The sequence below is a fragment of the Mesorhizobium sp. AD1-1 genome (assembly GCF_020164655.1).
GTDB classification, from domain to species: Bacteria; Pseudomonadota; Alphaproteobacteria; order Rhizobiales; family Rhizobiaceae; genus Mesorhizobium; species Mesorhizobium ciceri.
Map to the genome: position 1 here is coordinate 397,692 of NZ_JAIUGP010000001.1, position 114,691 is coordinate 512,382.

104 protein-coding genes, 1 tRNA gene, 1 other RNA gene and 2 pseudogenes (2 of these 108 only partly in view) are annotated in these 114,691 nt (G+C 63.4%); 47 read left to right on the forward strand and 61 right to left on the reverse strand.

The window, feature by feature from the left end:
- Positions 1-1,452: the 5' portion of an ABC transporter ATP-binding protein gene (locus tag LB519_RS01835; RefSeq protein WP_224618459.1), read on the reverse strand. It extends 303 nt beyond the left edge of the window; only the first 1,452 of its 1,755 coding nucleotides appear in the window; its start codon is at positions 1,450-1,452; the stop codon falls past the left edge of the window.
- Positions 1,453-1,621: 169 nt separating this feature from the next.
- On the opposite strand from LB519_RS01835, the gene LB519_RS01840 reads away from it, so the two are divergent.
- Together LB519_RS01840 and LB519_RS01845 are read left to right on the forward strand one after the other, a co-directional pair.
- Complete coding sequence (locus tag LB519_RS01840) at positions 1,622-2,923, forward strand: amidohydrolase family protein (RefSeq protein WP_224618462.1); 1,302 nt, start codon at positions 1,622-1,624, stop codon at positions 2,921-2,923.
- Between the two features lie 153 nt (positions 2,924-3,076).
- On the forward strand, positions 3,077-4,000 hold the full coding sequence (locus tag LB519_RS01845; RefSeq protein ID WP_224618464.1) for a DMT family transporter: 924 nt from the start codon (positions 3,077-3,079) through the stop codon (positions 3,998-4,000).
- A gap of 7 nt (positions 4,001-4,007) precedes the next feature.
- Here LB519_RS01845 and LB519_RS01850 read toward each other — a convergent pair whose 3' ends face one another.
- The gene (locus LB519_RS01850) at positions 4,008-4,910 is read right to left on the reverse strand and encodes a phosphotransferase family protein (protein WP_224618465.1); all 903 of its coding nucleotides are present in this window, start codon (positions 4,908-4,910) and stop codon (positions 4,008-4,010) included.
- 99 nt (positions 4,911-5,009) lie between these two features.
- Here LB519_RS01850 and LB519_RS01855 point away from each other — a divergent pair, with 99 nt between their 5' ends.
- Complete coding sequence (locus LB519_RS01855) at positions 5,010-5,642, forward strand: class I SAM-dependent DNA methyltransferase (protein WP_224618467.1); 633 nt, start codon at positions 5,010-5,012, stop codon at positions 5,640-5,642.
- Between the two features lies 1 nt (position 5,643).
- On the opposite strand, the gene LB519_RS01860 is transcribed toward LB519_RS01855, so the two are convergent.
- Positions 5,644-8,097, reverse strand: coding sequence for an FAD-dependent oxidoreductase (locus LB519_RS01860; protein ID WP_224618468.1), 2,454 nt, complete (start codon positions 8,095-8,097; stop codon positions 5,644-5,646).
- Positions 8,094-8,981, reverse strand: a complete 888-nt coding sequence (locus tag LB519_RS01865; protein ID WP_224618471.1) for a phosphotransferase — start codon at positions 8,979-8,981, stop codon at positions 8,094-8,096. Before LB519_RS01865 ends, LB519_RS01860 begins: the two co-directional genes overlap by 4 nt.
- Before the next feature lie 403 nt (positions 8,982-9,384).
- Here LB519_RS01865 and LB519_RS01870 point away from each other — a divergent pair, with 403 nt between their 5' ends.
- Positions 9,385-10,161 carry a DeoR/GlpR family DNA-binding transcription regulator gene (locus LB519_RS01870; protein ID WP_013528029.1) on the forward strand — a complete coding sequence of 259 codons (777 nt, stop codon included), beginning with the start codon at positions 9,385-9,387 and terminating at the stop codon, positions 10,159-10,161.
- Here the strand turns inward: LB519_RS01870 and LB519_RS01875 are convergent.
- Positions 10,158-11,057 carry an NAD(P)/FAD-dependent oxidoreductase gene (locus LB519_RS01875; RefSeq protein WP_224618473.1) on the reverse strand — a complete coding sequence of 300 codons (900 nt, stop codon included), beginning with the start codon at positions 11,055-11,057 and terminating at the stop codon, positions 10,158-10,160. The two genes, LB519_RS01870 and LB519_RS01875, sit on opposite strands and share 4 nt — an antisense overlap.
- Positions 11,047-11,496, reverse strand: a complete 450-nt coding sequence (locus tag LB519_RS01880; protein WP_013528027.1) for an RrF2 family transcriptional regulator — start codon at positions 11,494-11,496, stop codon at positions 11,047-11,049. The genes LB519_RS01875 and LB519_RS01880 overlap by 11 nt, the downstream gene beginning before the upstream one ends.
- A 263-nt stretch (positions 11,497-11,759) precedes the next feature.
- Here LB519_RS01880 and LB519_RS01885 point away from each other — a divergent pair, with 263 nt between their 5' ends.
- The 7 genes from LB519_RS01885 to LB519_RS01915 all read left to right on the forward strand — a co-directional run bounded on the left by LB519_RS01885 (position 11,760) and on the right by LB519_RS01915 (position 19,310).
- Positions 11,760-12,416, forward strand: a complete 657-nt coding sequence (locus LB519_RS01885; protein ID WP_224618475.1) for a DedA family protein — start codon at positions 11,760-11,762, stop codon at positions 12,414-12,416.
- A gap of 75 nt (positions 12,417-12,491) precedes the next feature.
- A complete protein-coding gene (locus tag LB519_RS01890) occupies positions 12,492-13,403 on the forward strand; it encodes a LysR substrate-binding domain-containing protein (RefSeq protein ID WP_013528025.1) in 912 nt (303 codons plus the stop codon).
- A gap of 219 nt (positions 13,404-13,622) precedes the next feature.
- Entirely contained in the window at positions 13,623-14,777 is a 1,155-nt protein-coding gene (locus LB519_RS01895; protein WP_013528024.1) for an ABC transporter substrate-binding protein, read from the forward strand.
- Positions 14,778-15,006: 229 nt separating this feature from the next.
- Complete coding sequence (locus LB519_RS01900; protein WP_224618477.1) at positions 15,007-16,017, forward strand: ABC transporter ATP-binding protein; 1,011 nt, start codon at positions 15,007-15,009, stop codon at positions 16,015-16,017.
- Between the two features lie 14 nt (positions 16,018-16,031).
- Positions 16,032-16,982 (forward strand): ABC transporter permease, encoded by a 951-nt coding sequence (locus LB519_RS01905; RefSeq protein WP_196815398.1) that lies wholly within the window; start codon positions 16,032-16,034, stop codon positions 16,980-16,982.
- Positions 16,972-17,787 carry an ABC transporter permease gene (locus LB519_RS01910; protein ID WP_024503371.1) on the forward strand — a complete coding sequence of 272 codons (816 nt, stop codon included), beginning with the start codon at positions 16,972-16,974 and terminating at the stop codon, positions 17,785-17,787. Before LB519_RS01905 ends, LB519_RS01910 begins: the two co-directional genes overlap by 11 nt.
- Before the next feature lie 95 nt (positions 17,788-17,882).
- A complete protein-coding gene (locus LB519_RS01915; protein WP_013528020.1) occupies positions 17,883-19,310 on the forward strand; it encodes a gamma-aminobutyraldehyde dehydrogenase in 1,428 nt (475 codons plus the stop codon).
- 174 nt (positions 19,311-19,484) lie between these two features.
- On the opposite strand, the gene LB519_RS01920 is transcribed toward LB519_RS01915, so the two are convergent.
- From LB519_RS01920 to LB519_RS01965, 11 genes and pseudogenes are all read right to left on the reverse strand, one after another.
- Positions 19,485-19,799 carry a hypothetical protein gene (locus tag LB519_RS01920; RefSeq protein WP_013528019.1) on the reverse strand — a complete coding sequence of 105 codons (315 nt, stop codon included), beginning with the start codon at positions 19,797-19,799 and terminating at the stop codon, positions 19,485-19,487.
- A gap of 54 nt (positions 19,800-19,853) precedes the next feature.
- Entirely contained in the window at positions 19,854-20,216 is a 363-nt protein-coding gene (locus tag LB519_RS01925; protein ID WP_024503372.1) for a nuclear transport factor 2 family protein, read from the reverse strand.
- An 81-nt stretch (positions 20,217-20,297) separates the two neighbouring features.
- Entirely contained in the window at positions 20,298-20,777 is a 480-nt protein-coding gene (locus tag LB519_RS01930; RefSeq protein ID WP_013528017.1) for a carboxymuconolactone decarboxylase family protein, read from the reverse strand.
- A 110-nt stretch (positions 20,778-20,887) separates the two neighbouring features.
- A complete protein-coding gene (locus LB519_RS01935; RefSeq protein ID WP_224618496.1) occupies positions 20,888-22,441 on the reverse strand; it encodes an alpha/beta fold hydrolase in 1,554 nt (517 codons plus the stop codon).
- A 113-nt stretch (positions 22,442-22,554) separates the two neighbouring features.
- Positions 22,555-22,866, reverse strand: coding sequence for a formate dehydrogenase subunit delta (locus tag LB519_RS01940; RefSeq protein ID WP_013528015.1), 312 nt, complete (start codon positions 22,864-22,866; stop codon positions 22,555-22,557).
- Positions 22,856-23,686, reverse strand: a complete 831-nt coding sequence (gene fdhD, locus LB519_RS01945) for a formate dehydrogenase accessory sulfurtransferase FdhD (RefSeq protein WP_224618498.1) — start codon at positions 23,684-23,686, stop codon at positions 22,856-22,858. Before fdhD ends, LB519_RS01940 begins: the two co-directional genes overlap by 11 nt.
- A 2-nt stretch (positions 23,687-23,688) precedes the next feature.
- Positions 23,689-26,178, reverse strand: a pseudogene (gene fdhF / locus LB519_RS01950) (formate dehydrogenase subunit alpha); the annotation flags it as partial.
- A 59-nt stretch (positions 26,179-26,237) separates the two neighbouring features.
- A pseudogene (locus LB519_RS31380) lies at positions 26,238-26,601 on the reverse strand (2Fe-2S iron-sulfur cluster-binding protein); the annotation flags it as partial.
- Between the two features lie 10 nt (positions 26,602-26,611).
- Entirely contained in the window at positions 26,612-28,168 is a 1,557-nt protein-coding gene (locus tag LB519_RS01955) for a formate dehydrogenase beta subunit (protein WP_013528012.1), read from the reverse strand.
- Positions 28,165-28,644 carry a formate dehydrogenase subunit gamma gene (locus LB519_RS01960; protein WP_224618499.1) on the reverse strand — a complete coding sequence of 160 codons (480 nt, stop codon included), beginning with the start codon at positions 28,642-28,644 and terminating at the stop codon, positions 28,165-28,167. Before LB519_RS01960 ends, LB519_RS01955 begins: the two co-directional genes overlap by 4 nt.
- Before the next feature lie 176 nt (positions 28,645-28,820).
- Positions 28,821-29,735 carry a LysR family transcriptional regulator gene (locus LB519_RS01965; RefSeq protein ID WP_013528010.1) on the reverse strand — a complete coding sequence of 305 codons (915 nt, stop codon included), beginning with the start codon at positions 29,733-29,735 and terminating at the stop codon, positions 28,821-28,823.
- A 151-nt stretch (positions 29,736-29,886) separates the two neighbouring features.
- Between LB519_RS01965 and LB519_RS01970 the strand changes: the two genes are divergently transcribed.
- The gene (locus LB519_RS01970) at positions 29,887-30,528 is read left to right on the forward strand and encodes a DUF47 domain-containing protein (RefSeq protein ID WP_013528009.1); all 642 of its coding nucleotides are present in this window, start codon (positions 29,887-29,889) and stop codon (positions 30,526-30,528) included.
- A gap of 3 nt (positions 30,529-30,531) precedes the next feature.
- A complete protein-coding gene (locus LB519_RS01975; protein WP_013528008.1) occupies positions 30,532-31,536 on the forward strand; it encodes an inorganic phosphate transporter in 1,005 nt (334 codons plus the stop codon).
- An 11-nt stretch (positions 31,537-31,547) separates the two neighbouring features.
- On the opposite strand, the gene LB519_RS01980 is transcribed toward LB519_RS01975, so the two are convergent.
- Positions 31,548-31,925 (reverse strand): VOC family protein, encoded by a 378-nt coding sequence (locus LB519_RS01980; RefSeq protein ID WP_063169927.1) that lies wholly within the window; start codon positions 31,923-31,925, stop codon positions 31,548-31,550.
- Between the two features lie 269 nt (positions 31,926-32,194).
- Here LB519_RS01980 and LB519_RS01985 point away from each other — a divergent pair, with 269 nt between their 5' ends.
- Positions 32,195-33,376 carry an Mrp/NBP35 family ATP-binding protein gene (locus LB519_RS01985; protein WP_013528006.1) on the forward strand — a complete coding sequence of 394 codons (1,182 nt, stop codon included), beginning with the start codon at positions 32,195-32,197 and terminating at the stop codon, positions 33,374-33,376.
- A 30-nt stretch (positions 33,377-33,406) separates the two neighbouring features.
- Here the strand turns inward: LB519_RS01985 and LB519_RS01990 are convergent, their stop codons facing one another.
- Complete coding sequence (locus LB519_RS01990) at positions 33,407-33,859, reverse strand: SRPBCC family protein (RefSeq protein WP_013528005.1); 453 nt, start codon at positions 33,857-33,859, stop codon at positions 33,407-33,409.
- A 146-nt stretch (positions 33,860-34,005) separates the two neighbouring features.
- On the opposite strand from LB519_RS01990, the gene LB519_RS01995 reads away from it, so the two are divergent.
- The 4 genes from LB519_RS01995 (at position 34,006) to LB519_RS02010 (ending at position 38,693) form a co-directional block, all read left to right on the forward strand.
- Entirely contained in the window at positions 34,006-35,811 is a 1,806-nt protein-coding gene (locus LB519_RS01995) for an IlvD/Edd family dehydratase (protein ID WP_013528004.1), read from the forward strand.
- 215 nt (positions 35,812-36,026) lie between these two features.
- Positions 36,027-36,845, forward strand: coding sequence for a chromate resistance protein ChrB domain-containing protein (locus LB519_RS02000; RefSeq protein ID WP_224618500.1), 819 nt, complete (start codon positions 36,027-36,029; stop codon positions 36,843-36,845).
- Positions 36,842-38,230, forward strand: a complete 1,389-nt coding sequence (chrA, locus tag LB519_RS02005; protein ID WP_224618501.1) for a chromate efflux transporter — start codon at positions 36,842-36,844, stop codon at positions 38,228-38,230. The genes LB519_RS02000 and chrA overlap by 4 nt, the downstream gene beginning before the upstream one ends.
- 64 nt (positions 38,231-38,294) lie before the next feature.
- The gene (locus LB519_RS02010) at positions 38,295-38,693 is read left to right on the forward strand and encodes a hypothetical protein (RefSeq protein WP_024503380.1); all 399 of its coding nucleotides are present in this window, start codon (positions 38,295-38,297) and stop codon (positions 38,691-38,693) included.
- 146 nt (positions 38,694-38,839) lie between these two features.
- On the opposite strand, the gene LB519_RS02015 is transcribed toward LB519_RS02010, so the two are convergent.
- From LB519_RS02015 to LB519_RS02025, 3 genes are all read right to left on the reverse strand, one after another.
- Complete coding sequence (locus LB519_RS02015) at positions 38,840-40,069, reverse strand: aromatic ring-hydroxylating oxygenase subunit alpha (RefSeq protein ID WP_063169932.1); 1,230 nt, start codon at positions 40,067-40,069, stop codon at positions 38,840-38,842.
- A 62-nt stretch (positions 40,070-40,131) separates the two neighbouring features.
- Positions 40,132-41,721 carry a trimethylamine methyltransferase family protein gene (locus LB519_RS02020; protein WP_027161820.1) on the reverse strand — a complete coding sequence of 530 codons (1,590 nt, stop codon included), beginning with the start codon at positions 41,719-41,721 and terminating at the stop codon, positions 40,132-40,134.
- 192 nt (positions 41,722-41,913) lie between these two features.
- Positions 41,914-43,407, reverse strand: coding sequence for a PLP-dependent aminotransferase family protein (locus tag LB519_RS02025; protein ID WP_024503382.1), 1,494 nt, complete (start codon positions 43,405-43,407; stop codon positions 41,914-41,916).
- 317 nt (positions 43,408-43,724) lie between these two features.
- Here LB519_RS02025 and pgi point away from each other — a divergent pair, with 317 nt between their 5' ends.
- Complete coding sequence (gene pgi, locus LB519_RS02030; protein WP_263484460.1) at positions 43,725-45,374, forward strand: glucose-6-phosphate isomerase; 1,650 nt, start codon at positions 43,725-43,727, stop codon at positions 45,372-45,374.
- Positions 45,375-45,379: 5 nt separating this feature from the next.
- On the forward strand, positions 45,380-46,102 hold the full coding sequence (locus LB519_RS02035) for an HAD family hydrolase (RefSeq protein WP_013527996.1): 723 nt from the start codon (positions 45,380-45,382) through the stop codon (positions 46,100-46,102).
- Positions 46,103-46,188: 86 nt separating this feature from the next.
- On the opposite strand, the gene LB519_RS02040 is transcribed toward LB519_RS02035, so the two are convergent.
- The 3 genes from LB519_RS02040 to LB519_RS02050 all read right to left on the reverse strand — a co-directional run bounded on the left by LB519_RS02040 (position 46,189) and on the right by LB519_RS02050 (position 50,050).
- Positions 46,189-47,190: a serine hydrolase domain-containing protein gene (locus LB519_RS02040; protein ID WP_224618503.1), complete on the reverse strand. Its 1,002-nt coding sequence runs from the start codon at positions 47,188-47,190 to the stop codon at positions 46,189-46,191.
- A 140-nt stretch (positions 47,191-47,330) separates the two neighbouring features.
- Positions 47,331-48,068 carry a class I SAM-dependent methyltransferase gene (locus LB519_RS02045; protein ID WP_224618504.1) on the reverse strand — a complete coding sequence of 246 codons (738 nt, stop codon included), beginning with the start codon at positions 48,066-48,068 and terminating at the stop codon, positions 47,331-47,333.
- Positions 48,065-50,050 carry a long-chain fatty acid--CoA ligase gene (locus tag LB519_RS02050; RefSeq protein WP_013527994.1) on the reverse strand — a complete coding sequence of 662 codons (1,986 nt, stop codon included), beginning with the start codon at positions 50,048-50,050 and terminating at the stop codon, positions 48,065-48,067. Before LB519_RS02050 ends, LB519_RS02045 begins: the two co-directional genes overlap by 4 nt.
- A gap of 453 nt (positions 50,051-50,503) precedes the next feature.
- Here LB519_RS02050 and LB519_RS02055 point away from each other — a divergent pair, with 453 nt between their 5' ends.
- The 5 genes from LB519_RS02055 (at position 50,504) to LB519_RS02075 (ending at position 55,766) form a co-directional block, all read left to right on the forward strand.
- Positions 50,504-52,096, forward strand: a complete 1,593-nt coding sequence (locus LB519_RS02055; protein ID WP_013527993.1) for an ABC transporter substrate-binding protein — start codon at positions 50,504-50,506, stop codon at positions 52,094-52,096.
- Positions 52,097-52,146: 50 nt separating this feature from the next.
- Positions 52,147-53,154, forward strand: a complete 1,008-nt coding sequence (locus LB519_RS02060) for an ABC transporter permease subunit (protein WP_027161814.1) — start codon at positions 52,147-52,149, stop codon at positions 53,152-53,154.
- Between the two features lie 70 nt (positions 53,155-53,224).
- A complete protein-coding gene (locus LB519_RS02065) occupies positions 53,225-54,079 on the forward strand; it encodes an ABC transporter permease subunit (protein ID WP_224618710.1) in 855 nt (284 codons plus the stop codon).
- Positions 54,080-54,081: 2 nt separating this feature from the next.
- Positions 54,082-54,936 (forward strand): ABC transporter ATP-binding protein, encoded by an 855-nt coding sequence (locus tag LB519_RS02070; protein ID WP_024503389.1) that lies wholly within the window; start codon positions 54,082-54,084, stop codon positions 54,934-54,936.
- Complete coding sequence (locus tag LB519_RS02075) at positions 54,936-55,766, forward strand: dipeptide ABC transporter ATP-binding protein (protein ID WP_013527989.1); 831 nt, start codon at positions 54,936-54,938, stop codon at positions 55,764-55,766. The genes LB519_RS02070 and LB519_RS02075 overlap by 1 nt, the downstream gene beginning before the upstream one ends.
- Positions 55,767-55,851: 85 nt before the next feature.
- On the opposite strand, the gene LB519_RS02080 is transcribed toward LB519_RS02075, so the two are convergent.
- The 3 genes from LB519_RS02080 to LB519_RS02090 form a co-directional block, all read right to left on the reverse strand.
- Positions 55,852-57,126, reverse strand: a complete 1,275-nt coding sequence (locus LB519_RS02080; protein ID WP_224618505.1) for a cysteine desulfurase-like protein — start codon at positions 57,124-57,126, stop codon at positions 55,852-55,854.
- Positions 57,127-57,175: 49 nt separating this feature from the next.
- Positions 57,176-57,850 (reverse strand): amino acid ABC transporter permease, encoded by a 675-nt coding sequence (locus LB519_RS02085; protein ID WP_013527987.1) that lies wholly within the window; start codon positions 57,848-57,850, stop codon positions 57,176-57,178.
- A 151-nt stretch (positions 57,851-58,001) separates the two neighbouring features.
- On the reverse strand, positions 58,002-58,799 hold the full coding sequence (locus LB519_RS02090; RefSeq protein ID WP_064995753.1) for an ABC transporter substrate-binding protein: 798 nt from the start codon (positions 58,797-58,799) through the stop codon (positions 58,002-58,004).
- A gap of 229 nt (positions 58,800-59,028) precedes the next feature.
- On the opposite strand from LB519_RS02090, the gene LB519_RS02095 reads away from it, so the two are divergent.
- A complete protein-coding gene (locus LB519_RS02095; RefSeq protein ID WP_224618506.1) occupies positions 59,029-59,232 on the forward strand; it encodes a hypothetical protein in 204 nt (67 codons plus the stop codon).
- A 71-nt stretch (positions 59,233-59,303) separates the two neighbouring features.
- The gene (locus tag LB519_RS02100) at positions 59,304-60,395 is read left to right on the forward strand and encodes an LLM class flavin-dependent oxidoreductase (protein ID WP_024503393.1); all 1,092 of its coding nucleotides are present in this window, start codon (positions 59,304-59,306) and stop codon (positions 60,393-60,395) included.
- Between the two features lie 34 nt (positions 60,396-60,429).
- On the opposite strand, the gene LB519_RS02105 is transcribed toward LB519_RS02100, so the two are convergent.
- From LB519_RS02105 to LB519_RS02165, 13 genes are all read right to left on the reverse strand, one after another.
- Positions 60,430-60,825 carry a RidA family protein gene (locus tag LB519_RS02105; RefSeq protein WP_013527982.1) on the reverse strand — a complete coding sequence of 132 codons (396 nt, stop codon included), beginning with the start codon at positions 60,823-60,825 and terminating at the stop codon, positions 60,430-60,432.
- 77 nt (positions 60,826-60,902) lie between these two features.
- Positions 60,903-62,051, reverse strand: a complete 1,149-nt coding sequence (locus LB519_RS02110; RefSeq protein ID WP_224618507.1) for an acyl-CoA dehydrogenase family protein — start codon at positions 62,049-62,051, stop codon at positions 60,903-60,905.
- A 75-nt stretch (positions 62,052-62,126) separates the two neighbouring features.
- The gene (locus LB519_RS02115; protein WP_224618509.1) at positions 62,127-62,939 is read right to left on the reverse strand and encodes an enoyl-CoA hydratase family protein; all 813 of its coding nucleotides are present in this window, start codon (positions 62,937-62,939) and stop codon (positions 62,127-62,129) included.
- Positions 62,936-63,406: a MarR family winged helix-turn-helix transcriptional regulator gene (locus LB519_RS02120; protein ID WP_013527979.1), complete on the reverse strand. Its 471-nt coding sequence runs from the start codon at positions 63,404-63,406 to the stop codon at positions 62,936-62,938. The genes LB519_RS02115 and LB519_RS02120 overlap by 4 nt, the downstream gene beginning before the upstream one ends.
- Positions 63,400-64,173 (reverse strand): SDR family NAD(P)-dependent oxidoreductase, encoded by a 774-nt coding sequence (locus LB519_RS02125; protein ID WP_224618511.1) that lies wholly within the window; start codon positions 64,171-64,173, stop codon positions 63,400-63,402. Before LB519_RS02125 ends, LB519_RS02120 begins: the two co-directional genes overlap by 7 nt.
- Complete coding sequence (locus LB519_RS02130) at positions 64,170-66,464, reverse strand: bifunctional salicylyl-CoA 5-hydroxylase/oxidoreductase (RefSeq protein ID WP_224618513.1); 2,295 nt, start codon at positions 66,462-66,464, stop codon at positions 64,170-64,172. The genes LB519_RS02125 and LB519_RS02130 overlap by 4 nt, the downstream gene beginning before the upstream one ends.
- A 140-nt stretch (positions 66,465-66,604) precedes the next feature.
- Entirely contained in the window at positions 66,605-67,204 is a 600-nt protein-coding gene (locus tag LB519_RS02135; RefSeq protein WP_024503399.1) for a VOC family protein, read from the reverse strand.
- 78 nt (positions 67,205-67,282) lie between these two features.
- Positions 67,283-68,119 (reverse strand): ATP-binding cassette domain-containing protein, encoded by an 837-nt coding sequence (locus tag LB519_RS02140; RefSeq protein WP_224618515.1) that lies wholly within the window; start codon positions 68,117-68,119, stop codon positions 67,283-67,285.
- Positions 68,112-68,993: an ABC transporter ATP-binding protein gene (locus LB519_RS02145; RefSeq protein ID WP_224618517.1), complete on the reverse strand. Its 882-nt coding sequence runs from the start codon at positions 68,991-68,993 to the stop codon at positions 68,112-68,114. The genes LB519_RS02140 and LB519_RS02145 overlap by 8 nt, the downstream gene beginning before the upstream one ends.
- Entirely contained in the window at positions 68,990-69,838 is an 849-nt protein-coding gene (locus LB519_RS02150; protein WP_013527973.1) for an ABC transporter permease, read from the reverse strand. The genes LB519_RS02145 and LB519_RS02150 overlap by 4 nt, the downstream gene beginning before the upstream one ends.
- Complete coding sequence (locus tag LB519_RS02155) at positions 69,831-70,838, reverse strand: ABC transporter permease (RefSeq protein ID WP_013527972.1); 1,008 nt, start codon at positions 70,836-70,838, stop codon at positions 69,831-69,833. Before LB519_RS02155 ends, LB519_RS02150 begins: the two co-directional genes overlap by 8 nt.
- A 222-nt stretch (positions 70,839-71,060) precedes the next feature.
- Positions 71,061-72,590, reverse strand: a complete 1,530-nt coding sequence (locus LB519_RS02160) for an ABC transporter substrate-binding protein (RefSeq protein ID WP_224618519.1) — start codon at positions 72,588-72,590, stop codon at positions 71,061-71,063.
- Between the two features lie 110 nt (positions 72,591-72,700).
- A complete protein-coding gene (locus LB519_RS02165; RefSeq protein ID WP_224618520.1) occupies positions 72,701-74,275 on the reverse strand; it encodes a phytoene desaturase family protein in 1,575 nt (524 codons plus the stop codon).
- Between the two features lie 119 nt (positions 74,276-74,394).
- Here LB519_RS02165 and LB519_RS02170 point away from each other — a divergent pair, with 119 nt between their 5' ends.
- The 5 genes from LB519_RS02170 (at position 74,395) to LB519_RS02190 (ending at position 81,326) form a co-directional block, all read left to right on the forward strand.
- Positions 74,395-75,186: a cyclase family protein gene (locus LB519_RS02170; protein ID WP_063171148.1), complete on the forward strand. Its 792-nt coding sequence runs from the start codon at positions 74,395-74,397 to the stop codon at positions 75,184-75,186.
- A 314-nt stretch (positions 75,187-75,500) separates the two neighbouring features.
- The gene (locus tag LB519_RS02175; protein WP_224618522.1) at positions 75,501-77,072 is read left to right on the forward strand and encodes a phytoene desaturase family protein; all 1,572 of its coding nucleotides are present in this window, start codon (positions 75,501-75,503) and stop codon (positions 77,070-77,072) included.
- Positions 77,072-77,554 (forward strand): MarR family winged helix-turn-helix transcriptional regulator, encoded by a 483-nt coding sequence (locus LB519_RS02180; protein ID WP_013527967.1) that lies wholly within the window; start codon positions 77,072-77,074, stop codon positions 77,552-77,554. Before LB519_RS02175 ends, LB519_RS02180 begins: the two co-directional genes overlap by 1 nt.
- Before the next feature lie 45 nt (positions 77,555-77,599).
- Entirely contained in the window at positions 77,600-79,753 is a 2,154-nt protein-coding gene (locus LB519_RS02185; protein WP_013527966.1) for an indolepyruvate ferredoxin oxidoreductase subunit alpha, read from the forward strand.
- Positions 79,746-81,326 (forward strand): indolepyruvate oxidoreductase subunit beta family protein, encoded by a 1,581-nt coding sequence (locus LB519_RS02190; RefSeq protein WP_224618524.1) that lies wholly within the window; start codon positions 79,746-79,748, stop codon positions 81,324-81,326. The genes LB519_RS02185 and LB519_RS02190 overlap by 8 nt, the downstream gene beginning before the upstream one ends.
- 1 nt (position 81,327) lies before the next feature.
- On the opposite strand, the gene LB519_RS02195 is transcribed toward LB519_RS02190, so the two are convergent.
- From LB519_RS02195 to LB519_RS02230, 8 genes are all read right to left on the reverse strand, one after another.
- Positions 81,328-83,064, reverse strand: a complete 1,737-nt coding sequence (locus tag LB519_RS02195) for a sulfatase-like hydrolase/transferase (protein ID WP_224618525.1) — start codon at positions 83,062-83,064, stop codon at positions 81,328-81,330.
- Between the two features lie 174 nt (positions 83,065-83,238).
- Entirely contained in the window at positions 83,239-83,526 is a 288-nt protein-coding gene (locus LB519_RS02200) for a GCG_CRPN prefix-to-repeats domain-containing protein (protein WP_224618528.1), read from the reverse strand.
- Between the two features lie 111 nt (positions 83,527-83,637).
- Positions 83,638-84,099: a periplasmic heavy metal sensor gene (locus LB519_RS02205; RefSeq protein WP_224618529.1), complete on the reverse strand. Its 462-nt coding sequence runs from the start codon at positions 84,097-84,099 to the stop codon at positions 83,638-83,640.
- Positions 84,096-84,548 (reverse strand): hypothetical protein, encoded by a 453-nt coding sequence (locus tag LB519_RS02210; RefSeq protein WP_024503411.1) that lies wholly within the window; start codon positions 84,546-84,548, stop codon positions 84,096-84,098. Before LB519_RS02210 ends, LB519_RS02205 begins: the two co-directional genes overlap by 4 nt.
- 86 nt (positions 84,549-84,634) lie before the next feature.
- The gene (locus tag LB519_RS02215) at positions 84,635-85,177 is read right to left on the reverse strand and encodes an RNA polymerase sigma factor (protein ID WP_013527960.1); all 543 of its coding nucleotides are present in this window, start codon (positions 85,175-85,177) and stop codon (positions 84,635-84,637) included.
- Positions 85,178-85,222: 45 nt separating this feature from the next.
- Positions 85,223-85,654 carry an EF-hand domain-containing protein gene (locus LB519_RS02220; protein ID WP_013527959.1) on the reverse strand — a complete coding sequence of 144 codons (432 nt, stop codon included), beginning with the start codon at positions 85,652-85,654 and terminating at the stop codon, positions 85,223-85,225.
- A 151-nt stretch (positions 85,655-85,805) separates the two neighbouring features.
- Positions 85,806-85,994: a YodC family protein gene (locus LB519_RS02225; RefSeq protein ID WP_013527958.1), complete on the reverse strand. Its 189-nt coding sequence runs from the start codon at positions 85,992-85,994 to the stop codon at positions 85,806-85,808.
- A 131-nt stretch (positions 85,995-86,125) separates the two neighbouring features.
- A tRNA-Thr gene (locus tag LB519_RS02230) sits at positions 86,126-86,201 on the reverse strand.
- A gap of 330 nt (positions 86,202-86,531) precedes the next feature.
- Between LB519_RS02230 and LB519_RS02235 the strand changes: the two genes are divergently transcribed.
- A complete protein-coding gene (locus LB519_RS02235; protein WP_224618531.1) occupies positions 86,532-87,671 on the forward strand; it encodes a hypothetical protein in 1,140 nt (379 codons plus the stop codon).
- Positions 87,672-87,691: 20 nt separating this feature from the next.
- Here the strand turns inward: LB519_RS02235 and LB519_RS02240 are convergent, their stop codons facing one another.
- Positions 87,692-89,293 carry a cisplatin damage response ATP-dependent DNA ligase gene (locus LB519_RS02240; RefSeq protein ID WP_024503421.1) on the reverse strand — a complete coding sequence of 534 codons (1,602 nt, stop codon included), beginning with the start codon at positions 89,291-89,293 and terminating at the stop codon, positions 87,692-87,694.
- A 232-nt stretch (positions 89,294-89,525) separates the two neighbouring features.
- A complete protein-coding gene (locus LB519_RS02245; RefSeq protein WP_013527947.1) occupies positions 89,526-90,536 on the reverse strand; it encodes a ligase-associated DNA damage response exonuclease in 1,011 nt (336 codons plus the stop codon).
- Positions 90,537-90,642: 106 nt separating this feature from the next.
- On the opposite strand from LB519_RS02245, the gene LB519_RS02250 reads away from it, so the two are divergent.
- The 3 genes from LB519_RS02250 (at position 90,643) to LB519_RS02260 (ending at position 92,812) form a co-directional block, all read left to right on the forward strand.
- Entirely contained in the window at positions 90,643-91,572 is a 930-nt protein-coding gene (locus LB519_RS02250) for a class I SAM-dependent DNA methyltransferase (RefSeq protein ID WP_224618533.1), read from the forward strand.
- Positions 91,573-91,858: 286 nt separating this feature from the next.
- Complete coding sequence (locus tag LB519_RS02255; RefSeq protein WP_224618534.1) at positions 91,859-92,221, forward strand: hypothetical protein; 363 nt, start codon at positions 91,859-91,861, stop codon at positions 92,219-92,221.
- Positions 92,222-92,284: 63 nt separating this feature from the next.
- Complete coding sequence (locus LB519_RS02260) at positions 92,285-92,812, forward strand: AAA family ATPase (protein WP_063169971.1); 528 nt, start codon at positions 92,285-92,287, stop codon at positions 92,810-92,812.
- A 13-nt stretch (positions 92,813-92,825) separates the two neighbouring features.
- Here the strand turns inward: LB519_RS02260 and LB519_RS02265 are convergent, their stop codons facing one another.
- From LB519_RS02265 to LB519_RS02295, 7 genes are all read right to left on the reverse strand, one after another.
- Entirely contained in the window at positions 92,826-93,767 is a 942-nt protein-coding gene (locus LB519_RS02265; protein ID WP_224618536.1) for a 2-hydroxyacid dehydrogenase, read from the reverse strand.
- Positions 93,768-93,796: 29 nt separating this feature from the next.
- A complete protein-coding gene (locus LB519_RS02270) occupies positions 93,797-95,428 on the reverse strand; it encodes an ABC transporter ATP-binding protein (protein WP_063169973.1) in 1,632 nt (543 codons plus the stop codon).
- Positions 95,425-96,570, reverse strand: coding sequence for an ABC transporter permease (locus LB519_RS02275; protein ID WP_224618538.1), 1,146 nt, complete (start codon positions 96,568-96,570; stop codon positions 95,425-95,427). The genes LB519_RS02270 and LB519_RS02275 overlap by 4 nt, the downstream gene beginning before the upstream one ends.
- Positions 96,570-97,667 carry a microcin C ABC transporter permease YejB gene (locus tag LB519_RS02280; protein ID WP_013527941.1) on the reverse strand — a complete coding sequence of 366 codons (1,098 nt, stop codon included), beginning with the start codon at positions 97,665-97,667 and terminating at the stop codon, positions 96,570-96,572. The genes LB519_RS02275 and LB519_RS02280 overlap by 1 nt, the downstream gene beginning before the upstream one ends.
- A 30-nt stretch (positions 97,668-97,697) precedes the next feature.
- On the reverse strand, positions 97,698-99,566 hold the full coding sequence (locus LB519_RS02285; RefSeq protein WP_127385031.1) for an extracellular solute-binding protein: 1,869 nt from the start codon (positions 99,564-99,566) through the stop codon (positions 97,698-97,700).
- On the reverse strand, positions 99,566-101,440 hold the full coding sequence (locus LB519_RS02290) for an extracellular solute-binding protein (RefSeq protein WP_224618539.1): 1,875 nt from the start codon (positions 101,438-101,440) through the stop codon (positions 99,566-99,568). The genes LB519_RS02285 and LB519_RS02290 overlap by 1 nt, the downstream gene beginning before the upstream one ends.
- 157 nt (positions 101,441-101,597) lie before the next feature.
- Complete coding sequence (locus LB519_RS02295) at positions 101,598-102,275, reverse strand: c-type cytochrome (RefSeq protein ID WP_013527938.1); 678 nt, start codon at positions 102,273-102,275, stop codon at positions 101,598-101,600.
- 193 nt (positions 102,276-102,468) lie between these two features.
- Between LB519_RS02295 and LB519_RS02300 the strand changes: the two genes are divergently transcribed.
- The gene (locus LB519_RS02300) at positions 102,469-103,197 is read left to right on the forward strand and encodes a 3-deoxy-manno-octulosonate cytidylyltransferase (protein ID WP_063169977.1); all 729 of its coding nucleotides are present in this window, start codon (positions 102,469-102,471) and stop codon (positions 103,195-103,197) included.
- Positions 103,198-103,206: 9 nt separating this feature from the next.
- Positions 103,207-104,070: a prephenate dehydratase gene (locus LB519_RS02305; RefSeq protein WP_013527936.1), complete on the forward strand. Its 864-nt coding sequence runs from the start codon at positions 103,207-103,209 to the stop codon at positions 104,068-104,070.
- Here LB519_RS02305 and LB519_RS02310 read toward each other — a convergent pair.
- The 3 genes from LB519_RS02310 to LB519_RS02320 are packed head-to-tail and all read right to left on the reverse strand — an operon-like array spanning position 104,067 to position 105,815.
- On the reverse strand, positions 104,067-104,372 hold the full coding sequence (locus tag LB519_RS02310; RefSeq protein WP_027161785.1) for a Dabb family protein: 306 nt from the start codon (positions 104,370-104,372) through the stop codon (positions 104,067-104,069). The two genes, LB519_RS02305 and LB519_RS02310, sit on opposite strands and share 4 nt — an antisense overlap.
- A 37-nt stretch (positions 104,373-104,409) precedes the next feature.
- Positions 104,410-105,354: an NAD(+) diphosphatase gene (gene nudC / locus LB519_RS02315; RefSeq protein WP_224618541.1), complete on the reverse strand. Its 945-nt coding sequence runs from the start codon at positions 105,352-105,354 to the stop codon at positions 104,410-104,412.
- Between the two features lie 41 nt (positions 105,355-105,395).
- Positions 105,396-105,815, reverse strand: coding sequence for an HIT domain-containing protein (locus tag LB519_RS02320; RefSeq protein ID WP_013527933.1), 420 nt, complete (start codon positions 105,813-105,815; stop codon positions 105,396-105,398).
- A gap of 172 nt (positions 105,816-105,987) precedes the next feature.
- Here LB519_RS02320 and ffs point away from each other — a divergent pair.
- The 9 genes from ffs to LB519_RS02365 form a co-directional block, all read left to right on the forward strand.
- An RNA gene (gene ffs, locus LB519_RS02325) (signal recognition particle sRNA small type) lies at positions 105,988-106,084 on the forward strand.
- A gap of 105 nt (positions 106,085-106,189) precedes the next feature.
- Positions 106,190-108,001, forward strand: a complete 1,812-nt coding sequence (locus LB519_RS02330) for a DNA polymerase III subunit gamma/tau (protein ID WP_224618545.1) — start codon at positions 106,190-106,192, stop codon at positions 107,999-108,001.
- A gap of 30 nt (positions 108,002-108,031) precedes the next feature.
- Complete coding sequence (locus tag LB519_RS02335) at positions 108,032-108,355, forward strand: YbaB/EbfC family nucleoid-associated protein (protein WP_013527931.1); 324 nt, start codon at positions 108,032-108,034, stop codon at positions 108,353-108,355.
- Between the two features lie 25 nt (positions 108,356-108,380).
- On the forward strand, positions 108,381-108,788 hold the full coding sequence (locus LB519_RS02340) for a hypothetical protein (protein WP_013527930.1): 408 nt from the start codon (positions 108,381-108,383) through the stop codon (positions 108,786-108,788).
- A 230-nt stretch (positions 108,789-109,018) separates the two neighbouring features.
- Entirely contained in the window at positions 109,019-109,945 is a 927-nt protein-coding gene (locus LB519_RS02345) for a cell wall hydrolase (protein ID WP_013527929.1), read from the forward strand.
- A 192-nt stretch (positions 109,946-110,137) separates the two neighbouring features.
- Positions 110,138-110,743 (forward strand): recombination mediator RecR, encoded by a 606-nt coding sequence (recR, locus tag LB519_RS02350; RefSeq protein ID WP_013527928.1) that lies wholly within the window; start codon positions 110,138-110,140, stop codon positions 110,741-110,743.
- 26 nt (positions 110,744-110,769) lie between these two features.
- Entirely contained in the window at positions 110,770-112,083 is a 1,314-nt protein-coding gene (locus LB519_RS02355; RefSeq protein ID WP_224618547.1) for a lytic murein transglycosylase, read from the forward strand.
- A 260-nt stretch (positions 112,084-112,343) separates the two neighbouring features.
- Positions 112,344-113,987, forward strand: coding sequence for an ABC transporter substrate-binding protein (locus LB519_RS02360; protein WP_064995729.1), 1,644 nt, complete (start codon positions 112,344-112,346; stop codon positions 113,985-113,987).
- Positions 113,988-114,005: 18 nt separating this feature from the next.
- Positions 114,006-114,691, forward strand: partial view of an ABC transporter permease gene (locus LB519_RS02365; protein ID WP_024503440.1) — the 5' portion only. Its footprint extends 382 nt past the window's final position; 686 of the gene's 1,068 nt are visible here — the first part of the coding sequence; the start codon lies at positions 114,006-114,008; the stop codon falls past the right edge of the window.

The window sequence follows — 114,691 nt, forward strand, 5'->3', positions numbered from 1 at the left end:
CGACAGTAGGCCGCCATTCTCGCCGACATCCGTCTCGTAGCCTTTCGCCTGCGCGCTGATGAAGTCATGCGCGTTGGCCGCCTTGGCGGCGGCGATCACCTCATCGTCGGTCGCACCCTCGCGCCCAAGCCGGATGTTGTGCATGATGGTGCCGGCAAACAGGAACGTATCCTGGCTGACATAGGCGATCTTTTCCCGCAGCGATGCGAGCGTCGCATGGGAAATATCCTGACCGTCGAACAGCACCCTGCCGCTCTGCGGATCATACATGCGCATGATCAGGTTTAGAATCGTCGACTTGCCGCCGCCGGAAGGCCCGACCAGCGCCGTCATCTTGCCGGGCGCAAGCGTCAGATCGAACCTGTCCAGCACCGGCGGCCCTTTCTGATAAGCGAAGTCGACGGCGTCGAACCGGATCTCGCCCGGTCCGGCCAGAAGCGGCTTCGCGTCCGGCTTCTCGACCAGAGTGAGCGGCTGGTCGGCGAGCTCGAACATCATGCGCACGCCGACAATGCCGCTTTCCAGCGATATGCGCACGCGCGCAAGGCGCTTTGCCGGCTCATAGGCAAACAGGAGTGCCCCGATGAAGGCCATGATGTTTCCCGGCATCTGGCCGCCCTGCAAGACCAGGAAGCCACTGACGAAGATGGCCCCGGCAATTGCCAGCCCGGCCAGCGTCTCCATCACCGGGCTTGTCGCAGCCTCCAGCGTCGCGATGTTGTTGGCCCGGTTCTCGACGTCCGACACCGCTTTGTACATGCGGTTGCGCATTGCGCCTTCGAGGTTGAAGGATTTGACGACGCGCACGCCGATTGCCGTTTCCTGCATCACCTGCACGATCTGGCCGACCGAGCGAAACTCCATCGCGGCGAACTTGCGAACACGTTTCAGGATGCGGTTGACCCCGTAGATAGCCAAGGGGCCGACGACGAAGCAGATTATGGACAAGGCTGGCTGCTGCCAGACCATGACTCCTACCAGGACGACCAGCGACAACAGATCGCGCACATAGGACGTGACAACGAGGTCGAGCACGTTGCGTGCCGCCTGCGCATTGTTGGTCATGCGTGTGATCAGGTCGGACGACGAGGTCGAATGGTAGAATTCGATGCCTTGCGCCAGGATGCGGTCGTAGATCTTGCGCTGGCGGTCGGCGATGATGGCGTTGCCGACACGGCTCATGAAATAGGCCTGAATGAAGTTGGCGAGGCCCTTGAGGATGAAGATCGTGGCGACCCCGCCCGCAATCAGGTTGACCCGGTCAATCCGCTTGAAAACTACGAATTCGTCGGTGATCTCTTTGAGAATCCAGGCGCTGGCGCCGGTCGTGGCGGCCACCACAAGCATCGACAAGATCGCGGCGCCGTAGCCAAACCTGTGCTGATAAAAGGATTCCCGGATCAACCTCGCGACGAGGCGCTGGTTTTCCGTCGAGCGGAAGAAACGAAACAAACGGCGGATCCTTGAAACCGGGACAACGAAGGCGGCTTATAGAGGGAGTTGCGGCCGGATGAAACCATCCGCGGCCGCCGCGGACAAATCGCTGTTGCAAGCGGCATCGACGGGATGCGATTTTCAGCCTCGGCTATATCAGATGATTCTTTTGACGGGATGACGACGGATGGATTTCGACCTTATCGTTCGCGGCGGCACACTGCCTGATGGCAGGGTTGCCGACATCGGCATCAACGGTGAGACGATCGCGACGATCGAGCCCGTTCTCCAGGGTTCCGCGCGGACCGAGGTCGACGCCCGTGGCAATCTGGTCTCGCCGCCCTTCGTCGATCCGCATTTCCACATGGATGCGACGCTCTCCTACGGCATTCCGCGCATCAACGCGTCGGGTACGCTGCTCGAAGGCATTTCGCTGTGGGGCGAGTTGAAGCCGCTTTTGACGCATGAGGCGGTGCGTGATCGCGCGCTGGCCTATTGCGACTGGGCGGTGTCGATGGGCCTGCTCGCCATCCGCACCCATGTCGATGTCTGCGATGACCGCCTGCTGGCGGTCGAGGCGTTGCTCGAGGTCAAGAAGACGGTCGCTCCCTACATCGACCTGCAATTGGTCGCCTTCCCGCAGGACGGGTTTTATCGCTCTCCATCGGCGCGTGAAAACACCATCCGCGCGCTCGACATGGGCGTCGACATTGTCGGCGGCATCCCGCATTTCGAGCGCACCATGGCCGACGGCACGCGCTCGGTAACGGAGCTGTGCGAGATCGCGGCCAGCCGCGGCCTGATGGTCGACCTGCATTGCGACGAGACCGATGATCCGCTGTCGCGCCATATCGAGCAGTTGGCCTATGAAACGCAGCGTCTTGATCTGCAGGGCAAGGTCGCCGGTTCGCACCTCACCTCGATGCATTCGATGGACAATTACTACGTCTCGAAGCTGCTGCCGCTGATCGCCGAGGCCGGCGTCTCGGTCATTCCCAATCCGCTGATCAACATCATGCTGCAGGGCCGCCACGACACCTTCCCGAAGCGCCGCGGCCTGACCCGGGTCAAGGAAATGCTGGCGCTCGGCATTCGCGTCGGCTGGGGCCAGGATTGCGTGCTCGATCCCTGGTATTCGCTGGGCACCGCCGACATGCTCGATGTCGCCTTCATGGGTCTGCACGTCGCTCAGATGTCGAGCCCGGCAGAGATGGCGCGCTGCTTCGACATGGTCACCAACGTCAATGCCGCGATCATGGGCCTCGATCATCTCGGCCTGGCGGTCGGCAAGCGCGCCAGCCTGGTCGTCCTCGATGCCGGCAATCCGGTCGAAGCCCTGCGGCTGCGCGCCGAGCGCCTGTGCGTCATCGCCAGGGGCAAGGTGGTGGCGGAGCGGACGAAGCAGGAAACCAGGCTGTCCATCGGCGGAAGGCCGGGAATGGTGAACCGGCGGCACATATCCGGCTCCAATCAAAGAGATAGAGCATGATGTCGTCCGAAAACCGCTTCACACTTTTCGGCATCATGCTCTAGATACAGCCGATTCCCGGCGCTGGTCTTACCCATCGCCCGAATTCTCCTCGTCAAAGCCGCTGCTTCCGTCTACGACGCGGGCTTACAAGGGGGAGGAATCGGGATCGGCATGACGCAGCCCGTGGCGCAGAATTCGACGATCAGGAATGTGCTTTTGGCCGGCATTCTGTTGATGCTGGCCGGCGATTTCCTTTTTGCGCTGAACGACGCCATGGGCAAATGGCTGGTCGCCAGCTTCTCCGTCGGCCAGGTGGTGCTGATCCGCTCCATCGGCGCCTTCTTCGTGCTCGGCCCGATGATCGCCAACCAGGGCCCGGCCAAGCTGTTTCGCATGGAACGCCTGGAGCTGCAGCTGCTGCGGGTGGTGATGACCACGCTCGACACCGCGCTCTTCTATGCCGCCGTGGTCTATCTGCCGCTGGCCGATGTGATGAGTTTCTACATGGCGGGGCCGATCTACGTCGCGGCACTCTCGCACCTCTTGCTTGGCGAAAAGGTCGGCTGGCGCCGCTGGATGGCGATCCTGCTCGGCTTCTGCGGTGTGCTGATCATGCTGAAACCGTCCTCGGCGGCCTTCTCGCTGTCATCGGGTTTTGCGCTGGTGGGCAGTATCGCCTTCGCCTTCGCCATCATCCTCAACCGCCGCCTGCGTGGCACCAGCGACACCAATCTGGTGACATGGCAGACCATCGGCACGCTGCTGGTCGGCGGCGTGCTGACCATCGGCGCCTGGCAGACGCCGTCGGCGCTCGATCTCGGCGCCATGCTGCTGCTCGGCATCGTCTCCTGCGGCGCCCATCTGATGATCACCAGGGCGCTCAAGCTGGCGCCGGCCTCAACGCTGGCGCCGCTGCATTACACGCTGCTGCTGTGGGCGGTGGTGTTCGGACTGGTGTTCTTCGGCGACGTTCCCGGTCCGCGCATCCTGATCGGCTCGGGCATTGTCGTTCTCGCCGGCCTGTTCATCTTCCACCGCCAGAAAGTGGTCGAGACCACGGTGCCGCCCGAAAACGTGCCGAAGGGCGTGAATTAGTCCAGGCTCACCCCCGGCGGATCGCCGCCAGATGCCGTGAAAACTCGGACGTCTCCATCAGCGCCTTGCAGCGCGCGAACCGCCCGTCGGCATAGGCGCGAAAATCATCGACAGGGTTGTTGTTGGCGAGCTGGATCAGCCCCCACAGCGTCCACAACAGGTCGCACATCGCCTTGTAGATGACGATGCCGCCGCGCTGCGCCGGCCTCGCCTCGCCGCCGAAATAGGCGCGCATCATCTCTTCGTCTTGCGCCAGATCGAATTTACCTTCCACGGAGAGGTCGCCAAGGTCCCAGAGCGGGTCGTTCATGCCCGAATATTCCCAGTCGACGATCCACATCCGCTCGCCCGTATCGAGGAAGTTCTCGCACAGCGGATCGCAGTGGCAGGCAACGATCGGCAGCGGATGGGCGGCAAGTGCCGAGCGCACGGTTTCCGCCTCGCGCACCACGTCATGATAGCCGGCGGGCAGGGCGATCTCCTTGGTGGACAGCACCTTGAGATAGTCGTCGATCATCGCAAACAGCTCGAAGCGGAAGGGAAACACCGCGCCTGAATTGTGCAGCTTGCGAAAGGCCTCGCCGGCGCGGGCTGGACTGCCCGGCCGAACCTTGAATTTCTCCTCCGACATGGTTTCGGCGCCGGCGATGTAGCGTGTCACCATCAACCCGGTGCCGGCATCGACATGCAGCACCTCGGGACTGACCCCTGCTTTTGCAGCTTCGCGTGCAGCCACCGCTTCGTTGGCCCGGTTGATGTATTCCTCGGTGCCCCTGCCGGGAATGCGCAGGCAGAAGTCGCCGGCCTTGAAGACGAGGTTGGTGAGGCCGCCCAGCCGTTCCAGCGGCCCGCTGTAGCAAGCCAGCATGGGAATGGCGTCCAGTGCCGCACGCGCCTCGTCTGTAATCATGCCTGCGCCCCCACTGTTATTTGTCGCGGCAACGGTTCCACAATTTTCGCGCTTTGGCTATCATCACTGCGAGATCAAAAATTGGCGGACTGGATCAAAGTGGCGGACAGCAAACATCAGGGCACGCTTGGCGCGGCCTACGCGGCAAAGCGACCCGAAGAGGTCGCCGCACTTTATGATCGTTGGTCGCAGACCTACGACGCCGACATGTCGGCCGCCGGCTATCGCCATCCGACGATCTGCCTTGCGCTGCTGACCCGCCATCTGCCGCGCGGTTCAGCACCGCTGCTCGATGCCGGGGCCGGCACCGGTCTCATCGGCGAATGGCTTGATATTGCTGGTTACCCGCAAGTCGAGGCACTCGATATTTCACAAGGCATGCTGGATCAGGCGGCCCGCAAGGGTGTCTATTCCGCGCTCCATTGCCTGGCGCTGGGCGGTCATCTGCCCTTTGCCGATGATGTCTATGCCGGAGTGATCTCGGCCGGCGTCTTCACATCAGGTCATGTCGGCGTCGAGGGGCTGGACGAACTGATCCGCATCTGCCGGCCGGGCGGCATCATCGTGCTGACGGTCAAGAACTCGCTGTGGGATCAGGGCTTCGCCACGCGCATCGCTGAGCTCGAGGCGCAAGGCCTCGTCACCCGCGTCGAGGAAACGCGCCCTTATGTCTCGATGCCCGGCGAGGCCGACACCGTGCCCAGCCGCGGCCTCGCACTGCGCGTGACCTGACCTACGCTTTGATCTTTACGCCTGCCGGATCGTACATCGGCTCGAGGTGGATCTTGGCCGGCGTCCTCTCCATCGCAACCACCAGTTCGTAGTCGCCCGAGGCGAGAAAATCGTCGCTGACCCCGTCGGCGTTGCGCACGTAGCCGTAGCCGATGGTCTTGCCCAGCGTATAGCCATAACCGCCGCTGGTGAGATAACCGACAGGCTCGCCATTGCGCAGGATGGTTTCGCGGCCGAGCAGCACGATCTCGGGGTCGTCGACCGTGAAGCCGGCAAAGCGTTTCTTCATTGCCGTGCCGCTGGTCTTCTCCAGCGCGCGCCGTCCGATGAAATCCGTGTTCTTGCGCAGCTTGACCGCCCAGCCGAGCCCGGCTTCCTGCGGCGTGTCGTTGGGCGTGATGTCGGAGCCCCAGGCCCGATAGCCCTTTTCCAGCCGCAGCGATTCCAGTGCCCGATAGCCGATCGGGCGGATGTCGTGCTTTTTGCCTGCCGCCATCAGCGCGTCGAAGACTTCGCCGGTGGCCGCGATCGGCACGTGCAGTTCCCAGCCCAGCTCGCCGACATAGGTGACGCGCAGCGCCCGAATTGTGTGGCCGGCGATGGCAATCTCACGCACATGGCCGAACGGGAAGCTCACGTTTGAGACGTCGGCTTCGGTCACGGCCGAAAGCACGTCGCGCGCCCGAGGACCCATCAGCGACAGCGTGCCGAAATCCTCGGTGACATCGACAAGCCTGGCATCGAGCCCTTCGCCGATATGATCGCTGATCCACGAGGAATCATGCGTGCGGAAGCCTGTGCCGGTGACGATGTAGAACTTCTCTTCGGCCAGCCGCGCCACCGTCAGATCGGCCTCGATGCCGCCGCGTGTGTTGAGAAGCTGCGTGTAGGTCAGCCGGCCGACCGGCTTGCTGACGTCGTTGGCGCAGACCCAGTCCAGCGCCTTCAGCGCATCGGGCCCGCTCAGCTCGTATTTGGCGAAGGAGGATTGATCGAAGATGCCGACTTTTTCGCGCACATGCCGGTGTTCGTCACCGACCGCCACAAACCAGTTCTGCCGGCCCATCGAATAGATGTCCTGCGGCTCGACGCCTTCGGGCGCGAACCAGTTAGGCCGCTCCCAGCCGAGCTTCGAGCCGAACACGGCATTTTGCTGTTTCAGCCTGTCGTAGAGCGGCGAGACGATGCGCGGCCTCCCGCTGGCATACTCCTCATGCGGAAAGCCGATCGTATAGTGTTTGCCATAGGCCTCCAGCGTGCGGTCGCAGACCCACTGACGGTCACGGTGCAAATTAGCAAAGCGCCTGATGTCGACCACCCACAGGTCGAGCGGTGCTTCGCCATCGACCACCCACTGCGCCAGCACCCAGCCGGCGCCGCCGCCCGAGGCGATGCCGAAGGCGTTGAAGCCGGCCCCGACAAACATGTTGGCGCATTCGGGCGCTGTGCCGAGAATGAAATTGCCGTCCGGTGTAAAACTCTCCGGCCCGTTGATCATCTGCTTGACGCCGACGGTTTCCAGTGCCGGCACGCGCGCGATCGCTTGGCTCATGTGCTGCTCGAAATGGTCGTAATCATCGTCGAACAGCCTGAATTCCCAATCATTGGGGACGTCGCCGCCGGGGAGACCAGTAGCCCAGGCCTGCGGGTTCGGCTCATAGCCGCCCATCACCAGCCCGCCGACCTCTTCCTTGAAATAGGTGCGCCGGTCCGGATCGCGGATGGTCGGCGCGTCGGTCGCCAGTCCGTCGATCTTCTCGGTGATGATGTACTGGTGCTTCACCGGCTGCAGCGGCACGTTGATGCCGGCCATGGCGCCGACCTGCCGCGCCCACTGGCCGGCGCAGTTGACCACCTTGTCACAAGCAATGTCGCCCTTGTTGGTCGTCACCGCCGTGATGCGGCCGTCCTTCATTTCGAAGCCGATGACGCGGACATCCTCGAACAGTTTGGCGCCATGCATGCGCGCGCCCTTGGCCAGCGACTGCGTGATGTCGGAGGGGCTCGCCTGGCCATCGGTCGGCAGCCAGGAGGCGCCGACAAGATCGCCGGTTTCCATGAGCGGCCACATTGCCTTGACTTCCGCCGGTGATAGCAATTGCATGTCCATGCCGAAGCTTTTCGCCGTCGTCGCCAGCCTTTTGTACTCGGTCCAGCGGTCGGCATTGGTGGCGAGCCTGAGGCAGCCGGTCATCTTCCAGCCGGTGGCAAGGCCGGTCTCGGCCTCGAGGCCCTTGTAGAGGTCGACGGAGTATTTCAGCACGCGGGTGATCGAAGCCGACGAGCGCAACTGGCCGACAAGGCCGGCGGCATGCCAGGTCGAGCCCGAGGTCAGCTTGCCTTGTTCGAGCAGAACGACATCGGCCTTGTGGTCGCGCGCCAGATGATAAGCCGTCGAACAGCCGATGATTCCACCGCCGATGACGACGATGGCGGCCTGGGTCGGCAATGTCATGATTTCTGCATCCCGTACTTCGTTCTGTAGTTTTCCAGCGCCGTGTCGAGCCGGGCGAGGTTTTCCTCGGTGTAGGCGACGTAGTCGATACCGGGCGCGTCGAGATAGAGCTCGGACACCATGCTCCACATCGCCTCGCGCAGCAGCGAGGCGCATTGCATGGCCGCGTGCGAACGGCGGATCGCTTCGTCCGGTTCCTTCATGAAATAGGCGGTCAGGAAGGCGAAGGATTCCTCGTCGCTCATGCCGGCGTTGGAGGCGGCGCCTGCGAGGTCGAACATCGCCGTGTTGAAGCCGGCATATTCGAAGTCGATCAGCCACAGCCTGTTGCCGTCGTCGAGAATGTTGGCCGGCAACAGATCATTGTGGCCAAAGACGATCGGCAGCAGTTTCTGCGCGCGCTCCAGTTCGTCGGCCAGCGTCAGCAGGCGCGGCAGGTCGCTGCGCTTGCGGCTGCCACCTTCTTCAAGCGTGCGCGCATAGTCGCGAATGACATGGAACACCCAGAACATGAAGCCGGCGCCGGAGACGTGACTGGGCATCTCCCGGTGAAAGGCGCGCATCAGGGCTGCGACGCGGCCAAGATTGGCGCGTACGTCCTCGGCGAGATAGGTCTTGGCGCCGAGAAACTCTGTGACCATGATGCCCGGTTCGGCATGGCGGACGGCCGGCGCGAAACCGGCGGCATGCGCCGCCCGCGCCGTCATCACCTCGCGCTCGCGAAAGACATGGTGGAACGGATAGTCCTTGCCGAAGCGCACGACGTGTCGTCCGGCCGCGTCCGTGACCACATAATTCGCGTTGCTCAGACCGCCGGGCAGCGGTGCGATCTCGATGCCACCGGTCCAGCAGGGCAGGGCGCGGATGCGGTCTTCGGCGGTCACGGAATCATCCCTGGTTTGCTGGGCTTCGACAAGGCGCCGTGAACAGCGCAACGACGGCGGGGAGAAACGTAAATAATCTCGTCGGTGCGGGACGCCAGGATCGGTATCCCGCACCGCACCGACGAGCCCCTTGGCCAGGTTTTTGAGCCCGGCATCCGCCCCCGCGGATCTGAAAATTCCTTGTACAGGCACGTTCCAAACGGCCTGACCACTGAGTTGCGTCTCTGCCCCCAGTCGCAGATCTGAAGCCTGTTGATGTCTTTGATTTCACGCCAGGGTTTCCCGCTTGTCAATAAAAAGCTGTGACTTTTTTTGGGTATTTTGCCTGAAAGCATAAGGTAGTTCCTTTAAAAGCAATTGAATTACCTTAGAATCGGTCAAGAGCATCAGTTCGGGAAACCAGATGGCCCAGTCCAAACGACACGGCGAGATCCTGCGGCTCCTGCAGGAAGAGGGCACCGTCACCATCGCCAGTCTGGCCGACCGGCTGGGCGTGTCGCTCGAGACGGTGCGCCGCGACGTCAAGCCGCTGACCGGTGATGGCTCTGTCCTCAAGATGCATGGCGCCATCGGCCTGCCGTCAATGATCGGCGAAGCGCCGTTCGAGCGGCGCATGCGTGAGAACGCCGACGCCAAGCGGGTCATTGCCCGCATGGTCGCCGCCACCATCCGCGACGGGGAATCCATCATGCTCGACACCGGAACGACGACCTCGTTCCTTGCGCGTGAACTGCTCGGCCACCGGCGCCTGACGGTCGTCACCAATTCCTCGGACATCGCCCGCACGCTGGCCACCATCAACGGCAACAAGGTCTATATGGCCGGCGGCGAGCTGCGCAGCGATTCCGGCGCTGCTTTCGGCGCCTCGGCGATCGATTTTGTCAGTCGCTTCTCGGTCAGTCACGCCATCATTTCCACCGGGGGCGTCGACGCGGTGATGGGCGTCATGGATTTTGATCTGGATGAGGCCGAGTTCGCCCGCATGGTGCTGTCGCGCGGCCAGCGGTCCCTCGTCATCACCGATCACTCGAAATTCGGCCGTCTTGGTCTGGTCCAGGTCTGCGGCTTCGACAGCTTTTCCGAACTCGCCACCGACCGCTCGCCGCCGCACGACCTGGCCGCCGCCCTTGCGCAGGCCGGCGCCCGGCTCAGCATCGCCGGCGCGGAAGCCGGCTTCTAGCCGAAGACCAGCGATTGGTGGGCGCAGACGCCCGCAAAGGTGCCACCCGATACTGCAAAGGCGATGTTGTGCATCGAACGTGCCGCGTCGCCGGCGGCGTAGACGCCGGGGACGGTCGTCTGCTGCCTGTCGTCGACTGATATCACCGTGCCGAGGAGGCTTTCGGTGAAGCCGCAGCCGAGCTGTTCGGCCAGCGGGCTGGCCATGATATTGCGCGGAGCGGTGAACATCGCCCTGACGCCGGCCTTTCTGCTGTCGTCGAGGTGGACGATCAATCCGCCGGAGCCGTCTTCCTCTAGCTCGGCAACGCTGGTGGGCTCAAACCGCACCTTTCGGCTCTCCAGCGCGCGCATCTGCTCTGTGTCAGGTTCGAACAGGCCATTGCCGAACAGCGTGACATCGCCCCAATCGGTGATCAGCTGTGCCTGATGCATGGACATCGGACCGGTTGCGAGCACGCCGAGCGGCCCGCCGGAAACTTCGTAGCCGTGGCAATAGGGGCAGTGCAGCACGCTCTTTCCCCAGAGCTCGGCAAGCCCGGCAACCTCCGGCAGGATATCGCGCACCCCAGTGGCCAGTACCAGCCGTGCCGCGCCGAATGTTTCGCCACCCTCGGTGGTGATTTCGAAATCGCTGCTGCCAGCGGCAAGGGCCTTGTCGGCGCGCCCGTCGACAACCCTGGCTGTCGGATAGGCCAGTAGTTGGCGCCTTGCGTCATCCAGGATTGCGCCGGGCGCGCGCCCGTCATGTCCGAGGAAGCCGTGCGAATGCTCGGCAAAGCGGTTGCGCGGCCGGCCGGCGTCGATCACCAGCACCTTGCGTCCTGCCCGCGCCACTTGGATGGCGGCGGACAGGCCGGCAAAGCTGCCGCCGATGACGGCAAGATCATACTGCATGGCTGGAGACTCCAATGAGGTCAAAACGGCGGCGGAAATCGGCGGTCAGGTCAGCCAGCGTGATGCGGCTCAGCTTCTCCGCCAGCAGCCTTTCGGCGGCGATGCGAAAATCGTCGAGCACGGCGATCACCGCCTGCTCGACGAGGCAGCCGGGGCTTTCCGGCTCGGTGCTGAACGGCAGCAGCGTCTCGCCAAGGGCGACGCTGATCTCGGCCAGAGATATTTTCTCAGGCACCCGCCCGAGCAGCCAGCCGCCACCGTGCCCGCGTGACGAGGTGACGATGCCGGCATCGCGCAAGCCTGCGATGGTGCGGCGGACCACGACCGGATTTGTGTGGATGAAGGTGGCAAGCTGCTCGGAGGTCAGCGCTTGTTCGGGCTTCTCGGCCATGTGGACGAGAATGTGCAGGGTCGAGGACAGCCGGCTGTTGCGTTTCATGTAACTTAGTTAGTTACGATTGGTGTCGATGTCAAACACGTCTCGTCCGCGCCGAGGCGCAATGTCCACGCAATCCATTCGCGGCAAACAGAACCAGTCGGTGCGCGATTCGCCTCGTATGCCGGCGCCAAGGCGTCGGACCCGACATATGCAACGGATTTCGGGTCCGACGCTGACTGCAGCAAACGCCACGTCGACCGATCGAAGCGTTGGATCCAGGATGGAGGTTGCCTGATGCTTTGTCTTTTCTCCAGAGATGGACCGTGGCACCGTTTGGTGTTGGCGTCACCGTGTCGCTTCGCATGACGGGGCCGCTGGCGGCCGTCCTCGGCTTCGGTCTGTTCGGCGTCTTCTGCCTCGCCTTCACCGAAAAGATCCTGCCAATCCCGCCCTCGCATGTGCTGCTGCTGTTCCTCGGCATGACGGCGGCGCCGGATGCTTCGACGCTGGCGATCCTGCTGATGGTGACGACGCTTGCGTCCGCCAGCGGCTGCCTTGTCTGGTATGCGGTCGGCCGCCGGGTTGGACCTGACCGCGCCGACAGGCTGGTCGAGCGTTTCGGCAAGTACGTGTTCCTGCGCCACGCGACCTACCGCAGGCTCGGCCAGGCCTATCGGCGCAATCACGTCCGTGTGTCCTTGCTGGCGCAGTTCATCCCGACTGTGCGCAATTACCTGCCGATCGCCGCCGGCGCACTCTGCCTGCCCGCTTTGCCCTTCGCGGCCGCGACGCTGCCCGGCGCCACGTTCTGGAACGCGGGCTTTCTCACCACCGGCTATCTGCTGCGCGGCAGCGGCCGGGACTCCTTCACGGTGGGCCTGCGCATCATTGTCATCGTCGTGGCTCTGGAGACGGCATTCATGCTTGCGCTGCGCTATGGCCCCGCATGCCGGCGGCGCATCAAGTTGGCGCTCGATTGAGCGCCAGCTCTCAGGTCATGGGATAAGCTCTGCAGTCGGCTTTCCTTCGTTCGGCCGCCGGTGTTTAGTCCGGGCATGGCTTTCACCATCCGCCAGCTGCAGTTCTTCATCGCCGTTGCCGAGCAAGGCACGGTCTCGGGCGCCGCCCAGAACCTCTCCATCTCGCAATCGTCGGTCACCGAAGCGATCAAGGAACTCGAAAGCGATCTCGGCGTCGAACTGTTCGAACGCCACCCGCGCGGCCTCAACATCACCCACAAGGGTCACCAGTTCCTGCGCCATGCGACGAAAATCCTCGCCGATGTTTCCGACGCGCGTCGCTCTTTCTCCGGCGAGCAGGCGGTGGCGGCCGGCCGGCTGCAGCTCGGCGTCACCTCGCTGGTCGCCGGCTATGTGCTGTCGGATCTGCTCGCCCGTTACCGCCGTGCCTATCCGGGCGTCGAGGTCTCTGCCATCGAGGACAATGGCGATTATCTCGAACACCTCCTGATCGGCGGCAAGCTCGACATTGCCGTCATGGTCACCTCCAATTTGCGCGACCGCACCGCGCTGCAGTCGGAAATCCTCGAAGTCTCGGCCTATCGGCTGTGGCTGCCGCTCGGTCATCCGCTCGTCGGCGCCGACATCATCAGCATTGGCGACATTGCCTCCGAAACGCTGATCATGCTGACCGTTGACGAGATCGAGGAGAATACCGGCAAGCTGCTGACGGCGATCGGCGCCAAGCCGCATGTCGCCTTCCGCACCCGTTCCGTGGAGGCCGTGCGCAGTCTGGTCGCCACCGGTGCCGGCGTGGCGCTGCTGCCCGATCTCGTCTACCGGCCCTGGTCGCTGGAAGGCGACCGCATCGAATCGCGCGATATTTCCGGCTCCTTGCCGGTGGTCCAGGTCGGCATGGTCTGGCGGCGCGGCTCCGGTCTGCCGCAGGCCGCGCGCGATTTCATCGGTCTTGCCCAGTCGCAACGGACGGTCCGCCAGCGTCCCTGAGAGGCCGGCTGCACATCTATCGGAAAAACCGATATCGCCCTTCTGATAAATGAATTTGCGAAACCGGAATTTTCAAAGCACTTTCGGTTCAGGGACCAAAGCCGCCATCAGAGCGGCATCAAGCCCAACGGACGAACTGACAGTTTTCAGTCCGCGCGTGACCCCTAACGAAGACCGAAACCGGCTTTCAGGGTCAGGCGCCTAAATGGGAGATCGACAATGAATTCATTCCTGAAGTCATGCACTGCTCTGACGGTCGCGCTGACCTTTTCCGGTCAGGCCGTCGCCCAGGTCAAGGAACTTGGCAAGGGCGAAGGCCAGGTCAACATCGTTGCCTGGCCGGGCTACATCGAGCGCGGCGAAACCGACAAAGGCTATGACTGGGTGACTTCCTTCGAGAAGGAGACCGGCTGCAAGGTCAACGTCAAGACCGCCAACACCTCCGACGAGATGGTCTCGCTGATGAATGAGGGCGGCTTCGACCTCGTCACCGCTTCGGGCGATGCCTCGTTGCGCCTCGTTGCCGGCAAGCGCGTGCAGCCGATCAACACCGATCTCATCCCGAGCTGGAAGACGGTCGACGAGCGCCTCAAGGACGCGCCGTGGTTCACCGTCGGCGGCGCCCACTACGGCGTTCCCTACCAGTGGGGTCCCAACGTCCTGATGTACAACACCGACGTGTTCAAGGAGGCTCCCAAGAGCTGGAACATCGTCTTTGAGGAAATGAAGCTGCCGGACGGCAAGTCCAACAAGGGCCGCGTCCAGGCCTATGACGGGCCGATCCACATTGCGGATGCGGCCAACTATCTGATGTTCCACAAACCGGAACTCGGCATCAAGGATCCTTATGAACTGAACGAGGACCAGTACAAGGCGGCGCTCGAATTGCTGCGCGTCCAACGCACACTGGTTGGCCGCTATTGGCACGACGCCGCCATCCAGGTCGACGATTTCCAAAACGAAGGCGTCGTCGCTTCCGGCTCGTGGCCGTATCAGGTCAACACGCTGGTCGCGGCCAAGAAGCCGGTCGCTTCCACCATCCCGGAGGAGGGCGCCACCGGTTGGGCCGACACCACTATGATGGAGGCCGACGCCGCCAACCCCAACTGTGCCTATATGTGGATGGAACATTCGCTGTCGCCGAAGGTGCAGGGCGATGTCTCAGCCTGGTTCGGCTCACTGCCCGTCGTGCCCGCCGCCTGCAAGGGCAATGAGCTTTTGACCGACGAGGGTTGCAAGACCAACGGCTACGAGAACTTCGACAAGATCAAGTTCTGGAAGACGCCGGTGTCGAAATGCGCCACCCAGAACGATCAGTGCGTGCCCTACTATCGCTGGGTGTCGGACTATATCGGCGTCATCGGCGGACGATGAGCATCCTTGCCCTCCCCCTTGTGGGGAGGGTCGACGCATAGCGTCGGGGCGGGGTCTGCTCGGCAGTTCGTGGCAGTGCCTGGCCCTTCGCAAGGCTCAGGCGTTCGAAGCTCGAAAAGCCAAGCAATTGGCTTTTCGTCCGCTATGCGGATCACTTCTCACCCCCACAAGGGGGATATAGGACGTCGCGCGACATCAACACATCAAACCGGCAACGGACTGACAGCCCATGACCTCCGCCGTCTCCTTCCAGAAGGCCTCGCGCCATTTCGGCAGCGTGCGCGCCGTCGATGCGGTCGATCTCGACATCGCGCCTGGGGAATTCTTCGCCATGCTCGGGCCGTCCGGTTCCGGCAAGACCACTTGCCTGCGCCTCATCGCCGGCTTCGAGCAGCCGACATCGGGCTCGATCTCGATCTTCGGCGACCGCGCCGAGGGCGTTCCGCCCTATCGCCGCAACGTCAACACCGTGTTTCAGGATTATGCGCTGTTCCCGCATCTGAACGTGCTCGACAACGTTGCCTACGGGCTGATGGTCAAGGGCGTCGGCAAGGCTGAGCGGCACAAGGCGGCGGAAGAGGCGCTGTCACTGGTGCGGCTGCCCGGCTATGGCGCCCGCCGGCCCGGCCAGCTTTCCGGTGGCCAGCGCCAGCGCGTGGCACTCGCCCGCGCGCTGGTCAACCAGCCAAAGGTGCTGCTGCTCGACGAGCCGCTCGGCGCGCTCGACCTCAAATTGCGCGAGAACATGCAGGAGGAGTTGAAGTCGCTGCAGAAGGCGCTCGGCATCACCTTCGTCTTCGTCACTCACGACCAGGGCGAAGCGCTGTCGATGGCCGACCGCGTCGCCGTCTTCAACGATGGCAAGATCATGCAGATCGGCACTCCGGAAGATATCTACCAGCGGCCGAGGACCCGCTTCGTCGCCGATTTCGTCGGCTCCTCCAACGTGCTGCCGCCGGATTTCGTGCAGCGCTATTCCGGCCAGCATCGCTGGGGGAGTCTCCGCCCCGAATCCATTCGCGTCGGCCGCGCGGCCAAGGGGGTCACAAGTGGTGAAGGCGTGTCGGCCCGCCTCGTCTCGACCAATTATCTCGGCGCCACGACAAAGCTGGCGCTCGACGCCGACGGGATGCGGCTGCACGCCATCGTGCCGGCCGGCATCGCCTTGCCGGCAGAAGGCGAGGCGGTTGTGCTGACCTTCAACCGCGAGCACCTGCATCTGATGGACGAGCCGGCATGAGCCTCGACGCCGCCATGGTGCGTGCAACCGCTCCCGCCATCCTGCCGGGTAGCGGCGGTCTGCGCGGCGCTCTGTCGGACCTTTTCTGGCGCAAGCCGAAGGTCCTGTTGCTGCTCATGCTGCTGCCTCCGGTTTTGTGGCTGGGCATCGTCTATATCGGCTCGCTGTTTGCGCTGCTGGCGCAGAGCTTTTTCTCCATCGACGAGTTTTCCGGCCTCATCAACCGCGAGTTCACGCTCAAGACCTATGGCGATCTGTTCCAGGCTGCCAATCTCGACATCATCCTGCGCACGGTGACGATGGCGGCTCTGGTCACGCTGGCCTCGGCCGTCATCGCCTTCCCCATCGCCTACTACGCGGCGCGCTATGCGCGCGGCCGCTGGAAGGCCTTGTTCTATCTCGGCATCATGCTGCCGCTGTGGTCCAGCTATCTGGTCAAGATCTACGCCTGGAAGCTGATCCTGGCCAAGGAAGGCATCCTCACCTGGCTGCTCGCCAAGCTGCATTTGTTGTGGGTTCTCGACGCTTGGCTGTCGCTGCCGATCGTCGGCGGCAATTCCCTGTCGGTATCGTTCACCGGCACCTTCATCGTCTTCGTCTATGTCTGGCTGCCGTTCATGATCCTCCCCGTTCAGGCGGCGCTCGAGCGCGTGCCCGGCAATCTGGTCGAGGCCTCGTCCGACCTCGGCGCTTCACCGGGACAGACCTTCCGCAACGTGCTGTTTCCGCTGGCGCTGCCGGGCATCGTCGCCGGTTCGATCTTCACCTTCTCGCTGACGCTCGGCGATTACATCATCCCGCAGATCATCGGCACCTCGCGTCTGTTCATCGGCCAGGCGGTCTATTCGCAGCAAGGCACCGCCGGCAACATCCCGCTCGCCGCCGCCTTCACCGTGGTGCCGATCGTCATCATGGGCTTCTATCTCTGGGGCGCCAAGCGCATGGGGGCCTTCGATGCGCTCTGATGGTTCCCAGTCGGCTCCGCTCGGCCTGAAGATTGCCGCCGCCTGCGGGCTGCTGTTCCTGCACCTGCCGATCCTGCTGATCTTCGTCTATGCCTTCACCACCGAAGAGAAGAGTTTCGTCTGGCCGCCGCCAGGGCTGACGACGCAGTGGTTCGCCGTGACCTGGAACCGGCCAGATGTCTGGCAGGCGCTGTCGCTGTCGGTCAGGGTGGCCGCGATTTCGACGGCGATCGCGCTCATCCTCGGCACGCTCTGTTCGGCGGCGGTGTCGCGGACAAGATTCTTCGGCCGCGAAACCATCTCGCTGCTGGTCATCCTGCCGATCGCGCTGCCCGGCATCATCACCGGCATTGCGCTGCGCTCGGCCTTTTCGCTGGCCGACATCCCGTTCTCGTTCTGGACGATCGTGCTTGGCCACGCCACCTTCTGCGTGGTCGTCGTCTACAACAACGCCGTCGCCCGTTTCCGCCGCACTTCCGGTTCGATGATCGAGGCCTCGATGGATCTCGGCGCCGACGGTTTTCAGACCTTCCGCCATGTCGTGCTGCCCAACATCGCCACGGCGCTGCTTGCCGGCGGCATGCTGGCCTTCGCGCTGTCCTTCGACGAGGTCATCGTCACCACCTTCACCGCCGGCCAGCAGCAGACGCTGCCGATCTGGATGCTGGAAGAACTGATCCGTCCGCGCCAGCGCCCGGTCACCAATGTCGTTGCCATGGTCGTCATGCTGGTGACGTTGCTGCCGATCCTTGCCGCTTATTACCTCACCCGTGACGGCGACCAGATCGCTGGAAGCGGGAAATGAAAAACAGCGAATAGGGAGTAGCGAATAGGGATCGACGGTCAAACCCTACTCGCTTTCAGCTACTCGCTACTCGCTTCTGTAAAGGGAGAAACCTTATGGACACCCAGATGCTGATCGGCTCGAAATTCGAGAAGGGCACCGAGACCGAGGAGCCGATCCTCAATCCAAAGACCGGGGCGACCATCCTCAACCTGCCCGAGGCCAGCCAGGCGCAGATCGAGGCGGCGGTCACTGCTGCCGAACAGGCGTTCGTCTTGTGGTCGCGCACCACGCCGGCGCAGCGCTCCGGCTATTTGCTGAAGATCGCCGACCGCATCGAAGCCGACGCGAAGGAGTTCGCCACGCTCGAGGCGCTCAACTGCGGCAAGCCGATCAACGCCGTGCTCAATGACGAAATCCCGGCGATCGTCGATTGCTACCGCTTCTTCGCCGGCGCCGTCCGTTCGATGCCGGGCGTCGTCGCTGGCGAATACATTCCCGGCCACACCTCGATGGTCCGTCGCGATGCCATTGGCATCGTCGCTTCCATCGCGCCGTGGAACTATCCGCTGATGATGATGGCCTGGAAGCTGGCGCCGGCGATCGCCGGCGGCAACACCGTCGTCTTCAAACCGTCCGAGCAGACACCGCTGACGGCGCTGAAGCTGGCAAAAATCCTTGCGGACATCCTGCCCGAAGGCGTCGTCAATGTCGTGCTCGGCCGCGGCGACAGCGTCGGCAACACGCTGATCAATCATCCCAAGGTCAACATGATCTCGATCACCGGCGATGTCGCCACCGGCAAGAAGGTGCTGCAGGCGGCCGCCAAGTCGGTCAAGCGCACGCATCTCGAGCTCGGCGGCAAGGCGCCGGTCATCGTCTTCGACGACGCCGACCTCGGCGCCGTGGTCAACGGCCTGCGTGCCTTCGGCTATTACAATGCCGGCCAGGACTGCACCGCCGCCTGCCGCATCTACGCCGGCAAGAAGATCTACGACAAGCTCGTCGCCGATCTCTCCTCGGCCGTCTCGACCATCAAGTACGACCGCCCCGACGATACCGAAAACGAAATCGGCCCGCTGATCTCGCGCCGCCAGCGCGACCGCGTCTCGAGCTTCGTCGAGCGCGCCTCGGAACTGAAACACATCGAGATCACCACCGGCGGCAAGCCGGGCGAGGGCTCCGGCTTCTATTACCAGCCGACCGTCGTCGCCGGCGCGCTGCAGGAAGATGAGATCGTGCGCCGCGAAGTGTTCGGCCCGGTCGTCTCGGTTACTCGTTTTTCGGAAGTCGACGAGGCGGTGAACTGGGCCAATGACAGCGACTACGGCCTGGCGTCATCCGTATGGACCAAGGATGTCTCGCGCGCCATGGCGACGGCCGCCCGCCTGCAATATGGCTGCACCTGGATCAACACCCACTTCATGCTGACCAACGAGATGCCGCATGGCGGGTTGAAGCAGTCCGGCTACGGCAAGGACATGTCGCTCTACGCACTGGAGGATTACACCGCCGTGCGGCATGTGATGGTTGCGCATGGCTAGTTTTGCCTTGTCCCCTTGTGGGAGAAGGTGGATCGGCGCGTAGCGCCGAGACGGATGAGGGGTGTTCCAGCTTGACGCCAGCTTACCCCTCACCCGGGTTGCCAACCGATTTGTGAAGGACAAATCGGGGCAATCCGACCTCTCCCACAAGAGGAGAGGTAAGACCGCAGACCACTACTCCACGATGCGATAGATATTCCACAGGCTGGTGCCAGACACGACATAGGGCTCGATCTCCTTGCCCCATTTCGCGTGCGCGTCGATCTTGCCGATCTTGGCGAAGAACGCCTCCAACTGGGCCAGGCTTTCGACCTGGTGATGGGACTCGACCGTCGCCTCCCGCGCGCCGATCGAACCGGTCATGATCTGGAATTCCAGCTCGTCGAGGCCGACCTGTGACCCGATCTCGCGTTCCCATTTCTTCAACAGGTCGAGCACGGTCTGCTTGTGTCCGAACTTGGCGTCGATCTGCCATCTGGCGCTGAACATCGTCTTCTCCTCCAGGTTTGCGGCTCAGGCCGCGGTTGATCCACGGTTGTTGATCTACTCGTCCCAGGCCTGCACGACGGTCTGTCTTGCGATCCGACCGTTCTTCAGCTCCAGCATCGCTGCGCAGAACACCTTGGTGCCGTCCGGGTAGGCGCAGGCCTGGGTGAAGGCGAGGCTGTCGCCGTCGGCGATGGTGGTGTCGACCTTGTGGGTCATCGCCCGGCTGCAGATGTCGTCCCAGAATGTGGTGATCGCCGCGCGCCCGCGGATTTCACGCGGCTTGCTCGGCGGGTTGTTGCGGTCGATCACCCGCACCAGCGCGTCTTCGGCATAGAAGCTCGACAGCATCTTGCCGTCACGGGTTTCGATCGCCTTCTTGATCGCGGCGCCGTCCACTGTTTGGGTCTTGGTCAGCATTTCATCCTCCATTGGCCCGTCTTCCGACCGGGCGGTTGATGGTCGATGTGCCGTCCGGCGCTCATCGCCGGGCAGTGGTTCTTACTGCGACTTCGCCTTGACGGCCGCGAATACGTCGTCGGTCTGCTTCTTGAAGGTCGTCAGATCGACCTGGCTGCCGTTGAGCATCGTCGACCAATGGCGCACGATGGCGGACATCGCCACCGCCTCCTTGATCTCCTCGTCGCTGGCGCCGTTGAGCTTGGCCGCCTCGGTGTGGAAATAGATGCAGTACTGGCATGGGATCTGCGCCGCGACGGCGAGGCCCAAAAGTTCCTTGGTCTTGCCGTCAAGCGCCGTCTTCGGGTTGAGCTGCACGCCCTTAATCTCGGCCCAGGCGCCGGCGACGGCCACATCCGGCAGGGTCTTGAACATGTCCGGCACCGAGCCGAGCGTTGCCTCGATGTCCTTGTAGGCGGCCGCCGCGGACGCGTCCTCGGCCTTTGCGGGAGAGATGGCGAACAACGCGCCAACGCTTGCAGCAATCACAAGCAATTTGAGTGTCCGGTTCGACTTCAGCATTTCCTCCTCCGTTCGCAGCGCCTTTCCCAGCGACATCCGCCTAGCCTGCGTGGAGAGAATTGATAGCGCTTACCCGCCCATGGCCGCTTCGCCCGAAAGCGCCATGGCTCTCATGGCCCGTGCGGGCCAGGGTGCCTGGCCGAAAACGCTGCCGCCGCCGCCCGCGACGGCAGATCCAGCTTGAGCAGTATGTTGGCGACATGGCGCTTGACCGTGTGTTCGCTCAGCCGCAATTCGGCGGCGATCGCGGCATTGCTCTTGCCGTCGGCGACGAGGCTCACCACCTCGCTTTCGCGCGCCGTCAATGCGGCCGGCTCGGCGGTCTTGGGTTTGGGCCGGCAGGCGGGTTCCAGATGCTGTTCGGACGTCGCATGGACCAGCGCCAGCGGCTGCTCCAGCTCGTCGACACTGATGCGCCCGGCGTCGGTGAAATGCAGGCCCGATCCAGCCGCCAGATCGGCGATCAGACGCGACGCGATAATGTCGCCGCGGCCGGCATGGGCGGCCAGTTGCATTGCCACCCGCGCCGTCGTCCCAACGGGCGGACCGCGCACTTCGATCTCGCCGACATGCGCCCCTTGCGCGCTTGCCACGCCGATTTCCTGCGCCGCCTCGCGCAGCGCTGCCGCGCAGCGTATGGCGCGCGCCGGGCCGTCGAAGCGCGAAATCATCAACTCGCCATGCAGGCCCACAGAGCGCCCGCCATGGCGCCCGACCAGCAGCCGCCAGGTTTCCTGGAAGCGTTGGCTGCGTTCGCTCCACATCCGGTCGCCGAGCCGTGCCGTGTCGTAGATGCGTGTCACCAGCAGTGCGGCCAGCACGCGGTCTACTTCGCCCACGGCGCGTTCGCCGGTCAGGAATTCCTCGATCAGGTCGGCCACCCCATCGACATCGCCGGTCCAGATCGGATGGTCGCGTCCGGGAATCTCGACCAGCCGGGCGCCGGGGATCTTCTGTGCAAGGAAGCGGCTGGCATCGGGGTCGACCCGCGCATCGTTGCGGCGATGGATTACAAGCGTCGGCGCGCTGATCACGCTCAGGATATGGCGGATGTCGACGTCGGCGTTCATGCGCGCCAGCGCCGCCGCCGCCGTCGGGCTCGCCGACAATCGTTCGAAACGTGCCCACCACTGGGCGAAATGCGCGTCGTCGACCCGGCTCGGCGCGAAATGGGGCAGCGTGGCGCCAGTGCCCCAGGCTGTCTCCGCCATCTCGATGAAAGCGTCGAGGCGTTCGGGCGACATCACCCATTTCTGGAAATGCGCATAACCGCCATAGAGCGCCAGCGCCCGTGTCCGCTCCGGATAGGTGGCGGCGAACAGCATCGCCATCGGCGCGCCTTCGGAGGAGCCGAGCAGCGCCGCACGGCCGCTGCCGGCGGCGTCCATTACCGCGCGCACATCGTCCATCCGCGTCTCGAGACTGGGCAGGTTATGCGCGTCGACACGGTCGGACAGGCCGGTGCCGCGCTTGTCGAACAGGATCAGCCGAGAGAACGCCGAAAGCCGCTTCAAGAGCCTGGTGTAGCCCTCGTCTTCCCAGTGCAGGTCGAGGTTGGAAATGAAGCCCGGCACGAAGACGAGATCGAATGATCCCTGCCCGACCACCTGATAGGCGATCCGCACATCGCCGCTACAGGCGTATCGCGTCTCGATCGGCCTCACGAGATTTCCACCCCGGCCTGACGATTTCTGGTCGTCAAACCATAGCAGAACAGCGCAGATTGCGGCAGCTTAAACTTTAGCGATTGTGAATGTAAGCTGGCGCGGCTTGGCGGCTATTCCTGCGAGGCGGCGACGTCGGCAGGGGAGGGCTTGAGCCCGAGTTTGAGGTCGGCCGCAGCCGGCGTGATCGGTCGCTTGATCCTGGCGGAGGCGGCCACCACCAACTCGTTGAAGTTCCCGGTGCCGTCGTCCAGCATTTCGAAGAACTGCCGCCGCATCCTCGGCTCCCAGAACTTGTTGATGTGCTCGGCGACGCCGGCAATGCCTTCCTCGCGCGGCTTGGAATGGAAGAAGTCGGCGATCTGGTTTGCCATGCGCACCAGCTTCTCGGCAGTGCTCATAATGTGTTCTTCGTCATGCGACATGCTTGGCAACTCCGCAAACCACCCGGTCGGGGTGGGTGAAAATATCAAAATCGTCGCCGCGAACCAGCGCCACCAGCGTCATGCCGGACTCTTGCGCCGTGCGGATGGCAAGGGCGGTCGGCGCCGAGACGGCGATGATGAAGGCCGAACCGATAGAAGCCGTCTTCTGCACCATTTCGACCGAAACCCTGGATGTCACCACGACAGCACCGGATGCGCCCTCGATGCCGGCTTTGGCCAGCGCACCGGCCAGCTTGTCGAGCGCGTTGTGACGGCCGACATCTTCGCGTGCCATGACGATGCCCTTACCAGGCACATAGAAGCCCGCGGCGTGCACGGCTCCGGTCTCGGTGTGCAGCGGCTGCACTTTCGACAAAAGCTTGACCGAACGGACAATATCGTTGGCATCAAGCGTAAGCTTTGACACACCAACCGCGTCGACCGAACGCATCGCTTCCTCGATCGATTCGATGCCGCAGAGCCCGCAGCCGACCGGACCCGCGAGCCTTCGCCGCCGCGCTTCGAAGCGCGTGTTGGCTCGGTCCTTCAGCCGGATCTGGATGTCGATGCCGGCGCCATGGTCCTCGACCTCGATGGCTTCGATCTCCTCCGGCGCAGCTACAATGCCCTCGGTCAGCGAGAAGCCAAGCGCGAAATCCTCGAAATAGGCCGGGCTTGCCATCATCACCGCATGCGTGGTGCCGGCAAAGGAGAACGCCACCGGCGTCTCTTCCGGCACCATGCGGTTCGCCGTAGCAGTGCCGCTGGCGCGGTGCGCCAGCCGCGATACCTGCGTCGTGGCTTTGCGCCGCGCGCTCAAGGCTACTCCGCCGCCTGCAAAGACGCGATGCGCCGGCTCTGCTTGGCTTGCTCGTCATAGTCGCGCTGCCATTCCGACGGCCCGTTGGAGGCGCCGACCTGCACCGCCGTCACCTTGTATTCCGGGCAGTTGGTCGCCCAGTCGGAGAAGTCGGTGGTGATCACGTTGGCCTGCGTGTCCGGATGGTGGAACGTCGTGTAGACCACGCCGGGCGACACCCGGTCGGTGATCAGCGCGCGCAGCGTCGTCTCGCCCGAGCGGCTGGTCAGCCGGACCCAGTCGCCGTCGCGCAAGCCGCGGTTCTCGGCATCGTGCGGATGAATCTCCAGCCGGTCCTCCGAGTGCCACATGCTGTTGTCGGTGCGCCTGGTCTGCGCGCCGACATTGTACTGCGACAGGATGCGGCCGGTGGTGAGCAGCAGCGGGAAGCGCGGCCCCGTCCTTTCGTCCGTCGCCACATATTCGGTACGGATGAACTTGCCCTTGCCGCGCACGAACCCGTCGATATGCATGATCGGGGTGCCGAGCGGCGCCTTCTCGTTGCAGGGCCATTGCACGGACCCGACACGGTCGAGCAGCTCGAAGGAGACGCCGGCGAAGCTCGGCGTGGTCATCGCGATCTCGTCCATGATTTCGGAGGGATGCTGATAGTTCCAGTCCAGCCCGATGGCGCGGGCAAGCTCCTGCGTCGCCTCCCAATCGGCGTAGCGCGCCTTCGGCTCAAGAACCTTGCGCACCATGTTGATGCGGCGCTCTGCGTTGGTGAAGGTGCCGTCCTTCTCCAGGAAGGTCGAGCCCGGCAGGAAGACATGCGCGTAGTTCGCCGTCTCGTTGAGGAAGAGGTCGTGCACGACGACGCATTCCATCGCGGCAAGGCCGGCTGCGACATGCTTGGTGTCGGGATCGGACTGCAGAATGTCTTCGCCCTGGATGTAGATGCCCTTGAAGCTGCCGTCGACGGCGGCGTCCAGCATGTTGGGGATGCGCAGGCCGGGTTCGTCGTCCAGCTTCACGCCCCACAAGGTCTCGTAGATATCGCGCACGGCTTCGCCGGAGATGTGGCGATAACCGGGCAGCTCATGCGGGAACGAGCCCATGTCGCAGGAGCCCTGCACGTTGTTCTGGCCGCGCAGCGGGTTCACGCCGACGCCGGGCCGGCCGATATTGCCGGTGGCCATGGCGAGATTGGCGATTGCCATCACAGTGGTCGAACCTTGGCTGTGTTCCGTCACGCCCAGGCCGTAATAGATCGCGCCGTTGCCGCCGGTGGCGTAGAGACGCGCAGCACCGCGGATCAGCTCGGGATCGACGCCGGACAATTTGCCGACGGTTTCGGGGCTGTTTTCCGGCAAGGCGACGAACGATGCCCAATCCTGGAACTCCGTCCAGTCGCAACGTTCGCGGATGAAGGCTTCGTCGAACAAGCCCTCGGTGACGATCACATGCGCCAGCGCCGTCAGCACGGCCACATTGGTGCCGGGCTTCAGCGGCAGGTGGTAATCCGCTTCGATATGGGCCGACTTGACCATCTCGGTGCGGCGCGGATCGAGCACGATCAGCTTGGCCCCCTGGCGCAGCCGCTTCTTGAGCCGCGAGGCGAACACCGGGTGAGCGGAAGCCGGATTGGCGCCGATGATGACGGCGACGTCGGTGAAGTCGACGGAATCGAAATCCTGCGTGCCGGCAGACGTGCCATATGTCTGGCCGAGCCCGTAGCCCGTCGGCGAATGGCAGACGCGTGCGCAGGTGTCGACATTGTTGTTGCGGAAACCCTGCCGCACCATCTTCTGGACGAGGTAGGTTTCCTCATTGGTGCAGCGCGACGAGGTGATGCCGCCGATCGCGGTGCGTCCGTACTGGTATTGGATGCGGCGGAATTCCTTGGCGGTATGGGCGATCGCCTCTTCCCAGCTTACTTCGCGCCACGGATCGGTGACCTTTTCGCGGATCATCGGCGACAGGATGCGGTCCTTGTGGGTGGCGTAGCCATAAGCGAAACGGCCCTTCACGCAGGAATGGCCGTGGTTCGCCTTGCCCTCCTTGTAGGGCATCATGCGAACGACTTCGTCACCCTTCACCTCGGCCTTGAACGAGCAGCCGACGCCGCAATAGGCGCAGGTGGTGACGGCCGAGCGCTCCGGCAGCCCCTTGGCAAGCACCGTCTTCTCACGCAGCGCATCGGTCGGGCAGGCCTGGACGCAGGCGCCGCAGGACACGCATTCCGAATCGATGAACGCCTCGTGCATTCCCGCCGAAACCCGGGATTCGAAGCCGCGTCCCTCGATGGTCAGCGCAAACGTGCCCTGCACTTCTTCGCACGCCCGCACGCAGCGCGAGCAGACGATGCATTGCGAGGCATCATAGGTGAAATAGGGGTTGGATTCGTCGCGGGCGATGTAATCGACTGCCAGCGAGCCATGGCCGGGCGCCACGCCACCTTCCGGCTTGACGTGGTTGCGGCCCTCGATGCCGTAGCGGTTCTCGGTCAGGCCGATCGACTTCGCCACCGCGTCGAACTCGCTGGCGCCGGTTCCGGCCTGTTCGTTCCAGCCGGTCGGATGGTCGGAGACGTAGAGCTCCATGACGCCACGGCGAATGGCATCGAGCCGCTCGGTCTGCGTGCGCACGATCATGCCTTCGCCGACAGGCGTCGTGCAGGATGCCGGCGTGCCGCCGCGTCCTTCGATCTCCACAAGGCAGACACGGCACGAACCGAAGGAGTCCAGCATGTCGGTGGCACAGAGCTTCGGGATTTCGACCCCGCCCTCCATCGCGGCACGCATGATCGAGGTGCCTTCCGGCACGGTGATGCTGCGCCCGTCGACGTTCAGCGTGACCTGCTTCTGCGCCTTCGATTGCGGGGTTCCGTAGTCGATCTCTTCGACGAGGGAGGGGAAGTCGGCCTTGATGTTCATCTGCCAGCTCCTATTCGGCAGCCACGCGCACGGGCGCTGGCTTGAAGTCGTCGGGGAAATGGGTGATCGAGCTCATGACAGGGTAGGGCGTGAAGCCGCCCAGCGCGCAGAGCGAGCCGAATTTCATCGTGTTGCAGAGGTCGGTGACCAGAGCGAGGTTCTTCTCCGGCTCGATGCCCGCGGCGAGTTTGTCGATGGTCTCGACACCGCGCGTCGAGCCGATGCGGCAGGGCGTGCACTTGCCGCAGCTTTCGATGGCGCAGAACTCCATGGCGAAGCGCGCCTGTTTCAGCATGTCGGCGGTGTCGTCGAACACCACGATACCGGCATGGCCGATCAGCCCGTCCTTGGCCGCGAAGGCTTCATAGTCGAATGGCGTGTCGAACAGCGCGCGCGGGAAATAGGCGCCGAGCGGTCCGCCGACCTGCACTGCCTTGACCGGCCGGCCGGTGGCCGTGCCGCCGCCGATCTCGTCGACGATCTCGCCAAGGGTCATGCCGAAAGCGGCTTCGAACAGCCCTGCAAATTTGACATTGCCGGCGATCTGGACCGGGATCGTGCCGCGCGAGCGGCCCATGCCGAAATCCTTGTAGAAGGCCGCACCCTTGTCCATGATGACAGGCACAGAGGCTAGGCTGATGACGTTGTTGATCACCGTCGGCTTGCCGAACAGCCCCTTATGTGCCGGCAGAGGCGGCTTTGCGCGTACCATGCCGCGCTTGCCCTCGAGCGAATCGAGCAGCGCCGTCTCCTCGCCGCAGACATAGGCGCCGGCGCCGACCCGGATCTCCATGTCGAACGCGTGAGGGGAACCCAGCACGCTGGCGCCAAGAACGCCGGCCTTGCGGGCGATCTCGACGGCCTTGTTCATCGCCGCCACCGCATGCGGATATTCCGAGCGGACATAGACGAAGCCCTTGGTCGCGCCCGTGGCTATACCGGCGATCGTCATGCCTTCGATCAGCACGAAGGGATCGCCCTCCATGATCATGCGGTCGGCGAAAGTGCCGGAGTCGCCTTCATCGGCGTTGCAGACGATGTATTTGCGGTCGCCTGCTGTATCGAGCACCGTCTTCCATTTGATGCCGGTCGGGAAGCCGGCGCCGCCGCGTCCGCGCAGGCCCGATTCGGTCACCTCTGCGACGATGGCGGCAGGCGTCAGCGCCAGCGCGTTCATCAGTCCATTCAACCCGCCATGTTTTTTGTAGGATTCGAGCGACAGCGGATCCGTGACGCCGCAGCGCGCGAAAGTCAGCCGCGTCTGCTTGGCCAGGAAGGGGATCTTGTCCGGCGCGCCCAGCCAGCGTTTATGATGGCCGCCGGTAAGGAAGCCGCTGTCGAACAGGCTTTTGACGTCGGACGGTTTGACCGGCCCGTAGGCGATGCGGCCGTTGGCTGTAGCGACTTCGACCATCGGTTCGAGGAAATAGGCGCCGCGCGAACCATTGCGCACGATCTTGGCCTCGATGCCGCGCTCGGCGAGTTCGCCGGCGATCGCCTTGGCGACCTTTTCGGCGCCAAGCGCCAGCGCACCGGAATCGCCGGGAATGTAGATACGCGGGATCATGAGCGCACCTCTGCAACGATCTCGTCGAGCTTCTCGTCATCGAGCCGTCCGATCACCTCGCCATCGAGCATGGCGGCGGGCGAACAGGCGCACAGGCCGAGACAGTAGACCGGCTCCAGCGTCACCGAACCGTCGCGGGTCGTTTCATGAAAGCCGATGCCCAGCAGTTGCTTCAACTTGGCGGCGATGGCATCCGAACCCATGGACTGGCAGGATTCCGCCTGGCAGAGCTTCAACACATGCCGGCCTGCCGGATGGCTTCGGTAATCGTGATAGAAGCTGACGACGCCGTGCACCTCGGCCCTGGAAATGTTCAGCGCCTCGGCGATGACCGGCAGCGCATCCTTGGGCACATGGCCGAACTCTTCCTGGATGCCGTGGAGGATCGGCAGCAAAGGGCCTTCGAGCCCCTTCATCTCCTGGATGATCGCGGCCGTGCGCGACGTAATCTCGGTAATTGCAGGCTGCATTGTCATGCAGCGCCCTCCCTATCGTAGCGACCCACGCATATCGGCCAAAAGCATCAAGCTGTTTTGGAACAACGACATGCGCGTGCCGCTTTATCGCTAAGTGCTTAAGAAACCAGAGAAAACCTCTGAAATCAATAAAGCGGTTTCGTTGTACGATAGAAATCTTCTATCGTTCCGTTTGACTAACCCTGTCTAGCGGAACGGTTGGCATGGAAATCGTCCGCCAGCGCCATTGCCTCGTCCAGCAGCGCCGAGACCAAAGGTGTGTGCGGTTCGCGCGGTGTCGCCACCAGGCCGACCGTGTGGCTGGCGTCTGGTTCGATGATTGGAATGGCCCGGATCGGTTCGGAAAAGCCGAATGTTTCCGCAAGGTTGAGCGGCATGATCGACGACCATTTGCCGGTGCGGATGTGCGAAAACAGCACGATCATCGAATTGGATTCCAGCGTCGGTCGCACCTGCACGCCGGCTTCGGCCAGATGCTGGTCGATGATGCGGCGGTTCTGCATGTCCGGCGTCAACAGGCACAGCGGCAGGCTTGAGAGCTCCGCCCATGTCACTTTGTCGCGGTCGGAATAGGGATTTCCCATCGCGGTGATCAGTTGGTAGCGCTCGTCATAGAGCGGCACGCTGGTCACCCGCCCCAGCGGCTCGTTGTCGAGATAGGTGATGCCGGCATCGATGTCGAAATTGCCGAGCAGCGACAGCACCTCGATTGAGGTCCGCGACAGCACCGAAAAGGTGACGCCGGGATGCTTTTCGCGAAATGGCGTCGTCAGCCGCGGCAGCATGGCGAGCGCCGTCGGGATGGCGGCGATGCGGATACGGCCCGAAAGTCCGTGGCGCGCCGCGCGCATTTCCTCGCGCATGGTCCTGGTGTCGCCGACGATGCGGCGTGCCCACACCAGCACCTGTTTTCCCTCCGGCGTCAGCCCCTGGAAGCGTGAGCCACGCAGAACCAGCATGACGCCAAGCTGGCCTTCCAACTGCTTGATGCCGGCCGACAGCGTCGGCTGCGTGACGCCGCACACCTCCGCCGCCCGGCCGAAATGCTCCTCCCTGGCGAGCGCGATGAAGAATTCCAGCTTGTCGATCATGTGATCTTTCCGGTCGTTCGCTGCAAGGTCGGGGAAATTGTGCTCTACCGCAAGCGCCACGCACAATTGCCCTGCATCCACACCTTTAAGCCGGCTACCTGTTTCCCGCGGCTGAATGCGGCGCTATGTGGATGAAACTGGGAGATCGACCATGCTGGGCTGGTTCCGCAAGCTTTTGCCGCGCGAAGATCGCTTCTTCGACCTGTTCGAACGACATTCCCGCACCGTGGTCGGCGGCGCCGAGGCGCTGGAGCAGCTTCTCCAGGGCAGGGATATCGATCTCTGGTGCCAGAAAATCATCGATCTCGAAGATGAGGCCGACCACATCACCGCGGAAGTCCTGCTGGCTGTACGGCGCTCCTTCATCACGCCTTTCGATCGCGGCGACATCAAGGACCTGATCCAGTCGATGGATGACGCCATCGATATGATGCACAAGACGGTCAAGACGGTGAAGCTGTTCGAGCGCAAGGAGTTCGATCCGCTGATGCAGGAAATGGGTGGCGTCATCGTCGCCGCCGCCAAGCTGGTGGCCGAGGCGATCCCGCTGCTCAACAAGGTCGCAACGCATACTGTGCGCCTCAACGCCATCGCCGAAGAGGTGATGCGCGTCGAAAGCCGGGCCGACGACCTGCACGAGCAAGGGCTGAAGGATCTCTTCAGGAAGCACGGCAGCAGCGATCCGATGGCCTATATGATCGGCAGCGAGATTTATGGCCAACTGGAAAAGGTGGTCGACCGCTTCGAGGACGTCGCCAACGAGATCAGCGGCATCGTCATTGAGAATGTCTAGGTGATGGAAGCAACCATTGCCTTTCCCGTGCTGGCCGGCCTCGTCGCCGTCGCACTGTTCTTCGACTTTCTCAACGGCCTGCACGACGCCGCCAATTCCATCGCCACCATCGTTTCCACCCGCGTGCTGCGGCCGCAATATGCGGTGCTGTGGGCGGCATTCTTCAATTTCATCGCCTTCATGTTCTTCGGCCTCCACGTTGCCGAGACCGTAGGCAAAGGCATCGTCGACGTCAGCATCGTCACCCCGGCGGTGATCTTTGCAGCCCTGGTCGGCGCCATCGTCTGGAACATCGTCACCTGGATCGCCGGCATCCCTTCAAGCAGCTCGCATGCGCTGATCGGCGGCCTGGTCGGCGCCGGTGTTGCGAAGGCAGGCGTGGGCGCCATCGTTTGGACCGGGCTTGGCAAGACGGTCGCGGCAATCGTCTTGTCGCCAGCGACGGGCTTTATCCTGGCGCTCGTCCTGGTTCTCGTCGTCTCGTGGCTCTTCGTGCGCCAGACGCCGTTTGCGGTCGACAGCACCTTCCGCGTCATGCAGTTCTTTTCCGCCTCGCTCTATTCCCTCGGGCACGGCGGCAATGACGCCCAGAAGACCATGGGCATCATCGCCGTGCTGCTCTATTCGCAAGGCATGCTCGGCGCGACTTTCTACGTGCCGCTGTGGGTGGTCCTCACTTGCCAGTCGGCACTGGCGCTCGGCACCCTGTTCGGCGGCTGGCGCATCGTCCACACCATGGGCTCGAAGATCACCCGGCTGAACCCGATGCAGGGTTTTTGCGCCGAAACCGGTGGGGCGATCACGCTGTTTGCGGCGACCTGGCTCGGCGTTCCCGTATCGACCACCCACACCATCACCGGCGCCATCATCGGCGTCGGCGCCGCCCGCCGCGTCTCGGCCGTGCGCTGGGGCATTGCCGGCAACATCGTCATCGCCTGGATCGTTACCTTGCCGGCCACCGCTTTGATTTCGGCGCTCACCTACCTCGCGGTTGGCCTGGCGAGGTGAGGTGAAGAAATCTACCTGTCCACAAGGTTCAGGATGTTGCCGTCTGGATCCTTGAACCAGGCAACTTTCATTCCGTAACCGACGTGGAGATCGCCCTCCAGCGTCAAGCCCGGCATCTGATAGTGCTCGAAGGCGACGCCCTTCGACTTCAGCTCCTTGACGATGTTGCCGATCTCGTCGCCAACCATCCAGGTCACCGCTGTCGCCTTGTTGGTTCCGGCAAATTGGGAATGATAGACGTTGAGGGTGGTATCGCCGCTTTTGTACACGATCAGTTCGCCCCCCTCATCCTGCACCTGTTTCAGGCCAAGCGTTCCTTCGTAGAAAGCCTTGGCCTTTGCCAGATCGCTTACCGCCAGATTTGCCGTTGCGTTGCTGTTTGCGAGCATAATCGCCTCCTTCTCGGCTTGTCGGTCCCGTGCTGGTCGTTGAAATAGGTCGCTGCGATCGTTTGGCGACTGTCGGCTGGATTGATTGCTGGCCGCATCGGCGCTCGCTTATCTGGAGGACGTTTGGCGCGGATGAAATCCGGCAGGACCCGCCGGTTTTTCAGGCACGCCAAGACAGCCATTGCTCCACGGCTTGGTTCTGTCCGGAAACTGCATTATCTCAGGTGCAAGCTGCATCTCAGGCGCAAGCTGCGTAAGGAAAAACTGCCATGTCCGTCACCAAGGAAATCGTCACCGAGCGTCTGAAGACGGTCAACGGGCCGGATTTCACCGGCAACATCGTCGACCTCGGCATGGTTTCGGAAATTTTCATCGCCGACGGGAAGGTCTTCTTCTCGATTACCGTTCCCGCCGCCCGCGCCCAGGAAATGGAGCCGCTGCGCGCCGCTGCCGAGCGTGTCGTCAAGGCGATCCCCGGTGTCGCCGGCGCCGTCGTCGCGCTGACGGCGGAGAAGAAGGGCGGCGGCATGGAGGCGCCGGTTCCATCGCGCCCCGCACCCAGGCCCGTTCCGCCGGCTGCGCCCGCCGCCGCCGCGCCGCGTGCGGCTCCGCACGCGCCGGCCTCGCACAGCTCGGGCAAGCGTGGCGTGCCCGGTATCGAAGCGATCATTGCCGTTGCCTCCGGCAAGGGCGGCGTCGGCAAGTCGACCACCGCCGTCAACATCGCGCTCGGCCTCGCCGCCAACGGCCTGCGCGTCGGCGTGCTCGATGCCGACATCTACGGCCCGTCCATGCCAAGGCTGCTCAACATCCACGGCCGGCCGCAGACCGTCGACGGCAAGATCCTGAAACCGATGGAGAATTACGGCCTGAAGGTGATGTCGATGGGTTTCCTCGTCGACGAGGAAACGCCGATGATCTGGCGTGGCCCGATGGTGATGTCGGCACTGACGCAGATGCTGCGTGAAGTCGAATGGGGTCGGCTCGACGTGCTCGTCGTCGACATGCCGCCCGGCACCGGCGACGCGCAGCTGACCATGGCCCAGCAGGTGCCGCTGGCTGGCGCCGTCATCGTCTCGACGCCGCAGGACCTGGCCCTGATCGACGCGCGAAAAGGCCTCAACATGTTCAAGAAGGTCGACGTGCCGCTGCTCGGCATCGTCGAGAACATGAGCTATTTCATCGCCCCGGACACCGGCAAGCGCTACGACATCTTCGGTCATGGCGGGGCGCGGCGCGAGGCCGAGCGCCTTGGCGTCACCTTCCTCGGCGAGGTGCCGCTCGAGATGGGCATTCGCGAAAGCTCGGATGCCGGCACGCCGGTTGTCGTCTCCAAGCCCGACGGCGCCGAGGCGAAAATCTACCGCGACATCGCCTCGAAGGTCTGGGACCGGGTTAACGAAGAGCGTGGTGCTGCGGCAGCGGCGGTGCCGAGTATTGTTTTCGAGTAGCTTGTTCGGTAGCCGCCGCCGCTCTGCAGCCTAGGCCGCGCCGACCTTCTCGCCGAAGCTGGAAAAAAACTGTCCGGCCAGTTTCTTCGAGGTCGATTCGATCAGCCGGCTGCCGAGCTGGGCGATCTTGCCGCCGACATCGGCCTTGGCCGCGTAGTTCAATATCGTGGCGTCGGGTCCATCTGCCGTCAGCGTCACGTCGGCGCCACCCTTGGCGAAGCCTGCAATGCCGCCCTTGCCTTCGCCCTGGATGGTGTAGGAGTGCGGCGGCTTCAGGTTCTTCAGCGTCACTTCGCCGTTGAACGTCGCCTTGATCGGTCCGATCTTCACCACCACGGTTGCCGCCATCTCGGTCGGCGACTTCATCTCCAGGCTCTGGCAACCGGGAATGGTCGCCTTCAAGACCTCGGGATCGTTCAGCGCTTCCCACACTTTTTGCAGCGGTGCGGCAATGCGCTCCTCGCCTTCGATCACCAAAGCCATGAAAACCTCCCGGACAAGACTGTCCGAACCCGTAACGCACGGCTTGGTGCGTGTCTATCGCACCAAAGTCCGGTTGCGACCGCACGCCCTCTTGCCTGCTCCCGCGCGTTGCCATATCGATTTGTCTTACAAATACGGAGACCATGATGGCAGGCGCCCCCACCCATAAGAAAAAATTTCGCTCGCAGGAGTGGTTCGACAATCCCGACAATCCGGGCATGACGGCTCTCTATCTCGAGCGCTATCTCAATTACGGCCTGACGCGCGCCGAACTGATGTCCGGCAAGCCGCTGATCGGCATCGCCCAGACCGGCTCGGATCTGTCGCCCTGCAACCGTCATCATATCGAACTGGCCAAGCGTGTGCGCGAAGGCATCGTCTCGATGGGCGGTATTCCGTTCGAGTTCCCCTGCCATCCGATCCAGGAGACCGGCAAGCGCCCGACCGCAGCGCTCGACCGCAACCTTGCCTATCTCAGCCTGGTCGAGGTGCTTTACGGCTACCCGCTCGACGGCGTCGTGCTGACCATCGGTTGCGACAAGACGACGCCGGCGCTGCTGATGGCAGCGGCCACGGTCAACATTCCGGCGATCGCGCTGTCGGTCGGGCCGATGCTCAATGGCTGGCACAAGGGCAAGCGCACCGGCTCCGGTACCATCGTCTGGGAATCACGCCAGCGCCTGTCGGCCGGCGAGATCGATTATGACGAGTTCATGGACATCGTCGCCTCGTCGGCGCCGTCCACCGGCTATTGCAACACCATGGGCACCGCCACCACGATGAACTCGCTGGCCGAGGCGCTTGGCATGCAGTTGCCGGGCTCGGCCGCCATTCCCGCGCCCTACCGCGAGCGTGGCCAGATTTCCTATGAGACCGGAAAACGCATCGTCGAGATGGTGCATGAGGATCTGAAGCCGTCCGACATCATGACGAGAGAGGCTTTCGAGAACGCCATCGTCGTCAATTCGGCCATTGGCGGCTCGACCAACGCGCCGATCCATCTCAACGCCATCGCCCGCCACCTTGGGGTCAAGCTCGACAATGACGACTGGCAGACGGTCGGCCTCAATGTGCCGCTGCTGGTCAATTTGCAGCCGACGGGCGAATATCTTGGCGAGGACTACCATCATGCCGGCGGCGTGCCGGCGGTCATTGCCGAACTGATGAAGGGCGACCTGTTGCCGCATCCCGGCGCACGCACCGTCAACGGCAAGTCGATCGGCGAGAATAGCGAGGGCGTCGCCAACGAAAACCCCGACGTCATCCGCTCGGTCGCCAAGCCGCTGAAGGCCAATGCCGGTTTCATCAATCTCAGGGGCAATCTGTTCGATTCGGCGATCATGAAGACCAGCGGCATCTCGCCCGAGTTTCGCGAGCGCTATCTGTCCAATCCTAGGGATCCCGAGGCTTTCGAAGGCAACGCCATGGTTTTCGACGGGCCGGAGGATTACCACGCCCGCATCGACGACCCGGCGCAAGGCATCGACGAACACACTATCCTGTTCATGCGCGGCGCCGGCCCGGTCGGCTATCCCGGCGGTGCCGAGGTCGTCAACATGCAGCCGCCGGCCTATCTCATCAAGAAGGGCATCCACGCGCTCGCCTGCATCGGGGACGGCCGCCAGTCGGGCACGTCGGGTTCGCCGTCGATCCTCAACGCCTCGCCGGAAGCGGCGATCGGCGGCGGACTGGCGCTGCTCAAGACGGGCGACCGGGTCCGCATCGACTTGCGCAAGGGCACGGCCGACATCCTCGTCACCGACGACGAGATCACCCGGCGCCGCGCCGAACTGCAGAACAATGGCGGCTTCCACTATCCCGAGCACCAGACGCCCTGGCAGGAGATCCAGCGCGGTATGGTCGCGCAGTTTTCGGAGGGAATGGTGCTGAAGCCGGCGGTGAAATACCAGGATGTCGCGCACACCAGCGGTGTCCCCAGGGACAATCATTGATTCTGGATCGACGGATGGCGGCTTGATCAAATCAGGCCGCCGTCGGTTTTCCGGTCAGCGTGTTGCATCGCGGCCGGGTAGGTCGAGAACGGCCACCGTCCTTGACAAGCGCGCCCAACAAATCCACCATCATGACAAGGGGTGCATCGCGACGACCCCGTGAGGCGTCAGCCCAACGTTCGCGTCCAAGCTTCTCTTTTCAGGAGGTGGACGCCATGCCGTCAACAACCGCTATCACCGTACCGCAATTGTCCCGGCTCATAGGTCTGCCGGGCGCCCCAGTCATTGTCGATGTTCGCATAGATGAAGATTTCGACGCCGATCCGCGGCTGTTGCCGGCGTCGTGCCGTCGCGACTTCAAAACCGTTTCAACCTGGGCGGCCACGTTCGCCGGCAAGCCGGTGGCCGTCGTTTGCCAGAGGGGGCAAAAGCTCTCGCAAGGCGTGGCCGCATGGCTGCGCCATGAGGGGATATCAGCTGAATCTCTCGAAGGCGGGTTTGAGGCCTGGCGCGATGCCGGAGGGCTTTTGGCCCGCACCGCCAAGATGCCGCCACGCAATGAAAAGGGCGCCAACGTCTGGGTGACGCGATCGCGCCCGAAGGTCGACCGCATCGCTTGCCCGTGGCTGATCCGGCGTTTCGTCGACCCCGACGCGGTGTTCCTGTTCGTCGAACCCGCTGAAGTGTTGGCTGTTGCCGACCGCTTTCAGGCCGTGCCGTTCGACATCGACAATGTGTTTTGGAGCCATCGCGGCGAGCGCTGCACCTTCGACACGATGATCGAGGAGTTCGGGCTGGAATCCGCGGCGCTCGATCGCCTCGCTGCAATCGTGCGGGCGGCCGACACTGCAAGCCTTGACCTGGTGCCTCAGGCGGCCGGCTTTCTGGCTGCCTCGCTTGGTCTGTCGCGTATGTACCGCGACGATCTGGAACAACTGGAAGCAGGCATGCTGCTCTACGACGCGTTCTTCCGCTGGTGTCGCGACGCCACCGAAGAAACGCACAACTGGCCGGCTGCGGGTAAGCCGTCGTGACCGCTCTTGTCCCGGACAATAAGGCGGGAACCGTCCCGGTGCCGGCTGCACCGACCTTCACCGAGGCCGTGAAGGTCTGGGCGAAAATCGGATTGCTCAGCTTTGGCGGTCCGGCCGGGCAGATCGCGCTGATGCACAAGGAACTGGTCGAGGAGCGGCGCTGGATCGGTGAGCGGCGTTTCCTGCACGCGCTGAACTACTGCATGCTGCTGCCTGGCCCGGAAGCCCAGCAACTCGCCATCTACATCGGTTGGCTGCTGCACAGGACGGCCGGCGGCCTTGTCGCCGGCATCCTGTTCGTCTTGCCGGGCGCGCTCGTCATGCTCGCCTTGAGCAGCCTCTACGTCATCTATGGCGACGTGCCGCTTGTCGCGGCGCTGTTTTTCGGAGTCAAAGCGGCTGTGCTTGCCATCGTCGTCGAGGCGGTGGTCCGGATCAGCCGGCGGGCCCTCAAGAACCGGGTCATGGTGTCGATCGCGGTCGCGGCGTTCATCGCCATCTATGCGTTGAATGTGCCCTTTCCGCTCATCGTCCTGCTAGCCGGCCTGACGGGATGGCTGGGGGATCGCATTGCTCCCGCCCTATTTTCCGGCTCGGCCCATGGCAAGGACGATGTTGCCGACTTCAAGGGAGCGGTCGACCTGATGTTCGAGCGTGGCGAACTGGCCCATGTCAAACCGACCAGATGGCATGCACCGCGCACCGTCGCGATCTGGCTGCCGCTCTGGCTCGGGCCTGTTCTTTTGATCTGGTGGTTCACCGGCTCTGCAAGCGTCTGGGCCGAGATAGGCCGGTTCTTCAGTCTCATGGCTGTCGTCACCTTCGGTGGCGCCTATGCGGTCCTCGCTTATGTCGCACAGGCAGCCGTCCAGTCCTTCGGCTGGCTGGCGCCGGGTGAAATGGTCGATGGCCTTGGGCTCGCCGAAACGACGCCAGGGCCGCTCATCCTGGTGCTGCAGTTCGTCGGCTTCATCGCCGCGTTCCGCTATTCCGGCTCGCTGGACCCGTTGGTTGCCGGATCGCTGGGGGCTTTGCTCACTCTGTGGGTGACGTTCACGCCTTGCTTCTTCTGGATATTCCTCGGTGCGCCCTACATCGAGGCCTTGCGCGGCAACAAGGCACTGTCGGCCGCACTGGGCGCGATCACCGCCGCCGTTGTCGGGGTAATTATGAATCTGGCCCTATGGTTTGCCTTGCACGTCATCTTCCGTGAGGTGCGCGCGACGGGCCTTGGCATGAACGTGCCGGTGCTTTCGTCGATCGACTGGCGCGCGGCCTTGCTTTCCGTGGCCGCCATGGTCGCCATCCTGAAGCTGAAAGTCGGCATGCTGCCGACACTCGCGCTATCCGCCCTTGCAGGGATCTTGCTGGCGGCGGCTGGTTAGACAGCACCGCCTTTGCAATCCGCTTGCCCACCACCTAAGTGGGCTGGAAATGGAAGGAAACATCATGGCCGGACGGCGATCTTCCCTCGGCTTCCTCGGAATGTTCGGCCGTTCGGGCGACTTGAGGCAGCTCGACGATGCATTGCGCGGCGCCGATCTGCATCCAGCCCTTGTGCCGGAGGGCGTGAAGCTTACCCTCGTCAATCTCATGAAGGATCGCTGGCCCGACGAGCCGCCACCGGGCACCTATGCGTCGGTGGCACAATTATGCAGCTATTGCATCGCGGGTCCCGAAACCTTCGAGCAAGCCAATGGCCATGAGCGGACGCTGGGAGCCGAGCGCCGCATCGAGGCGGCGCTTGAAGCCGGTGACAGCCTCGACGCGCAGATCGTGCTGATGACGCTGCATGCCAAGCTCATCAACCCCGAAGTCGTCGACCGATACGGGCTCAGCGCGGAATGACGCGAACGGCAAGATCTGCCTGATTCTCCTAGAGCAATTCTAGGAAAAGTGTGAGCGGTTTTCCGTCTAGAATTGCGTCAAAACAAAGAGTTAGAGCAGATCGCCGTTTCCGTGAAACGGTGAATGCTCTAAGGCAGCCGAGCCGTTCAGGCCCGGCTGATCTCCTCGAGATACCAGCCGATGTAGCGCAGTTCGTTGTATTCCATCGGCGCGATAGGTCCGGGCACGAAATAGTGCGAGCGCACGCCGCGCGCAGTGTGCTCGATGATCTTCTTGTCCTCTTCGGTGGTGATCTTCCACAGCCAGGTCAGCTTCTCCAGATCGTAATCCTGGCCCTCGACCGCGTCGCCGCGCACCAGCCAGATCAGCTCCATCTCGCAGGTGCCAGCCGTTTTCGGGATGAAGCGGTAGATCATGCCGTGATCGGGATAGCAGACGAGGAAGGTCGTGCCGCCGAGATGGATGGAAGTGACGCCACCGTCATAGTCGGAGAAGCGTCCCATCAGCGGGGCCACCGGCGATCCATCCTGGCTGCCGCTCGAAACGCCGTCATAGAGCGCATAGCGGAAGGTGTGGATTGCTTCCTGACCGGCCGCCGAGTTCTGCCAGCGGTTGGCGCTGCCGATCTCGATGCCGAGCGCGCAGGTGCGTTGCTCCATCGCCGCATTGAGCTGCTCGATCATTTCTGCCGGCTTTTCCAGCGCATGCGTCTGCGAATATTCCGGATGCGCCGGCCCGCAATGGTAACATTCGACATAGTTCTCGACGGCGAGCTTCCAGTTGGCGTCGAGCGGATAGGACTGACGATACGCAACCTTGGCGTCGCCCCAGCCATACTGGCCGCAGCTCGTTCGCAGCGACTGTTCGATCGGATCGAAATCGAGCGGCGTCTCGGCGAAGGAAATGAAGACCAGACCGGATGCGACGCGGACATGAAGCTTCTTCAGCCCGTGCGCCGTGCGGTCGAAATCCTTCGGCATCAGGCGGGCAGCGCGCAACGATCCGTCATTGGAATAGGCCCAGGCGTGGTAGGGGCACACGAACATCTTCGCGTTGCCCTTCTGCTTGGTGCAGACCTCGGCGCCGCGGTGGCGACAGACGTTGAGCATGGCATGCACGGTGCCATCCATGCCGCGTGTCAGGATGACCGCCTCGTCGCCCAGTTTGAACAGCTCGAAATCGCCGGGGTTCGGGATAACGCTGGCGTGGGCCAGGCAATGCCAGTGGCGGCGAAAGACCCGTTCCATGTCGCGTTCGAAGATCGCCGGGTCATGATAGAAGGCACGCACCAGGCCGTGGCCTGGCCGATGAGATGCCACCAGCCGATCGATCGCGTCGCCGTCGGTGGGGGCTTGCTGGATAGGATGCACACTCATTTGTCGTTCTGCCCGATGGTTGGTCGTGTATGGCTGTATGGCTGCACGAGACTTGTCTCCGGTCAGCCGCCCATATGCGTGCGCGGCAGGTGGATCAGGTTGCCGAAACGGGCACGCAATCTGTCGTCGACCTGTTTTGGCACATGGCGCGGAAATCGTTCGGCAAGAATGCGCTTCTTCTCGGTGATCGCACGCAGCAATATATCAGGCCGGCCTTTTTCGTTCCATTCCTTCGGCGAGGAACGATCGCCGAGGGCAGGATAGAAGTGCTCGGTCTGCATCAGCTTGAGCGTTTGTTCGTTGTCGAGATAGTGGCCCGGACCCTTGAGGCAGACCTCCGCGATGCTGTCGATCGACAGGGCTTCGTCAGTCACGTCGATGCCACGCGCGCAGCCCAGGCAATGACCGAGCATGTCGTTGTCGATGACCAGGCTCTCCAGGCAGAAGCCGAGCAGCGAGGCATGCATGCCGGCCGCCTCATAGACGAGGTTGAGGCCGGAGAGGCCGGCCATCACATTGGTGATGCCCTTTTCGTAGCCGGACTGAATATCGGGCAATTTCGAATCCGTCATGCCGGCGGCGGAGCCACCGGGCAGGTCGTAGAATTGCGCCATCTGGGCACAGGCCGCCGTTGCCACCGACTGCTCGGCCGACCCGCCGGCCATGGCGCCGGTGCGCAGGTCGGACATGAACGGCCATGCGCCGAAGATCGCCGGATGGCCGGGCTTGAGCGCGTTGACATAGACCAGGCCGGCCAGCACTTCGGCCACTGCCTGCACGACGGCGCCGGCCATCGCCGCGGGTGCCGTCGTGCCCGACTGGCCGGTCGACAGCAGCAGGATCGGGATGCCGCCTTCGACGCAGGCCTCGAGCACGCCGCAGGCATCCTCGGCGAACCTCATCGGCGGCACGACGAATGAATTGGAGTTGGAAACGAATGGCCGGGCGCGGAAATTCTCCTCGCCTCCGGCGATGGCGTACAGCATTTCAAGTGCAGGCTTCACGTTCTCACGCACCGTGAAGGATGTTCCGACGTGCTTCGATGTTCCCATCACACAGGCATAAAGCGTGTTGAAATCCATCTCGAGCGGATCGGCGATGTCGCGCGCCACCATCGGCCGCTGGAAGAAATGAATGTTGTCCAGCCCGTCGACGATGCGGGCGGCATCATAAATATCCTGCAGCTTGGATTCGCGGTACTCACGCTTCTCCAGATCCACCAGGTGCACGGCGATGCCTGCCGTGCCGTAGTGCACGCGCTTGCCCTGGACCACCATGTCGTGCCTGGGGTCCTGGCCATGAAGCGTGAAATGTCGTGCCGCCCGCTTGATGGTGTCGAGCACGAGCGCGCGCGGAAAGCGGACCCGGCCATCGTCGCCATGGATCGCCCCCACCTTGGTCAGCACCTTTATGCAGGAAGGAATGGCGTTGGCGAAACCCACTGTCTCCAGAAGCGTCAGCACGCCTTCGTGGATACGCTCGCGGTCATCCCCGCGAAGCGGCCCGTAGCCGCCGCCCTCGATGGCCTTGTGCTGTGGTCTGGCATCCTCCACCAGGGGAGATGATCGCATGGCATGTCCTGTTTCGCGAAGACCGGAGCGTTGTGGACGACGGTTCGCCGGCGTGTCCTGCTGTTCGACAGCCACTGGCATGGAAGCACTCCAACTTCGTCGGCAGGAACTCGTGGCGGTTGGTCCACCATCGGCCTGCTTCTTCCCCTGATGACGCCGACTATGCCGCCGGCACTGGCCCATCCTATGGGCCAGCTGGCTCAGTTCCATGTGCCAGAACTAAAATACCGGAGCCGCTGCGAGCGGCTCCGGTCACGAGAGGTCGATGATGGATCAGGCGGCCGCGGGTCTGCGTCCGGCGGCCGTGGCCAGTTCGCGGATGCCTGGCTCGATGTGCTGTAGCGCGATCGACGAGATGCCCAGCCGCATGAAACGCGAAGGCTTTTCAGTGCGATCGAAGAAGCGGTCGCCTGGCTCGATGATGACGCTGCGCGAGGCCGCTGCCTCGGCAAGCCCGCGCGAATCGGTGCCGCGCGGCCCTTCGAGCCACAGCGACGTACCGCCGGCCGAATCGGTCGAGCGCCATTCCGGCAGGAAGGCGGAAATCGCATGGACCAGCCGCTTGCGCCGCTCGTCGAAGGCTGACGACAGCCGCCGCACCAGCGCCTCGTGGTGGCCGAGCGACAGGAACAGTGCGACGGCGCGCTGATTGTTGGCCGGCGGATGACGCAGCATGAAGCGGCGCAGCGCCCGGAGCTCCGCGATCAGTCCGGCGGACGCCACGATGTAGCCGAGCCGCAGGCCGGGAGCCAGCGTCTTGGACATCGAGCCGACATAGACCACGCGGCCGGAACGATCGAGGCTCTTCAGCGCTTGCTGCGGTGCCTCGTCGAGAAGCTGGCTGTCATAGCCGTCCTCGATGATGATCTGGTTGTAGCGGTTGGCGCGCGCCAGAAGATCCTGCCGCCGTTCCGCCGACAACGGCACCATGGTCGGGCAATGATGGCTGGGCGTGACGAAGACGAAGCCGGAATCATTGGGAATAGAAGCAGTTACGATGCCGGACTGGTCGACCGGCACCGGCTGTATCTCTGCGCCCGCAAGGCGGAAGATCGAGCGCGCGTCGGGGTAACCGGGGTCCTCCATCGCCACCTTGGAGCCCTTGGACATCAGCAGCGTCGCCAGCATGTAGAGCGCGTTCTGGGCGCCCAGCGTGACGATGATCTCGTCGGGATTGGCGAAGATGCCGCGCCGGGGCAGGAGCCGCGCCTGGATCTGCTCGATCAGCAGCGGATCGTCACGGTCGACCATGTCGGACGCCCAGTTGCGGATTTCCAGCACGGCAAGCGCCATGCGGTTGCACTCGCGCCATTCAGCGGTCGGGAACAGCGCCGGGTCGAACTGCCCGTAGACGAAAGGATAGGACGACTTGATCCAGTTCTCGTGCTTGGCCGGCGGCGGCATGTCGCTTGCGGCGATCTTGCGGCGTGCCTTCCAGTCGATCTCATTGGCCTGGTCGGGCGCCTTCTGGTGCGGCTTGGCCGGTGTCGCCAGCACATCGGGATTGACGAAATGGCCACGCCGCTCGCGCGCCACCAGGAAACCCTGGTCGACGAGCTGCTGGAACGCCAGCACCACGGTTCCGCGCGCCACGCCGAGTTTTTCGGCCAGGATGCGGCAGGAAGGGAGCGGCATCGAAGCGGCGATCTGGCGGTCGAGAATGGCGGCTACGATGGCCTGGCGGATCTGCGCCTGCAGGGTTTGGCCGGATTCGGCCGAAATCCGGAACAGGCCGGACCATATCGCCGTGTCGTTTCGCTGTGGCATGGGAGATTTCCTCGATGGCCAGCCTTTTTCGTTTGGCTGGACCAGCCGAACGTAACCGTGGCACAAGGGGTTGCGCCAATCAATTTTTCTGATCGTTGGGATTTATGCCAGTGATCCTTCACGTCCTTTTGATGCCGCGTTGCGGCATCGTGGGGTGACGCGGCGCTTCATCCCGGCGATGACATGGTGCGTCATGGCGGCGTGTGGGTGTGCGTCATCGCTGCGCATTGATACGAGTGGAGTTCGGCCCGATAGATTGTCGCGACGACACGCGCCGGAAACATCCGGTCCGTAATGATGGCTCGAGGTCTCGGAGTTTGGCAGTGGATCAATCGTCCTTTCAAAAACAGCTCGCCGCCTTGCGCGACCACCGCGCGGCGGCGCCCGCCAGCATGCGCCAGGCCTTCGCCGCCGATCCCAAGCGGTTCGTGGAATTCTCCGCCACCGACGGCGATCTGCTGCTCGACTGGTCGAAATGCGCGGTCGACGCGACCACCATGGAGCTGCTGGAAAAGGTCGCCCAGGCCGCCGATCTCGAAGGCCGCCGCGCCGCCATGTTCGCCGGCAAGAAGATCAACGTCACCGAGGACCGTGCCGTGCTGCACACGGCGCTGCGCAACCTGACCGGCAAGGGCGTCACCGTCGATGGCCAGGACGTCAAGGCGGACGTCATCGCCGTGCTCGACGCCATGGGCGCCTTTGCCGATGCCGTGCGCTCGGGCAAGGCGGCCGGCGCCACCGGCAAGAAGATCACCGACATCGTCAACATCGGCATCGGCGGTTCCGATCTCGGCCCGGCCATGGCGACGCTGGCGCTGGCGCCCTATCATGACGGGCCGCGCGCGCATTACGTCTCCAACATAGACGGCGCCCATATCCACGACACGCTGAAAGGCCTCTCCGCCGAGACCACGCTTTTCATCATCGCTTCCAAGACCTTCACCACCGTCGAGACGATGACCAATGCGCAGACGGCGCGCGACTGGGTGCAGAAGGCGCTCGGCAAGGAAGCGGTCGGCAAGCATTTCGCCGCCGTCTCGACCGCGCTCGACCTTGTGGCCAAGTTCGGCATCGCGCCCGATCGCGTCTTCGGCTTCTGGGACTGGGTCGGTGGCCGCTATTCGCTCTGGGGCGCCATCGGCCTGCCGGTGATGATCGCTGTCGGCCCGCGGAATTTTCGCGCCTTCCTTGATGGCGCGCATGAGATGGACGAGCATTTCCGCACCGCGCCGGTGCAGGAGAACCTGCCGGCGCTGCTGGGACTGGTCGGCTGGTGGCATCGCGTGATCTGCGGTTACCCGGCGCGCGCCGTCATCCCTTACGACCAGCGCCTGTCCAGGCTGCCGGCCTATTTGCAGCAACTCGACATGGAATCGAACGGCAAGAGCGTCACCCTCGAAGGCACGGCGGTGACGACGCCGACCGGACCGCTGGTCTGGGGTGAGCCCGGCACCAACGGCCAGCATGCCTTCTTCCAGCTGCTGCACCAGGGCACCGATTTCATTCCGGTCGAGTTCCTTGCCGCGGCCATCGGTCACGAGCCCGATCTCAAGCACCAGCATGATCTGCTGCTCGCCAACTGCCTGGCGCAGTCGGAAGCGCTGATGAAGGGCCGCACGCTGGACGAGGCGCGCGCCCAGATGCTGGCCAAGGGCATGAAGCCGGCCGAGGTCGACAAGATCGCGCCGCACCGCGTCTTCTCGGGTAACCGTCCCTCGATCACCATCCTCTACAGAAAGCTCGACCCGCGCACCTTCGGCCGGCTGATCGCGCTCTACGAGCACCGCGTCTTCGTCGAGGGCACGCTGTTCAACATCAACTCCTTCGACCAATGGGGCGTCGAACTCGGCAAGGAACTGGCCACCGGCCTGTTGCCTGTCGTGGAGGGCAAGGAAAGTGCCGCCAATCGGGATGCATCGACCGCTGGCCTTGTGGGATTCATCCAGCATTTGCGTGGCTCGGAGTGAAAAGCTTGGCAGACATCAAGGGAATATTGTTCGACAAGGACGGCACGCTTGTCGACTTCAACGCCACCTGGCTCGGCGTTGCCGACTTCATGGCCATGGATGCGTCGGAAGGCGATCGCTGGAAAGCCGACAGGCTGCTGGCCGCTGCCGGCTTCGATTTCGCCAACAAGCGTTTCAAGCCGGACTCCATCTTTGCCTCCGGCACCAATCTCGACGTCGTCGAATTGTGGTTCCCACGCCTGTCCAACGAGGATCAGATGCTTGCGGTTGCCCGCTTCAACGAGATCACCTCCGTGCAAGGCTCGGCGATGGCCGTGGCGCTGCCGGGCATCGTCGATACGCTGACGGCACTGCACAGGAAATCCTACCGGCTTGGCGTCGCCACCAACGATTCGACCAGCGGCGCGGAAAAGACGCTGGTCACGCTCGGCGTCGCTCAATTGTTCGACGCGGCCTATGGCTACGACGCGGTGGCCAATCCGAAGCCGGCGCCCGACACCATCCAGGCCTTTAGCGATCTCACCGGCCTCAAGCCGGCGGAAATCGCCATGGTCGGCGACAACCGGCACGACCTCGAAATGGCACGAGCCGGCGGCTGCGGGTTGGCGGTCGGCGTGCTCTCCGGCACTGGGACCCGCGAATCGCTGGCCGGCATTGCCGACGTTGTCCTGGATTCGGTCGCCGACCTGCCGGATTTTTTGTCGGCACGGGTCAAGGAGACGATCTGACGGACAAGGTCGGGGATCAAATCAACCGGGCTTTCCCCAATAGCCGAGAATAGGTGGACTTTCGACATTGAAACTGGCGATCCAAGTCACCGGTGTCGGTCTGGCATTGCCGCGAGGACAAGGCGGAGAATATCTCCCATTCGAGCATGACTTATGCCGTGATCGACTCTTGCCGATCTGTGCACGATGACGAGATCAAGCGTTGGAACAACGACAATGTACTGTCCACCGAAGCCGCTCGCATAGAACATCGGCGCATGGACGCTGATGCTGTCGCCGGGCGCATTGGCCGCTGCCGTCCACCAAAGGTAGCCGTAGCCCCTACCTCCTCCAATGTCCGACTGTGGGCGAGTACTTTCCCGAACCCAGCTCTCAGGGACAAGCTGGCGCCCTCCCCAGCGACCACCGTGAAGGTAGAGCAGGCCGACGCGCGCGAGGTCGCGGGCGGTCATGCTGAGCTTGTAGACAGGATGTAGGGATTCCCGGCCCCCGAGATAGTGACCGTCCTCTCGTTCGAAGTCCTGCATTCCGAGAGGACCTGCGACTCGCGTGGCAAGCGCCTCGAATACGGTCTGGCCTGTTTGACGCTCCAGAACCGTACCGAGCACGTTGAAATCCCAGTTGTTGTAGAACCAGCGCGAGCCGGGTGCGTGGCTGCCGCGTTCTGGTCGCCCATGGTCCGTATTGTAGACCGAGGGCAGATAGACGCCTGATCGGGCTCCCAGGAGGTCCGCGACTGTGGCTTGCTGCTCAACTTGTGTGAGCGGTTGGAAATCATCGATATGCAGTTCTGCGAGCGTCGCGTTCAGATCTATCCTGCCTTCCGCAATGTAGATGCCGTAGAGGACGTTGATCAGGCTTTTCCGGACGGAAGCCACGCTCGACTTCTGAGCTACGTCACCCCACTGAAAAACGACGCTTCCGCCGGCGATGATCATCAGAGCTGTTGAGCGACCGTCCGCCAAATCGTGGGCAAGAGCGGCGAGGCGCCGGGTGGACCAGCCGAGGCTTGCCGCCGATACTTCGGCCCACTCTATCTCCGGAAAAATCTGGTCACTCCTAGCAAAAGGTGCTTGGTCTCCTGCCATTTCTCCTCCGAATCGTCGCCCTTGACCGGATTTTACATTGGGAGAACAAGTTCGAACACAGCACACCTGCCATAAGAAAGGTGGGCGTGCGCAGAGGGTCCAACCCAGTCATCGAGAGCGATCGGGCTTTGCTTCCTCCGCTAGCGCTCTTCCGCCTCAAACGAAAAGACCCCGCTCGGCTTGGTCGCAGCCCCCTTCGCGTCGCCGAAATCCGGCACCTTGTATTCGGCGAGCAATCGCAGCTGGGACAGCGGCAGGTCGTTGCGGCGGGGATCTCCGACCAGCACCTCGATGCCGGCCGCCAGGCAGCGGTCGAGGAACGGGATAACCCGCAGAGCAACCTCAGGGCCGTAGAACACGTCGCCGGCAAGCACGAGCTCGACCGCCGGCGGGGGACCCGTGGTAATGTCCTTGTCGACAATGGCGATCTCGACGCCGTTGGCCGCGGCGTTGAGGCCGATCGCGGCAACGCCGTTACGGTCGATCTCGGCGGCGATCACTTCGCGCGAACCTGCCTTGGCTGCGGCGATGCCGACAAGGCCGGAGCCGGCACCAAGGTCGAGCACGCGGCGACCGGCTACCGTTTGCGGATGATCCAGTATATGGCGCGCAAGCACCGCGCCGCCGGCCCACACATAAGCCCAGTAAGGCGGCTGCGGCTCAGGTCCATTGTTGTCCGCCTCGATCGTGTCGTCATCGTCGTCAGCGCTTTGGTGCGTATCGGTAAGCCGTCTCAGGCCACTGGCCGGGTGCGGTGTAAAAAGCTGGATCTCAGGCACCGACGGCACCGGGGCGAGGCGCATGTTCGTCCTGATGAACTCTGCCGGGTCAGGACGGCAAGGTGCATCTACGGCATCCGCGCCGCCGGCTGCAATCATTCGCGCAGCGCTCGCCGCAGGATCTTGCCGACCGGCGTCTTCGGCAGTTCGGTGCGGAATTCGATGTATCTGGGCCGCTTGTAGCCCGTCAGGTTCTCGCGGCAAAAGGCGGTCAGTGCCTCGGCGGTCAGCGCCGGATCCTTCCTGACCACGAACAGTTTCGGCACCTCGCCCGAATGCTCGTCCGGCACGCCGATCGCCGCCACTTCGAGCACACCCGGATGCATCGCCACGACTTCCTCGAGCTCGTTGGGATAGACGTTGAAGCCCGAGACCAGGATCATGTCCTTCTTGCGGTCGACGATCTTGGTGTAGCCGCGCTCGTCCATGAAGCCCATGTCGCCGGATTTGAAGTAGCCGTCCTTGGTCATCACCTTGGCGGTCTCATCCGGCCGGTTCCAGTAGCCCGCCATCACTTGCGGCCCCCGGATGCAGACTTCGCCGACCTCGCCGAGCGGCAAATTGTTGCCGTCTTCGTCGCGGATGGCGATCTCCGTCGAGGGCAGCGGCAAGCCGATGGTGCCGGTGAAGTCGCCGGCGGTGAACTTGTTGGCGGTGGCCACCGGCGAGGTTTCCGAGAGGCCGTAGCCTTCGGTGACCGAACATCCGGTCAGCGCCTTCCAGCGTTCGGCGACGCCCTTCTGCACCGCCATGCCGCCGCCCAGCGTCAGCACCAGCGGCTTGAAGTCGAGCTTGCGGAAATCCTCATTGTTGAGCAGCGCGTTGAACAGCGTGTTGAGGCCGGGAAAGATGTGCACCGGATATTTCTGCAATTCCTTGACGAAGCCTGGGATGTCGCGCGGATTGGGAATGAGCACATTGCGGGCGCCCTGCTGCATGCCCATCAGCGCGTTCACCGTCAGCGCGAAGATATGATAGAGCGGCAGCGCGCAGATGAAGTTGGGGTGCGCGGGTTTCGGCTTGATCGTGTAGGCGTCCTCCATCCACTGCGCGTTCTGCGCGACGTTGGCGAGCACGTTGCTGTGCAGCAGCGTGGCGCCCTTCGAGACGCCCGTGGTGCCGCCCGTATATTGCAGGAAGGCGACATCGTCGGCTTCCACCTTGGCCGGCCTGAAGCCCAAACCGGCGCCGGCCTTCATGGCGGCATTGAACTTGACATGGCCGGGCAGCGACCATGCCGGCACCATTTTCTTCACGCGGCGCACGACGAAATTGACGATCGTGCCCTTCAGCCCGCCGAGCATGTCGCCCATCGCGGCGACCACCACATGCTTGACTGCGGTCCTGGCGATCACCGCCTGCAAGGTGTTGGCGAAGTTCTCCAGGATGACGATGGCTTGCGCCCCGGAATCCTTCAGCTGGTGTTCGAGCTCGCGCGGCGTGTAGAGCGGATTGATGTTCACCACCACATAACCCGCTCGCAAGATCGCCATCATCGCCACCGGATATTGCAGCACGTTGGGCATCATCAGCGCGACGCGCGCGCCTTTCTGCAGGCCCTTCGATTGCAGGTAGGCGCCGAAGGCCGCCGACAGCCGCTCGACATCGGTGTAGCTGATGGACTTGTCCATGCAGGTGAAGGCCGGCTGCGCGGAAAACTGCTTGCAGGCGGCGACGAGGAAATCGCCGATCGAGCTGTAGGGCAGGGCGCCGATCTCCGCCTGCACGTTTTTCGGATAGCTCTTGAGCCACGGCTTTTCCGGCAAGCCGGCGGCCAGCGCCGTCAGCGCTTTCGGCAATCGGTTGGCGGTGGCGTCGGCCGGCTTTGCCGCCGCGGCCTTCGAGGCCGGCCTGGCAGCGGGCTTTGCCGCACCCGCTTTACGCCCCGGCGCCGTCTTTCCGGCCGCAGCCTTGGCCGGGGCTTTCGCCGCCGGCTTTGTGCTTGCCCTTACAGGTGCCGCGGCCGCCTTCGGCTTGGCGGCTTTGGCAACGGGTGCTTTCGGCTTGGCAGTACCGGCTGCTTTCGACGGCGCCTTGGCTCCCGCTTTCACCGGCGCCGTCGTCCTTGATGCTTTTGCCAACCGTTCCTCCCTGGACAAGTCTTGTTCATCCGTGCCGCACTCGCCCCTGAATTGGCAAGGGCGCCCTCCGCTGCGGCCGCTACACCCTATGTATTGCCTCCCTTGGTGAGCGTGCAAGTCTTGCCCTTGCGGCAACGCGGCGAAAGATTTGCCGTCGAAAGTCTTTGCCGCCGCCAGCGCTCCAGGCGGTGTCCTGACGCATCCCACGGCCGCTCGGAAGCGCCGGGAACATTTATATCGTCAGCCTGGCGATCAATAAAAAAATTCGGCTGTTAATAATCTCGTGAACGGAAGAAACGGCTAATTTTTTCTGCAATTTGGCAAAGTTGCGGATTTTTTTCCTGCTTCCCGCGGGGTAAGCAAACGGGGTGTTCCAAAGCCGGAAAAACGGTGCTTATATGCGCGCTTCGCGAGCCTGATAGAGGGGCTTGGAAGAACATCAGGGAGTGCTCAATGAATAAGAAGCTGACTTTTGCAGCCGCGTTGCTGGCTGCAAGCGTCCTGGGCGGCATGGCCAATGCGAAAACTCTGGTCTACTGCGCGGAAGCTTCGCCGGAAGGTTTCGATCCGGCGCCGTATACCGCAGGCCAGACGTTCGACGCGTCCTCGCGCACCGTCTTCAACCGCCTCGTCGAATTCGATCACGGCAAGACGACGACCTCGCCGGGCCTGGCCGAAAGCTGGACGATCTCCGACGATGGCAAGGAATATGTCTTCAAGCTGCGCAAGGGCGTCAAGTTCGCCGCCACCGACTATTTCACCCCGACGCGCGACTTCAACGCCGACGATGTGGTGTTCTCGTTCGAACGTCAGGTCGACAAGAACGGTCCCTGGTTCCAGTACATTCCGGGCATTGCCTACCAGTATTACAATGACCAGTTCGGCGACAACATCACCAAGGTCGAGAAGGTCGATGACCTGACGGTGAAGTTCACCCTCAAGGAGCCGGCGATCACCTTCATTCCGACGCTGGGCATGGATTTTGCGTCCGTCGTTTCCAAGGAATATGCCGACAAGCTGCAGGCCGACAAGACGCCTGAGCTGTTCAACCAGAAGCCGATCGGCACTGGCCCGTTCATCTTCGTCGACTACCAGACCGACGCCGCCATCCGCTACAAGGCCAACCCGGACTATTGGGGCGGCAAGCAGAAGATCGACGATCTGGTCTTCGCCATCACCACCGATCCGGCCGTGCGCGCACAGAAGCTCAAGGCCGGCGAATGCAACATCATGTCGTACCCGGCACCGGCCGACATCGCCGGCCTGCAGGCCGATGCGAACCTGAAGGTCGAGGAGCAGGAAGGCCTCAATGTCGGCGCGCTGATGTACAACACCCAGCAGAAGCCGTTCGACGACGTGCGCGTGCGCAAGGCGCTCAACATGGCCATCAACAAGAAGGCCATCATCGACGCGGTCTTCCAGGGTGCCGGCCAGGTGGCGGTCAACCCGATCCCGCCGACCATGTGGTCCTACAACAAGGAAGTGAAGGACGATCCGTACGATCCGGATGCAGCCAAGAAGCTGCTTGAAGAGGCCGGCGTCAAGGACCTCAAGATGAACGTCTGGGCCATGCCGGTGTCGCGCCCCTACATGCCGAACGCGCGCCGCACCGCCGAATTGATCCAGGCGGACTTCGCCAAGGTCGGCGTCACCGTCGAGATCGTCAGCTACGATTGGGGTGAATACCTCAAGCGCGCTTCCGCGGTCGATCACGACGGCGCCGTCATCGTCGGCTGGACCGGCGACAATGGCGATCCGGACAACTTCCTCGGCGTGCTCCTGAGCTGCGCTTCCGTCGGTTCGAACAACCGCGCGGAATGGTGCAACAAGGACTTCGATGCGCTCATCAACAAGGCCAAGACCGTTTCGGACCAGGCCGAGCGCACCAAGCTCTATGAACAGGCACAGGTCATCTTCAAGGAACAGGCACCCTGGGCGACGCTCGCTCACTCCAAGGTGTTCATGCCGATGCAGAAGACCGTCACCGGCTTTGCGATGGATCCGCTCGGTATCCACCGCTTCGACGGCGTCGATATCGCCGAATAAGGTTGCGAAACGGGGGCGCCACCATGTGGTGACGCCCCCACTCGCCCGCCATGCTGCGTTATATCCTCGGCAAGCTCGCCCTCATCATCCCGACCTTCATCGGGATAACCATCCTCGCCTTTGGCTTCGTGCGCATCCTGCCCGGTGATCCGGTGCTGGTGCTTGCGGGCGAACGCGGCCTGTCGCCCGAACGCCACACGGCGCTCATGCACCAGTTCGGTTTCGACCTGCCGATCTGGCAACAATATCTGACCTATCTGACCAACATCCTCAGCGGTGATTTCGGCACCTCGTTTTCCACCAAGACGCCGGTGCTCAAGGATTTCCTGGTGCGCTTCCCGGCAACGGTCGAGCTCGCCATCTTCGCCATGATCTTTGCCATTGTCCTAGGTGTCGCCGCCGGCATCTTCGCCGCCATCCGCCGCGGCTCCTGGTTCGACCAATTGACCATGGGCACGGCGCTGGCCGGCTATTCCATGCCGATCTTCTGGTGGGGTCTGCTGCTGATCATCGTGTTCTCCGGCATGCTGCACTGGACGCCGGTTTCAGGCCGCATCGACCTCCTCTACTTCTTCAAGCCGGTGACCGGCTTCATGACCATCGATTCCCTGATCTCGGGCCAGAAGGGCGCCTTCCGTTCGGCGCTGTCGCACCTGATCTTGCCGACCATCGTGCTCGGCACCATTCCGCTCGCCGTCATCGCGAGGCAGACGCGCTCGGCGATGCTCGAGGTGCTGGGTGAGGACTATGTCCGCACCGCGCGCGCCAAGGGCCTGGCGCCGCGTAGGGTCATCGGCCTGCACGCCTTCCGCAACGCGCTGATCCCGGTCGTCACCACCATCGGCTTGCAGGTCGGCACGCTGTTGACCGGCGCCATCCTGACCGAGAGCATCTTCTCCTGGCCCGGCATCGGCAAATGGATGATCGACGCCATTTCCAAGCGCGACTATTTCACCGTGCAGGGCGGGTTGCTTTTGATCGCGCTGATCGTCATGTCGGTGAACCTCATCGTCGACGTGCTCTACGCCGTCATCAACCCACGCATCCGGGCCAACTGACATGAGCAATGAAGGCCCCGCCACCATCGAAGCCGCGACCGTCGTCAAGCCGCAGGACGCCAGGTTGCAGATGTTCGGCGAGTTCTGGCATTACTTCTCCGTCAACAAGGGCGCGGTGATCGGGCTCTTCGTCTTCGCGCTGCTGATCCTGATCGCCATTTTCGCGCCGCTGCTGGCGCCGCATTCGCCGGACGATCAGTTCCGCGACTTCTTCCTGACGCCGCCGGCCTGGCAGGAGGGCGGCAATGCGCAGTTCCTGCTCGGCACCGACGCCGTCGGCCGCGATATGCTGTCGCGCCTGATCTACGGCTCGCGTTTCTCGCTCGCCATCGGCTTCGTCGTTGTCACGTCAGCGCTGATTTCAGGCGTCATCCTCGGCCTGCTCGCCGGCTACTGCCGCGGCTGGGTCGACACGCTGATCATGCGCATCATGGACATCATCCTGGCCTTCCCGTCGCTGCTCTTGGCCCTGGTGCTGGTCGCGGTGCTTGGCCCCGGCCTCGTCAACGCCATGATCGCCATCGCCTTCGTGCTGCAGCCGCATTTCGCCCGGCTCACCCGCGCCGCCGTGATGGCCGAAAAGACCCGCGAATATGTCGTCTCGGCCAAGGTCGCCGGCGCCAGCCATCTCAGGCTGATGCTGGTCACCATCCTGCCAAACTGCATCGCGCCGTTGATCGTGCAGGCGACGCTGTCCTTCTCCAACGCCATCCTCGAGGCGGCGGCCCTTGGCTTCCTCGGCATGGGCGCGCAGCCGCCGACGCCGGAATGGGGCACCATGCTGGCCGAAGCGCGCGAGTTCATCCTGCGCGCCTGGTGGGTGGTGACCTTCCCCGGCCTCGCCATCCTGATCACCGTCTTTGCCATCAACCTGATCGGCGACGGCCTGCGCGACGCGCTCGACCCCAAGCTGAAGAGGTCGTGAGCATGCCTCTGCTCGAGATCAAGAACCTCACCGTTTCCTTCGACACCGCGGCCGGACCGTTCATGGCCGTGCAAGGTATCGACCTGTCGATCGAGCCGCGCGAAGTGCTGGCGATCGTCGGCGAGTCCGGCTCCGGCAAGTCGGTGTCGATGCTGGCGGTGATGGGGCTGTTGCCCAACACGGCAACCGTCAAGGCCGACCGCATGGCCTTCGACGGCGTCGATCTGCTGAAGCTCAGCCCGTCCGAACGGCGCAAGATCGTCGGCAAGGACATCTCGATGATCTTCCAGGAGCCGATCGCCAGCCTCAATCCGTGCTTCACCGTCGGGTTCCAGATCGAGGAGGTGTTGCGCTTCCACATGGGCATGGACCGCGCCCAGCGCCGGGCGCGTGCCATCGAACTGATGAAGCTGGTCGGCATCGCCGACCCTGAAGAGCGGCTGAGTTCGTTCCCGCACCAGATGTCGGGCGGCCAGTGCCAGCGCGTCATGATCGCCATCGCCATTGCCTGCAATCCGAAACTGCTGATCGCCGACGAGCCGACCACGGCGCTCGACGTCACCATCCAGAAGCAGATCCTCGATCTGCTGGTTTCGCTGCAGGCCAAATACGGCATGGGCCTGATCATGATCACCCACAATATGGGCGTGGTGGCCGAGACCGCCGACCGCGTCATCGTCCAGTACAAGGGCCGCAAGATGGAAGAGGCCGACGTGCTGTCGCTGTTTGAATCGCCAAAGAGCAATTACACGCGGGCGCTGTTGTCGGCCTTGCCGGAGAACGCCGTCGGCGACCGGCTTCCGACCGTTTCCGACATGATGTTCGAGCCGGCGCCTTCTGCTGCGGGAGCCACCTGATGAGCACCACGGTTCTCGAAGGCAAGAACATCGTCCGCGACTACCACATCGGCGGCGGCCTGTTCACCGGGCCGCGTACCGTGCACGCGGTCAAGGGCGTCTCGTTCAAGGTCGACAAGGGCAAGACGCTGGCCATTGTCGGCGAAAGCGGCTGCGGCAAGTCAACGCTTGCCCGCATCATCACGCTGATCGATCCGGCGACATCGGGCGAATTGTTCATCGACGGCAACAAGGTCGACATCGCCAAGGGCGGATTGACCAAGGAGATGCGCCGCAAGGTGCAGATCGTCTTCCAGAACCCCTACGGATCGCTCAATCCGCGCCAGAAGATCGGCGACGTGCTGGGCGAGCCGCTTTTGATCAACACCGACAAGCCGGCGTCCGAGCGGCGCGACCTTGCGATGAAGATGTTGAAGAAGGTTGGCCTCGGCCACGAGCACTACAATCGCTATCCGCATATGTTTTCCGGCGGCCAGCGTCAGCGCATCGCCATTGCCCGCGCGCTGATGCTGAACCCGAGCCTGCTGGTGCTCGACGAGCCGGTCTCGGCGCTCGATCTGTCGGTGCAGGCGCAGGTGCTCAACCTGCTTGCCGACCTGCAGGATGAGTTCCAGCTGACCTATGTCTTCATCAGCCACGATCTGTCCGTGGTGCGTTACATCGCCGACGATGTGATGGTGATGTATTTCGGCGAGGCGGTGGAATACGGCTCGCGCGACGAGGTCTTTGCCGATCCCAAGCACAGCTACACCCGGACGCTGTTCGCGGCGACACCGCGCGCCGACGTCGCGTCGATCAAGGCGAGGCTGGCGAAGAAGAAAGCGGCTTAACGTCTCTTCGTCATCCTCGGGTCTGCACTGCGTCGCTACGCTCCCTTGTTCCGCCCATGGATGACGACGCTGGAGAGGCCGCCTCTCACGACAGCTTGGCGATGATGGCGCGCAGCGCCTCGCCGAAGCGCCGGACTTCCTCGACCGTGTTGTAGTGGACCAGCGAGGCACGGATGGCGCCGCTGTCCATCGAGAGGTTGAGACGCTTCATCAGCCGTGGCGCGTACATGTGGCCGTCGCGGATGCCGATCTGCATCTCGGCCATTTCCTCGACGACCCGCTGCGGCGATAGTTTGCCGATGTTGAAGCAGAAGGTCGGCACGCGCTCGGTGATGCGGGCCTCGTCGGCGACGCCGTAGATGGTTGCCCCGCAACCTTTCAGCACGGCCAGCATCTCACGCGCCAGCACCAGCTCGTAGTCGCGGATGGCGCCCATGCCGGCAACGATGTTGTCGCGCCGCGAACGGTTGTTGGACGGCGCCAGATTGCGGCCTATCAGTTCCAGGTATTGCACGGCGGCATCCATGCCGGAGACGTTCTCGTAGATGAAGGTGCCGGCCTCGACCTTGTAGGGCGGCTCGTCGGGGATGAAATCCTCGCGGAAGGTCGGCAGCCGCTTCAGCGTCTCGAAACGGCCCCACAGGAAGCCCATATGCGGCGAGAAATTCTTGTAGCCGGAGCAGACGAGATAGTCGCAGTCCCAGGCCTGCACGTCGATCAGTCCATGCGGCCCGTAATGCACGCAGTCGAGGAACACTTCGGCGCCGGCCGCATGCGCGATCTCAGCCACCGAAGCGACATCGACGATCGAGCCGATCGAGTGCGCCGTGACCGTGCAGGCGATCAGGCGGGTGCGGTCCGAAACCAGCGGACGCAGATCGTCGACATGCAGATTGCCGTCCTCACGCATCCGCCACCATTTGAATTTCGCACCGGCCGATTCCAGCGCCAGCCAAGTCGCGATGTTGGCGTCATGGTCCATGTCGGTGACGACGATCTCGTCGCGCTCTTGCAGCATCTGGCCGATGCCGAGGCTGACCAGGCGGATGAACGAGGTGGCATTCATGCCGAAGCAGATTTCCGCCGGGCTGTAGGCGTTGATGAGCAGAGCGACGCTTGTCCGCGCATCGGCGACCGATTGGTCGACGGTGACGCTGCGGCCATAGCGGCCGCCACGCTGCACATTGTGCGAAACCAGATGATTGGTCACCGCGTCGAGCACGCTCTGCGGGATCTGCGCGCCGGCGGCGTTGTCCAAAAAGATGAAATCGCCGGCCCGCTGCAAGGCTGGAAACATGGCGCGGATGGTGTCGACGGGGAACGCGGTGGCATTCGCATTGTCGGTTTGATGCTTATTCACGGGTAGGCTCCTGCGGAGGGCTTGGACGGGGTGGGATCGGTTGGCGAGGTCAGCGCTTCTTTTCGGTCTTGAAGCGCTCTTCAAGCAGGCTGACGAGGCGGACCATCGGCCAGAGGAAGATGAGATAGACAAGGGCGGCGCCGATCAGCGGCGATGGGTTGGCGTAGAGCGACTGCGCGTTGGTCGCTTCCTTCAAGAGTTCCGGCAGCGCCACGGTGGAGGCGAGCGAGGTGTCCTTGAACATCGAGACGCAGTTGCTGGTCATCGGCGGGATGACGACGCGGATCGCTTGCGGCAGCACCACCTTGCGCAAGGTCAGGAGGAACGGCAGGCCAAGCGCCTGCGACGCCTCGAACTGGCCACGCGGAATGCTCTCGATGCCGGAGCGGAACACCTCGGCCGAGTAGGCCGACATGATGAAGGCGAAGGCTGTCACCGCCGATGCCCAGGACGACAGGCGTATGCCGAGGAAGGGCAGCGCATAGTAGATCAGGATCAGCACGACCAGCACCGGCAGGGCGCGGAAGATGTCGGTGTAGCCGACCGCGAGCCAGCGCAACGGCTTCGGCGCATAGAGCCGCACCAGGCTGATCCCCAGGCCGATGGGGATGCCGATGCCGATGCTCAAAATGCCGAGCAGCAGCGTGTTCAGGAAGCCGCGCAGCAGCGCCGGCAGGCTGGACATTATGACGTCGGGGTTGAAGAAGGTGTCGATCAGCGACATGGGAGCGTTCCCGAACCCCAGAGCAAAGAATGCTCACGTTAAACTCGATGGGCCCGCCGAGGGCAGGAGATCTGCGGCAGAAGCCGGCGGCCAGGCGTGAAAGAATCGTGCCGGCCTGGAAAGCCGGCACGATGTTACCGCAGCCTTCAGCTCAGGCCTTCGGCAGCGGCATTTCCTTCATGGTCGAAGAGTCGGCGGGCGCGTCGCTGCCGAACCACTTCTTGTGGATCGCGGCCAGCGTGCCGTCCTTCTTCATCGCGCTCAGCGCATCGTTCAGCTTGCCGAGCAGCGGGTGGTCCTTGGTCATCATCAGGCCGTATTGCTCACCGGTCTTGATGCGCTCCTTGACCACCAGGTCCTTCATCTTGGTGAAGGAATATTCCATGCCCGGAATGTCGCTGACTGCCGCATCGACGCGGCCGGCGCTGAGGTCGAGCAGCAGGTTCTGCTGCGTGTCGTAGCCCTTCACGTCGCTGAAGCCGTCGGCTTCCTGATGCGCCTTGACCCAGGTTTCGCCGGTCGAACCGGACAGCACGCCGATGATCTTGCCCTTGAGGTCGGCCTCGGCCTTGATCGGGCTGTCGGCCTTGGTGGCGATGCCCATATCGGAATCATAATAGGGCTGCGTGAACGACTGTGACTTCAGCCGCTCCGCCGTGATGGTGATCGACGAGATGGCGACGTCGATGCGCTTCGAGGTGGTGGCGGCAAACAGCGCCTGGAAACCGAGATCGGCGATGTCGGTGGTCATGCCGATGCGCTTGGCGGCTTCGTTGACGATGTCGACCTCGAAGCCTTCGAAAGTGCCGCTCTCGTTCTTGAATTCGAAGGGCGGGTTGGTCGGGTAGGCGCCGACATTGAGCATGTCGGCGGCATAAGCGGTGGCGGGGCCGGCGGCGATGCCGATGGCGGCGGCGAGAAGAAGCAGTTTGCGACGCGTGAAGCTCATTTGTGTTCCCTCTGTTGTTGATCGGGCGGGTTGCTCCCGCACGGTTATTTGCCGCCCCGCTTCACGCAGGGCGTCAATTCATGGCAGCGACCATGCGGTCACGGTTGGCGATGTTGTGTGTTGCAGACCGCGAATCCGCGCGCACGTCATCGAAGGCAGGGCGCGTGTTGGATGATGACTGGGGCAGTATGAACGACAAGAACTGAGACTCCCACCCGGAGCACCCACGATGGCTGGCCGGCACGATGGACTGGTCTGCTCGATGGACTGGCCGGCAAGCCCGTCCGGCACGGCAAACGCCATCGACTCCGGAATGCTTATCCAAAGTGCGGCGCTTTTCAAGGCGAAAGTTTTAAGCTTAAAAAGCTGCGATGTCCGTTGCGTGGTGGACACGGTGCGGCCCGCTGGAACCGATACCCGCGAGCGATGGTGACGCCAAGCTATTTCAGGCTTGAAATATTTCTGCGCGGGCCTAGCGTGCGATCTTCGCCGGGAGGCAGCGACGTGAACAAACCACACCCTTTGCACGGCCCGAACAGACTGAAGCTTGGCGTCTTTTCGACCAATGCCGATGGCGGGCTTGCCATCACCGATGTGCCGGAGCGCTGGGCGGCGAGCTGGCAGGACAATGTGACCGCAGCCCAGATCGCCGACCGCGCCGGGCTGGAGTTCATGCTGCCGATCGCGCGTTGGCGCGGCTTCGGCGGCCGCAACAAGGTGCGCGAATGGTCGTTCGAGACCTTCACCTGGGCGGCGGCACTCGCCATGGCCACCGAGCAGATCGGCCTGTTCATGACCGTGCATGTGCCGCTGGTGCATCCGCTCTATGCCGCCAAGGCGCTGGCGACGGTCGACCACATCAGCCAGGGACGCGCGGGCTTGAACATCGTCTGCGGCTGGAACCCGAAGGAATTCGGCATGTTCGGCACGCCGCTGGTCGAGAAGGGCTATGACCAGGCGGCGGAATGGATCGAGATCCTGGAAAAGCTTTATGCCTCGGCCGAACCGCTCGATTACGAAGGCACTTATTATCGCCTCAAGGAGGCTGTCAGCCGGCCGGCCAGTCTGCAGGTTCCGCGCCCCGTGACCATGAACGCCGCCTTCGGCGGGCCGGGCCGCGATTTCGCTGCCGCCCGGTGCGATTATCTGTTCACGACATTTTCGGAAATGAGCGATGCCGGCAAGCATGTCGCCGACATCAGCGAGCGGGCCGATAAGGCAGGCCGCGATGTCGGCGTCTACACCGTGGCGCATGTCGTCTGCCGCCCGACGATGGAAGAGGCGCAGGCCTACTACACGCGCTACGCCGTCGATATGGCCGACCATGACGCCGTCGATGCCCACATGGCCGGCAAGAAGGAATTCTCGCAATCGCACGACCCGCACGCCTATGACCGCTACCGGCAGCGTTTCGCCGGCGGCGCCGGCACCTACCCGCTGATCGGAACGCCGGAAACGATCGCCGCCGACATGGTCGCCATTGCCGGGCACGGCTATCAGGGCATCGCGCTGTCCTTCGTCAACTACACGCAGGAGCTGCCCTATTTCTGCGATCACGTGCTGCCGATTTTGCGGCAGGCGGGACTGCGCGAATAATTTATTCTGCGCGGACAGTTATTCCGGTGATTAGTTATTCCGGAATAACTGCCGTAGCCTGGATCTCCACTTTGGCGCGATCCTCGACCAGCGCCACCACCTGCATGGCGGCCATCGCCGGAAAATGCCGGCCGATGACCTCGCGATAGGCCTCGCCGATACCCCTGAGATTGGCAAGGTATTCGGCCTTGTCGGTGAAGTACCAGGTCATCGAGGTGATGTGCTGCGGCCCCGCGCCGGCTTCCGCCAACACCGCGACGATGTTCTGAAGCGTTTGCCGCACCTGGCCGACGAAGTCGTCGGTTTCGAACTGGCATTGGCCGTTCCAGCCGACCTGTCCGCCAACGAAGACGAGCCGACCGCGCGCCGCGACGCCGTTGGCGTAGCCGACAGGTTTGGCCCAGCCTTCCGGCTGCAAAATCTGGTGCATTTCAGTCTCCCGATTCGTCAAAACTCGGTTCGCAATATCCATTGTCAAAACAGTCTGGTCCGTGGGCGCGACCTGCTTCAGGCCGCGCCCATCACTTGCCGCGCAATCACCACTTTCTGCACGTCGGAGGCACCCTCATAGATGCGCAGCGCGCGGATCTCGCGATACAGGCTTTCGACGATGTGGCCTTTGCGGACGCCGTCGCCGCCGTGCAGCTGCACGGCCTTGTCGATCACCTCTTGCGCCCTGTCGGTGGCAAACAACTTGGCCATCGCCGCCTCGCGGGTGACGCGGGGCGCACCCATGTCCTTGGTCCAGGCGGCGCGGTAGACCAGCAGCGCCGCCGCATCGACATCGAGCGCCATGTCGGCGATGTGCCCCTGCACCATTTGCAATTCGGCCATCGGCGCGCCGAATAGTTTGCGCTCGGCCACGCGTTTGATGCTTTCATCCAGTGCACGGCGGGCAAAGCCGAGTGCCGCCGCACCGACGGTCGAGCGGAACACATCGAGCACCGACATGGCGATGCGGAAGCCGTCGCCTGGCTTGCCGATCAGTGCGGTGGCCGGCAGGCGGACCCGCTCGAAAGACAGCCGCGCCAGCGGATGCGGCGCGATCACTTCGAGCCGTTCGGCGATGCCAAGGCCCTTGGCGTCGCCAGGCACGAGGAAAGCGGAAAGTCCCTTGGCGCCCGGCGCCTCGCCGGTGCGGGCAAAGACGACATAGAGGTCGGCGATGCCGCCATTGGAGATCCAGGTTTTTTCGCCTGTAAGAACGTAGCTGTCGCCGTCGCGGGTCGCCGTCATTTCCGTGTTGGCGACATCTGATCCCGAGCGCGGCTCCGACAGGGCGAAGGCTGATATCGCCTTGCCGGCGCGCGTCTTCGAAAGCCATTGCTGCTGCTCCACCGTGCCGAACAGGCTGAGCGCGCCGGTGCCCAGCCCCTGCATGGCGAAGGCGAAATCGGCCAACCCGTCATGGCGGGCGAGCGTCTCGCGCGTGATGCACAAAGTGCGCACGTCGAGCGGGCCCGGATTGTCGGTGTCGAGCGCCGTAGGCTTCAGCCAGCCATCTCGGCCGAGCTTGCTGACCAGCTCGCGGCAGGCGGCGTCGACATCATGGTGATCGACTGGGAGGTTGGTCGTGCACCATGCCTCGAGGTGCTCGGCGAGGTGGCGATGGCGGTCTTCGAAGAACGGCCAGGAGAGGAAGGAACGATCAGGCATTGGTGGCCCCGCTATTGAGGCCTTGCGCACTACGGCGCCCCCCTCCCGCCAACGTCTCCACGCAAAGCATCATCCTCAATCCCCCTCGAACACCGGCTTTTCCTTGGCCACGAACGCCTTGTAGGCGCGTTCGAAGTCGCGGGTCTGCATGCAGATCGCTTGCGCCTGCGCTTCCGCCTCGATCGCCTGGTCGAGGCCCATCGACCATTCCTGGTTGAGCTGGGTCTTGGTGATGCCGTGCGCGAAGGTCGGGCCGGAGACGATGCGCGCCGCCATGTCGAGCGCGTCGGCCTCCAGCGATGCGGCATCGACCAGCCGGTTGTAGAAACCCCAGCGTTCGCCTTCATCAGCGGTCATGGTGCGGCCGGTGTAGAGCAGCTCGGCGGCGCGGCCCTGGCCGATGATGCGCGGCAGGATCGCGCAGGCGCCCATATCGCAGCCGGCGAGGCCGACGCGGGTGAACAGGAACGCGGTCTTGGCTTCCGGCGTGGCGATGCGGATGTCGGAGCTCATCGCAATGATGGCGCCGGCGCCGACCGCGACGCCGTCGACCGCCGCAATGATCGGCTTGCCGCAATTCAGCATCGCCTTGACGAAATCGCCGGTCATGCGGGTGAAGGCCAGGAGCTCCTTCATGTCCATCTTGACCAGCGGGCCGATAATGTCGTGGACATCGCCGCCGGAGCAGAAATTGCCGCCATTGGAAAGGAACACCACGGCGTCGACATCGTCGGCATAGACGAGGTCGCGGAACGTGTCGCGAAGCTCGGCATAGCTGTCGAAGGTCAGCGGGTTCTTGCGCTCCGGCCGGTCGAGCCGGACCTTGGCGATCCTGCCCTCGACCTCCCAGTGGAAATGCTTCGGCTTGCGCCCGGCCATTGCGGTCATTCGCGTCCCTCCCAGTTGCTGCGGAACGAGGTCAGCATGCCGGTCAGCCGGCGCGCGTCGTCCTCGCTGACCTTGCCCAGCAATTCGCCGATCCAGCCTTCATGCGCCGCGGCAATGGCGGCAAAGGCCTGCGTCCCTTCCTCGGTCAGCCGCACCATCGAGGTGCGGCGGTCGCCATTGCGCCGCGCGCGGGCGACAAGTCCTTCCGAAACCAGCCGGTCGACGATGCCCGTGACATTGCCGTTAGAGACCAGCAGGAAACGCGACAGGTCGCTCATCAGCATGCCTTCCGGCGCGCGATAAAGCGCTGCCATCACGTCGAAGCGCGGCAGCGTGGTGTTGAAGTCCTTCTTCAGCCGCTCGCGCAGCTCGGCCTCGATCGTGCGCGAGGCACGCAGCAGCCTGATCCACAGACGCAAGCGGTCCTTGCCGGGTCCCGACGGCGCGGGCAGGGGGCCGGCTACCATGTTTCGCCTCCTGAGATGGAAATCGCCTGTCCGGTGATCGATTGGGCGGCGTCGCCGCACAGCCACAGCACGGCGGCGGCGACCTCATCCGGCTGGATGAAGCGGCCTTGCGGGTTGGTCGAGGCGAGGCTTGACCGCGCTTGCTCGACCGAGCGGCCGGTCTTCTCGATGATGCGCTGGATGGACTCTTCCAGCATTTCGGTTTCCACAAAGCCTGGGCACACCGCGTTGACGGTGATGCCGGATTTCACTGTTTCGGCGGCAAGCGCCCGCATCAGGCCGATGACGCCATGCTTGGCGGCGACGTAAGACGCGACATAGGCGTAGCCTTTCAGGCCGGCGGTCGAGGCGATGAAAACAATTCGTCCCGTTTTCCGCGCGGCCATGCCGCTCAGCGCCGGCTTCACCGTCAGGAAGGCGCCGGTCAGATTGACGTCGAGCGTCCGCTGCCAGTCGCTGAGCGCGGTTTTGTGCGCCGGCGCGCTGCCGGCCATGCCGGCATTGGCGACGACGATGTCGAAGGCCCCACGCGCGGCTTGCGCCCTCTCGTAGAGCGCCGCCATTGCCGCCTCGTCGGTGACATCGGCGGCGATGCCAGAGATGCGGTCGTTTTCGCCGGCCACCTTGGCGAGCTCTGCTTCCCGGCGGCCGCAGATGGTGACGCCGATGCCGGCAGCAGCCAGCGCCAGCGCGATGGCCCGCCCGACGCCGGAGCCGCCGCCAGTGACCAGCGCATGCTTGCCGGGTATCGTCGCGGCGGCCGTCATACTTTCAGCCCCGCTGCGGCGTCGCGCTCGGCCAGACGGTAGAGCTGGTCGCGTCCGGGCAGATAGGGATCAGGCCATTTGACACCACGGTCGCCGAGCATGACGGCGGCATGCAGCGTCCAGTAGGGATCGGCAAGATGCGGCCGTGCCAGCGCGACGAGGTCGGCGCGGCCGGCCATCAGGATGGAATTGACATGGTCGGGTTCGTAGATGTTGCCGACCGCCATCGTCGCCATGCCGACCTCGTTGCGGATGCGGTCGGAAAACGGCGTCTGGAACATGCGGCCATAGACCGGCTTTGCCAGCGCCGAAGTCTGGCCGGCCGAGACATCGCAGATGTCGACGCCGGCCTCATGCAGCAGCCGCGCGATCTCGACCGCGTCGGCCGGCGTCACGCCCTCGATGCCGACCCAGTCATTGGCCGAAATGCGCATCGAGATCGGCTTCTCCGCCGGCCAGGCGGCGCGCACCGCGCGGAAGATTTCGAGGGGATAGCGCATGCGATTGTCCAGCGAACCGCCATATTCATCCGTGCGCCGGTTGGTGACCGGCGTGATGAAGGACGACAAGAGATAGCCATGCGCGGCGTGGATTTCGAGCATGTCGAAGCCGCAGCGATCGGCCATCTCGGCCGAAGCGACGAATTCGTCGCGCACGCGGTCCATGTCGGCGCGGTTCATCGCCTTCGGAACCTGATTCTGCGGCGACCACGCAACGGCCGAAGCCGCCATCACCGGCCAGTTGCCTGAGACCAACGGCACGTCAGTGCCCTCCCAGCCGAGCCGGGTCGAGCCCTTGGCGCCGGAGTGGCCGATCTGGGCGCAGATCTTGGCCTCGGTCTCGGTGTGGACGAAATCGACCAGCCGCTTCCACGCCACCTCATGCTCGGGCGCGTAGAAGCCGGGACAGCCGGGCGTGATGCGCCCTTCCGGGCTGACGCAGGTCATCTCGATATAGATGAGGCCGGCGCCGCCCTTGGCGCGCTCGGCGTAGTGGGTGAAATGCCAGTCGGTCGGACAGCCGTCGACAGCCTTGTACTGCGCCATCGGCGAAACGACGACGCGGTTCTGCAGCCTCATGTCGCGCAGCTTGAACGGCGCGAACATCGGCGCGCGGCGCAGGCTGTTGCCGCCGGCGCCCGCCTGGCGCTGGAACCATTCTTCCGCGCTTTCAAGCCATTCGGCATCGCGCAGTCGCAGATTCTCGTGGCTGATGCGCTGCGAGCGGGTCAAAAGCGAATAGTTGAACTGCACCGGATCGAGGCCGAGATAGCGCTCGACCTCCTCGAACCATTCCAGCGAATTGCGCGCCGCCGATTGCAGCTTCAGCACCTCGGTGCGGCGGGCATCCTCATATCTGCGGAAGGCGGCATCCAGGTCCGGCTCGGTTTCGACATATTCGGCCAGCGCCACAGCACTTTCCAGTGCCAGCTTGGTGCCGGAGCCGATCGAGAAATGCGCCGATGCCGCTGCATCGCCCATCAGCGCGAGATTCTTGTAAGACCAGCGCTCGCACAGCACGCGCGGGAAATTGATCCAGGCCGAACCGCGGATATGGTTGGCATTCGTCATCAAGGCGTGGCCGCCGAGATGTTTTTCGAAGATCCGCTCACAAACGGCGATCGATTCCTGCTGCGACATCGCACCGAAGCCGAAGGCAGCCCAGGTCTGCTCGCTGCACTCGACGATGAAGGTCGCGGTGTCGCTGTCGAACTGGTAGGCGTGGGCCCACACCCAGCCATGCTCGGTTTTCTCGAAGATGAAGGTGAAGGCGTCGTCGAATTTCTGGTTGGTGCCGAGCCAGACGAACTTGCATTTGCGGGTGTCGATGTCGGGCTTGAAGATGTCGACGAAACTGTTGCGCGCCCTGGAGTTCAGGCCGTCGGCAGCGACGACCAGATCATGCGTCTCCATGTAAGACTTGGGATCGGCGATGTCGGTCTCGAACATCAGCTTGACGCCGAGTTCACGCGCCCGGCGCTGCAGCAGGACCAGCAGCCGCTTGCGGCCGATGCCGCAGAAGCCGTGTCCTGACGAGACCGTGCGCACGCCGTCATGGATGACTGCGATGTCGTCCCAGTAGGCAAAGTGCTTCTTGATCCAGACGGCGCTGACCGGATCGTTTTTCGACAGATTGTCGAGCGTTTCGGCCGACAGCACGACGCCCCAGCCGAACGTGTCGTCGGCGCGGTTGCGCTCGAACACCGTCACATCGTGGGCGGCGTCCCTCAGTTTCATCGAAATGGCAAAGTAGAGGCCGGCTGGTCCGCCGCCGAGAACCGCAACCTTCATCTGTGCGATCTCCTCTTCGCTTGCTGGAGTTCAGTATCGCGCCGGCGACAAAATATTTCAAGCTTAAAGTTTTATATCAGAATGGTCGTCCTGACATGGCGAAAGCGCGCCTGCGTGTCATCACGCAAGCGCGCTGCCGATCACTTTTCCGGGTTCTTCGGGCTCCACAGCACCGTCTCGGCGCCCTTCTCATAGGCCATGCCATCGGGATAGCTGATCGCTTCCAGTTGCAGCCCCCACGGCGCCTGGAAATAGAGGATGGTCTGGCCGGCGGCGGGTCCTTCCTTGACCGGCAGCGGCCCCATCCGCGTCTTGACGCCCTTGCCTTCGAGATAGGCTTTGGCAGCGGCGACGTCGTCGACATAGAAGGCGATGTGGAAGCCGCCAATGTCGCTGTTCTTCGGCGTCAGGTCCTTCTGGTCCGGTGCTGTGTATTTGAACAGCTCGATGTTCGAGCCGTAGCCACAACGCACCATGGTGACCTCTTCGATCACCGCCTTCGGATCGACGCCCAGGAGATCCTGCATGAAGGTGCCCTTGTCGTCGGCGAACGGGCCGAACGACATCGCCTTCTTGCAGCCGACCACTTCGGTGAAGAAGTCGACCGCCTGCTTCATGTCGGGAACCGTGATCCCGGTGTGGTCGTGGCCGCGCATGCCCGGGATCGAATCCGCCGAGGCCATGCCGGCGCTGCCGAGCATTGCGGCGGCGAGCGTTGCAATTGCGATTGTGGTCTTCATGTCAGTCCTCTCCATTTGGCGGGACTTGGGTCTTTGTGGTCGCACGTCCGAGGCCCGCTCGTCGGCGTGCGTATGCATTCATGTCGGCGCCTTGGCGGCGGAAGGAATGTCCAGCCAGCTCGCATCGATCTCGGGCAGCGGAATGGCTGCGATGAGATCGCGCGTGTAGGCCCGCTGCGGCTTCTCGAACAAGGCGTCGGTGGCGCTCGCTTCGACGATCGCGCCTTCGCGCATGACGATCACTTGCCGGCACAGCCGCCGGATGACAGACAGATCGTGGCTGATGAAAGCGACGGTCAGCCCCATCTCCGCGGCAAGCTCCTCCAGCAGGGTCAGGATCTGCGCCTGCGTCGACACGTCGAGTCCGGAGACGATCTCGTCGGCGAGCACGAATTTTGGCGACAGTGCCAGCGCACGCGCAATGCCGACGCGCTGGCGCTGGCCGCCCGACAGTTCGTGCCGATAGCGGCTGGCGAAACTTTGCGGCAGGCCGACACGCCGCAGCGCCTCGGCGACGCGCGCCTTCAGGTTGTCGCCAAGACCATTCTGCTTCAAAGGCGCGGCGATAATGCTGGCAATGGTGCGGCGCGGGTTGAGCGACGACATCGGATCTTGAAAAATCATCTGCAGATTGCGCCGCAGCGGCCGCAGCTCCGCTTCCGGCAGATTGGTGATGTCGCGGCCGTCGAAGTTGATGCTGCCGGCGCTTGGCTCCAGCAGGCGCACCAGCGCGCGGCCGAGCGTCGACTTGCCCGAACCGGATTCGCCGACAATGCCGGTCACCGAGCCCCGCGGCAGGTCGAAGTCCAGGCCCTTCAGGATTTCGGTCAATGGCGCGCGGCCGATCAGTGGCTTGCGCGTCATGTCGGGCAGCGCGACCTTCAGCCCGCGCACGGAGAACAACGGTTCAACCATGCGACCGCCTCCAGGCTTGGTCGGCGGCAGCGATCTCCGAAGCAAGTCCGGCCAGCACCGCCTCGTCCACCGGTCTTAGCGAGGCGAAAGGATCGGTGTAGCGTGGCGTCGCCGCGATCAGCGCCCGTGTGTAGGGGTGCTGCGGCGCGGCGAAGAGCGCTGCGGTCTCGGCCTCCTCCACCACCTTGCCGGCATAGAGCACCGAGACCCTCTGGCTGATCTTGGCGACGACGCCGAGATCATGGGTGACGAACAGGATCGCCGTGCCATGCTCGCGCTGCAACGCAGCGATCAGCCGCAGGATCTGCTTCTGCACGGTGACGTCGAGCGCTGTGGTCGGCTCGTCGGCGACGATCAGCCTTGGCTCGGCGGCGAAGGCGGCAGCGATCAGCACGCGCTGGCGCATGCCGCCGGACAGTTCGTGCGGATAGCTTTTGAGCACGCGGTCGGGGTCGCGGATCTGCACCTCGTCCAGCAACTGGCGAATGCGGTTATCGGCCTTCTCGCCACTCCAGCCGAGGATGCGCACCAGCCGGTCGGTCATCTGCGAGCCGATGCGGCGTGACGGGTTGAGAGCGGTCAGCGGGTCCTGCGGGATCAGCGCCGTGCATGCCCCGATCAGCGTGCGCCGTGCCTTGGGCGGCAACTTGCCGAGGTCTTCGCCCTCAAGCAACATATCGCCTTCGACGATGCGCACGCTCGACGGCAGCACACCAAGCACAGCCTTGCCGATCATCGTCTTGCCGGCGCCGCTTTCGCCGACCAACGCGCGGACCTCGCCGGGTTGGACGGAGAGCGACACCGAACGCAGCACGCGCTGGCCGTTGGGCAGCACGGCGCTCAGATTGGCGATGTCAAGGCAGACCGCGCTCATCGCAGCACCGGGTCGAAGCGCGTCTTCAACGCCTCGCCGAACTGGCTGAACGACAGCACGGTGAGGATGAGCGTGATCAGCGGGAACACCAGCACCCACCAGGCCTGATGGATCGACAGCCGGCCCTCGGCGATGATGCCGCCCCAGGTCGGGTCGTCGGTCGAGATCGACAGATTGACGAAGGACAGGATCGCCTCGACGATGACGGCTATGCCCATTTCCAGCGACAGCAGCGCCACGATTGACGGCACCACATTGGGCAGCACTTCGCGCAGCATGATGCCGATGCGGCCATAGCCGGCGATGCGGGCATTCTCGACATAGTCCATGCGCGACTGGCCCATCGTCTCGGCACGGATCACCCGGCAGAAGCGCGTCCAGTCGATGATGGCGATGGCGAGGATGACGGAGCTCAAGCCCGTGCCGAGCACCGCAACCAAAAGGATGGCGAACAGCACCGGCGGAAACGCCATCCAGACATCGACGATGCGCGAGATGATGCGGTCGGCCCAGCCGCCGAAATAGCCGGCTATGAGCCCCAGCATCGAGCCGACCAGGCAGGCGGCGATGGCCGCGGCAAAAGCGACGATGAAGGCGATGCGGCCGCCGAAGATCAGTCGCGACAACAGATCGCGGCCGAGGCTGTCGGTGCCGAGCCAATAGCCAGGTTCGGCGCCGGCCATCCAGAACGGCGGCAACCGTTCCAGCATCAAATCCTGCGCCAGCGGATCCTGCGGCGCGACCAGCGGCGCGAAGATTGCCGCCAGAAGCGCCAGCAGCAGCCAACCGCCGGCAAGCCACAGACGCGGCGACACAGCTCGTCTTTGAGCGCGGCCCTCATCCATGGCGCAGCCTTGGATTGAGCAGCGCGTACATCATGTCGACGCTGAGGTTGATCAGCACGAACAGCAGCGCGAAGACCAGCACGATGCCCTGAATCAGCGGCAGGTCGCGGTTGATGACGGCGTCGATCGCCATGTTGCCGAGGCCTTCATAGGAAAACAGCCGTTCGACGATGACGGTGCCGCCGATGAGGAAGGTGAACTGCACGCCGACCAGCGTCAGCGTCGGCAGCGCGGCATTCTTCAGCGCTTCGCGCAGGATGACCTGTGTTTCCGAGAATCCCTTGACCCGCGCCAGCACGACGTAGTCGAGGTCGAGCACTTCCTTCAGCGACTGTTTCAGCAGCTGCGAGATGATCGCCGCCAGCGGCAGCGCCAGCGCCACGGCCGGCATCAACATGTGTTTCAGCAGATCCCAGGTCAGGTCGAGGCGCAGACGAAGCAAGCTCTCGAACAGATAAAACTGGGTGACGAAGGGCAGGTCGAGTTGCGGCGACACCCGGCCGGAAATGTCGAAGATCGGCACCAGCACCCCGAACAGCAGGATCAGCACCAGGCCCCACAGGAAGTCGGGAATGGAAAGCGCCGCGCCGCTGGCGATGTCGATGCCGGCCTCGACCGCCGTGCCGCGTTCGCGCGCGCCGATGATTGCCGTCGTGCCGCCGAGTGCCACCGCCATCACAAGCGCGACGATGGCAAGCTCCAGCGTCGCTGGCAGCCGGTTGAAGACGAGACCCAGCACATCCTGCCTGAGCGAAATCGAGGTGCCGAAATCGCCCCTGGCGACGCCTGACAGCCAGATGAAGAATTGCTGCACGATGGTCTTGTCGAGGCCGTAGAGCGCTCGCAGCCGGGCAATGTCGGCATCCGTAGCACCAGGCGGCAGCATCATGGCGATCGGATCGCCGGGCGCGACGCGGATCACGACAAAGACGACGACGGCCACGCCGAACAGCGTGATCAGCATCGTCAGCAGACGGATCAGGAATCTTTGCAGGAGCATTCTGGCGTAGGCCTAATGCGTTTCAGTGACTGATGGAACGAAGACCCCTCATCCGGCCGCTTCGCGGCCACCTTCTCCCCGAGGGGAGAAGAGGTCGCCGACGGCTGAGCCGGTCTCTTCTCTCCAGCGGGGAGAAGGTGGCCCGAAGGGCCGGATGAGGGGGCCTGCGCAAGTTGGGAGAAGGCATGCCGGCTTTGCGACAGCGCGCCTTTCTCGACTCTCTCAGGCCGGGGTCATCAGGGCCGGCAGCAGCGCGCCCGACACATGCTGAACCACATTGACGCCCTTGGCATGGACGATGGGCTGCGCATACTGCATCAGCGGCAGCACATAGGCCTGCTCGGCGATGTATTTGTCGACAGCCTTCCAGCCGGCGATGCGCTTGGCCTCGTCCTTCTCGCCCCACAGCGGGTTGATCATGTCGATCAAATCCTGGCTGTCCCACACCGAATGCGGGCTCGGGCCGTACATGGCAAAGCCGGTCGAGGTGGTCGGATCGCCGATGGCGTTGCCCCAGTTGTAGAAGGCGGCCGGCGCCAGCTTATCGGCGGCGCGCAGTTCGTAGTGCTTTGCGATCTCGTAGACCTCGATCGTCGCCTCGATGCCGACCTTGCGCCACATGCCGACGATCGCCTGGATCATCTCATAGTCCTTGGGCTTGAAGCCCTTGGTCGTCTGGATGGTGAACTTGACCGGCTTTTCCGGCGAATAGCCGGAGGCAGCCAGCAATTCCTTGGCCTTTTCCGGATTGTGCTCGACCTTGATCGACGCGTCGTAGGATGCGTATTCCGGCGTTTCCAGCGTATCGATCGGCTGTCCGTAGCCGCGCAGCAGGCGATCGACCAGCAGCTTCTTGTCGACGGCCATCACGGCGGCCTGACGGACGTTCTTGTCCAGCATCGCCTCGATGTCGTTGAAGAAGATCATGCCGATGTCGGAAACGTTCTTGCACGAGCCGGCCAGCCCGTCCTTGGCGATCAGCCGGTCATACTCCTCGTAGGGGATTTCGAGCGTCACTTGCGAGGAGCCGGATTCGATCTCGGCGACGCGGCTTGCCGCGTCGGCGACGAACTTGATCGTCACATTCTCGAAGGCCGGCTTGCCGCCCCAGTAGTTCGGGTTTGCCTTGAGCCGCAGGAAAGCGTTGCGCTCGAACTTTTCCACCATGTAGGGGCCGGTGCCGATCGGCGCCTTCTCGAAGCCTTCGGCGCCGACCTTCTCGTAATAGGTCTTCGGCATGATGTAGCCGGTCAGGAACGACATCCATTTGAAATAGACCGGGTCGAACTGCACGACGTCGCCGGTGATCTTGTTGCCGTCGATCTTGAAGTTGTTGACGTTCTTCCAGACGAACTGGATCGGGTTGCCGGTCTTTTCGTCGCCTGCCCGCTGTAGCGACCAGACGACGTCCTCGGCCGTGAACGGCGAGCCGTCATGCCAGGTCACGCCTTCGCGCACCGTCATCATGATCTTCGTGCGGTCGTCGTTCCAGCCCCATTCGGTGAGCAGGCCCGGCGCGAAGGACAAATCGGGCTTCTGCGGGATGAACTGGTCGAATACCGACTGGTAAAGCCCCTGGATCGTCGGGTTGACGGCCGAAGGTCCGGTGGTCGGATCCCAGGATGGCAGGTTGACATTGTAGGCGATGGTCAGTTCGCCGGCAGCCGCCCTAGCGATCTGCGGCAGGCCGACGGCGGCCACCCCGAGTGCCGCAGCGCTGTATCCCAGCAATTCACGTCTGTTGATTGTCATGGTCGTTCCCCTTGTTGGTTTTGTTTCTGCGCGGCGTCTTCATGTCATCGGTTCAGGCTTCTTGGGCAGCAGCGCCTTGCCCCTCGTAGCCTCAAGGAAATCTCCGGCTCCTACCTCCCGCCAAGCTGTTGTGCGAGCATGAAGCCCGACGCCGCACCGGTGCCGGCGCCCGGCCATGTCGCGGCTCCAGTGAGGTGCAGATGCGCCACCGGCGTGTTCCAGCCGGCATAGTTGCGCGCCGGGCGGAATAAAAAGTTCTGCGCCAGATGATGGCTGCCGCAGACCTGGTCGCCACCGACGAGATTCGGGTTCTCACGCTCGAGGTCGATGGGCGAGAAGACGGCGCGGCCGAGGATCTTGTTGCGCAGGCCGGGCGCATAGGTCTCGATGATGTCGAGGACACGCTCGGCGTAGGCTTCCTTCACCTTGTCCCAATGGTCCGGTGCGATGTTGCCGGCGGCATCGCCCAGGATTTCGGCCGGCAGCATGCGCACTTGCACCCACAGCACATGCTTTCCCTGAGGCGCCCGCGACGGGTCGATCGCCGTCGGCTGGCCGACCACCAGCACAGGCTCGTCCGGCAGCATGCCCGCCATGGCCTGCTGATAGGTGCGCGACATGGCGTCGAGCGACGGCGACAGATGCACATAGGCGAACTGCCGAAGCTCCGCTCCGGCACGCCAATCCGGCAAATCGTCCAGCGCTAGGTGGATCATCATCGTGCCTGGCGCGTGGCGGAATTTCTGCATCGCCGTGTCGAAGCCGGCGTCGCCCGAACCATTGGGCAGCAGCTTGCCCGTCAGCGCCTTGGGCGCGACGCCGGCAATGACTGCCCTGGTGGCGGTATGCGACTCGCCCGAAGCGAGCCGTACGCCGGTCGCCTTGCCGGCCGAAACGGTGATCTCGGCGACTTCGGCGCCGGTGACGATCTTGCCGCCGGCGGAGGTCACCATGCCAGAGAGGGCACGGATGATGGTGTCGGCGCCGCCCTTGCCCAGCACCATGCCGAAACTCTGGTTGGCCATCGATTCCAGATAGGGGAAAACCGCACCGCCGGCGACATCCGGGGCGAAGTCGAGATGCATGCCCCAAGTGGCGAGCGTTGCCCTGATATGCGGCGACTCGAAAGTTTCCTCCAGCCAGGCGCGGGGTGAGGACAGCAGCAGGCGGCCCGTATCGAGCGCTCCGGACATGCCCTTCTTGCGCCACAGGTTCCACGCCGTGCCGGCAAGCGCGCGGGCACTCATCGGCGAACCCAGCAGCCGGAACAGGTGTTCGGCCTCCGCCGGGAAGGCGGCAACCAGCCTGCGCCATGTGGCGGCGTCAGTGGCGGAGAAGGCGGCGATGCGCGGGGCCGTCTTTTCCAGATCGTTGCTGACGCCGAACCAGCGCCCGTCAGGGAATGCGCTGGCGAAACAGTCGGCGACCGGGGCGAACTCCAGCCCCTGCGCTTTCAATTCATTTGCATATTTCCGGTGGAAGGCCGAGCCGGCGAAGAGGCTGAGATTCATCGCGCCGAAATCGTGGCGGAAGCCGGGAAGGGTGAATTCGCGCGTCTGGACGGCGCCGCCGATTGTCGCGCCGCGCTCGAAAACCCCTGTTTTCCAGCCTTTGAGCGCCAAATGCGCGGCGCATGCCAGACTGTTGTGGCCCGCCCCGACAAAGATGGCGTCGAACTCGCTCACGCCCCGTCCCCATTTCCTTTATGCTTAAAGATAATTGCAGATGCATATGTTTTCGTCTAGTAGGATATTAAGGGCCGAGACGAGCCTTGATCATCACACGAAAGAGGGAACTTCAAACCATGGACACGCAAAAACTCCTCGGCGAAGTCGCCGGCCAGCTTCTTTCAGGCGCCATCAAGGTGGTCGACCTGTCGGCGCCGCTCGGCCCGGACACGCCGTTGATCAAGCTGCCGCCGGAACTCGCCGTCGACACGCCGAAGGTCGAGATCCACAACATCTCCCGTTACGACAAGAATGGTCCGTGGTGGGCCTGGAACTGGCTGAAGCTCGGCGAGCATTCCGGCACGCATTTCGACGCGCCGCAGCACTGGATCAGCGGCAAGGATTATCCGGACGGCGCCACCGACACCATTCCGGCGCAGAATTTCGTCGGCCCGGTCAATGTCATCGACTGTTCGAAGGAAGCCGCCGCCGACCCCGATTTCCTGCTCACCGTCGACCACATCAAGGCCTGGGAAGCCAAGCACGGTGCGATCAATGCCGGCGAATGGGTGGTGATGCGCACCGACTGGTACAAGCGCAACGGCTCGGAAGCCGAGTTCCTCAACGCCAACGAGACCGGCCCGCACACGCCCGGCCCGACGGCCGAAGCCATCCAGTTCCTGATCAGTAAGGACATCAGGGGCTGGGGCTCGGAGACGATCGGCACCGATGCCGGCAAGGCCGGTGGCATGGAGCCGCCATTCCCGGCGCACACGCTGATGCACAAGGCCAACCGCTACGGTCTCGCCAGCCTCTGCAACCTCGACCAGCTGCCGCCGAAGGGCGCCATCCTGATCGCGGCGCCGCTCAAGATCGAGCACGGCACCGGCAGCCCGATCCGCGCGCTGGCGCTGGTGTCGAAGCAATAAAGCGAGGTGGGTCTTCGGGAGAAGATCATGCGAGAAGGCGAAACCGGGTTGATGGCAGGTAGAGGGTGGCAGGCTTGTAGCGCTAGCGCCCTACGGCGCCCCCCTCTGTCCTGCCGGACATCTCCCCCTCAAGGGGGGAGATTGGCCTTCACAATGGTTTTCGCCAATCTGCGACGTTGCAGGATTGAGTGGGGCGCCGAAGCTGCCAATCTCCCCCCAAGAGGGGGAGATGGCCGGCAGGCCAGAGGGGGGCGCCGTAGAGCGCAATTCCACGCGATTGAACTCCGCTGCCCGCAAGCAAAGAGCAACCGCCAATGACCGCCCCCGATCACATCATCGTCGGCAGCGGCATCAACGCGCTGGTCTGCGCGGCGATGCTTGGCGGCAAAGGGGCGCGTGTGCTCGTCCTGGAGCGCAACGACCGCATTGGCGGTTGTTTGCGCACCGAGGAGATCACCGCGCCCGGCTTCATCCATGATGTGATGGCGACGACCTTCGTGCTGTTCATCACCTCGCCGGCCTTTGCGGTACTGGGCGCCGATCTCGCGCGCCACGGGCTGGAGTTCTGCCACACGGGCACGCCGACGGGCGTGCTGCGGCCGGATGGCAGCCATGCCGTGCTCAGCACCGACCGTGCCGCCAACATCGCCGCCCTCAACGCAATCACGGCAGGCGACGGTGACCGGCACGCGGATGATATCGGCGGTATCGAACGCAATGCCGGCCTGCTGTTCGGCTTACTCGGCGGCAGCCTGTGGTCCTACCCGACAGCGAAGCTGCTTGCCGGTGATGGCTGGCGGCGTGGCCCGCGCGGCCTTGCCGCCTTCCTCGGCGAAGCTCTGGTGCCGGCGCGCGGCTGGCTCGACAACACCTACCGGTCCGAAACCATCCGCGCGCTGTGGGCACCCTGGGTACTGCATGCCGGGCTTGGACCCGAGGACGCCTTCTCCGGCCAGATCGCCAAGGTGATCGCCTTCGCACTTGAGGCGGCCGGAGCACCGATCGTCAAGGGTGGGGCAAAAAACCTGCTGGCGGCCTTCGAGGCTTTGATTCGGGAACGCGGCGGCGATATCCGCACCGGCGCCGATGTCGCTTCGATCGTTCAAAACAATGGCCGGGCAACCGGCGTGCGGCTGGCCTCGGGCGAGACAATCAATGCCGACAAGAGCGTCATCTGCTCGGTTACGCCAACGCAGCTCTATGGCAGGCTGCTTGGCACGGATGCACCCAAAGCCGATGTCGAGGCGACGCAAAAGTACCGCTACGGCAAAGGCAATTTCCAGATCCACTACGCCTTGGACAAACCGCCCGCATGGCCGGGCGAAGGCTTGGATAAGGTGGCGTTGCTGCACCTCACGCCCGGCCTGGATGGCGTCTCGAAAGCTTGCAACGAGGCGGCGCGCGGCATGTTGCCGGAGGTGCCGACCATCTGTGTCGGCCAGCCGCATGCGCTTGACCCATCGCGCTGCCCTGAAGGCAAGGCGATCCTGTGGCTGCAACTGCCCGAGGCGCCTCGCCACATCAAGGGCGACGCGGCCGGCAAGCTGCAGGCGCCGGCAGACGGGCAATGGACCGATGTGCTGCGCGAAGCCTATGCCGACCGCATTGAGGCGATCCTCGCCAGCCATATCGAAGGCTTCAAGGACAGCGTCATCGCGCGCCGCGCCTATTCGCCGGCCGATCTGGAGGCGATGAACATCAACCTGGTCGGCGGTGACCCCTATGGCGGTTCCTCGACCATCGACCAGTCTTTCCTGTGGCGGCCGTTCAAGACCAGCCGCAATCATCAGACCGGCATCAAGGGTCTCTACCATATCGGCGCCTCGACCCACCCGGGTGCGGGTCTCGGCGGCGGTTCCGGATTTCTCCTGGCGGGGAGGCTGTGATGGAAGAGAAGGTCGCGGAAAAGCGCCAGCGCATTTCGACCCTGGGGCAGATCGGGCTGCAGCAATTCGCGCCCTATCTGATGAACCGCATCATGGGCCGCTACAACGCCACCTTGCGCGACGATTTCCGCAAGCAGGGCCTGACCATCCCGCAGGTCCGCACGCTCGCCGTGCTGTCGGTCACCGACGGTATCACCGTCAACGACCTCTCGGTCTATACGGTCATCGAGCAATCGACCTTGAGCCGGACCCTCGATACGCTGGAGGGCCAGGGTCTGGTGCGACGCGAGCAGGGTGTCACCGACAGCCGAATCCGCCATGTGTTCCTGACCGACGAGGGCCGCGCCGAGTTCACCCGCGCCTGGCCGGCCATGCACGACGCGTTCGAAGCGATGTTCGACGACATCGACGATGCCGAATATTCCGCGCTCATCGCCACGCTTTTGAAGATGCTGAAGAACATTCGCAAGCACGACATCTAGACCTACGCGCCGCCAGCGCTGGCGGTAACGGAAGGGAGAAAAAGAATGGCCGAACGGTCTTTTGCCAGGGAAGTCGAAAAACTCAGGCTCGGTGCCGGCGAGGAGTTTGCCGGCGAAGGCATTCTCGCCATCACCAAGGCGCTGCTGCAATGCGGCGTCGGCTATGTCGGCGGCTATCAGGGCGCGCCGATCAGCCACCTGATGGACGTGCTGGCCGACGCGCAGGACATTCTGGGCGAGCTCGGCGTGCATTTCGAAGCCAGCGCCTCGGAAGCCACTGCCACCGCCATGCTGGCGGCGTCAGTGCATTATCCCATTCGCGGTGCGGCGACCTTCAAGTCGACCGTCGGCACCAATGTTGCCTCCGACGCGCTCGCCAATCTCGCCTCCGGCGGCGTCACCGGCGGCGCGCTGATCATCGTCGGCGAAGACTATGGCGAGGGCTCCTCGATCATGCAGGAGCGCAGCCATGCCTTCGCCATGAAAAGCCAGGTGTGGCTGCTCGACCCGCGACCGAACCTGCCATCGATCGTCAAGGCGGTGGAGGATGGTTTCGAGCTGTCGGAGATTTCCAACACGCCGGTCATGCTGCAGGTGCGCATCCGCTGCTGCCACGTGCATGGCCATTTCATCGCCAAGGACAACAAGCGGCCGCCGATGACGGTCGCCGATGCCCTCGACGCGCCTCGCCGCGACACCGGCCGCATCGTGCTGCCGCCCGCCTCCTTCCTGCATGAGAAGGAGAAGGTGCAGAAACGCTGGCCGGCGGCGGTCGACTTCATCGCCAAGAACAAGATCAACGAGTTCTTCGGCTCGGACCATGGCTCGGTCGGCATCGTCATGCAGGGCGGCATGTACAATTCGGTCATCCGCGCGCTGCAGCGGCTCGGCCTTGCCGATATTTATGGCGACACCGACGTGCCGCTCTATGTGCTCAATGCCGTCTATCCCTTGATCGATGACGAGTTCCTGTCGTTCTGCGAGGGCAAGCAGTCGGTGCTGGTCGTCGAGGAAGGCCAGCCCAACTACATCGAACAGGCCTTTGCTTCGATGCTGCACAAGGCCGGTCGAGGCACCAGGCTGGTCGGCAAGGAGCATCTGCCGATGGCCGGCGAATATACCGGCCAGGTCATGCTCGACGGCATCGGCGCCTTCCTGCGCGCCGAGGCGCCGCATCTGCTGCCGGGCGAGGTGCGCGCGCCCAACAAGGTCGGCGACGGCGTTGATGCCGCTGACCTCATCAATGTCGTGCCGGGCCGTCCGCCGGGCTTCTGCATCGGCTGCCCGGAACGGCCGATCTTTGCCGCGACAAAACTGGTCGAGCAGGAGCTAGGCAAGCATCACATCGCCTCCGACATCGGCTGCCATCTGTTCTCGATCATGCCGCCTTTCGAGCTTGGCGCCACCACCATGGGCTACGGGCTGGGCCCGGCCTCCGCCTCGGCCTTCAATTCGCCTGATGCCAAGCGGCGGTCCATCTCCTTCGTCGGCGACGGCGGCTTCTGGCACAACGGCCTGACCTCCTCAATTGGCAACGCGGTGTTCAACAAGAACGACGGCGTCATCGTCATCGTCGATAATTTTTACTCGGCCGCCACCGGCGGCCAGGACATCCTCTCATCCCGCGCCGGCAACAAGACCAAGTCGACGAAGCATCCGATCACCGAGGCGGTCAAAGGCATGGGCGTCAAATGGCTGCGCCATGTCGACCGCACCTATGACGTGACCAAGATGCAGGACACGCTACGCGAGGCGCTGACGACGGAGGAGAAGGGGCCGAAAGTCATCGTCGCCTCGTCCGAATGCATGCTCAACCGCCAGCGCCGCGAAAAGCCGCTGGTCGACAAGGCGATCAAGGGCGGGACCCGTGTCGTGAAACCGAAGTTCGGCGTCGATGAGGACATCTGCACCGGTGACCATGCCTGCATGCGGCTGTCCGGCTGCCCATCGCTGTCGGTCAAGTCGCTCGACGATCCTTTGCGCGACGATCCGGTCGCGCATATCGACCAGAGTTGCGTCGGCTGCGGCAATTGCGGCGAGGTCGCCGATGCGGCGGTGCTCTGCCCGTCCTTCTATCGCGCCGACGTCGTCCACAATCCAAGCCGCTGGGATCGCTTCCTGGAAGCCGCGCGCCGCGCCACCATCAGCCTGTTGCAGCGTCGCCGCGAAAGCCGGCGCCTGACTTTCGCCGATGCTTGACGCCGTCCCCCCACTTCGCGCCCATGCCGGCGCTCAGGATGGTGAGCGTGTCATCAAGCTCGCCGTGCTGGCGGTCGGCGGCCAGGGCGGCGGCGTGCTCGCCGACTGGATTACCGATGTCGCCGAGCGCAACGGCTATGTCGCGCAGTCGACCTCGGTCGCCGGCGTCGCCCAGCGTACCGGCGCCACCATCTACTATGTCGAGATGGCCCGCGACACCGGCCGGCTGCCGGTCTTTGCGCTGTCGCCCTCGCAGGGCGATGTCGACATACTGATCGCGGCGGAGTTGATGGAAGCCGGCCGCGCCATCATTCGCGGCTTCGTCACGCCCGAGCGCACCACGCTGATCGCCTCGTCGCACCGCATCGCCGCCGTGTCGGAAAAGATCGAACCGGGCGACGGCAGGGCTTCGTCCTCCAAGGTGCATGCAACGGCGGAAGCCGCATCGAAGCGCTTCATCGCTTTCGATATGGAGAAGATCGCCGCCGACAATGGCTCGATGATCTCGGCCAGCCTGCTTGGCGCGCTGGCAGGGTCCGGCGCCCTGCCGTTCACGCGCGAGAGCTACGAACAGGCGATCGGTGCCGGCGGCCGGGGCGTCAAGGCCAGCCTCGCCGCCTTCGGTGCCGCGTTTGATCGTGCGCGCGGCACGGCAGCACCGGCGCCTAGGCCGGCCGAGCCCGCGATTGTCGAATCTGCCCTGGGCGCCGGACAGGTGAGTGGCCCGCGAAACCTGCTGCAAGGCTGGCAGGCCTTGGCTGCCCGCATCGATCTGTTGCCAATGGCGGTCCGCGACATGGCGCTCCGGGGCTTGCGAAAGGTCGTCGACTATCAGGACATCGCCTATGGGCGCGACTATCTCGACCGGCTGGACAAAGCCATCGCGCTGGACGGGCCGGATCGCGGCTATGGCTTGTCTATCGCTGCCGCAAAGCATCTCGCGAACGCCATGTGCTACGACGACATGATCCGCGTCGCCGATCTCAAGACACGCTCGACACGTGACAAACGCGTGCGCCGCGAGGTCGGCGTCAAGGATGGCTCGATCCTGCAGGTGACCGAATATTTCCATCCGCGCATCGAGGAGTTCTGCGGCACGCTGCCGGCGGGTCTGGGCAGCTACATCGAGGACCGGCCGAAGCTCGCCGCCTTTCTCGACCGCCGCATCAACCATGGCCGCCGCATCCGCACCGACAGTTTTGCCGGCTTTTCAGCACTCTGGTTCATAGGCGGCCTGCGCCGCTGGCGCCGTCGCCTGCTGCGCCACCAGGTCGAGATCGCGCATCTCGATCGCTGGTACGCGCTGGCGCTCGACCATGTGCCCCAGGATTACGCACTGGCCGTCGAGATCCTCAATTGCCGCCGGCTGATCAAGGGCTACAGCGACACCCATGCCCGGGCGCAATCGAAATTCGACCGCGTGCTCTCGGCGCTCGACCTGGTCAAGGGCCGCACCGACGCCGCCGACTGGATCCGCCGCCTGCGCGAGATGGCGCTGAAGGACGAGAAGGGCGACATGCTCGACGGCGCGCTGAAGACCGTGGCGACGCTGGGGCCGGATACAATAGGCTGATTTAACGGGCATCTACCGATTGGAGCGGCGCCAGCCCATGCAGCGGCACCGCTTCGGCGAACAGATGCAGCAGCCCTGAATCGACGCGCCTACGCAGATGCGCATCGACCTCCGCCCGATCCTGACAACCATGAAACCTGCCGCCGCAACCGTCGCGCAGGCGCACGAGATCGGCCATGACAGGCGACATCGGCAGGCCGGCGGCATCGAGCAGGCTTGCGCTGAGGAAGCCGACGTCGAGCGGGGCCAGGTCAGGCATCGGATGGCGCAAAGGATGGTTGAAGGTGGTGAGCGTGTAGAAAGTGCGATAGGCAAGCGAGCCAGGGGTCGCCAAGGCGTCGTCCCCGGCGATCGCCTCGACGAACGGCTTGGTCGCCGACGACTGGTGATCGCCGAATTCGAGCACCACGGCGCCGCGTTCACCGGCATCCGCTTGCCTCTTGTCGAGGAAATCCTGGAAATCGCCGCGCGCTACCGCCATCCGGCGCAGATACTCATTGGCCTGGAAATCGCCCGAGAAAGGCTCGCCCTCGACCTTCAGCCCGGGCTCCATCCGCCCCTCATAGGGTGAGTGCGGAAACATGGTCTGGATTTCGAGGAACAGCGGCCGGCCGTCTTCCCTATGGTGCCTGGCGATGAATGCCTCGGCCGCCTGGTAATAAAAGTTGTCGCGCAGGTGATAGAAGGGCGCGGCGATGTCCTTGATGTCGAGCACGGTCTCGAAACCGATCGATTTCAGGAACGGCCCTTCATTGACGAACGAAAAGTCCATCGGCGTCATCACGACAGTCCGATATCCGCAGCGCGCCAGCACCTCCGGCAAGGCTCCGGCGACCTTGTCCTGCAGGGTGATGGTCAGATAGGGGCTTCGCCAGCCGAAATCGGTGGCCGACAGGCCGGTCATCAGCGACAGATTGGTGATCCAGGTGCCGCCGCCAAACGTCTCGACCTGCATCTGGTGCGGCGTGCCGGCCCCCGGTGCGAATCTCTGCAGGAATCCCGCGCCGTTGCCGACCTGCGGAAAATAGCCGGGATCGGACTGGCTTTCGCTGAGCACGAAAAAGACGTCGGGAAGATCAGCCCGGTCGCCGCAATCGACCGTGTCGGCAAAAGGCGGCTGCGGCGCCACGGCTTGCAGCCGCTTTTCGAAGCCCGATTCTACAACGAGGTTGTGCAAATCCAGCAGCGAGACGAAGAAGGCCGACATGTGCCGGCCCTGCATGTAGTAGAAATAGCGGTCCTTCGAGGCCTCGGCCGGAAAGGTCAGCGGCACCAGAACGACGAGCGCCGCCATGACCAGGACGCGTGCCGACACCGGCCAGCCGATTTTCCGATCGATCCGGAACAGAAGCACCGCCGCCGTAATGCCGAGCCCCAGGGCAATGACGACCGGCGCGATCAGATGGAGGTAGGAGCCGAGCAGGAAGCGATACACTTCCGGGTCCCTCGACACGAAGACCGTGTCGTAGAAGTGCAGCGAAAACCCCTTCATCCTGAACTTGATCGCCGAAACCACGGTGACGAAGGCAATGCCCATCCAGGCGAGATAGACTGAAAAGGCAAGGCGCCCCGAAGCCAGGAACAGAAGCCCGGCAAGGGCTGCCACCAGCGCCAGCGAGAACGGCACCGACAGCCATTCGTGCTCGGCCCGTCCGGCGGCGAAGACGCCTGCAAGGCTGACCACGGCCAGCGTCAGCGGATGGCAGAGCACCCGTCCAAGACCTTGAAGCTGAACCACAGATTTTCCCACGAAGATGCCTGAGCATAGTTTCGGGAAATTCTTCGATTATTTGCGGGCTAAGAACAAATGTATAGTGAATTTAACCTTAACTCGGCTGGTCGGGATTGTCCGGTGCGCGCCAGCGCCCGCGCGGGGCCGCCCCGAAAGGTGCCTGGCCCCGCGGTGCTTTGATCAGTAATGGTGCCAGCGATGCCAGTGATGGTGCGGGTGCCAGCCATAGACCGGGGCGCGCCAGTAGTGGTAGCGCGGGCGCACGACGACGACGCCGTTCGGCACGCAGCGGCCCCATCTGTTAGGGTGCCAGCCGATGCCGCAGCCCCAGCGGACATGCTCGACCAGTGCCGGGGTGGCTGGCTTGGCAACGGACACGATGGGCATTGCGCTGGACGCGGAGGCTGTCACGACAGTTCCACCGATGGCCAGGATAGCGGTTGCTGCATAGTTTTTCAGGCGACTCATAATTGGACTCCGAGTGCTTTCGACGATGAAGATGGCCGTCCTGTATGGTGCACAGGGCAGGCTTGTCCCTTCGCATCGTTAAACGGCGTCTCCGGCCTTTTCCGTCGGTCGTCATGGCGATTTTTTTGGCGCAACGGTGGCGCGGCGTTCCATATGGCGCAGCAACGCCTGTGCCAGCACGCTCCGGTTTTCAGGCGATGTGCTCGCCGCGAAGTCGACAATGGCCTGTTCAAGCCGGCTGCGCACCGTCACATCGGCATTGCGTGCCCGTTCCAGGGCGGCGGACAAGGCGGCCTTGTCCATGACAGGCTGCTGCAACAGGTCCGCTGCCTCCTGCCTCGCCTGCTGGCCATCGAGAATGATCTGACGGGACTGCACGCGAACCTGGCGCAGCGCCTCGCGGAACGCCTTGCGGTCCTGGTCGGGAAGCTGTCGGCCAGCCGATTCCAGCGAGACAGCCGCGCCCGCTTTGGCATTTCTCAGCCAGACCGCGCCGCCGACGAATGCGCCCGCAAGAAAGACGTTCAGCACCACGGAAGTAATGACCAGACCACGGATCCAGCGCGGGCTCATAGGTTTTCCTCACCGTTCTCGGCATCCGGGCCGGCATCGCCAAACGCCGTTACATCGGTATCCAGCACATAATGGTCCGGCTGGACCTCCGGCGTGACGATGGTCACCAGGGCCAGTCCTGCCACGGCACCGGCCAGACCAATGCCGGCAAGTCCAAGTCCCAGCCACCAGAACCACTGACGCCGGCGCTGGACGATGTGCCGGCCGGCAGCCTGCAGAATGCTGCTGTGCAGTGCCTTGTCCGGGGCGTCGACGCGGTAGCTGTCGAGCAGCGCGTCAAGTGTCCCGGCCTGCCTCAAGATGGCCTCGCCCGCGTCGCTTGCGGCAAAGACCGTGCCGGCCATTCGCTCGGCCTCGGGCCATCGCCGCAAGTCGCCGCCATAGGCCTGCGCCAAGGCGGCAAAGCGCCTGGCATCCATTGCGGGTTCGTTCCTGGACCCTTCAGCCATGTGTCTCCCCCTTGCCCGTCGGCGCCGAGCGCCAGGCGGCACCAGCAAGGCGCAATGGCCGTGCTGCGTTGCTGCTTGCCCGGCGTTTACTCATCGGCGCCATCCTCCGCCAGGATCGCTTGCAGCGACCGCCGGCCGCGCGCGAGCAGGCTTTCCAGGGCATCGACGCTGATCTGCAGTGTCGCTGCCGCCTCGATATTGGACATCTCCTGATAGTAGACCAGAACGATCGCTTCGCGCTGGCGCGGCGCTATGGCTTGCAGCGCCCGTTCGACCCGATGGGCTTCTTCCTCGGAATGAGCATCGGGAAGCGGCGCAGGATCGGCGACGTCCGGCAGGTCGCCGGTCACCCACTCGCGCCTGCGACGCAGCCGGTCGTAGCAAAGGTTGAGCGTCACCCGGTGGATCCAGCTGTCGAAGCGCGCATTGCCGCGCCGCCAGCTCGCGGCATGGCGCCAGATCCGCACGAAGGTTTCCTGCGCGACATCCTCGGCCTCCGCCGCATCGCCGAGCATGCGCACGGCAAGCGCCAGGATACGCGGCAGCTTGCGCGCGACGAGCGTTTGCACGGCTGCCGGCTCGCCGGCGCCGACACGGCGAACCAGCTCCTCGTCCGGATCCGCAGCCATCAGTCGGCGCACTCCCGATGTTCATCGCGCGTCATTGCCTCTTGGTCATTGCTCTTGCTTGGGAGCGGTTTTGTGGCCCGGCAGTTCGTCGGCTGTCAGAATGCCATCGGCATTCTTGTCCAGCCGGGCGAAGCGCTTGGCGAAGAAGGCATCGAGTTCGGCGCGATCGATGAAGCCGTCATGGTTGGAATCGATCCGAGCGAAGGATCTGGCGGCGTCGCCCTTGACGTTGCGCTTCGCCTGAAAGGCCTCCCATTCCAGCAGGCTGATCTTGCCGTCGCCATCCGTGTCGGCCGCCATGATCGCCTTTTCGCGCCGCTTCTGGAATTTGGCCAGCGTGATGTCGGACCTGGTCCCCGACGCGCCTGGCGCGGCAAGTGGCGCGCCGGTCTGCGGTGCAGGCGGGGTCGTTGCCTGGGCAAGAGCCGCAACCGTCTGCAAACTCAAGGCAACGACTAATATCGAACGGCTGATCATGTTGTGCGTCTCCAGCTTGGCGCGATGCAGACGGCTTGTGCCGTCATCGCGCTTCAACCGTTAAACGCCGCGACCCGGAAAATCCGTCGGTCGCGCGTGCTGATCCATTCGTGCTCGGGTGCGCATCCCGTCGATCGGGATGGAAGGAGCTCTAGTCCGACTGGTCGGCCGCAATCAGTTGTTCGGGCTTGAACCCGGCATGCTGCGGGGTCCACACCTCGCCCTCGCGATTGAACCAGTGGCACAGATACATGCCCGAGGCTGCGCCATCGCTGACCGTCATTCTGGGGCCTCCGGATTTCAGCTTGACCACGTCTCCGGTCTTGAAATTGTTGGGCATTTTTTGACCTCCCATGCTGAGGCCATGAGTTTCACACCAAACCGGGGTCACGACAATGGCAGATCTGCCAGGCCGGCGCCGCAATCCTTTGCGCCAGATGCGAAGGGGTAGACGACAAAAAGGAGGAGAAATGGTGCCGCTTGCGTGACTCGAACACGCGACCCCCGCATTACGAATGCGGTGCTCTACCAACTGAGCTAAAGCGGCCCGGGAAGCCAACGCCTCCAAGATGCGGCGGTGATAGACGCAACCGGGCGCGAATTCAAGATGCGACTTGGCAATTCCTGCGGCGGCGTCATGGCACCCTCGAAAGCCGGCCGCCGCCTTGTCCGCCAATCAATCGCCAAGGGATGCGGCGCACGGTACGTGCGCTCTCCGCGCGTGAAAATCGGTGAAACATGCTGATTTTGTTGCCGGAACAGCGCCGGAATGGACTTTGCATACCTCTGCGAGGCAGAATGCGCCGCTCGCCCGTTGATTGATTGGTCGCCTGCGGCTAACGATCACGGCAAGGTAGGCAAAGACAGAGGGACCCGCTTGGACGCGATCGAAAAAGCGATCCGGAACGCCTTGGAGAAAGGCAATGCCGAGGACCGCGCGTTCCGCGAGAGGGTCTATCGCTCGGCTTTTGCCGCGCTTGATCGCGCGCTCCAGGCCAATCCCGGTGTGACCGTTGAGGTCGCCATCAAGCGCCGCAAGGCAATCCAGGCGAAAATCACCGAAATCGAATCCGAGTTCCTGCCGGCGGTGCCGGATGTCGGCCCGCAGGGCGATGCACCGGCGGTCGAACTCGGAGCGGACTCGGCGCCCGCGGTCGAAACCGGCCGACAGGCATCGTCCCCCGATGTCGTCGTCGACGGCCCCGTGCAATCCGCTGCCGATGCGCCGCGCTCGCGCGTCCTGCCCATCGTTCCCGACATCATGCCGGACGCCTCGCTTCCCGATGCACCGGCCATCGACATGTCGGTTCCGGCCGCGGCCGGCGCGACCACGGAAGTGGCGCCCGACCGCGATGAAAGACGCATAAGAGGGCGTCGCCTGCCGCTGACCGCCATCTTCCTGACCGTGACACTGCTGGCAGCGGTTGGCATCGGCCTGTTCTTCGCCGTGCAGACCGGCGTGTTCAAGACGTCGGCCCAACTCGACACCGCACCACCTGAAGCGCCGCCGACCGTCGAGGACGACGATTTCACACCGGCCGACGGCGGTCCGGCAAAACCCGGCGCCGCCGACCAGTCGCGCGACTGGATCAATGTGTTTTCGCCGGCCGATGCATCGCATGTCAGTGCGCCATCGGACGCCAGGGCCGAGGTGATGAAGGACGATACCGGTTCGTTCCTGCGCATCCGTTCCGGCGCGTCCGGTTCGGCGATCAGCTTCGACGTCGGACAAGGCGTGCTGGAGAAACTGGCCGGCAAACATGCCGTGTTCGACATCATTGCCCGCTCCGAAGAAGGCAAGGAGACGCAGATTTCGGTCGACTGCAATTTCGGCGAACTCGGCGACTGCGGCCGCAAGCGCTATGCGGTCGGCCAGCAGCAGAACGAATATCTGTTCGACGTGCAGTTTCCCGACAAGCATCCGGGCTCGGCCGGCACCATTGCCATCAATTCCGACTTCGACAAGCAGGGCAAGGCCGCCGACATCTACGAAATCCGCGTTTCGATCGAGCCATAGCGAACCCCGCACCGCGCTAATTATCGGTCGAGCAGCGCCTGCAGCGTTTCGATGCGGTCGGCCTCGTTGGCCGGCTTGTCCCAGCGCAATCGCGAAATGCGGGGAAAGCGCATGGCGACGCCGGATTTGTGCCGGGTCGAGCGGTTCAGTCCTTCGAAGGCGACTTCCAGCACCAGGCCGTTGTCGCGGTCGGCCCGCACCGAGCGCACCGGCCCGAAACGCTCGATCGTGTTGTCGCGGACATATTTGTCGATCTGCTTCAACTCCTCGTCGGTGAAGCCGAAATAGGCCTTGCCGACCGGTACCAGTTCTTCTTCGCCTTCGGCACCTGTCCAGACACCGAACGTATAGTCGGAATAGAAGCTCGACCGTTTGCCGTGGCCGCGCTGCGCATACATCAGCACCGCGTCCACTGTGTGCGGATCGCGTTTCCACTTGAACCACGGACCTTTCGGCCGGCCGGCGACATAGGCTGAGTCCCAGCGCTTCAGCATGACGCCTTCGATGATCGGATGCGGCGGCGCCCGGCGCAGTTCCTCCAGCGTTTGCCAGTCCGTGAAGTCGACGAATGGCGACAGATCGAAACGGCTCGGGTCGAGTGTCGCGACAAAGCTTTCCAGCCGGCCGCGCCGTTCGCGAAACGGCAGCGCGCGCAAATCCTCGCCGCCGACCTGGAGCAGATCGTAGCAGCGCATGAAGGCCGGGTATTGCTGCTGCATCTTCGGTGCCACCGTCTTGCGATTCAGCCGTTGCTGCAGATCGGAGAAGGTTCCCGTCGCCTCCCGGGGATCGCCGACAAGCAGTTCGCCGTCCAGCGTTGCGGAAAAATGCATGGCCTCGGCGAGGTCCGGAAAGGCGCCCGAAACGTCATCGCCGGTGCGCGAATAGAGCCGGCGGATGCCGCCCTCCGCCACCGCCTGGACACGGATGCCGTCCCATTTCCATTCGGCGGCATAATCGGCCGGATCGAGCTTTTCGAGATCGCCGTCGCCGACCGGGTTCGACAGCATCACCGGGCGAAACAATGCCAACGCCGTGTTCCTGGGCTTTTCGGCCTTGCCTTCCAGCCAGGCGAACAACGCTGTGTAAGGCGGTGACAGCCCGTGCCAGAGCTCCTCGATCTCCGCGACCTCGACCTTGCCGAAATCCGCCAGCGCCTGTTTGGCCAGACGCGCCGACACGCCGATGCGCAGGCCGCCGGTGACCAGCTTGATGATGGCAAAGCGTGCCGAGATGCCGGCGCTGTCGAGCAGCCCCGCCAGCACCTTGGGCCCGTCGGAGCGGCTTGCCGCCTGCAGTTTGGCGACAACCTCGCCAAGCGTCGGCTCGCGGTTCGGGATGTTTCCGGGCGTTTGCGGCCAGACCAGCGACACCGTTTCGGCGAGATCGCCGACATAGTCGTAGGAATAGCCGAACAGCACCGGATCCATGCGCTCGGTGACGAGCATGCGCAGCATCGCCGGCTTGACCGCGGCGATGTGGAGATCGCCAGTGATGGCAGCCAGCGCCAGGCCGCGATCGGGATCCTCGACGCTGCGGAAATAGTCGGTCAGCAAGGTCAGCTTGCCGTTGCGCGACGGCGTCAGCACCAGGCGGTCGAGAAGTTCGGCGAAGCGGTTCATGGCGGCGTGAACCTCGCCAATCTGGGAACGTCGCGTTCTGTCGCGCCCCCCTCTGTCCTGCCGGACATCTCCCCCTCAAGGGGGGAGATTGGATATCCCCACTGCTTTCGCCAATCTCCAACGTCGCGAGAATGAGCGCAGCGTCGAAGCAGCCGATCTCCCCCCTTGAGGGGGAGATGTCCGGCAGGACAGAGGGGGGCGCCGTAGGGCGCAAAATCAGCCAAAGGTGTCATCAATCGCCCTCGTCCTCGTAGCCCACCAGGTGCAGCGGCCGCGCCGCGATGCCTTTGAGCTCGCACCAGCGGACCAGCGCCTCCTCGCGGCCATGCGTCACCCAGACCTCTTCGGCTCCGGTCTCCTTGATGGTGGCGGTCAGCTCATCCCAGTCGGCATGGTCCGAGATGATCAGCGGCAGTTCGACGCCGCCCTGCTTGGCGCGCTGGCGGATACGCATCCAGCCTGACGCAAAGCACGAGATCGGATCGGGAAACCGCCGCGCCCAGCGATCCGCGAAGGCCGAAGGCGGGCCGACGACGATGGCGCCGGCAAAATCATCCTTGCCGCCGCTTTCGACGGTCGCCGGTTCGAGGGTGCCGAGATCGATGCCTTGGCTCTGGTAGTACTCACTGAGCTTGGCCAGCGCGCCATGGATGTAGAGCGGCCTGTCGTAGCCGGCGTCGCGCAACAGCCGCATCACCCGTTGCGCCTTGCCCAGCGCATAGGCGCCGACCAGATGCGAGCGTTCGGGGAACTGCGCGGCCGATTTCAGCAGGCGGGCGATTTCTTCGGTGTCGGGGGGATGGCGAAACACCGGCAGGCCGAACGTCGCTTCGGTGATGAACACATCGCACGGGATCGGCTCGAATGGCGCGCAGGTCGCGTCCCTCTGCCGCTTGTAGTCGCCGGAAGCGACGATGCGCGTGCCCTGATGCTCGACCGCTATCTGCGCCGAGCCCAGCACATGGCCGGCCGGATGGAAGCTGACGCTGACGCCATCGAGGGCAATCGTCTCGCCGAGCCTTGCCGCTTGTGTTGTTCCAGCGAAATCCTCGCCGTAGCGCAGCCCCATAATGTCGAGCGTCTGCTGCGTCGCCAGCACCGAGCGGTGGCCGGAACGCGCGTGGTCGGAATGGCCATGCGTGATCAGTGCCCGGTTGACCGGCCGCACCGGGTCGATGAAGAAATCGCCCGGCGGGCAATAGAGGCCCTCGGGCCGGGGGTGAAGCAGAACACTGGTGCGCATGGTCTCCAAGATAGGATATAATTCCGCGGCGGGAAGCCTGTTGTAAGTCACTGCTGACTCCCGCATAGAGCACCGCCGGCTCGATCCGCCGGCAGGACCCATCGCCATGAAACCGCTTCAGGCCTCGTCAGGCGACTTGAACGCCGATCGCCGCGCCGACTATGCCGAGATGCTGCACGCTGATGGCGATCATGCGGCGGCGGCGGAATTGCTGCTCGGTGCGCTGGAAATAACGCCGCAATGGGCGATGGGCTGGTTTCGCCTCGGCGAGATGCAGCAGGCGGCGGGCGCGGCGGATCTGGCCGCACAGGCGTGGACGATGTCGCTGCAACTCGATCCATCGGATCGTCAAGGCGCTGCACTGAACCTGCAATTGATCGGCAAGGCGCCGGCGGTCGATGCGCTCCCCAGCGCCTTCGTCGAGACCTTGTTCGACCATTATGCCGAGAGCTTCGACGAGTCCCTGGTCGGCAGGCTGGGTTACCGCCTGCCTGGGATGCTCGACCAGGCCATTCGAGCGGCAAGGCCGGGCCGCTTCGCGCTGGCGCTCGATCTCGGCTGCGGCACAGGCCTGATGGGGCAGAGGCTGCGGCCGATCGCCGACCGGCTGGAGGGGTATGACATTTCGGCCAAAATGCTGAGAAAGGCGCGGGCCAAGGGCGTCTACGATTTCCTCGACAAGGCCGATCTGCGGGATTTTTCCTATGCCGGTCCGAAAGCCGATCTGGTGACGGTGGCCGATGTTTTCATCTATGTCGGTGCGCTGGGCGGCGTGGTGAAGACGATTGCCGGCCTGCTGGCCACGGATGGCCTGTTCGCGTTTTCCGTCGAGACGCTGGCTGGCGATGGCGATTTTGCGCTGCTGCCGTCACGCCGCTATGCGCATGCGCAACGCTATGTGCTCGACGTGCTGGCCGCCAACGGGCTTTCGGTCCTGTCACTGGAACCAACCGCGATCCGGCAGGATCGCGGGGAACACGTCAACGGGTTGGTCGTTGTGGCCAGGGCTCCGAACTCAGCTGAACAAAGGACCTGACGGCAGCCGGTCGGCGGTGTCGGCAGCTTTTCGTCGGGTGCGATAGGAATTTTTTCTTGACACCCTGCCCTCAGCTATGGTACATTTTCGCCCATGGTGCTGATTTGCGCCAGTGACCCGCCGGACAGGCGGGTTTTTCGTTTGATGCTCCGTCAGCCGCGCGCCTGCGGAGGGGCAGCCTCGCCGCCTCGCAAATATTCCTGCTGTGAAAAAGTCCGATTTGCATGCGCGACTGATATTTGGCATCTGCTCGCGTCAGGGCGGGATATCAGGAGGAGCATAGCCGATGCGCTGGAACATGATGATCTTGGCCTCTTGCCTGCTGACCGCCGGCTGTGTCGGTGGCACTTCGATGTCGGAACAGCAGGATGCGAACATCCAGTCGTCCCTGCAATATGACACCGTGCCGTGCGACCAGTTGCTGGCGCAGCGCAACGGGTTGGCGCAGCAATACAACCTGCCGACGAAGGCCAAGCCGACCTTCTCCAATCCGGCGATGGGCTTCGGCCCGTTCACGCCGGACATGCGCTCGAAGGCCAAGCGCGATACCGACAAGGCGAGCGGTGAGATCGATGCCATGAACCGGTCGATCGACCGACGCGACTGCGGCCAGCCGGAGAAGCAGAAGAAGATCGCTCTGCCTGGCTAGAGGTCGGAGGCGGCTACGGGTCGAGAATCGCAGGCAACAAACCACCTTGCAGGGCACGATCGGATGCATCTCTCGGAGCTCGGGGACCGCATATGTATCTTGGGGCCGTCCAACAGTGGCAAGTCGACCCTCGCCGACGCGATTGCCCGCAAGCGTGATCTGGCGACTGTTCACCTCGATCAGCTCTTCCATCTCCCGAACACGGATTGGGAAGCGCGCCCAAGGGACGAATTCATTGCCTTGCACGACGCCGCAATCGCCGGAGAGCGTTGGGTGATGGATGGGAATTATTCGGTAGGTATGCCGCAACGTTTTCGGCGGGCGACGGGATTGATCCTGTTGGACATTTCCACACCCGCAAGTTTGTTGCGCTATTTTCGCCGGACGTTGTTGGAGCGGGAGAGGCGCGGTGCCTTGGAGGGCGGGCGCGACAGCGTCAAATGGGATATGATCCGCCATATCACTGTCGCCACGCCGAAAAATCGCAAACGCTACCTGGCTATGTTCGAGCAGATTGATCTGCCAAAGGTGCAGTTATCGTCACTGCGGGCAATCAAGAAGTGCTTCCGGGAGTGGGACCTGGCCCGATGAGGCCTTGTCCTGGCTAATACCCTGCATCGCGGTCCACCAGATTGTCGAGCTTTTCGCCGCGTTCGAAGGCGTCCATCTGGCGCAGCATGATCGGCGCCAGATGCACCGGATCGGAGGTCGCCGCCGCGTGTGGCGTCACGAACACTTTCGGATGCCCCCACAGCGGACTGGTCTTCGGCAGCGGTTCGACCTCGAACACGTCGAGGCTTGCCTCCTTCAACGTGCCGTCATCCAGCGCCCGCAAAATGTCGGCATCCTTCTGCAGGCGGCCACGCCCGGCATTGATCAGCACCGAGCCGCCGAGGCCGTTGCGTTTCCGCAGCTCCTTCAGCACGCCGTAGTTGATGATGCCCTTGGTCTCCGGCGTCAGCGGCAGAAGCACCACCAGGATGTCGGTTGCCTTGAGGAAGGGGATCAATCCAGCCTCGCCGGAATAGGTCGCGACGCCTTGCATGGCCTTGTCGCTGCGCGACCAGCCATTGACGGCAAAGCCGAGCGAGAGCAGCACCGATGCCGCGGCCCGGCCGAGACTGCCGAGCCCCATGATGCCGACCGAAATGTCACCGGCAGGCCTCTGCTGCGGCTCATGCCAGATCTTCTTCGACTGCTGCGACCGGTAGAGCAGGCCCTGGCGGTGATGGTCGAGCACCCGCCAGACGACATATTCGGTCATGTACTGGGTGAGGTTGTCGGCAACGATTTTGACGATCGGCACGTCGGGCAGGCCGGGATCGGCGAAGATATGGTCGACGCCGGCGCCGATCGAGAAGATGGCGCGCAGATTGGGCAGCGACGCCAGGATGTTCGGCTTCTGCTTCCATACAACGGCATAGGTGATCGACGGGTCGCTGGCGCCGTCCGGCTCCAGCACCACCTCGCGTTCGGCCGACAGCAGGTCGCGCCAGCGCTGCGGATGAAAGCCGGTGACGGCAAGCAGGATGCGGCCTTTTTCCATTGCGGTCCTTTAGTCCCTCTTTACGCAAATCACTCGCTGACGATGCCGACCGGTGCCGTCTCGATCTTGAAGGCGGCCGAGATCAGCGCCCGAGTATAGTCGGTTTGCGGATTTTCAAAAATCTGCTGGGAAGGGCCGGCTTCGACGATCCTGCCATTGCGCATGACGATGACGTCGTTGGCGAGCGCCCGGATGACTTTCAAATCATGGCTGATGAAGAGATAGGCGAGATCGTGCTTGGCCTGCAGGCTGCGCAGCAGGTCGACGACCTGCGCCTGCACGCTCATGTCGAGTGCCGATGTCGGCTCGTCCAGCATGACGAAGCGCGGGTTGAGCACCATGGCGCGTGCGATGGCAACGCGCTGGCGCTGGCCACCGGAAAACTCGTGCGGGTAGCGGTTGCGGGTCGCCGGATCGAGCCCAACCTCCTTCAGCACGGCGGCCACCTTGTCGTCGCGCTCGTCGGGCGACAGCTTCGGCTCGTGGATCTTGAGGCCTTCCTCGATGATCTCGGCGATCGACATGCGCGGGCTGAGCGAGCCGAACGGATCCTGGAAGACGATCTGCAATTCGCGCCTGAGCGGCCGCATTGCATTGAAGGACAGCTGGTTGATGTCGCGACCGTTGAACTGGATCATGCCGGTTGACGAGATCATGCGCGCCAGCGCCAAGCCGAGCGTCGTCTTGCCGGAGCCGGATTCGCCGACCACGCCGAGCGTCTGGCCGGCGCGCACGGTGACATCGATGCCGTCCACTGCCTTCACATTGTCGACGGTGCGGCGGAAGAAGCCCTGCTTGATCGGGAACCAGACCTTTATGTCCTTGCCGGTCATGACCGGCTTGGCGTCGGCATTGGCGGCCGGCGGCTTGCCCTTCGGCTCGGCCGCCAGCAGATGCCTTGTGTAGGCATGCTGCGGATTGGCGAAGATCTCCTTGGTCGGGCCGGTCTCGACGATCTTGCCCTTGGTCATCACGCAGACGCGGTCGGCAATCTTGCGCACGATGCCGAGATCATGGGTGATGAACAGCATCGACATGCCCTTGCGGCTCTTCAAGCCGGCCAGCAGTTCGAGGATCTGCGCCTGAACGGTGACGTCGAGCGCCGTCGTCGGCTCGTCGGCGATCAGAAGTTCGGGCTCGTTGGCCAGCGCCATGGCGATCATCACGCGCTGGCGCTGGCCCCCGGACAACTGGTGTGGATAGGCATCGAGGCGCTTGTGCGGATCGCGGATGCCAACCTCGTTGAGCAGGGCCAGCGTGCGCTCCTTGGCGGGGCGGTCGGCCATGCCTTGGTGCAGCTTCAGGATCTCGACGATTTGATGCTCGATCGTGTGCAGCGGATTGAGCGAGGTCATCGGCTCCTGGAAGATCATGGTGATCTTGTTGCCGCGCACCTGCCGCAACTGCTTCTCGCTCATCGCCAGCAGGTCGTTGCCCTGGAACACGATCTTTCCCGAGGGGTGGCTGGCGCTTGGATAGGGCAAAAGCTTCAGCACCGAAAGCGCCGAGACCGATTTGCCGGAGCCGGATTCGCCGACCAGCGCCACCGTCTCGCCCTTGGCGATGTCGAACGAGATGTGGTCGACAGCCGTCGACTGGCCGCCGCCCTGGCTGAAGGCGACGCTGAGGTCCTGTACGCTGAGCAAGGGGGCTTCGCTCATCGGAACGTCTTGCGCGGATCGAAGGCGTCGCGCGTCGCCTCGCCGACGAAGACCAGCAGGGACAGCATCAGCGAGATGACGACGAAGCCGGAAATGCCGAGCCACGGCGCATTGAGGTTGCGCTGCGCCTGCTTGAGCAATTCGCCGAGCGAGGCGGAGCCGGGCGGCAGGCCAAAGCCGAGGTAGTCGAGCGAGGTCAGCGTCGAGATCGAGCCCGAGAGCAGGAAGGGCATGAAGGTCAATGTCGCCACCATGGCATTGGGCAGCAGGTGCCGGAACATGATGGTGCGGTTGGGCACGCCGAGCGCCCGGGCCGCGTTGACATATTCGAAATTGCGGGCGCGCAGGAACTCGGCCCGCACCACGCCGACCAGCGCCACCCAGGAAAACAGCAGCATCAGGCCGAGCAGGATGAAGAAGCCCGGCGGCAGGATGGCGGCGACGATGAGCAGGAGATAGAGCACCGGGATGGCGGACCAGATCTCGATGAAACGCTGGAACAAGAGATCCGTCCAGCCGCCGAAATAACCTTGCACGGCGCCGGCCGCGACGCCGATCAAAGCCGAGCCGGCGGTCAGGATCAGGCCGAACAGCACCGAAATGCGGAAGCCGTAGATGACGCGCGCCAGCACGTCGCGCGCCTGGTCGTCGGTGCCGAGCCAATTCCAGTTGCCGACGATGCAGGCGGGGTCGGCAGCACCCTGCGGATACTGATTGCAGCGTGTCTTGGCGTCATACTGCCACGACGGCCTGGCCGGTGCTGCTTCGGGGATAGCGTTGTTGACCGTCTGATAGGAGTAGCGCACCGGCGGCCAGATCATCCAGCCATTGGCGTTGATCTCGTCCTGGATGACCGGATCGCGATAGTCGGTGACGGCATAGAAGCCGCCGAATTTTTCCTCGGGGTAGGCGACCAGCACCGGAAACAGGATTTCGCCCTTGTAGGAAGCGATGATCGGCTTGTCGTTGGCGATGAACTCGGAAAACAGCGACAGCACGAACAGGACGAGGAAAATCCACAGCGACCAGTAGCCGCGGCGGTTGGCTTTGAAGTTCTGCAGGCGGCGCTTGTTGAGCGGCGACAGAAACGGCCGCTTGATCCGCGCGGGTGCCGCGTCGACGGGGACTGTAGCCTGCGACATCAGACGTCTCTCCGCTCGAAATCGATGCGCGGATCGACCCAGGTGTAGAGCAGGTCGGACAAGAGCCCGACGAACAGCCCCAGCAGCGAGAAGATGTAGAGATTGGCGAACACCACCGGATAGTCACGCTCGACCACCGACCGGAAGCCGAGCAGGCCGAGGCCATCGAGGGAGAAGATGTTCTCGATCAGCAGCGAGCCGGTGAAGAAGGCCGAGATGAAGGCGCCGGGAAAACCGGCGATGACGATCAGCATGGCGTTGCGGAAGACGTGGCCGTAGAGCACCTGCCGTTCCGACAGGCCCTTGGCCCGCGCCGTCACCACATACTGTTTGCGGATTTCTTCGAGGAACGAGTTCTTGGTCAGCAGCGTCGTGGTGGCGAAGGCCGACAGCACCAGCGCGGTCAGCGGCAATGTCATGTGCCAGAAATAGTCGACGATCTTTCCCCACCACGACAATTGATCCCAATTGTCCGAGGTGAGGCCGCGCAACGGAAACCAGTCCCAGAAAGACCCGCCGGCAAACAGCACCATCAGCATGATGCCGAACAGGAAGCCCGGAATGGCATAGCCGACAATGACGACGCCGCTGGTCCAGACGTCGAAGGGAGTGCCGTCCTTGACAGCCTTGCGGATGCCGAGCGGGATCGAGATCAAATAGGACAACAGCGTGATCCACAGCCCGATCGAGATCGACACCGGCATTTTTTCCAGGATCAGGTCGAGCACCGAAATGTCGCGGAAATAGCTGTCGCCGAAATCGAAGCGGGCATAGTTCCACAGCATCATGCCGAAGCGCTCGAGCGGCGGCTTGTCGAAGCCGAACTGCTTTTCCAGCTTCTTGATGAATTCCGGATCGAGCCCCTGCGCACCGCGATATTTCGAGCTGACGTCACCGGCGGCATCGAAATTGCCGCCGGCACCCGCGTCGCCGCCACCACCGCCGAGGCGGTCGCTGCCGCCCTGATTGGTCAGCCGGGCGATGACCTGTTCGACCGGACCGCCGGGGGCGAACTGGATGACGGCGAAGGATATCGCCATGATGCCGAACAGCGTCGGGATCATCAAAAGGATGCGGCGCAGGATATAGGCGCCCATCAGGCCTTCTGCCCTCGTTGAGCGAACATCTCAGCCTTTGCCAATTCTTGCCGCCTTGCCCTTATCGAACCACCACAGCGTCTCGACCGGAAAGCCGAAATCAGGCTTCTGTTCGACAAAGCCGAACATGTCCCAATAGGCGACGCGGTGATTCGCCAGATAGTATGTTGGAATCCAGTCCAGCCGCGCGCGCAAGACCCGGTCGAGCGCTCTGAGCGCCGTGACGAGTTCTATACGGTCTTTCGCCTTGGCTGCTGCCGCGATCAGGGCGTCGATGGCCTTGCTTTCGGTGCCGGGATAGTTGCGCTGCCCCGGGATTTTCGCCATGCGGGAATCATAGAGCATCTGCAGGCTGTCGTCAGTCGGCGTCGCCCCGATCGACCAATGCAGCAAGGCAAGATCGAAGTCGTAATTGCTGTGCCGCTGCTCATACTGCGCCGAATCGATTTGCCGGATCGATGCGTCGATCCCGATCGCCTTCATATTCTCCGACCACGGGGTGTAGATACGAACGATGCCATCGTCCTCCGCCAGCATTTCGACCCGCAGCCGCTCACCCTTGTCATTGACGACGAAACTGCCGTCGCGCTTCCAGCCGGCTTGCGCAAGCAATCTCGAAGCCTCGCCCAGCAGCTTGCGGTCATGGCCCGAACCGTCGGACAGGGGCTGTGTTACCGCTTCACCGAAAACCTCTGGCGGCAACTCGGCCCGGAATGGCTCCAGCAGGGCCAATTCGTCAGGCGAGGGCAGGCCTTCGGCCTTGTAATCCGATCGTTCGAAGTTCGATTGAGAACGCTCGTAGGAGCCGTAAAACAAGGCCCGCTTCATCCATTCGAAATCGAAACATCTGGCGATCGCCCGCCGCACCCGCTCATCGCGGAATTGCGGACGACGCTGGTTCAGCGCGACGCTCTGCATGTCTGGCGTCTTCTCGCCGGGAAATTCCCGTTTGAGGACCTTGCCGTCCTTCAGCGCCGGAAAGTCGTATCCGGTCGCCCATACCCGTGAGGTGAATTCCTCGCGAAAATGCGTGTCGCCTTTCTTGAAGGCCTCGAATGCCGCCTGCCGGTCAAGATAGAAGTCGATGCGGATGCGGTCGAAATTGTAGAGGCCGCGGTTCACCGGGAGATCGCGGCCCCAATAATCGGCGACGCGGTCATATTCGACCGTCTGTCCGGCCGCCACGCGTCCAATCTTGTAGGGTCCCGAGCCAAGCGGCGGCGTCATGGTCGAAGCATCGAAATCATTGGCCGTGTAAAAGGCCTTGGAGACGATCGGCATCCCCACGATCGCAAGGACGTTTTGCGCCGACTGCTTGCCGTTGAGGGTGAGATCGACGGTGGTGGGATCGACCGCAACCACGTCGGTCATGTACCGCAACGCCTGGGAAAGGTTCGGATGGCCCTTGTCCTTATAGAGCTTCAGCGCAAAGACAACGTCTTGCGCGGTCAGCGGCGAGCCGTCGTGGAAACGCGCTTGCGGTCGCAGCACGAAGCGGAAACCGTTGCGGTCTGGCGACAGGGCAACGGTTTCGGCAAGCAGGCCATAGACTGCATCCGGCTCATCGAGCGCGCTTGTCATCAGCGAATCGAAACAGAGTTCGGCGCGCGGCGGCGCCTCACCCTTCAACACCAGGAAATTCAACGTGTTGAAGGTCAGGAAGCTCTGATTGAGGGTTGCGTTCGGCGGCGCGAAATTCATCTGGCCGCCCTTGGGCGCGTCCGGATTGACGTAGTCGAAATGCGCGAAATCGGGCTTGTACTTGAGGTCGCCGAAGGCGGACAGGCCATGCAGCTTGATGCCAGTCGCAATGTCGGCGAAGGCCCGGCCGGGCAACAGGGCAGCGGCTGCCGCGGCACTGCCCAGGGCGAGAAAGTCGCGGCGGGGCAGGGCCGCCATCAATTGCCGCCCTTGTATTTGGCCGCCAGCGCCTTCTCCTTGTCCGGGTCGATCCACCAGGAATCGATGTCGGGACCCAAGTAAGTCGGCTGTTTTTCCGGGATGCCGAATTTGTTCCAGTAGGCCAGCCAGGTTACTGATCGGGTGAATTGCGGGACGCAATAGAAATTCCACAACAGAACCCGGTCGAGCGCATGAGTGGCGGCGAGCAGGTCGTCGCGATCCGTCGCGAAGATAACGCGTTCAACCAGTGCGTCGACCACTGGGTCCTTGATCCCCGCGTAATTTCGTGAGCCCGGTGTATCGGCTGCCTTCGAACTCCAGTACTCGCGTTGTTCATTGCCCGGCGAGTCCGACTGCGGCAGCCGAGAGGTTATGACGTCGTAGTCGAAATTGTTGACGCGAGCGATGTACTGGCTGGTATCGACTATCCTGAACGAAGCCGAGATGCCGATCTTTCCCAGCATATTTACAAATGGATTGACCGTTTGTTCGGCGCCCTGGTCGAAGCCCAGAATCTCGACGGTAAAAGGCTCCCCGCTTTTCTCATTGGTCATACGGCCATTCTGGATTTTCCAACCCGCCGCCGCAAACAGATCGATCGCTTCGCGCAGGTACGACCGCTCGGCCTTCGGGCTATCGAAGACCGGAAGCTTGAACTCCTGGGTAAACAGTTCTGGCGGGAGCTTGCCCTTGTATTGATTGAGGATCTCCAATTCTTTGCCCCGCGGCAGTCCGCTCGAAGCAAGTTCGCTGCCCATGAAATAGCTGTTGGAGCGGGTGTTGAGGCCGAAGGATTGGGTGCGGTTCAAGGTTTCGAAGTCGAAGGCGTAACCGAGCGCCTCGCGCACGCGCCGATCCTGGAACTTTGTCCGTCGCGTGTTCAGCATGAAACCTTGCATCGAGGCGAGTGATGTCGCCTTGAACTCCCGCTTGATGACATCGCCGGCTTTGAGAGCCGGAAAATTGTAGCGCGTCATCCATAATCGCGCACTGTTTTCAGCCTGGATGTCCTCATATCCGCCTTTGGTGAAGGCTTGCCACGCGGCGTTGTCATCGAGAATGTAGGTGTAGCGTCTGGTGTCGTAGTTGTTGCGCCCGACATTGATGGCCAGATCGGCGGCCCAGAAGTCCCGAACGCGTCGCCAGACGACTTCCGAACCAGGTTTGAAGCTCTCGATCTTGTAGGGTCCAGAGCCGAGCGGGATTTCAAGGCTTGGCTGGGTGATGTCGCGCTTCTTGCCGTTGGCATCGGTGCCTTCCCACCAGTGCTTCGGCAGCACCACCACATCCGCCATGATCAGCGGTAACTCGCGATTACCCTTCTGATCAAAACGGAACTCGACTTCCCGATCTGAAACGGCGACCGCCTCGGTGACGTTGGCGAAATAGCGGTTGAACTGCGGACTTTCCTTTTTGAGAAAGTTAAATGACCAAATCACGTCATCCACGGTGATCGGTTGGCCATCATGCCATCTGGCACGCGGGTCGAGCCGATAAGTTGCGGATGAAAAATCGGCTGGGTACTTGTAGGCGTCTGCTATCTCGGGATGGTTGACGCTGCCCTCGTCAAGGGATTTCGCCATCAGCGACTGGTAGAGGAGCCCACCCTGATAGTTCAATCCTGCGGCAGGGGTGCCGCGTGCGATGAAAGGATTGAAGCTGTCGAAGGTGCCGAGTTCCACCGAGTTCAGCGTGCCGCCCTTGGGCGCGTTCGGATTGACGTAATCGTAGTGCTGGAAATTGGCGCCGTATTTGGACTCGCCGATCAGCGATGAGGTGGTGCGCCATTCGTCGGCGCGGGCAGCCTGCAATCCCGCCGCCAGAAGGGCTGCCGCCAGCAACGACTTGAGAAGCGTTCGGCCAACCGTCATGCACTATCCTCTTCGCGATGCCCGTTCATGGGCAATCTAGATGATTTGGCGCTCGTGAAAACCGTCATGCGCGGCTTTGTCGCCGCCTATGCGGTTTTCCCAATAAAAAAGCCGGGCTGAACCCGGCTTTTTCAAGGTCGTTGAGATGATATCGAAATTATTGGGCCGGCGCCGGTGCCGGTGCGGCCGGAGCCGGGGCGGCGGGAGCGGCCGGCGCGGCACCCTCAGCCGGCTTTGCCGGAGCGGCTGCATCGGCAGGCTTGGCGCCTGCATCGGCGGCGGCACCGGGTGCCGGCAGCGGCTTGGGATTGTCGGACAGCGTGCGCAGATAGGCGATGACGTTGGCGCGGTCCTCGTCCTTGGGCAGGCCGGCGAAGCCCATGGCGGTGCCCTTCACGAATTTCTTCGGCGAGGTGATGAAGTGGTTGATGTTGTCGTAGGTCCACTTCTCGGTGCCGCCCTTGGAGAATTCCTTCATGCCGGCCGAATAGGCAAAGCCTTCATGCTCGGCGACCGGGCGGTCGACGAGGTCCCACAGGTCCGGGCCGACCTTGTTGGGGCCGCCCTTTTCGCCGGAATGGCAGGCCTGGCACTTCTTGAAGACGGCGGCACCCTGCTCGACATTGGCGGTCGCCAGCAGATCGGCGATCGGCTTGGCCGCGGCGGCGGGCGCGGCCGGACCGCCTTCGGCGGGCTCGGCGGCCTCGATGGCGAAACCAGGCTTTTCCGGCGCCGGCGACGCAAACAGCGCATCGGACACAATGCCGACCGAGAAGACGACGAAAACGGTTCCGAGCAATCCGGCGAGCAGTTTGTTGACTTCGTTGGAATCCATACGCCCCTTGCTCCCTTTTCCGGCGGACAGAACCGTCCACTCCGTCCGTCGGTATCGTGACCCGTCCTGCCAGGGCGGTCAAATCGGGCGGAAACTAGGTCTTTTGCTGCGGCGTTGCAACACCTATAAGGGCGCTTCCAGTGAGACCTTTTGCCACTTTCCCTGTCCTCTTTCGAGACGCCTTGCACCCGAAATGTCCACGCTGATCCTGATCCCGGCCCGCATGGCTTCGACCCGCCTGCCGGGCAAGCCGCTGGCCGACATCGCCGGCGCCCCGATGATCGTCCATGTCGCCCGCCGCGCCGCCGAAGCCGGCCTTGGCCGGGTGGTGGTGGCGACCGACACGCAAGGCGTGGCGCAAGCGGTGCGCGCGCACGGTTTCGAGGCCGTGATGACGCGCATGGATCATGAATCCGGCTCCGACCGCATCCACGAGGCGCTGGTCGCGCTCGACCCCGGGCGCAAGGTCGAAACCATCGTCAATGTGCAGGGCGACCTGCCGACCATCGATCCCCGGATCATCGCCGCGTCGCTCAGGCCTTTCGAGGACAGTGCGGTGGACATCGCCACGCTCGGCGTCGAGATCGTCCGCGATGAGGAAAAGACCAATCCCAATGTCGTCAAGATCGTCGGCTCGCCGCTTTCCGGCAGCAGGCTGAGGGCGCTCTATTTCACCCGTGCCACAGCGCCTTGGGGCGAGGGGCCGCTCTACCATCATGTCGGCCTCTACGCCTATCGCCGCGAAGCACTCGAGCGTTTCGTCGCGCTCAAGCCGTCGCCGCTCGAACGGCGCGAGCGGCTGGAACAGTTGCGGGCGCTGGAAGCCGGCATGCGCATCGACGCCGAGATCGTCCAGTCGCTGCCGCTCGGCGTCGACACGCCTGAAGACCTCGAACGCGCCAGAACAATCCTTTCAACCTGAGATATCGGCATGCCTGAAAAGACCAACAGAATATCCTTCCAGGGCGAACCGGGCGCCAATTCCGACACCGCCAGCCGCAACATGTTTCCTTCGATGGAGCCGTTGCCCTGCCCGACCTTCGAGGATGCTTTCAACGCGGTCGAGACCAACAAGGCCGACCTCGCCATGATCCCGATCGAGAACACCATTGCCGGGCGCGTCGCCGATATCCATCATCTCCTGCCGGAATCGAAGCTGCACATCGTCGGCGAATATTTCCTGCCGATCCATTTCCAGCTGATGGTGCTGCCAGGCGTCAAGCGCGACGAGATCAAGACGGTGCACAGCCACATCCATGCGCTTGGCCAGTGCCGCAAATACGTTCGCAAGAACGGTTGGAAGGCGATCGTCGCCGGCGACACGGCCGGCGCCGCCAAAATGGTCTCCGAGGTCAAGGACCGCAGCATGGCGGCGCTGTCGCCGGCCCTGGCCGCGACCCTCTACGGGCTCGATATCATCGAGCAAAACGTCGAGGACACCGACTCAAACGTCACCCGCTTTGTCGTCCTGACCAAGAACAAGCAATGGGCCGAGCGCCCGTCGCCTGACGTCAAGATGATGACGACCTTCATCTTCCGCGTCCGCAACGTGCCGGCCGCGCTCTACAAGGCGATGGGCGGGTTTGCCACCAACGGCATCAACATGACCAAGCTGGAGAGCTACCAGCTGGGCGCTTTCACGGCGACGCTGTTTTACGCCGACATCGAGGGCCACCCCGACGACCCGCTGGTCAAGCTGGCGCTGGACGAGCTTCGTTTCTTCTCGCGCGAAGTGCGCATTCTCGGCGTCTATCCGGCCAGCGAGTCGCGTGAACAGTGGAAGGTTGCGGACTAGATCACCGCGCCCAGCGGGACATAGTCAATCTCCATGAAGGTCTCGACCTCCGGCACCCAGCGGTCGCGCACGAAGGCGACATGGTCTGGATGGTCGTTGTACCTGGTGTAGGCGGCCTGGTCGGCGAACTCCATCGAGAAGCCGAAACGATAGTCGTTCTTGGGGCTGATCTGCCGCAATTGCTCGAAATGCGTGACGCCCCTGATCGCGGTGAGAATCCTCTTGGCGTCGACCAGGAACCGCTTTTCCTCCAGCGAATGCGGCGGATGCTTCAGCGTGAAAACGACGGTGTGACGGATCATGTCCTGCTCCTGCAATGTCTTTAGGTGTTCGCTGCCATCATTCTGAATCGACCCAGGCGCGGATGAGGTGATGCGCAATGGCGCCTTTCGGCGGCGTGATCAGATTGTCCTGGTGCGTCCTTTCCAGCATCCGGCGCACCTCGTCGCGAAAAAACCAGCGGCAGTCCTCAAGCTCGTTGAGGTCGGCCTGGATATCGTCATTGAGCGGCTCGCCGAAGCAGCCGATCATCAGCGAATAGGGAAACGGCCAGGGCTGGCTGGCGTGGTAGACGACGCGGCCAAGCCGGATGCCGGCCTCTTCCAGCGTCTCGCGGCGCACCGCCGCCTCGATCGTCTCGCCCGGCTCGATGAAGCCGGCGAGGGCCGAATACATGCCCGGCGCGAAATGACGGCCGCGCCCGAGCAGGCACTTCTCCCGCGTCGCCGTCAGCATGATCGCCACCGGGTCGGTGCGCGGAAAATGTTCGGTGCCGCAATTCGGGCAATGCCGCTTGTAGCCGCCGGCCCGCATCTGCGATTCCGTGCCGCATTTGCTGCAGAAGCGATGGCTGGCATGCCAGGCGAGCAAAGCCGCCCCTTGCGCCATCGCGCCGGCCGCCGCCTCGTCGATCAGCCCTTGCATGTAGACCGAGCGGTAGTCGATGGCCTTGACTGTTTCCGGAAGCTGTTCGGGTTCGACGCCGGCGGGCACGGCCAGCACCGCTCCTCGTTCGGAAAAGCCGAGCAGGATGCCTTGCGCCAGGGAAACCTTGAAGGGCTCGCTCTCGGTCGCGCCGAACCAGGGATCGAGAGCGCCGCCATCGCCGAGCTTCAGATAGAGCCGGCCGCCATGCATCAGAAGCAGCCGCGTCGCCGGATCGGCCAGCGCTTTGTCGACCGAATCGTCGGCGCGGTTCTCGGACTGCCGGTCGATCGTGTTGCCGGCGAAGCCGACGAACTGGCTCGGCTCGCGCAAAGGCGCGTCAAACAGGCGGAAGCTCATGGGGACTCTGGAATATGTTGAGGGATGGACACGGGGAACGCTTATAGCGCCGCCTTGATCGTTTCGGCAAACCGTCGCAAGTCGGAACGCTGATAGGGCTCTCGCAGGCCATGTCCCCACACAGGACCTGGCCAGCCGGGATCGCCTTCAGAACGCGCGATGACATGGATGTGCAACTGGCGCACGATGTTGCCGAGCGCGCCGGTGTTGATCTTGGTGCAGCCGGTCGCTTTCTTCAGCGCCTGCGCCACCATATTGGTCTCGAAGGTCAGCATCGCCTGGTCGAGCGGCGTCATGTCGTGGATTTCCTCCGCGCCGGGGCGCTGCGGCACCAGCAGCAACCAGGGCCAGCGGCGGTCGTTCATCACCCGCAGCTCGCACAGCCCAAGCCACATCAATTGCTCGCTGTCCGCCTCCAGCCGTGCGTCCAGCGTGAATCCGGCCTTCAGGCCCGGCAGCATCGGCGTTTCCCTTGCTTTTCTTGTTTTCCTCAAACGCAGGAACGCTAGAGCGGCGGCAGGGGGGCTGCAAGCGAATCATTGCGCCCCTCACGCTTTGGTGCGCCAATTCCATATTTTTGCGATTTCTGCGGCGCACTTGCATTTCGTCGCGCAATTGCCGATATGGAAAGCGGGAGGTTGGTGGTGGACGATCCACTCGCCAACCGGGTCAGGTCCGGAAGGAAGCAGCCCTAACGAGCCCGGAACGGGTCATTGTTCCAGCCTCCCACCTCATCGGCCCCTCTCGCGACATTGACGACGCATTGCAGCGCGGGCGAGACTATGCGCAGGAATCGGCCGCCTTCGGGCGCGGCCATTTGGAGCTTTACGGGCGTATGAGCGAAGCCGGAAATTCGGGACCAAAAAGCCTGGAGATAGGCAAGGCCGCCGCCTATCGCGTGCTGGCACGCAAGTACCGTCCTTCGAACTTCTCCGAGCTGGTCGGCCAGGAGCCGATGGTGCGCACCCTCACCAACGCCTTTGCCACCGGCCGTATCGCCCAGGCCTGGATGCTGACCGGCGTGCGCGGCGTCGGCAAGACCACGACGGCGCGCATCCTCGCGCGCGCCCTGAACTATAAAACCGTTGATATCGACCAGCCGTCGGTCGACCTTGCCGTCCTCGGCGAACATTGCCAGGCGATCATGGAAGGCCGCCATGTCGACGTCATCGAGATGGACGCCGCCTCGCACACCGGCATCGACGACATCAGGGACATCATCGAGCGCGTGCGCTACGCGCCGGTCTCGGCCCGCTACAAGGTCTACATCATCGACGAAGTGCACATGCTGTCGACGCAGGCCTTCAACGGCCTTCTGAAGACGCTGGAAGAGCCGCCGCCGCACGTCAAATTCATCTTTGCCACCACCGAGATCCGCAAGGTCCCGATCACCGTCCTGTCGCGCTGCCAGCGCTTCGACCTGAGGCGCATCGACGCCGGCGCGCTGGTCGGGCATCTCGCTTCGATCTCGGCCAAGGAGGGCATTTCGGTCGACGACGACGCGCTGGCGATGATCGCGCGCGCCGCCGAGGGCTCGGCCCGTGATTCGCTCTCCATCCTCGACCAGGCGATTGCCCATGGCGCCGGCTCTGTCGGCGCCGACGCGGTTCGCGCGATGCTGGGGCTTGCCGACCGCGCCCGCATCGTCGACCTGTTCGAACATGTGATGAAAGGCGATGTCGCGGCAGCCCTTGGCGAATTCCGTGCGCAATACGATACCGGCGCCGATCCGGCCGCCGTGCTGACCGACCTTGCCGAATTCAACCACCTCGTCACCCGGCTGCGTTTCGTGCCGACGGCCATCGAGGATGCCTCGCTATCCGAGGACGAGCGGCAGCGCGGCGCCGATTTCGCCAGGACGCTGTCGGTCAGGGTGCTGTCGCGGACATGGCAGATGCTGCTCAAGGGCATTCCAGAGGTGCAGTCCTCCAACCGGCCCGTCAGCGCCGCCGAAATGGTGCTGATCCGGCTGGCGCATGCCGCCGACGTGCCGACGCTGGACGAGGCGTTGAGATCGCTTGAAGGCGCCGCGCCGGCGCAGAATGGCGCGCTGCGCCCAAATGGGGCGCCTGCAGGGGGAGGCAACGGCGCCAGCGCGGTGGCGCAGACGCGCATGCCGTCTGGCCCGGGCGGCGCGCAGACCATGCGGCTGGTCGAAGCCTCGCCTGCGCCCGTTGCCTACGTCGCTCCGCCGGAGCCGGTCACGGAGGCGCAATCGGCGCCGCTGAAATCGCTGGCCGACATCATTGCCCTGGCAGACGCGCAGCGCGACATCGCCTTCAAGGTGCTGGTCAAAAGCTGCATCCGGTTTGTACGCATCGAGCCCGGCCGCATCGACGTTGGCCTGACCAGCGATGCGCCCAAGATGCTGCTCAACGACCTGACGACGAAATTGCGCGCCTGGACCGGTCGCAGCTGGCTTGTCTCGCTGTCGAAGGAAGAGGGCGGCCAGACGCTCGCCGAAATGGAATCGGCCAAACGCGAGACGGCTTTTCTCGATGCCAAGAGCGACCCGACAGTGGCCGCCATCCTGGCGCGCTTTCCCGGTGCCAAGATCATCGACGTGCGCATTCCGGACGCGCCGGAAACCGAAACGGCAGAGGCCGAAGTGCCGGTCGAGCCGCCGGCTGACGACGATGAACCCTGATCCAGCTACGAATCCGCAAAGGACCCGACCATGAAAGATCTTCTCGGCCTGATGGGCAAGGCGAAGGAAATGCAGGCCAAGTTCCAGGCCATGCAAGACGAGATCGCCACGCTGGAAGCGTCCGGCCAGGCCGGCGGCGGCCTGGTCAATGTGACGCTGACCGGAAAATTCGAGATGAAGTCGTTGAAGATCGATCCGTCTCTGTTCAAGGAAGACGATGTCGAGATCCTGGAAGACCTCGTGCTGGCCGCTCACAACGACGCCAAGACCAAGGTCGAGCAGATCATGCAGGAAAAGACCAAGGCGCTGACCGCGGGCCTGCCGATCCCGCCGGGAATGAAACTGCCCTTCTAGCATTCGGCGCGCCTCCGTGATCGACATGGCCGAAGAGCCGTCCGAAAGACTGATCGAGCAGCGTATCCGCAACAGGATCTACGAGATCCTGGAAATCCTGGCCGATTGTGACGACGGCGTCGATCTCGTCGGCATCAAGGGTTATTTCTATCTGTTCGAGGATTTCCTCCATCGCCCATCGATCGAAGCCGGCACATCGGCGCTTTCGAAGGACGAGCGCGCGATCGTGCTGGAGATCGCCGAATTCCTCGAGGCGGCAAGCGAGACAAATCCGGACTTCACCAAGGCTGAGTTCATAGACAGCGACTGGCCGGGAAAGATCGCGCCGACGGCCAGGGAGGCGCGGACGCTGTTCCTCCGGCGCGGCCTGTTTTCGGAGAAGGTCGAGGAGCTTGAGCCTGGCCAGCCGGCCGCGATAGCGGCCGGGCGGTAGATCGCTTCAGGAAAAATCGCGTGGTGCTTTCCCTTGGGGCAATTGCGGCGAAACAAAGAGAGAGCGGTCATCGCTTTTGTGAAATGACGGCTCGATCTATCTGGAAAGCCACGAAATTGTGCCAATTTGGCAACAGTACGTTGTTAATAACGTTTTGGCCATCATTTTGCCCGAAAGTGTCTCATTCTTGCCGCAGCCTGGGGGCGGGCACGAAGTGAGAGGGTTACCTGTTGATTTCCACGCGATGGAAGACGCCGCTGTTGCTCGGCGCCGTCATTTCACCCCTGTTTTTGGCTGCCTGTAGCCAGACCACTTCACACGGCATGTCCGTCGCCAGCCTGACCGACGCCATCACGCCGGGTTTCCTGAGTTCAGGGGCATACAGCCACACGCCGAAGGACAAGGAATGCCTGGAACGGGCGATGTTCTTCGAGTCCAACCGCTCGAGCCGCGACGGCATGATCGCGGTCGGCACGGTGGTGATGAACCGGCTGCGCTCCGGCAACCATGGCAGCACCATCTGCCAAGTGGTGGGCGAGCCCGGGCAGTTCGCGCCTGGTGTCATGACAAGGCCGATGAATTCACGCGCAATGCCCGATGTCGAGGAAGCCGCCGACGCGGTGCTGAAGGGCGAGCGCAAGTCCAAGCTCAAGAACACCATGTTCTTCCACACAGCCGGCCTCCGCTTCCCCTACAAGAACATGCACTACACCATGGTTGCCGGCGGCAATGCCTTCTACGAGAAGCGCGGCCGCAACTGGCAGCCGCTGCCGGATGAGCCGCAGGTCGCTATTGCCTCGGCGGCGCCCGACAAGTCAGCCGCGCCGGTGACGATGGTCGCGTCCGCCGAGCCGGTGCGTCCAGCCAGGACGGCAACCGTTCGATCCGCTCCCGCCCAGCAGACCTATGTGACCGCCGCTGCCGCGCCGGCCGCGAAATCCGCGCGTGTCTCGCAAGAGCCGACGGTGGTGGCGATGCAGGAGCCGATGGAAGAGCCGGATGCCGCGCGTTTTGGCGGAAGCTTGAACACAAGGGTCATCTCGTCGGTTCAAGACGCGCCGCAAGAGGCGTCGATGGGGTTCCAGTCGACGCCTGAGAACACAGACGCCATTGGCGCGATGATTGTCAGCCAGGGCCGGCCGCTCGAGACCAACTGATCTGCGCCCCGCGGGTCCGCCAAGGCCCAATATGGCGGTCATGCGGATGCAGATGTTCCAAAGCGCTCTGAAAAATCCTGGAGCGGTTCACCGTTTCGCGGAAACGGTGAACCGCTCCAGCTTTTCGTTTTGACGCAATTCCGGACGGAAAACCGCTTCGCACTTTTCCTGGAATTGCTCTAGATCAGAGCGATGTCGAAGCGAATCGCCGGTCCCGAGATCGAACGTCTGATCCAGCTCCTGGCCAAGGTGCCGGGGCTGGGACCCCGTTCGGCCAGGCGTGCCGCCCTTCATCTGATCAAGAAGAAAGAGCAGCTTTTGTCGCCGCTTGCCGCCGCCATGGCCGAGGCGGCCGACAAGGTGCGCATCTGCTCGACCTGCGGCAATGTCGATACATCGGACCCTTGCATGATCTGCACCGATCCGCGCCGTGATGCCGGCACCATCATCGTCGTCGAGGACGTCTCCGACCTGTGGGCGCTGGAGCGCGCGGCGGCGATGAATGTGCGCTACCACGTGCTCGGCGGCACGCTGTCGCCGCTCGACGGCATCGGCCCCGAGCAGCTCAACATGCGCTCGCTGGTTGATCGCGTCGCCGGCGGCGAGGTCAAGGAGATCATCCTTGCCGTCAACGCGACGGTCGAGGGCCAGACGACCGCGCATTACCTCACCGACCAGTTGTCCGGCTTCGACATCAAGGTGACGCGCCTTGCGCATGGCGTGCCGGTCGGCGGCGAACTCGACTATCTCGACGAGGGCACGCTGGCCGCGGCGCTGCGTTCGCGGACGGCGTTTTGACAAAGTTGCGGCAGAGGATGCGGGTCATGATTTTTGCGCGTCCTTCCAGGCTGGTGCCAAGCACCCCCCTCGACAGGACGGAGAGGGGTGCGAAGGAACGCAAACCTCTCAGATTGGTTCTGTTTTCCTTTTTTGCAGTTCTTCTCTCGGTCTTTTCCACCCCCGCCTCCGCCGCAAAGATCGACGACCAGTTCCGCGCCTGGCTGCAGAACGACCTCTGGCCACAGGCCAAGGCGAAAGGCATTTCCAAAACCACCTTCGACGCCGCCTTCGACGGCATCAAGCCCAATCTGAAGCTGCCGGACCTGGTCAAGCCGGGCGAGAAGGCGGCCACGCCCCAGAAGCAGCACCAGGCCGAATTCGGCTCACCCGGCGCCTATTTCGCCGAGAAAACGGTTCGCGCAGTGACGGCGGGCGGGCGCGCGCGCGAAGCCGCCAATGCCAGGACACTTGCGGCCATCGAAAAGCGCTATGGCGTGCCGGGCGAAGTGCTGCTGGCGATCTGGGGCCGCGAGACCGGATTCGGCGCGGCGAAGATGCCTTATGACGCCTTCGAAGTGCTGGGCACCAAGGCATTCATGTCGACCAGGAAGGACTTCTTCCGCACCGAACTGCTTGCCGCACTCGAGATCGTCGAGCGCGGGCTGGCTCCGGTCGGCGCGATGAAATCGTCCTGGGCCGGCGCGCTCGGCCAGCCGCAATTCATGCCGACCTCGTTCCTGAAACATGCCGTCGATTTCGACGGCGACGGTCGCGTCGACATCTGGAACTCGACGCCGGACGTGTTGGCCTCGATCGCCAATTATCTCATCCACTATGGCTGGGTAAAGGGTCGTGGCTGGGGATTCGAGGTGACGGTGCCGGAAAGCGTTTCCTGTTCGCTGGAAGGCCCGGACCAGGGCAAGAAAATCTCGCAATGGGCTGATATGGGCATCAAGCGCGTCGGCGGCAAACCGTTTCCAGTGAGTGAGCTGAAGGCCGAAGGCTTTCTGCTGATGCCGGCAGGGCGCAGCGGCCCGGCCTTTGTCGCCACGCCCAATTTCTACGTGCTGAAGCAATACAACACCAGCGACCTGTACGCGCTGTTCATCGGCCATGGCGCCGATCGCATCGCCCATGGCGATCAGAACTTCGCCGGCAGCTGGGGCGCGGTCGGCGGGCTGCACCGTTCGGACATCGCTGCCCTGCAGCGGGCGCTGGAGGCCAAGGGCTATGATGTCGGCAGCGCCGATGGCCTGCCCGGCTTCAAGACCCGCCGCTCGATCGGCATATGGCAAGCCAAGAACGGCCGCGCCGCCACCTGCTTTCCTGACGCCGACCTGGTCGCAGTGCTGAAATAGCTCCGAAATTAGCAGATTTTTCTCGATCGGCAGCCTCGATTGGCTGGCCTATGCGTCGACACCCCACCGGCCTTTCTGGCCCAATGAGCCGTCGTATAAATGCTCGTTGCCCGCCACGGGGCCGCCGGATATGGTGTTGACCAACTGGACAAAAACCACGACGGTAAGTGGGCAGAGGGGCCGTCTCCAGCCCCGAAAAAATTCCGCAACCCTGAGCCGGGAACTCAGGTCAACAAACAACAAAACAGGGAACAATCACAATGATGATGGAAAAATTTGCTCTACGCTCTCGCTTCCTGCTCGCGGGTGCCGCCATGTCGGCGCTGCTTCTGGCCGGCGCGCCCGCCGGTGCGGTCACGCCCGCCGACACGCTGGTCGAAGGTTTCGCGATCGACGACATCATCTCCATGGATCCGGGCGAGGCGTTCGAGCTGTCGACCGCCGAGGTCACCGGCAACACCTATGATCTGCTTGTCCGTCTCGACCTCAGCGACACCTCCAAGGTCAAGGGCGACCTTGCCGAAAGCTGGACCGTCTCCGATGACGGCCTGACCTACACGTTCAAGCTCAAGCCCGGCCTGAAATTCGCTTCCGGCAATCCGATCACGGCGTCCGATGTCGCCTGGTCGTTCGAGCGCGTCATCAAGCTCGACAAGAGCCCGGCCTTCATCATCGGCCAGTTCGGCATCAGCGGCGACAACGTCACCGAAAAGGCCAAGGCTGTCGACGACGGCACCTTCCAGTTCACCGTCGACAAGGCCTATGCGCCGAGCTTCGTGCTGAACTGCCTGTCGGCAACGGTCGCTTCGGTGGTCGACGCCAAGCTGGTCAAGGAACATGTGGCTGCGGTCACGCCGAGCGCCGACTACAAATGGGACAATGATTTCGGCAATGCCTGGCTGAAGACCGGCTATGCCGGCTCCGGCGTCTTCAAGCTGCGCGAATGGCGGGCCAACGAAGCCGTCGTTCTCGAGCGCAACGACAATTACTACGGCGAAAAAGCCAAGCTTGCCCGCGTCATTTATCGCAACATGAAGGAAAGCTCGGGCCAGCGCCTGGCGCTCGAGGCCGGCGACATCGACGTTGCCCGCAATCTCGAGCCGAACGACCTCGACGCCATCGCCAAGAATGCCGATCTCACCACCACCAGCGCGCCCAAGGGCACGGTCTATTACATCAGCCTCAACCAGAAGAACGCGAACCTCGCCAAGCCGGAGGTGCGCCAGGCGTTCAAGTATCTGGTCGACTATGATGCCTTGAGCTCCACCATCCTCAAGGGCATCGGCGAAATCCATCAGACCTTCCTGCCCAAGGGCGTGCTCGGCGAATTGGATGAGAATCCGTTCAAGCTCGATGTCGCCAAGGCCAAGGAATTGCTGGCCAAGGCCGGTCTGCCCGACGGCTTCAGCGTAACCATGGACGTACGCACCGGCCAGCCGACGACCGGGATGGCGGAATCGATCCAGCAGACGCTCGGACAGGCCGGCATCAAGCTCGAGATCATCCCGGGCGACGGCAAGCAGACGCTCACCAAATACCGCGCCCGCAACCACGACATCTATATCGGCCAATGGGGCCAGGATTATTTCGACCCGAACTCCAACGCCCAGACCTTTGCCTCGAACCCGGACAATTCGGATGGGGCCAAGACCAAGACGCTGGCCTGGCGCAACGCCTGGGACATTCCGGACCTGACCAAGCAGACGGAAGCGGCACTGCTCGAGAAGGATGCCGGCAAGCGCGCCGACATGTACAAGGATCTCGAGAAGAAAATCCTCGACACCAGCCCCTTCGTCGTCATCCACCAGCAGCTGGAAGTGGCCGGCCTGCGCAAGAACCTCAAGGGCTTTGCGCTCGGCCCGAGCTTCGACACCAACTTCGTCGGACCGGTGTCCAAGGAATAGTGCTCGCGGACACGCCGCATGAGCGCGGTTGAAAAAGAAGTGGCGGCGGGGCGCGGCAGCGCCCGCGCCGTCGCTATTGCATCATCGCTTGGCCGTTTCCTGGTCATTGCGATCACGACCTATCTTGGTCTGCTCGCGGTCACCTTCTTCATCGGCCGCGTCATTCCGATCGACCCGGTGCTGGCGGTGCTCGGCGACCGGGCGCCGGCCAATGTGGTTGAGCGCACGCGCCGCGAGATGGGTCTCGATTTGCCGTTGATCGAGCAGTTCTACATCTATGTGAAGAATGCGCTGAACGGCAATTTCGGCGTCTCCGTGCTGACCACCAATCCGGTCATGACCGACATTCGCCGGGCGCTTCCGGCCACGACGGAACTGGCGACCCTCGGAACGCTGATCGGCGCGTTGTTCGGCGTGCCGCTCGGTGTGCTGGCCGCGGTCAGGCGCGGCAGCCTCATCGACCAGATCGTGCGCGTCATCGGCCTGATCGGTTATTCCGTGCCGATCTTCTGGCTGGGGCTGCTTGGGCTGGTGCTGTTTTACGCCAAGCTGCAATGGGTTGCCTTCCCGGCGAGGCTCGACGTCGTCTACGAATACACCTTTACGCCGATCACCGGCTTCTATCTCCTCGACTCCGCAATGCAGGGGCAGTGGGACGTTTTTTACGACGCCTTCCGCCACATCATCCTGCCGGCCTCGCTGCT

Bases quoted from the DNA above. Each gene is read 5' to 3' on its own strand.
- LB519_RS01840 (WP_224618462.1), top strand. From the start codon at position 1,622: ATGGATTTCGACCTTATCGTTCGCGGCGGCACACTGCCTGATGGCAGG.
- LB519_RS01845 (WP_224618464.1), top strand. From the start codon at position 3,077: ATGACGCAGCCCGTGGCGCAGAATTCGACGATCAGGAATGTGCTTTTG.
- LB519_RS01850 (WP_224618465.1), bottom strand. From the start codon at position 4,910: ATGATTACAGACGAGGCGCGTGCGGCACTGGACGCCATTCCCATGCTG.
- LB519_RS01860 (WP_224618468.1), bottom strand. From the start codon at position 8,097: ATGACATTGCCGACCCAGGCCGCCATCGTCGTCATCGGCGGTGGAATC.
- LB519_RS01870 (WP_013528029.1), top strand. From the start codon at position 9,385: ATGGCCCAGTCCAAACGACACGGCGAGATCCTGCGGCTCCTGCAGGAA.
- LB519_RS01875 (WP_224618473.1), bottom strand. From the start codon at position 11,057: ATGCAGTATGATCTTGCCGTCATCGGCGGCAGCTTTGCCGGCCTGTCC.
- LB519_RS01880 (WP_013528027.1), bottom strand. From the start codon at position 11,496: ATGAAACGCAACAGCCGGCTGTCCTCGACCCTGCACATTCTCGTCCAC.
- LB519_RS01890 (WP_013528025.1), top strand. From the start codon at position 12,492: ATGGCTTTCACCATCCGCCAGCTGCAGTTCTTCATCGCCGTTGCCGAG.
- LB519_RS01895 (WP_013528024.1), top strand. From the start codon at position 13,623: ATGAATTCATTCCTGAAGTCATGCACTGCTCTGACGGTCGCGCTGACC.
- LB519_RS01900 (WP_224618477.1), top strand. From the start codon at position 15,007: ATGACCTCCGCCGTCTCCTTCCAGAAGGCCTCGCGCCATTTCGGCAGC.
- LB519_RS01905 (WP_196815398.1), top strand. From the start codon at position 16,032: ATGGTGCGTGCAACCGCTCCCGCCATCCTGCCGGGTAGCGGCGGTCTG.
- LB519_RS01910 (WP_024503371.1), top strand. From the start codon at position 16,972: ATGCGCTCTGATGGTTCCCAGTCGGCTCCGCTCGGCCTGAAGATTGCC.
- LB519_RS01915 (WP_013528020.1), top strand. From the start codon at position 17,883: ATGGACACCCAGATGCTGATCGGCTCGAAATTCGAGAAGGGCACCGAG.
- LB519_RS01920 (WP_013528019.1), bottom strand. From the start codon at position 19,799: ATGTTCAGCGCCAGATGGCAGATCGACGCCAAGTTCGGACACAAGCAG.
- LB519_RS01925 (WP_024503372.1), bottom strand. From the start codon at position 20,216: ATGCTGACCAAGACCCAAACAGTGGACGGCGCCGCGATCAAGAAGGCG.
- LB519_RS01930 (WP_013528017.1), bottom strand. From the start codon at position 20,777: ATGCTGAAGTCGAACCGGACACTCAAATTGCTTGTGATTGCTGCAAGC.
- LB519_RS01940 (WP_013528015.1), bottom strand. From the start codon at position 22,866: ATGTCGCATGACGAAGAACACATTATGAGCACTGCCGAGAAGCTGGTG.
- LB519_RS01955 (WP_013528012.1), bottom strand. From the start codon at position 28,168: ATGATCCCGCGTATCTACATTCCCGGCGATTCCGGTGCGCTGGCGCTT.
- LB519_RS01960 (WP_224618499.1), bottom strand. From the start codon at position 28,644: ATGACAATGCAGCCTGCAATTACCGAGATTACGTCGCGCACGGCCGCG.
- LB519_RS01965 (WP_013528010.1), bottom strand. From the start codon at position 29,735: ATGATCGACAAGCTGGAATTCTTCATCGCGCTCGCCAGGGAGGAGCAT.
- LB519_RS01970 (WP_013528009.1), top strand. From the start codon at position 29,887: ATGCTGGGCTGGTTCCGCAAGCTTTTGCCGCGCGAAGATCGCTTCTTC.
- LB519_RS01975 (WP_013528008.1), top strand. From the start codon at position 30,532: ATGGAAGCAACCATTGCCTTTCCCGTGCTGGCCGGCCTCGTCGCCGTC.
- LB519_RS01980 (WP_063169927.1), bottom strand. From the start codon at position 31,925: ATGCTCGCAAACAGCAACGCAACGGCAAATCTGGCGGTAAGCGATCTG.
- LB519_RS01985 (WP_013528006.1), top strand. From the start codon at position 32,195: ATGTCCGTCACCAAGGAAATCGTCACCGAGCGTCTGAAGACGGTCAAC.
- LB519_RS01990 (WP_013528005.1), bottom strand. From the start codon at position 33,859: ATGGCTTTGGTGATCGAAGGCGAGGAGCGCATTGCCGCACCGCTGCAA.
- LB519_RS01995 (WP_013528004.1), top strand. From the start codon at position 34,006: ATGGCAGGCGCCCCCACCCATAAGAAAAAATTTCGCTCGCAGGAGTGG.
- LB519_RS02000 (WP_224618500.1), top strand. From the start codon at position 36,027: ATGCCGTCAACAACCGCTATCACCGTACCGCAATTGTCCCGGCTCATA.
- LB519_RS02010 (WP_024503380.1), top strand. From the start codon at position 38,295: ATGGCCGGACGGCGATCTTCCCTCGGCTTCCTCGGAATGTTCGGCCGT.
- LB519_RS02015 (WP_063169932.1), bottom strand. From the start codon at position 40,069: ATGAGTGTGCATCCTATCCAGCAAGCCCCCACCGACGGCGACGCGATC.
- LB519_RS02020 (WP_027161820.1), bottom strand. From the start codon at position 41,721: ATGCCAGTGGCTGTCGAACAGCAGGACACGCCGGCGAACCGTCGTCCA.
- LB519_RS02025 (WP_024503382.1), bottom strand. From the start codon at position 43,407: ATGCCACAGCGAAACGACACGGCGATATGGTCCGGCCTGTTCCGGATT.
- LB519_RS02040 (WP_224618503.1), bottom strand. From the start codon at position 47,190: ATGGCAGGAGACCAAGCACCTTTTGCTAGGAGTGACCAGATTTTTCCG.
- LB519_RS02045 (WP_224618504.1), bottom strand. From the start codon at position 48,068: ATGATTGCAGCCGGCGGCGCGGATGCCGTAGATGCACCTTGCCGTCCT.
- LB519_RS02055 (WP_013527993.1), top strand. From the start codon at position 50,504: ATGAATAAGAAGCTGACTTTTGCAGCCGCGTTGCTGGCTGCAAGCGTC.
- LB519_RS02060 (WP_027161814.1), top strand. From the start codon at position 52,147: ATGCTGCGTTATATCCTCGGCAAGCTCGCCCTCATCATCCCGACCTTC.
- LB519_RS02065 (WP_224618710.1), top strand. From the start codon at position 53,225: ATGTTCGGCGAGTTCTGGCATTACTTCTCCGTCAACAAGGGCGCGGTG.
- LB519_RS02070 (WP_024503389.1), top strand. From the start codon at position 54,082: ATGCCTCTGCTCGAGATCAAGAACCTCACCGTTTCCTTCGACACCGCG.
- LB519_RS02075 (WP_013527989.1), top strand. From the start codon at position 54,936: ATGAGCACCACGGTTCTCGAAGGCAAGAACATCGTCCGCGACTACCAC.
- LB519_RS02085 (WP_013527987.1), bottom strand. From the start codon at position 57,850: ATGTCGCTGATCGACACCTTCTTCAACCCCGACGTCATAATGTCCAGC.
- LB519_RS02090 (WP_064995753.1), bottom strand. From the start codon at position 58,799: ATGAGCTTCACGCGTCGCAAACTGCTTCTTCTCGCCGCCGCCATCGGC.
- LB519_RS02095 (WP_224618506.1), top strand. From the start codon at position 59,029: ATGGCTGGCCGGCACGATGGACTGGTCTGCTCGATGGACTGGCCGGCA.
- LB519_RS02105 (WP_013527982.1), bottom strand. From the start codon at position 60,825: ATGCACCAGATTTTGCAGCCGGAAGGCTGGGCCAAACCTGTCGGCTAC.
- LB519_RS02110 (WP_224618507.1), bottom strand. From the start codon at position 62,051: ATGCCTGATCGTTCCTTCCTCTCCTGGCCGTTCTTCGAAGACCGCCAT.
- LB519_RS02115 (WP_224618509.1), bottom strand. From the start codon at position 62,939: ATGACCGCAATGGCCGGGCGCAAGCCGAAGCATTTCCACTGGGAGGTC.
- LB519_RS02120 (WP_013527979.1), bottom strand. From the start codon at position 63,406: ATGGTAGCCGGCCCCCTGCCCGCGCCGTCGGGACCCGGCAAGGACCGC.
- LB519_RS02125 (WP_224618511.1), bottom strand. From the start codon at position 64,173: ATGACGGCCGCCGCGACGATACCCGGCAAGCATGCGCTGGTCACTGGC.
- LB519_RS02130 (WP_224618513.1), bottom strand. From the start codon at position 66,464: ATGAAGGTTGCGGTTCTCGGCGGCGGACCAGCCGGCCTCTACTTTGCC.
- LB519_RS02135 (WP_024503399.1), bottom strand. From the start codon at position 67,204: ATGAAGACCACAATCGCAATTGCAACGCTCGCCGCCGCAATGCTCGGC.
- LB519_RS02140 (WP_224618515.1), bottom strand. From the start codon at position 68,119: ATGGTTGAACCGTTGTTCTCCGTGCGCGGGCTGAAGGTCGCGCTGCCC.
- LB519_RS02145 (WP_224618517.1), bottom strand. From the start codon at position 68,993: ATGAGCGCGGTCTGCCTTGACATCGCCAATCTGAGCGCCGTGCTGCCC.
- LB519_RS02150 (WP_013527973.1), bottom strand. From the start codon at position 69,838: ATGGATGAGGGCCGCGCTCAAAGACGAGCTGTGTCGCCGCGTCTGTGG.
- LB519_RS02155 (WP_013527972.1), bottom strand. From the start codon at position 70,838: ATGCTCCTGCAAAGATTCCTGATCCGTCTGCTGACGATGCTGATCACG.
- LB519_RS02160 (WP_224618519.1), bottom strand. From the start codon at position 72,590: ATGACAATCAACAGACGTGAATTGCTGGGATACAGCGCTGCGGCACTC.
- LB519_RS02170 (WP_063171148.1), top strand. From the start codon at position 74,395: ATGGACACGCAAAAACTCCTCGGCGAAGTCGCCGGCCAGCTTCTTTCA.
- LB519_RS02175 (WP_224618522.1), top strand. From the start codon at position 75,501: ATGACCGCCCCCGATCACATCATCGTCGGCAGCGGCATCAACGCGCTG.
- LB519_RS02180 (WP_013527967.1), top strand. From the start codon at position 77,072: ATGGAAGAGAAGGTCGCGGAAAAGCGCCAGCGCATTTCGACCCTGGGG.
- LB519_RS02185 (WP_013527966.1), top strand. From the start codon at position 77,600: ATGGCCGAACGGTCTTTTGCCAGGGAAGTCGAAAAACTCAGGCTCGGT.
- LB519_RS02190 (WP_224618524.1), top strand. From the start codon at position 79,746: ATGCTTGACGCCGTCCCCCCACTTCGCGCCCATGCCGGCGCTCAGGAT.
- LB519_RS02200 (WP_224618528.1), bottom strand. From the start codon at position 83,526: ATGAGTCGCCTGAAAAACTATGCAGCAACCGCTATCCTGGCCATCGGT.
- LB519_RS02205 (WP_224618529.1), bottom strand. From the start codon at position 84,099: ATGAGCCCGCGCTGGATCCGTGGTCTGGTCATTACTTCCGTGGTGCTG.
- LB519_RS02210 (WP_024503411.1), bottom strand. From the start codon at position 84,548: ATGGCTGAAGGGTCCAGGAACGAACCCGCAATGGATGCCAGGCGCTTT.
- LB519_RS02215 (WP_013527960.1), bottom strand. From the start codon at position 85,177: ATGGCTGCGGATCCGGACGAGGAGCTGGTTCGCCGTGTCGGCGCCGGC.
- LB519_RS02220 (WP_013527959.1), bottom strand. From the start codon at position 85,654: ATGATCAGCCGTTCGATATTAGTCGTTGCCTTGAGTTTGCAGACGGTT.
- LB519_RS02225 (WP_013527958.1), bottom strand. From the start codon at position 85,994: ATGCCCAACAATTTCAAGACCGGAGACGTGGTCAAGCTGAAATCCGGA.
- LB519_RS02240 (WP_024503421.1), bottom strand. From the start codon at position 89,293: ATGAACCGCTTCGCCGAACTTCTCGACCGCCTGGTGCTGACGCCGTCG.
- LB519_RS02245 (WP_013527947.1), bottom strand. From the start codon at position 90,536: ATGCGCACCAGTGTTCTGCTTCACCCCCGGCCCGAGGGCCTCTATTGC.
- LB519_RS02250 (WP_224618533.1), top strand. From the start codon at position 90,643: ATGAAACCGCTTCAGGCCTCGTCAGGCGACTTGAACGCCGATCGCCGC.
- LB519_RS02255 (WP_224618534.1), top strand. From the start codon at position 91,859: ATGCGCTGGAACATGATGATCTTGGCCTCTTGCCTGCTGACCGCCGGC.
- LB519_RS02260 (WP_063169971.1), top strand. From the start codon at position 92,285: ATGCATCTCTCGGAGCTCGGGGACCGCATATGTATCTTGGGGCCGTCC.
- LB519_RS02265 (WP_224618536.1), bottom strand. From the start codon at position 93,767: ATGGAAAAAGGCCGCATCCTGCTTGCCGTCACCGGCTTTCATCCGCAG.
- LB519_RS02270 (WP_063169973.1), bottom strand. From the start codon at position 95,428: ATGAGCGAAGCCCCCTTGCTCAGCGTACAGGACCTCAGCGTCGCCTTC.
- LB519_RS02275 (WP_224618538.1), bottom strand. From the start codon at position 96,570: ATGTCGCAGGCTACAGTCCCCGTCGACGCGGCACCCGCGCGGATCAAG.
- LB519_RS02280 (WP_013527941.1), bottom strand. From the start codon at position 97,667: ATGGGCGCCTATATCCTGCGCCGCATCCTTTTGATGATCCCGACGCTG.
- LB519_RS02285 (WP_127385031.1), bottom strand. From the start codon at position 99,566: ATGGCGGCCCTGCCCCGCCGCGACTTTCTCGCCCTGGGCAGTGCCGCG.
- LB519_RS02290 (WP_224618539.1), bottom strand. From the start codon at position 101,440: ATGACGGTTGGCCGAACGCTTCTCAAGTCGTTGCTGGCGGCAGCCCTT.
- LB519_RS02295 (WP_013527938.1), bottom strand. From the start codon at position 102,275: ATGGATTCCAACGAAGTCAACAAACTGCTCGCCGGATTGCTCGGAACC.
- LB519_RS02300 (WP_063169977.1), top strand. From the start codon at position 102,469: ATGTCCACGCTGATCCTGATCCCGGCCCGCATGGCTTCGACCCGCCTG.
- LB519_RS02305 (WP_013527936.1), top strand. From the start codon at position 103,207: ATGCCTGAAAAGACCAACAGAATATCCTTCCAGGGCGAACCGGGCGCC.
- LB519_RS02310 (WP_027161785.1), bottom strand. From the start codon at position 104,372: ATGATCCGTCACACCGTCGTTTTCACGCTGAAGCATCCGCCGCATTCG.
- nudC (WP_224618541.1), bottom strand. From the start codon at position 105,354: ATGAGCTTCCGCCTGTTTGACGCGCCTTTGCGCGAGCCGAGCCAGTTC.
- LB519_RS02320 (WP_013527933.1), bottom strand. From the start codon at position 105,815: ATGCTGCCGGGCCTGAAGGCCGGATTCACGCTGGACGCACGGCTGGAG.
- LB519_RS02330 (WP_224618545.1), top strand. From the start codon at position 106,190: ATGAGCGAAGCCGGAAATTCGGGACCAAAAAGCCTGGAGATAGGCAAG.
- LB519_RS02335 (WP_013527931.1), top strand. From the start codon at position 108,032: ATGAAAGATCTTCTCGGCCTGATGGGCAAGGCGAAGGAAATGCAGGCC.
- LB519_RS02340 (WP_013527930.1), top strand. From the start codon at position 108,381: ATGGCCGAAGAGCCGTCCGAAAGACTGATCGAGCAGCGTATCCGCAAC.
- recR (WP_013527928.1), top strand. From the start codon at position 110,138: ATGTCGAAGCGAATCGCCGGTCCCGAGATCGAACGTCTGATCCAGCTC.
- LB519_RS02355 (WP_224618547.1), top strand. From the start codon at position 110,770: ATGATTTTTGCGCGTCCTTCCAGGCTGGTGCCAAGCACCCCCCTCGAC.
- LB519_RS02360 (WP_064995729.1), top strand. From the start codon at position 112,344: ATGATGATGGAAAAATTTGCTCTACGCTCTCGCTTCCTGCTCGCGGGT.